At 68.4% G+C, this 95658-nt stretch carries 93 protein-coding genes and 7 pseudogenes; 52 read left to right on the forward strand and 48 right to left on the reverse strand.

Annotated features, from left to right (window positions below):
• Positions 1 to 193: 193 nt before the first annotated feature.
• The gene (locus M8I34_RS26850) at positions 194 to 1177 is read right to left on the reverse strand and encodes a zinc-binding dehydrogenase (RefSeq protein ID WP_250053409.1); all 984 of its coding nucleotides are present in this window, start codon (positions 1175 to 1177) and stop codon (positions 194 to 196) included.
• A 44-nt stretch (positions 1178 to 1221) separates the two neighbouring features.
• Positions 1222 to 2088, reverse strand: coding sequence for a helix-turn-helix transcriptional regulator (locus tag M8I34_RS26855; protein ID WP_250053411.1), 867 nt, complete (start codon positions 2086 to 2088; stop codon positions 1222 to 1224).
• Between the two features lie 410 nt (positions 2089 to 2498).
• On the opposite strand from M8I34_RS26855, the gene M8I34_RS26860 reads away from it, so the two are divergent.
• Entirely contained in the window at positions 2499 to 2780 is a 282-nt protein-coding gene (locus tag M8I34_RS26860) for a hypothetical protein (RefSeq protein WP_250053413.1), read from the forward strand.
• Between the two features lie 274 nt (positions 2781 to 3054).
• Here the strand turns inward: M8I34_RS26860 and M8I34_RS26865 are convergent, their stop codons facing one another.
• The 3 genes from M8I34_RS26865 to M8I34_RS26875 all read right to left on the reverse strand — a co-directional run bounded on the left by M8I34_RS26865 (position 3055) and on the right by M8I34_RS26875 (position 5717).
• On the reverse strand, positions 3055 to 4149 hold the full coding sequence (locus tag M8I34_RS26865; RefSeq protein WP_250053415.1) for a winged helix DNA-binding domain-containing protein: 1095 nt from the start codon (positions 4147 to 4149) through the stop codon (positions 3055 to 3057).
• A 7-nt stretch (positions 4150 to 4156) separates the two neighbouring features.
• Positions 4157 to 5188 carry an aldo/keto reductase gene (locus M8I34_RS26870; protein WP_250053416.1) on the reverse strand — a complete coding sequence of 344 codons (1032 nt, stop codon included), beginning with the start codon at positions 5186 to 5188 and terminating at the stop codon, positions 4157 to 4159.
• Between the two features lie 106 nt (positions 5189 to 5294).
• Positions 5295 to 5717, reverse strand: a complete 423-nt coding sequence (locus M8I34_RS26875; RefSeq protein WP_250053419.1) for a VOC family protein — start codon at positions 5715 to 5717, stop codon at positions 5295 to 5297.
• A gap of 155 nt (positions 5718 to 5872) precedes the next feature.
• Between M8I34_RS26875 and M8I34_RS26880 the strand changes: the two genes are divergently transcribed.
• A complete protein-coding gene (locus tag M8I34_RS26880) occupies positions 5873 to 6862 on the forward strand; it encodes a YafY family protein (protein ID WP_250053421.1) in 990 nt (329 codons plus the stop codon).
• Positions 6863 to 7554: 692 nt separating this feature from the next.
• Here the strand turns inward: M8I34_RS26880 and M8I34_RS26885 are convergent.
• Positions 7555 to 7764, reverse strand: coding sequence for a hypothetical protein (locus M8I34_RS26885; protein ID WP_250053423.1), 210 nt, complete (start codon positions 7762 to 7764; stop codon positions 7555 to 7557).
• A 17-nt stretch (positions 7765 to 7781) separates the two neighbouring features.
• On the reverse strand, positions 7782 to 8222 hold the full coding sequence (locus M8I34_RS26890) for a VOC family protein (protein WP_250053425.1): 441 nt from the start codon (positions 8220 to 8222) through the stop codon (positions 7782 to 7784).
• An 893-nt stretch (positions 8223 to 9115) separates the two neighbouring features.
• Between M8I34_RS26890 and M8I34_RS26895 the strand changes: the two genes are divergently transcribed.
• The 3 genes and pseudogenes from M8I34_RS26895 to M8I34_RS26905 all read left to right on the forward strand — a co-directional run.
• On the forward strand, positions 9116 to 9478 hold the full coding sequence (locus M8I34_RS26895) for a nuclear transport factor 2 family protein (RefSeq protein WP_250053426.1): 363 nt from the start codon (positions 9116 to 9118) through the stop codon (positions 9476 to 9478).
• On the forward strand, positions 9475 to 10398 hold the full coding sequence (locus tag M8I34_RS26900) for a proline iminopeptidase-family hydrolase (RefSeq protein WP_250053428.1): 924 nt from the start codon (positions 9475 to 9477) through the stop codon (positions 10396 to 10398). The genes M8I34_RS26895 and M8I34_RS26900 overlap by 4 nt, the downstream gene beginning before the upstream one ends.
• Positions 10399 to 10519: 121 nt before the next feature.
• A pseudogene (locus tag M8I34_RS26905) lies at positions 10520 to 10690 on the forward strand (IS1380 family transposase); the annotation flags it as partial.
• Positions 10691 to 10733: 43 nt separating this feature from the next.
• On the opposite strand, the gene M8I34_RS26910 reads toward M8I34_RS26905, so the two are convergent.
• Together M8I34_RS26910 and M8I34_RS26915 are read right to left on the reverse strand one after the other, a co-directional pair.
• Complete coding sequence (locus M8I34_RS26910; protein WP_374210994.1) at positions 10734 to 11150, reverse strand: NUDIX hydrolase; 417 nt, start codon at positions 11148 to 11150, stop codon at positions 10734 to 10736.
• A 344-nt stretch (positions 11151 to 11494) separates the two neighbouring features.
• Complete coding sequence (locus M8I34_RS26915) at positions 11495 to 12406, reverse strand: SDR family oxidoreductase (protein ID WP_250053432.1); 912 nt, start codon at positions 12404 to 12406, stop codon at positions 11495 to 11497.
• Positions 12407 to 12716: 310 nt separating this feature from the next.
• Here M8I34_RS26915 and M8I34_RS26920 point away from each other — a divergent pair, with 310 nt between their 5' ends.
• Positions 12717 to 13307: a TetR family transcriptional regulator gene (locus tag M8I34_RS26920; RefSeq protein WP_250053434.1), complete on the forward strand. Its 591-nt coding sequence runs from the start codon at positions 12717 to 12719 to the stop codon at positions 13305 to 13307.
• Positions 13308 to 13406: 99 nt separating this feature from the next.
• On the opposite strand, the gene M8I34_RS26925 is transcribed toward M8I34_RS26920, so the two are convergent.
• The 3 genes and pseudogenes from M8I34_RS26925 to secY all read right to left on the reverse strand — a co-directional run bounded on the left by M8I34_RS26925 (position 13407) and on the right by secY (position 16190).
• Positions 13407 to 13613, reverse strand: coding sequence for a hypothetical protein (locus M8I34_RS26925; RefSeq protein WP_250053436.1), 207 nt, complete (start codon positions 13611 to 13613; stop codon positions 13407 to 13409).
• A gap of 1195 nt (positions 13614 to 14808) precedes the next feature.
• Positions 14809 to 14883, reverse strand: a pseudogene (locus M8I34_RS26930) (adenylate kinase); the annotation flags it as partial.
• On the reverse strand, positions 14883 to 16190 hold the full coding sequence (gene secY / locus M8I34_RS26935) for a preprotein translocase subunit SecY (RefSeq protein WP_250053438.1): 1308 nt from the start codon (positions 16188 to 16190) through the stop codon (positions 14883 to 14885). The pseudogene M8I34_RS26930 and the gene secY, both read right to left, overlap by 1 nt.
• 338 nt (positions 16191 to 16528) lie before the next feature.
• Here secY and M8I34_RS26940 point away from each other — a divergent pair, with 338 nt between their 5' ends.
• Positions 16529 to 16696: a hypothetical protein gene (locus tag M8I34_RS26940; RefSeq protein ID WP_250053440.1), complete on the forward strand. Its 168-nt coding sequence runs from the start codon at positions 16529 to 16531 to the stop codon at positions 16694 to 16696.
• A 231-nt stretch (positions 16697 to 16927) separates the two neighbouring features.
• On the opposite strand, the gene M8I34_RS26945 is transcribed toward M8I34_RS26940, so the two are convergent.
• On the reverse strand, positions 16928 to 17431 hold the full coding sequence (locus M8I34_RS26945; protein ID WP_250053617.1) for a SigE family RNA polymerase sigma factor: 504 nt from the start codon (positions 17429 to 17431) through the stop codon (positions 16928 to 16930).
• Between the two features lie 197 nt (positions 17432 to 17628).
• Between M8I34_RS26945 and M8I34_RS26950 the strand changes: the two genes are divergently transcribed.
• From M8I34_RS26950 to M8I34_RS26970, 4 genes are all read left to right on the forward strand, one after another.
• Positions 17629 to 18135: a hypothetical protein gene (locus M8I34_RS26950; protein WP_250053442.1), complete on the forward strand. Its 507-nt coding sequence runs from the start codon at positions 17629 to 17631 to the stop codon at positions 18133 to 18135.
• A 223-nt stretch (positions 18136 to 18358) separates the two neighbouring features.
• On the forward strand, positions 18359 to 18688 hold the full coding sequence (locus tag M8I34_RS26955) for a hypothetical protein (protein WP_250053449.1): 330 nt from the start codon (positions 18359 to 18361) through the stop codon (positions 18686 to 18688).
• A gap of 526 nt (positions 18689 to 19214) precedes the next feature.
• Positions 19215 to 19868 (forward strand): hypothetical protein, encoded by a 654-nt coding sequence (locus M8I34_RS26965; protein ID WP_250053451.1) that lies wholly within the window; start codon positions 19215 to 19217, stop codon positions 19866 to 19868.
• Positions 19869 to 19930: 62 nt separating this feature from the next.
• On the forward strand, positions 19931 to 20623 hold the full coding sequence (locus tag M8I34_RS26970; RefSeq protein ID WP_250053453.1) for a DUF1775 domain-containing protein: 693 nt from the start codon (positions 19931 to 19933) through the stop codon (positions 20621 to 20623).
• A gap of 22 nt (positions 20624 to 20645) precedes the next feature.
• Here M8I34_RS26970 and M8I34_RS26975 read toward each other — a convergent pair whose 3' ends face one another.
• Together M8I34_RS26975 and M8I34_RS26980 are read right to left on the reverse strand one after the other, a co-directional pair.
• Entirely contained in the window at positions 20646 to 21905 is a 1260-nt protein-coding gene (locus M8I34_RS26975; protein WP_250053455.1) for an MFS transporter, read from the reverse strand.
• Positions 21902 to 23044, reverse strand: coding sequence for a PLP-dependent cysteine synthase family protein (locus M8I34_RS26980; RefSeq protein ID WP_250053457.1), 1143 nt, complete (start codon positions 23042 to 23044; stop codon positions 21902 to 21904). The genes M8I34_RS26975 and M8I34_RS26980 overlap by 4 nt, the downstream gene beginning before the upstream one ends.
• Positions 23045 to 23226: 182 nt before the next feature.
• On the opposite strand from M8I34_RS26980, the gene M8I34_RS26985 reads away from it, so the two are divergent.
• Positions 23227 to 23697, forward strand: coding sequence for a hypothetical protein (locus M8I34_RS26985; protein WP_250053459.1), 471 nt, complete (start codon positions 23227 to 23229; stop codon positions 23695 to 23697).
• A gap of 440 nt (positions 23698 to 24137) precedes the next feature.
• On the opposite strand, the gene M8I34_RS26990 is transcribed toward M8I34_RS26985, so the two are convergent.
• Positions 24138 to 25391 (reverse strand): PP2C family protein-serine/threonine phosphatase, encoded by a 1254-nt coding sequence (locus tag M8I34_RS26990; RefSeq protein WP_250053461.1) that lies wholly within the window; start codon positions 25389 to 25391, stop codon positions 24138 to 24140.
• Positions 25392 to 25718: 327 nt separating this feature from the next.
• Complete coding sequence (locus M8I34_RS26995) at positions 25719 to 25868, reverse strand: hypothetical protein (RefSeq protein WP_250053463.1); 150 nt, start codon at positions 25866 to 25868, stop codon at positions 25719 to 25721.
• 434 nt (positions 25869 to 26302) lie between these two features.
• On the opposite strand from M8I34_RS26995, the gene M8I34_RS27000 reads away from it, so the two are divergent.
• Positions 26303 to 26839 (forward strand): phosphate-starvation-inducible PsiE family protein, encoded by a 537-nt coding sequence (locus M8I34_RS27000; RefSeq protein ID WP_250053465.1) that lies wholly within the window; start codon positions 26303 to 26305, stop codon positions 26837 to 26839.
• On the opposite strand, the pseudogene M8I34_RS27005 reads toward M8I34_RS27000, so the two are convergent.
• Positions 26813 to 27100: pseudogene (locus M8I34_RS27005) on the reverse strand (FUSC family protein); the annotation flags it as partial. The gene M8I34_RS27000 and the pseudogene M8I34_RS27005 sit on opposite strands and share 27 nt — an antisense overlap.
• A gap of 183 nt (positions 27101 to 27283) precedes the next feature.
• Between M8I34_RS27005 and M8I34_RS27010 the strand changes: the two are divergent.
• Together M8I34_RS27010 and M8I34_RS27015 are read left to right on the forward strand one after the other, a co-directional pair.
• The gene (locus M8I34_RS27010; protein ID WP_250053467.1) at positions 27284 to 29098 is read left to right on the forward strand and encodes an APC family permease; all 1815 of its coding nucleotides are present in this window, start codon (positions 27284 to 27286) and stop codon (positions 29096 to 29098) included.
• A 126-nt stretch (positions 29099 to 29224) separates the two neighbouring features.
• A pseudogene (locus M8I34_RS27015) lies at positions 29225 to 29330 on the forward strand (DUF5925 domain-containing protein); the annotation flags it as partial.
• Positions 29331 to 29874: 544 nt separating this feature from the next.
• Here the strand turns inward: M8I34_RS27015 and M8I34_RS27020 are convergent.
• The gene (locus M8I34_RS27020) at positions 29875 to 30159 is read right to left on the reverse strand and encodes a hypothetical protein (protein ID WP_250053469.1); all 285 of its coding nucleotides are present in this window, start codon (positions 30157 to 30159) and stop codon (positions 29875 to 29877) included.
• Positions 30160 to 30248: 89 nt separating this feature from the next.
• Between M8I34_RS27020 and M8I34_RS27025 the strand changes: the two genes are divergently transcribed.
• Together M8I34_RS27025 and M8I34_RS41440 are read left to right on the forward strand one after the other, a co-directional pair.
• On the forward strand, positions 30249 to 32201 hold the full coding sequence (locus M8I34_RS27025) for an MFS transporter (RefSeq protein WP_250053471.1): 1953 nt from the start codon (positions 30249 to 30251) through the stop codon (positions 32199 to 32201).
• Complete coding sequence (locus M8I34_RS41440) at positions 32201 to 32332, forward strand: hypothetical protein (protein WP_284050853.1); 132 nt, start codon at positions 32201 to 32203, stop codon at positions 32330 to 32332. The genes M8I34_RS27025 and M8I34_RS41440 overlap by 1 nt, the downstream gene beginning before the upstream one ends.
• Positions 32333 to 32584: 252 nt before the next feature.
• Here M8I34_RS41440 and M8I34_RS27030 read toward each other — a convergent pair whose 3' ends face one another.
• Positions 32585 to 33034 carry a DUF1931 family protein gene (locus M8I34_RS27030; RefSeq protein WP_284050854.1) on the reverse strand — a complete coding sequence of 150 codons (450 nt, stop codon included), beginning with the start codon at positions 33032 to 33034 and terminating at the stop codon, positions 32585 to 32587.
• 394 nt (positions 33035 to 33428) lie between these two features.
• On the opposite strand from M8I34_RS27030, the gene M8I34_RS27035 reads away from it, so the two are divergent.
• The 3 genes from M8I34_RS27035 (at position 33429) to M8I34_RS27045 (ending at position 36836) form a co-directional block, all read left to right on the forward strand.
• Positions 33429 to 33788, forward strand: a complete 360-nt coding sequence (locus tag M8I34_RS27035; RefSeq protein ID WP_250053475.1) for a hypothetical protein — start codon at positions 33429 to 33431, stop codon at positions 33786 to 33788.
• 279 nt (positions 33789 to 34067) lie between these two features.
• Positions 34068 to 34241: a hypothetical protein gene (locus tag M8I34_RS27040; RefSeq protein ID WP_250053477.1), complete on the forward strand. Its 174-nt coding sequence runs from the start codon at positions 34068 to 34070 to the stop codon at positions 34239 to 34241.
• Positions 34242 to 34634: 393 nt separating this feature from the next.
• Positions 34635 to 36836: an FUSC family protein gene (locus M8I34_RS27045; RefSeq protein ID WP_250053486.1), complete on the forward strand. Its 2202-nt coding sequence runs from the start codon at positions 34635 to 34637 to the stop codon at positions 36834 to 36836.
• Between the two features lie 93 nt (positions 36837 to 36929).
• On the opposite strand, the gene M8I34_RS27050 is transcribed toward M8I34_RS27045, so the two are convergent.
• Complete coding sequence (locus M8I34_RS27050; protein WP_284050855.1) at positions 36930 to 37574, reverse strand: MEDS domain-containing protein; 645 nt, start codon at positions 37572 to 37574, stop codon at positions 36930 to 36932.
• Between the two features lie 20 nt (positions 37575 to 37594).
• Positions 37595 to 39295: a CdaR family transcriptional regulator gene (locus M8I34_RS27055; RefSeq protein WP_250053490.1), complete on the reverse strand. Its 1701-nt coding sequence runs from the start codon at positions 39293 to 39295 to the stop codon at positions 37595 to 37597.
• Between the two features lie 221 nt (positions 39296 to 39516).
• Here M8I34_RS27055 and M8I34_RS27060 point away from each other — a divergent pair, with 221 nt between their 5' ends.
• Genes M8I34_RS27060 through M8I34_RS27100 form a run of 9 tightly spaced genes read left to right on the forward strand, consistent with a single transcriptional unit; the run spans position 39517 to position 49005 of the window.
• On the forward strand, positions 39517 to 40005 hold the full coding sequence (locus tag M8I34_RS27060; RefSeq protein WP_250053492.1) for a general stress protein: 489 nt from the start codon (positions 39517 to 39519) through the stop codon (positions 40003 to 40005).
• 57 nt (positions 40006 to 40062) lie between these two features.
• Positions 40063 to 41973, forward strand: coding sequence for a molecular chaperone DnaK (dnaK, locus tag M8I34_RS27065; protein ID WP_250053495.1), 1911 nt, complete (start codon positions 40063 to 40065; stop codon positions 41971 to 41973).
• Positions 41974 to 41982: 9 nt separating this feature from the next.
• The gene (locus M8I34_RS27070; RefSeq protein WP_250053497.1) at positions 41983 to 42498 is read left to right on the forward strand and encodes a nucleotide exchange factor GrpE; all 516 of its coding nucleotides are present in this window, start codon (positions 41983 to 41985) and stop codon (positions 42496 to 42498) included.
• Positions 42499 to 42504: 6 nt separating this feature from the next.
• Positions 42505 to 43479 (forward strand): DnaJ C-terminal domain-containing protein, encoded by a 975-nt coding sequence (locus tag M8I34_RS27075; RefSeq protein ID WP_250053499.1) that lies wholly within the window; start codon positions 42505 to 42507, stop codon positions 43477 to 43479.
• Positions 43476 to 43886: a chaperone modulator CbpM gene (locus tag M8I34_RS27080; protein ID WP_250053501.1), complete on the forward strand. Its 411-nt coding sequence runs from the start codon at positions 43476 to 43478 to the stop codon at positions 43884 to 43886. The genes M8I34_RS27075 and M8I34_RS27080 overlap by 4 nt, the downstream gene beginning before the upstream one ends.
• Positions 43877 to 46519: an ATP-dependent chaperone ClpB gene (clpB, locus tag M8I34_RS27085; protein ID WP_250053503.1), complete on the forward strand. Its 2643-nt coding sequence runs from the start codon at positions 43877 to 43879 to the stop codon at positions 46517 to 46519. Before M8I34_RS27080 ends, clpB begins: the two co-directional genes overlap by 10 nt.
• A 5-nt stretch (positions 46520 to 46524) precedes the next feature.
• Positions 46525 to 46968, forward strand: coding sequence for a thioredoxin (trxA, locus tag M8I34_RS27090; protein ID WP_250053619.1), 444 nt, complete (start codon positions 46525 to 46527; stop codon positions 46966 to 46968).
• Between the two features lie 28 nt (positions 46969 to 46996).
• On the forward strand, positions 46997 to 47260 hold the full coding sequence (locus M8I34_RS27095; protein ID WP_030082447.1) for a UBP-type zinc finger domain-containing protein: 264 nt from the start codon (positions 46997 to 46999) through the stop codon (positions 47258 to 47260).
• Positions 47260 to 49005, forward strand: coding sequence for a cyclic nucleotide-binding domain-containing thioredoxin-disulfide reductase (locus M8I34_RS27100; protein ID WP_250053505.1), 1746 nt, complete (start codon positions 47260 to 47262; stop codon positions 49003 to 49005). Before M8I34_RS27095 ends, M8I34_RS27100 begins: the two co-directional genes overlap by 1 nt.
• A gap of 253 nt (positions 49006 to 49258) precedes the next feature.
• Here M8I34_RS27100 and M8I34_RS27105 read toward each other — a convergent pair.
• The 3 genes and pseudogenes from M8I34_RS27105 to M8I34_RS27115 all read right to left on the reverse strand — a co-directional run.
• A pseudogene (locus M8I34_RS27105) lies at positions 49259 to 49461 on the reverse strand (aldehyde dehydrogenase); the annotation flags it as partial.
• 172 nt (positions 49462 to 49633) lie between these two features.
• Positions 49634 to 50755, reverse strand: a complete 1122-nt coding sequence (locus tag M8I34_RS27110; RefSeq protein WP_284050856.1) for a hypothetical protein — start codon at positions 50753 to 50755, stop codon at positions 49634 to 49636.
• A 522-nt stretch (positions 50756 to 51277) separates the two neighbouring features.
• Positions 51278 to 51622: an SDR family oxidoreductase gene (locus tag M8I34_RS27115; protein ID WP_250053509.1), complete on the reverse strand. Its 345-nt coding sequence runs from the start codon at positions 51620 to 51622 to the stop codon at positions 51278 to 51280.
• Here M8I34_RS27115 and M8I34_RS27120 point away from each other — a divergent pair.
• On the forward strand, positions 51611 to 52261 hold the full coding sequence (locus M8I34_RS27120; RefSeq protein WP_250053511.1) for an HAD family hydrolase: 651 nt from the start codon (positions 51611 to 51613) through the stop codon (positions 52259 to 52261). The genes M8I34_RS27115 and M8I34_RS27120 overlap by 12 nt on opposite strands.
• On the opposite strand, the gene M8I34_RS27125 is transcribed toward M8I34_RS27120, so the two are convergent.
• Both M8I34_RS27125 and M8I34_RS42015 read right to left on the reverse strand, forming a co-directional pair.
• On the reverse strand, positions 52213 to 52422 hold the full coding sequence (locus M8I34_RS27125; protein ID WP_250053512.1) for a hypothetical protein: 210 nt from the start codon (positions 52420 to 52422) through the stop codon (positions 52213 to 52215). The two genes, M8I34_RS27120 and M8I34_RS27125, sit on opposite strands and share 49 nt — an antisense overlap.
• 484 nt (positions 52423 to 52906) lie before the next feature.
• Positions 52907 to 53077, reverse strand: a complete 171-nt coding sequence (locus M8I34_RS42015; RefSeq protein WP_374210996.1) for a helix-turn-helix domain-containing protein — start codon at positions 53075 to 53077, stop codon at positions 52907 to 52909.
• Positions 53078 to 53340: 263 nt separating this feature from the next.
• On the opposite strand from M8I34_RS42015, the gene M8I34_RS27135 reads away from it, so the two are divergent.
• Positions 53341 to 54465: an FAD-dependent oxidoreductase gene (locus M8I34_RS27135; protein WP_250053517.1), complete on the forward strand. Its 1125-nt coding sequence runs from the start codon at positions 53341 to 53343 to the stop codon at positions 54463 to 54465.
• A gap of 53 nt (positions 54466 to 54518) precedes the next feature.
• Here M8I34_RS27135 and M8I34_RS27140 read toward each other — a convergent pair whose 3' ends face one another.
• Positions 54519 to 55514: a LysR family transcriptional regulator gene (locus M8I34_RS27140; RefSeq protein ID WP_250053519.1), complete on the reverse strand. Its 996-nt coding sequence runs from the start codon at positions 55512 to 55514 to the stop codon at positions 54519 to 54521.
• A gap of 71 nt (positions 55515 to 55585) precedes the next feature.
• On the opposite strand from M8I34_RS27140, the gene M8I34_RS27145 reads away from it, so the two are divergent.
• Positions 55586 to 56500, forward strand: coding sequence for a 4-hydroxy-tetrahydrodipicolinate synthase (locus M8I34_RS27145; RefSeq protein WP_250053522.1), 915 nt, complete (start codon positions 55586 to 55588; stop codon positions 56498 to 56500).
• Between the two features lie 42 nt (positions 56501 to 56542).
• Here the strand turns inward: M8I34_RS27145 and M8I34_RS27150 are convergent, their stop codons facing one another.
• From M8I34_RS27150 to M8I34_RS27165, 6 genes and pseudogenes are all read right to left on the reverse strand, one after another.
• The gene (locus M8I34_RS27150) at positions 56543 to 56746 is read right to left on the reverse strand and encodes a transposase (protein WP_250053530.1); all 204 of its coding nucleotides are present in this window, start codon (positions 56744 to 56746) and stop codon (positions 56543 to 56545) included.
• An 849-nt stretch (positions 56747 to 57595) separates the two neighbouring features.
• Positions 57596 to 57724, reverse strand: a complete 129-nt coding sequence (locus M8I34_RS41445) for a hypothetical protein (RefSeq protein WP_284050858.1) — start codon at positions 57722 to 57724, stop codon at positions 57596 to 57598.
• Between the two features lie 8 nt (positions 57725 to 57732).
• Positions 57733 to 57978: pseudogene (locus M8I34_RS27155) on the reverse strand (transposase family protein); the annotation flags it as partial.
• A 178-nt stretch (positions 57979 to 58156) separates the two neighbouring features.
• Positions 58157 to 58348: pseudogene (locus M8I34_RS42020) on the reverse strand (toxin-antitoxin system YwqK family antitoxin); the annotation flags it as partial.
• Positions 58349 to 58715: 367 nt separating this feature from the next.
• A complete protein-coding gene (locus M8I34_RS27160; protein ID WP_250053532.1) occupies positions 58716 to 59693 on the reverse strand; it encodes an alpha/beta fold hydrolase in 978 nt (325 codons plus the stop codon).
• A gap of 57 nt (positions 59694 to 59750) precedes the next feature.
• Complete coding sequence (locus tag M8I34_RS27165) at positions 59751 to 60125, reverse strand: hypothetical protein (RefSeq protein WP_250053535.1); 375 nt, start codon at positions 60123 to 60125, stop codon at positions 59751 to 59753.
• 95 nt (positions 60126 to 60220) lie between these two features.
• Between M8I34_RS27165 and M8I34_RS27170 the strand changes: the two genes are divergently transcribed.
• From M8I34_RS27170 to M8I34_RS27185, 4 genes are all read left to right on the forward strand, one after another.
• Positions 60221 to 60811 carry a TetR/AcrR family transcriptional regulator gene (locus M8I34_RS27170; RefSeq protein ID WP_250053537.1) on the forward strand — a complete coding sequence of 197 codons (591 nt, stop codon included), beginning with the start codon at positions 60221 to 60223 and terminating at the stop codon, positions 60809 to 60811.
• 783 nt (positions 60812 to 61594) lie between these two features.
• Positions 61595 to 62263, forward strand: a complete 669-nt coding sequence (locus M8I34_RS27175; protein ID WP_250053539.1) for a trimeric intracellular cation channel family protein — start codon at positions 61595 to 61597, stop codon at positions 62261 to 62263.
• Positions 62264 to 62841: 578 nt separating this feature from the next.
• A complete protein-coding gene (locus M8I34_RS27180) occupies positions 62842 to 63315 on the forward strand; it encodes a carboxymuconolactone decarboxylase family protein (protein ID WP_250053541.1) in 474 nt (157 codons plus the stop codon).
• Positions 63316 to 63735: 420 nt separating this feature from the next.
• Entirely contained in the window at positions 63736 to 64464 is a 729-nt protein-coding gene (locus M8I34_RS27185) for a hypothetical protein (RefSeq protein ID WP_250053543.1), read from the forward strand.
• A 309-nt stretch (positions 64465 to 64773) separates the two neighbouring features.
• Here M8I34_RS27185 and M8I34_RS27190 read toward each other — a convergent pair whose 3' ends face one another.
• Positions 64774 to 66150 (reverse strand): serine hydrolase, encoded by a 1377-nt coding sequence (locus tag M8I34_RS27190; protein WP_250053545.1) that lies wholly within the window; start codon positions 66148 to 66150, stop codon positions 64774 to 64776.
• Entirely contained in the window at positions 66147 to 66395 is a 249-nt protein-coding gene (locus M8I34_RS27195; RefSeq protein ID WP_250053547.1) for a hypothetical protein, read from the reverse strand. The genes M8I34_RS27190 and M8I34_RS27195 overlap by 4 nt, the downstream gene beginning before the upstream one ends.
• A gap of 191 nt (positions 66396 to 66586) precedes the next feature.
• Between M8I34_RS27195 and M8I34_RS27200 the strand changes: the two genes are divergently transcribed.
• Positions 66587 to 67510 (forward strand): helix-turn-helix domain-containing protein, encoded by a 924-nt coding sequence (locus M8I34_RS27200; RefSeq protein WP_374210995.1) that lies wholly within the window; start codon positions 66587 to 66589, stop codon positions 67508 to 67510.
• Between the two features lie 361 nt (positions 67511 to 67871).
• Here M8I34_RS27200 and M8I34_RS27205 read toward each other — a convergent pair whose 3' ends face one another.
• On the reverse strand, positions 67872 to 68681 hold the full coding sequence (locus tag M8I34_RS27205; RefSeq protein WP_250053549.1) for an alpha/beta fold hydrolase: 810 nt from the start codon (positions 68679 to 68681) through the stop codon (positions 67872 to 67874).
• A 140-nt stretch (positions 68682 to 68821) separates the two neighbouring features.
• Here M8I34_RS27205 and M8I34_RS27210 point away from each other — a divergent pair, with 140 nt between their 5' ends.
• Together M8I34_RS27210 and M8I34_RS27215 are read left to right on the forward strand one after the other, a co-directional pair.
• Entirely contained in the window at positions 68822 to 69703 is an 882-nt protein-coding gene (locus tag M8I34_RS27210) for an AraC family transcriptional regulator (protein WP_250053551.1), read from the forward strand.
• 417 nt (positions 69704 to 70120) lie between these two features.
• On the forward strand, positions 70121 to 71254 hold the full coding sequence (locus M8I34_RS27215) for an NAD(P)/FAD-dependent oxidoreductase (protein WP_250053552.1): 1134 nt from the start codon (positions 70121 to 70123) through the stop codon (positions 71252 to 71254).
• A 104-nt stretch (positions 71255 to 71358) separates the two neighbouring features.
• Here M8I34_RS27215 and M8I34_RS27220 read toward each other — a convergent pair whose 3' ends face one another.
• From M8I34_RS27220 to M8I34_RS27230, 3 genes are all read right to left on the reverse strand, one after another.
• On the reverse strand, positions 71359 to 71574 hold the full coding sequence (locus M8I34_RS27220) for a hypothetical protein (protein WP_250053554.1): 216 nt from the start codon (positions 71572 to 71574) through the stop codon (positions 71359 to 71361).
• Positions 71575 to 71671: 97 nt separating this feature from the next.
• Entirely contained in the window at positions 71672 to 72595 is a 924-nt protein-coding gene (locus M8I34_RS27225; protein ID WP_250053556.1) for a serine protease, read from the reverse strand.
• Positions 72596 to 72992: 397 nt separating this feature from the next.
• A complete protein-coding gene (locus M8I34_RS27230) occupies positions 72993 to 73940 on the reverse strand; it encodes a LysR family transcriptional regulator (RefSeq protein WP_250053558.1) in 948 nt (315 codons plus the stop codon).
• Positions 73941 to 74339: 399 nt separating this feature from the next.
• Here M8I34_RS27230 and dnaE point away from each other — a divergent pair, with 399 nt between their 5' ends.
• Positions 74340 to 77936 carry a DNA polymerase III subunit alpha gene (gene dnaE / locus M8I34_RS27235; RefSeq protein ID WP_250053567.1) on the forward strand — a complete coding sequence of 1199 codons (3597 nt, stop codon included), beginning with the start codon at positions 74340 to 74342 and terminating at the stop codon, positions 77934 to 77936.
• A gap of 159 nt (positions 77937 to 78095) precedes the next feature.
• On the opposite strand, the gene M8I34_RS27240 is transcribed toward dnaE, so the two are convergent.
• Together M8I34_RS27240 and M8I34_RS27245 are read right to left on the reverse strand one after the other, a co-directional pair.
• Positions 78096 to 78479, reverse strand: a complete 384-nt coding sequence (locus M8I34_RS27240) for a hypothetical protein (RefSeq protein WP_250053569.1) — start codon at positions 78477 to 78479, stop codon at positions 78096 to 78098.
• A gap of 265 nt (positions 78480 to 78744) precedes the next feature.
• The gene (locus M8I34_RS27245; RefSeq protein ID WP_250053571.1) at positions 78745 to 79197 is read right to left on the reverse strand and encodes a helix-turn-helix domain-containing protein; all 453 of its coding nucleotides are present in this window, start codon (positions 79195 to 79197) and stop codon (positions 78745 to 78747) included.
• A gap of 112 nt (positions 79198 to 79309) precedes the next feature.
• Here M8I34_RS27245 and M8I34_RS27250 point away from each other — a divergent pair, with 112 nt between their 5' ends.
• Positions 79310 to 80575, forward strand: a complete 1266-nt coding sequence (locus M8I34_RS27250; protein ID WP_250053573.1) for an MFS transporter — start codon at positions 79310 to 79312, stop codon at positions 80573 to 80575.
• Positions 80576 to 80633: 58 nt separating this feature from the next.
• Here the strand turns inward: M8I34_RS27250 and M8I34_RS27255 are convergent, their stop codons facing one another.
• On the reverse strand, positions 80634 to 80828 hold the full coding sequence (locus M8I34_RS27255) for a hypothetical protein (protein WP_250053575.1): 195 nt from the start codon (positions 80826 to 80828) through the stop codon (positions 80634 to 80636).
• A gap of 122 nt (positions 80829 to 80950) precedes the next feature.
• A complete protein-coding gene (locus tag M8I34_RS27260) occupies positions 80951 to 81754 on the reverse strand; it encodes an alpha/beta fold hydrolase (RefSeq protein WP_250053577.1) in 804 nt (267 codons plus the stop codon).
• A gap of 107 nt (positions 81755 to 81861) precedes the next feature.
• On the opposite strand from M8I34_RS27260, the gene M8I34_RS27265 reads away from it, so the two are divergent.
• The 3 genes from M8I34_RS27265 to M8I34_RS27275 all read left to right on the forward strand — a co-directional run bounded on the left by M8I34_RS27265 (position 81862) and on the right by M8I34_RS27275 (position 84265).
• The gene (locus M8I34_RS27265; protein ID WP_250053579.1) at positions 81862 to 82392 is read left to right on the forward strand and encodes a PadR family transcriptional regulator; all 531 of its coding nucleotides are present in this window, start codon (positions 81862 to 81864) and stop codon (positions 82390 to 82392) included.
• 315 nt (positions 82393 to 82707) lie between these two features.
• Entirely contained in the window at positions 82708 to 83409 is a 702-nt protein-coding gene (locus M8I34_RS27270) for a hypothetical protein (protein ID WP_250053581.1), read from the forward strand.
• 199 nt (positions 83410 to 83608) lie between these two features.
• The gene (locus tag M8I34_RS27275; protein ID WP_250053583.1) at positions 83609 to 84265 is read left to right on the forward strand and encodes a bifunctional 2-polyprenyl-6-hydroxyphenol methylase/3-demethylubiquinol 3-O-methyltransferase UbiG; all 657 of its coding nucleotides are present in this window, start codon (positions 83609 to 83611) and stop codon (positions 84263 to 84265) included.
• Positions 84266 to 84549: 284 nt separating this feature from the next.
• Here M8I34_RS27275 and M8I34_RS27280 read toward each other — a convergent pair whose 3' ends face one another.
• The gene (locus tag M8I34_RS27280; RefSeq protein WP_250053632.1) at positions 84550 to 84960 is read right to left on the reverse strand and encodes a RidA family protein; all 411 of its coding nucleotides are present in this window, start codon (positions 84958 to 84960) and stop codon (positions 84550 to 84552) included.
• Positions 84961 to 85395: 435 nt separating this feature from the next.
• Between M8I34_RS27280 and M8I34_RS27285 the strand changes: the two genes are divergently transcribed.
• On the forward strand, positions 85396 to 86868 hold the full coding sequence (locus M8I34_RS27285) for an MFS transporter (protein ID WP_250053585.1): 1473 nt from the start codon (positions 85396 to 85398) through the stop codon (positions 86866 to 86868).
• 297 nt (positions 86869 to 87165) lie between these two features.
• On the opposite strand, the gene M8I34_RS27290 is transcribed toward M8I34_RS27285, so the two are convergent.
• On the reverse strand, positions 87166 to 87486 hold the full coding sequence (locus M8I34_RS27290) for a putative quinol monooxygenase (protein WP_250053587.1): 321 nt from the start codon (positions 87484 to 87486) through the stop codon (positions 87166 to 87168).
• A 99-nt stretch (positions 87487 to 87585) separates the two neighbouring features.
• Between M8I34_RS27290 and M8I34_RS27295 the strand changes: the two genes are divergently transcribed.
• Complete coding sequence (locus tag M8I34_RS27295; RefSeq protein WP_250053590.1) at positions 87586 to 87903, forward strand: helix-turn-helix transcriptional regulator; 318 nt, start codon at positions 87586 to 87588, stop codon at positions 87901 to 87903.
• 117 nt (positions 87904 to 88020) lie between these two features.
• Here M8I34_RS27295 and M8I34_RS27300 read toward each other — a convergent pair whose 3' ends face one another.
• On the reverse strand, positions 88021 to 88989 hold the full coding sequence (locus M8I34_RS27300) for a class I SAM-dependent methyltransferase (RefSeq protein ID WP_250053601.1): 969 nt from the start codon (positions 88987 to 88989) through the stop codon (positions 88021 to 88023).
• Positions 88990 to 89607: 618 nt separating this feature from the next.
• On the opposite strand from M8I34_RS27300, the gene M8I34_RS27305 reads away from it, so the two are divergent.
• From M8I34_RS27305 to M8I34_RS27325, 5 genes are all read left to right on the forward strand, one after another.
• Positions 89608 to 90189, forward strand: coding sequence for a lytic polysaccharide monooxygenase auxiliary activity family 9 protein (locus M8I34_RS27305; protein ID WP_030987613.1), 582 nt, complete (start codon positions 89608 to 89610; stop codon positions 90187 to 90189).
• A 471-nt stretch (positions 90190 to 90660) separates the two neighbouring features.
• Positions 90661 to 92004, forward strand: a complete 1344-nt coding sequence (locus M8I34_RS27310; RefSeq protein ID WP_250053604.1) for an MFS transporter — start codon at positions 90661 to 90663, stop codon at positions 92002 to 92004.
• Positions 92005 to 92291: 287 nt separating this feature from the next.
• Positions 92292 to 92861, forward strand: coding sequence for an SUKH-4 family immunity protein (locus M8I34_RS27315; protein ID WP_250053606.1), 570 nt, complete (start codon positions 92292 to 92294; stop codon positions 92859 to 92861).
• 190 nt (positions 92862 to 93051) lie between these two features.
• Entirely contained in the window at positions 93052 to 93231 is a 180-nt protein-coding gene (locus M8I34_RS27320) for a hypothetical protein (RefSeq protein WP_250053608.1), read from the forward strand.
• A gap of 30 nt (positions 93232 to 93261) precedes the next feature.
• Complete coding sequence (locus M8I34_RS27325; RefSeq protein ID WP_250053610.1) at positions 93262 to 93603, forward strand: hypothetical protein; 342 nt, start codon at positions 93262 to 93264, stop codon at positions 93601 to 93603.
• Positions 93604 to 93728: 125 nt separating this feature from the next.
• Here the strand turns inward: M8I34_RS27325 and M8I34_RS27330 are convergent, their stop codons facing one another.
• Entirely contained in the window at positions 93729 to 94430 is a 702-nt protein-coding gene (locus M8I34_RS27330) for a maleylpyruvate isomerase family mycothiol-dependent enzyme (protein ID WP_250053612.1), read from the reverse strand.
• A 273-nt stretch (positions 94431 to 94703) separates the two neighbouring features.
• On the opposite strand from M8I34_RS27330, the gene sph reads away from it, so the two are divergent.
• The coding region (gene sph / locus M8I34_RS27335) for a sphingomyelin phosphodiesterase (RefSeq protein WP_250053615.1) at positions 94704 to 95658 on the forward strand (955 nt) is incomplete at its 3' end.

Here is a 95658-nt window from a genome sequence, read left to right on the forward strand (position 1 = left end):
CCCCTAGCCACGCCCGCGCAACGGCGCAGCGAGCCAGCCTCCGAAGGTGACCTCTCCCCCACGCCCGCGTCCATACGTGATGAGTACGTTCACGTGTACACCGGCAGCGGAGGGAAAATGCAAGACGGCCGTTGCCGACAGGAAGGGGGACGGATGCTCGCCCTTCGAGAACCTCAATGCGGGCAGCCCCATGTCACGGCGCCGCGACGGTGAGGACCAGCTTGCCGGTGGTGTGCCCGGATTCGATGCGGCGGTGTGCCTCGGCGGCCTGTTCCAGCGGTAGGGCCTCGACCTGTACCCGCAGAGTTCCCTGAGCTGCGGCCTGTACGGCGCGGCGCAGGGCCAGCCCGGCGTCTTCGGGGAAGGCCGCGGAGAAGGCGGCGAGGTTGAAGCCGGAGACGGTCTTGTTGGTGAACCACAGGTGGTTGGCGGGGATGTCGACGTCTTCGGCGCCCGAGGCGTTTCCCATCACCACCAGCCGTCCCATGGGGGCCAGCCGGTCCAGGCTTACGGTGCGGGAGGGGCCGCCGACCATGTCGACGACGATGTCGAACTCGCCTGCCTCGGCGACCTGGTCGCGCAGAATCACCTCGTCGTAGCCGAATCGCTTGGCGGTCTCGATCTTCGCCTCGCTGCCGACCGTCCCGACCACACGGCCGGCGCCCAGCAGCCGGGCGGCCTGGCCGAGCTGGCTGCCCACACCGCCCGCCGCGGCGTGGACCAGGACACGGTCTCCGGGCTCGATGCGCGCCACCCGGTCCAGGACGAGGAAGGCGGTGGTGCTGTTGGAGGGGAGTGCCGCGGCGACGCCGAGTCCGATGCCGAGACCGTCCAGCGGGGCGACCAGGTGCGCGGAGGTGACCACCACCTCGGCGTAACCGCCGCTGTCGACGATCGTCAGCGCAGCCACCGGCTGACCGACGGTCAGGTCCGTGACGCCCTCGCCGAGGGCGCGGATGCGGCCGGAGACTTCGATGCCGGGCACGAAGGGCAGCGGTACGTCCACCACGCCGCGCCGGTAGAGCACCTCGGCGAAGTTGGCGCCCGCATAAGCCACGTCGATGGACACCTGTCCGGGGCCGGGCTCGGGGACCGGCATCTGCTCGACGCGGAGCACCTCGGCCTCGCCGAACTCGGGAATGGTCACTGCCTTCATCTGCGTGTTGTTGCTGTTCATGGCAGTGATCCTGCCGGGCTGTCACGATGCCCGGCAGTGTTCGCTCATCCTGGGTGTGACACCACCAGGCTGTGCGTGCCCATGAGCTGCTCCAGCCGTTCTTGGGTGTCGGTACCCGGGCGGGGGTTGTGCAGGATCAGGTGGTGTCCGGGCAGTTCGGGCAGCGGCAGCAGGGTGGCATCGAAGACCAGCGTTCCGGCTTCGGGATGGTCGACCGCCTTGACCGCGCTGGTGTGCTCGGCCACATCGTGACGGTCCCACAGCTCGGCGAATTCCGGGCTGCTCCGGGCCAGTTCCTCGGCGATGCGGTCGAACTCCGGGTCCTCGGGATAACGGGCGGCGTCGGCGCGGAACCCGGCGACCACGTCTGGGGCGGTGTCGGCCCAGTGCCGTTGCAGGACCCGGTAGCGGACGTTGGTGAAGAACGAGACCAGGCAGTTGTGGTCGCTGTCGCCGTAGCCGAACACGATGCGGGCGGCTTCGTTGATGTCGGTGAAGTTCCAGTGGCGGTCGCGGATGTACCCGGGCCGCGGTGACCAGGCGTCCAGCAGCCTCCGCACCTGCGGCGGGGCGGGCACGGAGGGCGCGGAGGCGAACTGCGGTGGGTTGAGGCCGGCCAGCAGGTACAGATGCACGTGCTCGGTGGGATCCAGCAGCAGCACCCGTGCGATCGCGTCGAGGACCTCCTCCGACACCTTGATGTCGCGCCCCTGCTCCAACCACGTGTACCAGGACACCCCGACCCCGGCGAGCACCGCGACCTCCTCGCGCCGCAGCCCCGGCGTCCGCCGCCGCCCACCATCCGGCATACCGACATCAGCCGGCGAGACCCGGGCCCGGCGACTGCGCAGAAACTCACGAAGCTCGACGCGACGACGGTCACGAGACAGGGCAGAACAATCGCTGGTCATGACCTCCACCTTAAACAGCGCGCCCGCACGACTCCGGCCGAAGGTCAGCGTCGCGGCGCTGAGGAAAGGAGGCACGTTGGCCGCCGCCGACGGCCCTCACCCCACACCAGCCACCTCACTCCGCTGCCTCCGAATCGAGCGCGGCTGTCTGAAACGCCACCGGTCGCAGACAGGTCCCTGCCGCGCGTCGGCAGGGACCTGTCCCGTCTGCCGACCGACTCGCGGCGGGCCTTCCATCCCGCCAGCCGGACAGACCACCCGGCGGGGCCGGGGCGGGAAGGGAATAGCCACGGCACCTGACCAGGGCGCTCAATCAACGCGGCTGAAGCACATCGGTTGGCTGGGCACAGTCCGTCGCCCCAGCCCCGGCCCCCGCCCTCGCCCTCGCCCTCGCCGACGTCGGCATCGCCATGGGCGCCCACTCCTCCCACGTCGCCCTCGAAACCGCCGACATCGCCCTGCCCGGCGACTACCTGAGACAAGTCCCCGCCGTCGTCGAACTCAGCCGCCACACCCTGCGCGTCGTCCGCCAGAACTACGGCCTCGCCATCGGCGTCAGCCTCCTGGGCCCGGTCGTCGGCGCCGGCGGCTCCATCAACCCGGTCCTCGCCGCCCTCCTCCACAACACCAGCGGCATCGCCGTCGTCGGCACCTCGGCCCGGCTGTCAACCACACCCCCGAGCGTCGTGTGAAACGAGCAGCCCACCGGTACTCCGGCGCCCGAGGAGAAGAACGGTCCCGCCGGCCTCGAACTTGCTCAAGGCGTGCGGCGGGGCGGGAATGGGGAACCGCACCTCCTGCCGAAGTGGAGGAACGGCGATGTCGCCGCCTGCCGCGAGTGTGTCGGCTACCGGTTCTCCTTCACCTCCCCCGACTGCGGACATACCGCGACGGTCACCCCGGAGGCGCCGGCCGTTCACGTTTCGCGAAAGGTCCCGTCAGGTCGGGACCTGAAGCGCATGACCGTCAGTTCTCGGTGTCGAGTTGGATGTGCTCGATGTCGTCGTCCAGGAAGTTGGTCAGGTCCTGGGCTTCGGCGTGGACGGCTTCTTGCTCCAGGGCGGTGAGGGGCCGGAGGGGACTGATGCGAAGTTGGTGGCTGCGCACGGTCCAGGTGGCGGTGACGCGCCCCTCGACGAGGACGGTGCGGTGGCCTGCGACGGACAGACCGAGGTGGGGAGCGTCGATGATGCGGCTACGGTCGCGGTAGCCGAGGATGGCGTTGTCGAAGGCCGGGAGGAACCGGACCGGGGCGGGGGTATCGGGGTGGGGGCGGGGTGCGTCGGGCAGGTCGAGCAGTTCGCGGCCGTGTTCGTCGTGGAAGACGACGAGTTCTTCTCGGGCGGCTTTGATGGCGGCGGGAAGCCCCGCGAGGCCGCACCAGGCACGTAGGTCCGAGCTGGCGGCGGGCCCGTAGGCGGCGAGGTAGCGGCGTAGCAGCTGCTGTCCGACGGGATCGTTGTCATCGGCGGGCAGGGGGGCGATGTCCCGTTCCAGCCAGGTGGCCAACGGCAGGTTGCGCACGCCGGCAGTCTGGTGCCACAGACCGCGGGGTGGGAGCTGGACCATGGGGATGAGGGCTGCGATGAGCAGCTCGCCCAGGACACGTCGTGGTGGGCCGGGCCAGCGGTCTTCGAGGGCTTGTACGAGCTCGCTCATGGTGCGGGGCTGCTGGTCGGCCATGGCCGCGCGGCCGGCGGCGGCGACCTCGTCCACGTCGATGCCGGCCAGTTCGCGCCGGTAGGTTCCCAGAACTCGCTGGCGCAGCATGGTGTCGTGACGGGCTCGCCAGGCGAGTGCGTCGTCGGCGGTGATGAGGTGGACAGTGCGGCGCATCATGTGGGTGCGCACCACCGTGCGGCCGGAAAGCGCATCGTCCAGTTGCTCCGGCTTGAAGTCGGTCAGGCGAGACCACAGCCCGATGAAGGGTTCCTGGGGCTCTTGCGCTTGCAGGCCGCACAGGTGGGCCACCGCCTCGGGGGCGGATGTGTCGCTGCGCGTGAGCAGGTGCTGGCGGGCGAGGGTGGCGCGGTTGAGGGCGCGGCTGTTGAGGAAGGTCATGGCGTTCTCAGGCTGCGGCTCGCTCGTGGGACGGACGTCGGCGCAGGTCCGTGCGGTTGAGGGAGGGGGGTGTGTAGGACACGTCCAGAGGGCTGATATCGGTTCCGGGCGGGACGATTGCGTCAATCCTGTCGAGGATGTCGTCGTCGAGGGTGAGGGTGGCGCCGGTGAGCAGGTCGTCGAGCTGGTCCATGGTGCGCGGGCCGATGACGGCGGAGGTGACGTCGGGGTGGCTGGTGGCGAAGGCCATGGCCAGGTGTGTGAGGGTGTGGCCGGCTTCTTCGGCGAGGGTGAGCAGCTGCTCGACCGCGTCGAGCTTGCGTTCGTCGGTGAGGTGCCCGGGGACCCACTTCATGCGGGCGTTGTCGGGCCGTTGGGCATTCTTGCGGTAGCGGCCGGTGAGCAGGCCCATGGCGAGTGGGCTCCACACCAGAACGCCCAGGCCGTAGCGGTGGCAGGCGGGCAGGATCTCCCGCTCGATGCCGCGGTTGAGGATGGAGTAGGTGGGCTGCTCGGTGCGCAGGCGGTGCAGTCCACGCCGCTGGGACACCCACTGGGCTTCGACGATCTCCGAGGCCGGCAGGTTGGAGGAGCCGATCGCCCGGACCTTCCCGGCCCGTACGAGGTCGGTGAGCGCGGAGAGGGTCTCCTCGATGTCCGTGTACGGGTCGGGGTGGTGGATCTGGTAGAGGTCGATGTGGTCGGTCCGCAGCCGCTTCAGCGAGCCCTCGACCGCCTGGACGATCCAGCGCCGGGAGCTGCCGCTGCGGTTGGGGCCCTCGCCCATCGGGCCGTTGAACTTGGTCGCCAGCACGACATCGTCGCGGTGCCCCTGGAGGGCCTTTCCGACGATCTCCTCGGTCTCGCTGTAGCCGTAGACGTCGGCGGTGTCGACGAAGTTGATGCCCTCGCCCAGCGCCCGGTGGATCATGCGCACGCAGTCGTCGTGATCCGGATTGCCCATCTTGCCGAACATCATGGTGCCCAGGCAGTAGGCACTGACTTCGATGCCGGTCCGTCCCAGCTTCCGCATCCTCACGGTGACCCGTTTCCTTCCGCTGCTGCACGTGTTGTGCCCGCGCCGTCCGGGCCGCCCGTGTGGCGGCGGCCCGGACGGCGTAGGCATGTCAGGTAGGTCGGTTGGTTCAGCCGTTGTACGGAGCGGTGACGTCCAGGACCCAGGTGACGCCGAACCGGTCGGTGAGCATGCCGTACAGCGGCGCCCACTGCGCGGGCTCCAGCGGACTCACGATGGTCGAGCCCTCGGCGAGCTTGCCCCACAAGGCGCTGATCTCCTCGGCATCGTCACCGCGTACGGAGACGAAGAACGGGTTCTCGCCCTGGTTCCAGGGCAGTTGCGAGGGCACGTCGTAGGCCATGACGTGGAAGCCGTTGTCGCCGGCCACCTCGCCCCACATGACCCAGTCCGCCTCGCTCTCGTTCTGCACGGCGCCCGCGTCCTTGTAGGTGACCGCGCCCGTACATCCGCCGAAGACGGACTGGTAGAAGTCCAGCGCCTCACGTGCAGCGCCCCGGAAGTTGAGGTGAGTGGTGGTCGTGACGGACATGACCTGCTCCTTGCCTTGATGTGACGATTGCGCCGCTGACCGTCCAAACCAGCGGCTGCCGTGACCAGGTGCGATGCCTCCCCGGGCGGCTCGTATGCCACGATGGCAGCGGTAGAGGACAGGTCGTGTCCTGTACTTGGCGCAGGATGTGTGTCATGCATAAAACGTCTTCCCGGCTGCTCGCGCTGCTCTCGCTGCTTCAGACGCACCGTGACTGGCCCGGCGACGATCTCGCCGAGCGCCTCAGCATCACCTCGCGCACCGTGCGCCGTGACATCGACCGCCTGCGCGAACTCGGCTACCCGATCAGAACCGTCAAAGGACCGGCCGGCGGCTACCGGCTGGAGGCGGGCACTCGTATGCCGCCCATGCTCTTCGACGACGACCAGGCCGTAGCTTTGGCCGTCGCGCTACAGACCGCAGCCACCGGCACCACCGGTGCCGAAGACGCTTCCCGCGCTCTGGCCACCCTCCGCCAGGTCATGCCACCCCGCCTGCGTCACCGCGTAGACCTGTTGCGCGTCACCGCCGTCCGACCGCCCGCGGCCGGCGACACCCCCCAGGTCGATGCTCAGGTCCTGACGGACCTCAGCCGCGTCATCCACGCCCGCGAGGAACTGCGCCTCGACTACGCGCCGGGCCCGAGCGCCTCAGCCGACAACCCCCGCCGAGTACAACCCCACCACCTGGTCATCTGGCGTCATCGCTGGTACCTCGTGGCCTGGGACCTCGATCGCGAGGACTGGCGCACCTTCCGCGTCGACCGCCTCCACCCCCGGACACCCACCGGCCCCCGCTTCACCCCTCGCGAACTCCCCGGCGGCAACGTCTCCACCTTCATCACCAGCCGATTCCGCGGCAACGACGGCACCACCACCGACTGGCCCTGCCTGGGCGAAGTCATCCTCCACCTCCCGGCCGCCGACGTCGCGCCCTTCTCCCAGGACGGAATCGTCGAGGAACTCGGCCCTCACCACTGCCGACTCACCCTCGGCTCCTGGTCATGGACCGGACTCGCCGCGACCATCGGCTGCTTCGACACCGATATCGAAGTCATCGGCCCACCCCAACTGGCCACCGCATTCGCAGACCTCGCCGCCCGCTACGCCCGCGCCACAAGTCCAAGGATCGGTCCGACGCCGTGAGCCTGAAACTCACCACGCCGCTCAAACCCTTCGAACGTCCGGCACAGACCCAGCCCTCCTCCACACGCGACCCGAGAACGAGGAAAGGGCTGGCACAAGCGGTCCTTTGCCCGAACGACTGGCTTCCGGCGCCTCCATCACTACCTGCGCATCGCCTGGCCGACCCTGACCTCGTGAACAGCGGCCGGGCCGGACCTGCGGCAGGTCACCGCCGATCACATCAAGGGTGAACTCGCCCGCCATCAGGGCAACGCAGCCCGCGGGCTGCGCAGCATTTTCCGGGCCCTGAAGCAGGAGCGGCTGACCTTCCTCAACCCCACGGCCGGGCCACAGCTGCCCGCTGGAGTACCCCTGCCGCGGCAGCTGTCCAGCGATCGACTGGCCGGGGCCCTGGACCGGCTGGACGGCCCCCTCGTCCGCCTCTTCGGCATCCACCCCAGCATCGCCGTGAAGTACGTACCCGCCGCGCACCCGGACAAGGCCCTGCCCCGGATCCGCTGACCGGGCGACACCGCCCAGCACCCACGGCACGCGGTGGAAGACGTCGACCATGCCTTCTCCCCGGTACCTTCCGGATCCGATGCTCGCCACACCCACCTCTCATCCCGCCCCTCCCCCGGATCATGCGGCGGAGCCCAAGTGGGACGTTTCTCCGGACACTCAGATGTCTCTCACCTGCTGGTGCCGTCGTTTCAGGAGCCTGGGCGCAAGGGTGGCCACAGGAGTTTGGGCGCGATCTTCGTCGTACGCATGACGAGGTGCGACCCGTTCCAGGTGAAGGCAATCGATACGTTGCGCGGATCTCCGTCCTTGGCGACGTAGGCCAGGCGGGTCACGTCACGGGCCGGCAGCTCCTGGCTTATCGAGCGGTTCCGAACCTCAATGATCTCGTTCGGCCGCATGGTTCGGTTCCTCCTTCTCAGCGCAGTTGCTCGGCCAGTCCGACGATGATGCCCTCCGGGCCGCGGACGTAGCAGAGCAGATAGCTGTCCTCGAACCGGGCGATCTCGCCGACGAGTTCGGCGCCGTGAGGGCGCAGGCGGGCAACGGTGTCCTCGATGTCGTCGACGGCGAACATGACGCGGTGCGTGCCCAGAATGTTGTGCGGCCGGTTGCGCGGCCCGGCGCTGATCACCGCGGGGCTGCGGTACTTAGCCAGCTCGAGCCGACTGTGACCGTCCGGGGTCCGGACCATCGCGATGTCACAGCGGACGCCGTCGAGTCCGGTGCACTGGTCGGCGACGAGGCCCTCGACCTCCGCCCTGCCCTCCAGCTCCATACCGAGTTCCACGAAGAACGCGATGGCGGCATCCATGTCCTCGACGACGATGCCGACGTTGTCCATCCGCTGAATCGCCATGATGGTTTCTCCTTCTTCCTCGTGCGGCCTGTGGTGGCCGCTGATGTCCCTGGGACGGAACCGGTGACACGTTCTCGACATCCTCGGACCGCCGAACTCCAAAAAAATCTCGGTCGCGCCTCAGCACCGCTACAGCAGGCCCACCGAGCCAGGCGCCACCACCGAGGGTAAGTGCGGCGCAGGTGGCCGCTCCCATGAAGACGATCAGCCGCAGCGTGCCGCCCCCGCTTTCCCATGCTTCCTCGACGATTCGCAACGTGCGCGCTTGAGCATTGCGCCTCCCCAATGAATTCCCGGTGCCGGGTCACCCTTGGCGGGTGGAGTTCCCCGTGCCGCTCACCCTCGCCGCACCCGTCCGGGCCCCGCCGCGTGGCGCCGGCGCCAGCTGGGGGCCGCGCTGCCCCCGGCGGCACCCGCGACTTCGTGTCCTGGCTCGCGAAGCCCACGACATCACAGCTGCCCTCGGCCGGCTTGCCGTCCTGCCAAACCCTGGCTGACCAGGACTGTTCCCACCCCTACGAGACACCAGCACAGTCCGGAGCAGTGGAACCCGGCGCTCACCCGAGACGGCTCTCGGGCCCTCGGCCTGCCCGCCACCTGCCGCAGAAAGCGAAACTGACGGGCATACGAGAGGTGCGGTGCGCTCCAACGTGCTCAGCGGTCGTCAACCGGCCGACGCGGCTGCCGCCCTTCCGCAGCGCTTCCCGCGGGATCAACTATCGATTTTCCCCCCGAAGATGTCCTCTCGGGCGTGCCGCCACCCCTCTGACTTGCGGGTCTTTCGTGCTCGCTATCCGACTGCCCGAAGCGCAGAACCAAGTCAAGACTTATCTCTGCGGGCCTTCTTTCCTATGTTTGGGGTCACCGAACCAGTCCCCTCAGAGGAATGTGACATGAGGAAGAACACCGGCGAGATGGCGACTCGGTGCCTGCGGCACCTGGAATCGTATGACTTCGACGAAGTGCGGGCCATGTGCACGGAAACGGCCACCGTATGGCACAACGACGGCAAGGGAGAGCAGACGATCGACGAAAAACTGGAACAGCTCAAGCCCCTTGCCGACATGGTCGGTTCGCTGCGGTTCGACATAACACGCCAATTGCACAGCGCGAACGAGGTACTTCAGCAGCACGTTCTTCGCCTGACCATGCCGGACGGGTCGCGGAGCGAGGTCCACGCCGCGATGTACTTCCGGTTCGATGGCTATCTCATCGACCGGATGGAGGAGTATGCATATGAGGTGGGGCCGGCATGACGGAAGGCAGGATTTCCGTACCGGGGGGCAAGGTGTGGTACCGCAGAACGGGCAGCGGTGGTGCGCCGTTGCTGCTCGTCCACGGCGGACCGGGGTACCCGAGTGACCTGCTGTTCGACGCCTTCGCGCCACTCGCCCAGGAGCGCGAGGTCGTCTGGTACGACCAGCTCGGCGTAGGGCGTTCGGATCCGGTCGACGATATCTCGCTGCTGACGGTGGACCGCTTCCTCGACGAACTGGGCGCGGTTTCCGAGGGGCTCGGCCTGGAACGCCCGCATGTCTACGGCCACTCCTGGGGGGCGATGCTTGGCCTTCAGTACGCCGCGGAGCGGGCGCCGGAATGGACCAGCCTGGTCTGCGCCAATGGCCTGGCGAGCGTGCCCCGGTTCGAGCAGGAGGTCCGCGACCTGATGGCGAAACTGCCGGGCAACGTACTCGACCGCACCTACGGCCGGGAGCTGAGAGGCGAGACAGGCGATCCCGATTATTGGGTGGCCCAAGAGGAGTACATGCGCGCGTGCGTGCTGCGTACCTCTTCCGTGATCCTGGACCCGGAACGCATGAGTGTGACAACGTTCCGGACAATGATCGGGCATGCGGACTACCACGTGACCGGCACTCTCAAGGACTGGGACATTTTCGAAGCACTTGAGCGGATCCAGGTCCCCACACTCGTTCTCGGTGGCGAGTTCGACGAATGCGTTCCCGCGCATCTCGCCGATATCGCCGAAAGAATACCGGATTCCGAGCATGTAACGCAGCCCGGCGCAGCCCATATGGGATATCTGGAGGAGGAGCCCCTTCGTGATGCGTACGTCTCCCTTATTCAGGACTACATGGCGCGCGTCGAAGCACGCGCGTCGGGACGAAACTGCCGAGCGGGCGGCACCGGCGGCCGTGGCCAGTGCTTTGCAGCGTGACGGCCGGCCCGGCGCGCGCCGTTCGGCGCCCGTGGCTTCTGCCGAGCAATCGTGATCAGGTTTCCGCAGGTGTCGTCGAACATCGAACACCGCCGTGACGGCCGTGCCGAGGTAGTCGGTCGCCTCCGGTCCGGTGGCCTCCGATCTGACCGTCTCCCGCCTCATCGATGCCCTCGCCGTCTCGGGTGACAAGGCACTGCGGGCCGTCCGACGAGCACGCTGTGAAGTCCGCGCGCGGGTCTGGTCGCTGGCTGGCAACCATGCCCCGGATGGGGGCGGGGAGTTGATGGTCCCCGCCCCCATGAAGGGGCGGGGCTTCCTTGTGCCGCGCCGATCTACTCGGCCGCAGCCAGCTCGCCGTCGAGGTACTCCTGCACCGGCTCGAACAGCCCATAGGGCACGTAGGCCGGGATCTCCGCGTGCGCGACCCAGACCACCTCGGCCAGCTCCTCTTCATCCGCGACATGCGCCGCACCGGAGATGACGGAGCAGGCCACATAGTGCATCAGCCGACCCGTCTTCGGGTGCACCCGGCCGCCCAGCGCCTTGACCACCTCGACGGCCAGGCCCGTATCCTCCTGCGTCTCCCGCACGGCCGCCGGCTCCGGCAACTCGCCGACCTCGAGCTTGCCCGCCGGGAACTGCCAGCGCAGATCCCCCTCCTCGACCGCTCGGCGCACCAGCAGCACACAGCCACCGCGCACGATCACGGCCGCCGATACCGGCCTCTCCTCCATGCCTTCTCCCTTCATCCCGGGAATCGCATCAGCCAGTCCGACAGCGGCTTGTCTTCGCTGCTGACGTGTTCTCCCCGATCCGTATGCCGCATAAGACGTCGGCCTGTCCAGCCGTCGCGGCCGTGAGGCGGATAACGCGCGTGTGGCTCCAGCGGAAGCCAAGACCCTCCCGCCACTTCAACCAAGGCGTCGGGACATCCAAACGAGCCAACCCCTGCAATTGATGCAACTGACGCACCATCAAAAGAGGCGAAATGGCTGACGGACAGACCGTCGGTCCCCGTCCAGGGACTGCGGCCTCTGCACGACCAGGACGCCCCAGGACACCGACGACGGGAGTTCGGATGGGGGTGAGGAGGTCAGGAGGCCGGCGTGGCCAAGTAGTCGCCGTGCTCCAGGTCATCGAGCAGTGTCGGATGGGCGGGAGACCAGCCGAGCAGATCCTGTGTGTGAGCACTGGAGACGGGCGCGTCGAAGCCGTAGACCCTGGCCATGAAGGGGCTTGCGTAGTGCCCGGCAGCCTGCTCGGGGGCCAGCGAGACCGTCGGCAGGTCCAGGCCCCGGGCGATGGTCTGCGCGATGCTCTTCATGGTGACGCCGCTTTCGGCCGCCCCGTGCAGCACACTGCCCGCAGGAGCCTTCTCCAGTGCCAGGCGGAACAGGACCGCGGCGTCGAGCCGGTGCACTGCGGGCCACCGGTTGGTGCCGTCGCCGACGTAGGCCGAAACGCCGGTCTTTCGTGCGGTGGCGATGAGCATGGGGATGAAGCCGTGGTCTTCAGGGCCGTGGACGGTAGGAGCGAGGCGGACCACGCTCGCGCGTACCCCCCGGGCGGCGAAGTCCAGACAGGCTCGCTCGCCTGCGATGCGGAAGGCGGCGATCCCGGCCGTGTCGGGTTCGTCCTTCTCGGTGCTCTCCCGGCCGGCGGGCATGACCAGCGTGCCCGAGGTGATGGTGAGCGGCTTGCCCGAGTGCTCCAACGGCTGGCCGAGGGCCTCGATCGCGGTCCGGTCGCGCCTCATCATGTCGTCGAGGTCGGAGAAGTCCCCGCCGTAGGCCATGTGCAGGACACCGTCGGCGACTTCGGCGCCGCGGCGCAGGCTGTCGTGCTCGTCCAGGGAGCCGCGGTGTGGTGTGGCGCCCAGCGACTTCAGCCGGGCGGCGGCGGCATCCGACCGCGCCAGACCAGTGACGTTGTGGCCGGCCGCGACGAGTTCGGCGACGACGGCGGGGCCGGTCTGGCCAGAACCACCAGTGACAAAGATATGCATGGAACGCTCTCTCTGTGGGTGTGCGCACCGGGGCCGTTGAACGGGTCCGGTGCGGGTGGGACGGGAATGGCTTGCCTTCGAGGGCAGCAGTGCAGCGACGTGTCGCGTGCCCGTCCTGCCAGGGCCTGCGGAGACCTTGATCGCCTCGACGGCGTTCGGACCGAAAGATCGGGGACGCTGCACCAGCGACGAAAGCCTCCCACGTAACGACAGTCACTGGCGCTAAGTAGTGTCAGTGACTGACTCTACGTAGCGCCAGTCACTGGCGTCAAGCAGTGTCAGCCGCTGGCGTATGCGGTATCTTCGAGAGGTGCCACGAAGCGGAAGAGAAGCGCGCCGCCGCCTACAGCAGGCGGCTCTGGAGCTGTACCGGGACCGTGGGTTCGATCAGACCACCACAGCTGAGATCGCCGCCCGGGCAGGCGTCAACGAGCGCACGTTCTTCCGGCACTTCCCGGACAAGCGCGAGGTGCTCTTCGACGGCGAAGCCGACCTACGTGCCGCGCTGACGCAGGAGGTCGCCGACGCCCCAGATGGCCTGCGGCCACTCGACATGCTGCTGTGCGCCTTCCGGAAAGCTGGACGAATCCTTGAGGACAACCGCCCGTTCTCCGAGCCGCGGCTAGCGGTCATCGCCAAGACCCCCGCCCTCCGGGAACGCGACTTGGCCAAGGCCGCAGCCCTCACCGAAGCCGTAGCGGAGGCGCTACGTCAGCGCGATGTCCCCGACCGGCTGGCCGGCCTGGCCGCACAAACCGGCTGGGCCACCTTCCATCACGCCGCCCAAGCCTGGATCGACGACCCCTCACAGAGCTTGGACGCACATCTCCTCCAGGCCTTCGACGATCTGCACGCCCTCTCCGCGACCGTTCCACCGGAGCAGGCGCGGCCTGAAAGCTGATACCGCTCCGCCCGCGACCACCTATCGCCGTGAGCAAGCGGGTTCCAAGACCTCGACGAAAGTGGGCGCCGAACCCATCAGCACCTGGGGCTTCGCCCTCTACCTCGCCAGCAGCGAGTAGTGGGTCTTGAGGGTGCTCTCCGCCAGGTCCATGACCTTCACGATCTGTTTCCAGGTGGCGGCGCCGGCGAGGGACTGGCGCACGGCGACGGCGGTGGCGTCAGCGAGGTCGCGGCGCAGGGTGACGCAGAGTTGCAGGACTTCCACCGGGAGGACCGGCACCGGGTGCTGGGATCTGTGGGCCATCGCCTGTGCCTTGCGCAGGACTGCGCGGGAGAGGCGTACCGCCGCGGCGCCGTACGGGCGCGGGTTGGGTGGGGTGGAAGCGCGGCTGCGGCAGCTGGCTCTGCGGCAGCTGCCGCCGCCCCGGCCGTTGCGGCGGCGGGGCGAACCGGGTTCGAGGGGCGGCTAGTTCAGGCGCAGGGAGCGATGGCGGAGGTAGGACCGGTTGGCCACGTAGGCGAGCGCCATCACCTGCTGGGCACCCTTGGTAGTGCCAGGTCTTCAGGAACGGCCACGTGGCAACGGTGACCATGCCCCCTCGTACCACCCGTCGCGGCGGCTAAGGGCTGTCCCGTAATCCCTGGTGGATCAGCGCACGGCGTCAGATGCACTGCGTTCGCTGCGCTCACTCCGCCTCGGCTCTTCCATTGCTGTACGGATGCCGAGCTGCATCGCAAGGCGGAGGGACGTCCGGATACTGGGCGTATCCGGATGTTCCGACAACGCGGCGTGGGGGCACCTCCCAGCGTTAGCTGGGGGAGTGCCGTAGCTGTCGTCGTGCGCCCGCCAGGGATTACGGGACAGCCCTCAGGCGTTCCCGCCGCCACGACGGGCCAAGGCGCGGCAAAGAAGGTGCCGGGCTGCAAGCGAGGGCCAGGAACCGGGGCTCTGCCACCAAGCTGCCCTCACCTGGTCGCCCAAGCAGGCCCACCTCCTCGACGGGAGTGGCCAGATCGGCGTCGGGGCCGGCCAGCGAAACCGGGCCCCGTCAGTCACCGACCGCACCCGCCGGGTGGGCCGGTCCGCCGCCCACGTCACCTCTGAGTTTCTGTCGCCCAGTCAGGCACGGAACTGATCCTATCGCCGCGACGTACCGAGCGTTTCGGGACGCTGACACCAGCCGACGCCCCGAAACACCATTCTGCCTGGCAGTCGTTCAGTGATACCGACCGCACTCCATCTGGCCACTGTTGTTCTCCGCGCATACGGTCATCTTGTGGTCACTGCCTCATGTAGGAGCCGCGACAGAGCATCGAGACTGGCAGCGGCGCCCGAGCAGCGCTGCGTTGATGCGGGCCGAGGTCGGTCTGCCTCCCGCGCACACCACTGTCGGCTGGATGCGGATTGCTCCGGCCACAGCAGCGGGCCGGGTGTGCGGACGGCCGACGGGCAGGCGGATGCGCACCTTCTTCAGGGCGGGGATGAGCCTCTGGGATCGCGCGAGGTTCTTGGCGAGGTACGCGGCCCGGGTACCCTTGCCGGCCCCCGGGGGTCCGACGAGGACGATTCGCATCAGCGGAGGAACCCTTCGTAGTTGCGCTGCTGAAGCTGGCTCTCGATCTGCTTCACGGTCTCCAGGCCCACGCTCACGATGATGAGGATGCTCGTCCCGCCGAAGGGGAAGTTCTGGTTCGCGTTGAACAGCACCAACTCCATTGTTGGTACGAGCGCGATCAGCCCCAGGTACAGCGAGCCCGGCCACGTGATCCGGTTGAGCACGTAGCTGAGGTACTCGGCCGTCGGGCGACCGGCCCGAATGCCCGGGACGAAGCCACCGTGCTTCTTCATGTTGTCGGCGACTTCTTCGGGGTTGAAGCTGATGGCCACGTAGAAGAAAGCGAAGAACACGATCAACAAGACGTACGCGGCGAGGTAAACGGGGTGGTCTCCCTTGGTGAAGGTGGTGGCGATCCAGGTCGCCCATGCCGCCTTCGACCCGCTGAACTGTGCGATGAGCGCCGGGATGGAGAGCAGCGATGACGCGAAGATGACGGGAATCACACCCGCCTGGTTCACCTTGAGCGGGATGTACGTGGACGTACCGCCGTAGGACCGGCGGCCGATCATCCGCTTCGCGTACTGTACCGGGATGCGCCGCTGAGCCTGCTCGACGAAGACCACCAGGGCGACCATCGCCAGGCCCACCAGGATCACCGCGAAGAACTCGATCCAGCCGCCGGCGAGCTTGCCCTGGAGCTTGACCTGCCACAGCGCGCCCGGGAAGCGGGCGGCGATCGAGATGAACATCAGGATCGACATGCCGTTGCCGATACCGCGGTCGGTCACCATCTCGCCGAGCCACATGACCAGGGCCGTACCGGCGGTCATCGTGATGACCATCGTGATGGTGGTGAAGACCGAGCCGTTGGGCACAATCTGGCGCGTGCAGCCCGGGAAGAGCGAACCGGCGCGGGCGGCGGTCACCAGGGCGGTGCCCTCCAGGGCGGCGAGCGCCACGGTCAGATAGCGGGTGTACTGGGTGATCTTCGCCTGGCCGGATTGCCCTTCCTTCTTGAGCGCCTCCAACCGCGGGATCACCACGGTCAGCAGCTGGAGGATGATGCTCGCCGTGATGTACGGCATGATCCCCAGCGCGAAGATCGTGACCTGGAGCAGCGCACCACCGCTGAACATGTTCACCAGGCCGAACAACCCGCTGTTGGCGTGGGTCCGCTCCATGCAGAACTCGACGTTCGCGTACTTCACCCCAGGGACCGGGATGTGCGCTCCGACCTGGTAGAGCACGATGATGCCCAACGTGAACAGCAGCTTCTTGCGCAGATCGGGCGTCTTGAACGCTCGGGCGAACGCGGTGAGCACGGTGCCTCCTGCGCCTCCCGCCACTCTTAGGGCAGGGAGGCGACGGTCTTGAGGATCGACGAATACGTAGCGGCTGTACTGCGCGGAGCTCGCCCGCACGGCGGGTTCCGAGGCAGGACCCCCGTGGCCGACTTGGTTGCCCAGGGTGCGGTGCGCGCGCAAACGAAGTCGCCGTCTCGCTCTCGCCCAGGTTTATGGACACTGGGTTTCCGCACACACCCATCGGGACCGCTTGACCGCGGCCAAGGGGCTACCTGGCGTTCGGGGTTGGTGTCGGCGTCGGAACCGGCTCGGCGGGTGAGGGACGGTACGGCATCGGCGCCAGGCCGGTAGTCGGGGTGCGGGTCGGCATCGGCACCGGGCCGGTAGTTGAGGCGCAGGTCGGCATCGGAAACGACCGGGTGGTTGATGTGCAGGTCGGCATCGGCGCCTTCGTGGCACTGGGCACGGGGCGGGGTCTCGACGGCATCGGGACCGACTCGGCGGGGGTGCCGGGACGGTGCTGAGGGCCTGTGGGGCCGTCCTGAGCGAAGGAGCTCGGCAGGACCATCAGTCCGACTCCGAGCCCGGCAACGGTCAGCACTGATCCGGTGGCCGTCCAGGCCGCTCGAGCCCGCCGGCGTGCGCGAACGCCGGCGTGCAGTCGGTCGCGGTGCCGGTCCTCATAGAGCGTGTCCTCCTGGCCGTCGCGCATCATCCGCGCCAGCTCCTGCTCGAAGTGATCCATAGCTCCCTCTTCACTCCACCGGCTCTGCCTCAGCCAGAAGCTGACGCAGTCGTGCAACGCCGCGTGCCGTCAGTGAACGGGCGGTACCCACCGGACAGCCCAGTACCTCCGCGACATCCCGCTCGGGCAGGTCCTGGTAGTAGCGCAGCACCACCGCAGCCCGCTGCCGCGCCGGCAGCAACGCCAACACGGTCTCCAACCGGGTCTGCTCGTCCACGGCAGCGGTCGCATCTGCCACCTCGGGCGGGTCAGGCAGCTGGTCCACAGGGTGCTCACCCCACCAGCGACGCCGTGCCGAGCGGGCCGCAGCACGGGCCAAGACCCTGCGCACATAGGCCTCGGGCGCCTCCTTGGCCACCTTCGGCCAGGCAAACCACAGTTTGACAAGCGCTTCCTGCAGCAGATCCTCGGCCCGGTGTCGGTCTCCACCGGTGAACAACCGCGCCAGGTGAAGCAACGCTGCCCACCGAGCCGCCACGAACCGGTCGAACTCATCGGCCCGCAACTGCCCCATCAACGTCACCCCCTCACCTCAACACGCCCCTACACCCTCAATAAAGGCACTGGCTCCTGCCCCGCTATGCACCCCCGACAAGTGACATGGCTCACGCATGCCGTCCCGGCCGTGCCGACGGCTCGACGTGTCCGGGTCGGCGGCGGCAGGGCGGACGGGATGTTGTGGGCGGTAGACGAGTCAGTCCGAATGCCTGCGTGCCCGTACACCCCGACGACCAGGACGCGAAGACTCCCGACGAGGTACGCAACGTGTGGAACGCACGGCATCCGGATGTCCCGCTGACCGTGTTGAGCAGCCGGACACGCTCGCTGACCCGGCCGATCGTGGACCACCTGCGCGCCGTCCACGCCGAGACGGAAGACAACCGCTTGCCGGTACTGATCCCGGAGATGCAACTGCCCCACGTGTGGCTGCGTCTGCTGCGGAACCAGCGCGGCCCAGTCCTCGGATCGCCCGAGCAGCCAGGAGCTGCCGGCCCGTGGCGTGTCCCGCCTGGCCTACGTCGCCAAGGACGGAACCCCGCACAACGACCGATCGCCTTCATCTGGAACGGGTCGCACATCGTCATGTGTACGACGAAGAACGCGCCCAAACTCTCGCGGCCACCCTCGCGCACAGACGGGCTATATCTTCCCGACCCGCTTCAGGGCGAGTTGGCGGACACCTACGGCAGGATCGCCGCATGGACCCTGCCGTATTAGCCGCGCTCGTTACCACCCCCACCGCCGCCCTTGCGGCCGGTGCCGCGTACGCCGCGGGTCGCGCCCAAAAGACTGGCTCGGTGGACGCCGTTCGCCGTCAACAGCAATGCGTGACCTACGCCAAATTCGTCAACGCTGTGAAGGACTACGTGCGCGACTCAAGTGCCGGCGCTGCCGCGGCGCGCATCCGCAGCGAGGACGGCGTGCCCACCGTGCCCTGTGCGTGTCTGCCGAGGCCCTGTATCGGTTTCTCGCCCTGTATTGGGACGTGATGACGATGGAGCCGGAGCTACGGGCGCGGGCCGATGCGGCTCTGGGTAAAGATCGATGGAAGATCCTCGCCGAAGTGGAAGATGCTGCTAATGAGCTGGCCGAAAGCGCCAACACGTTCGTACAGGACGCCAGTGCTCATCTAAACGGCCGTCGGCTCAGGCCATCGCTGCGTTGGCGCGTCGGCCGGATTCTCCGGCATCGGGAGTCCATGAACCGCTCGGAGTTCTCTCCGCGACTGAACCTCAGGCAGGGGTGCCCCTGGATCTTCCCGACCGGATGAGGAGCGGCTCGACAGTGCCGCCCGAGTAGTCCGGCCGCTGGGTACGTGCCGCATACGAGCGACTGCACCCCGATCGCCCGCAGCCGGCCCTTCCTCCTCCTGGCTGCTGCCTTCACGCTCTCCGGCTTCGCCATGTATGCCATCGTCTTCGGCCTGGTCCCCCTGTTGGCCGAGCGCGGCGCCAACGCGACAACCGCCGCATGCCGCCCAGGTCAGGCACCGGGGCAGGCCCACGAGAGCGTCAGTCAGGCCGGAACACCTCGCGGCCGCGGGCCTGGACGTCGTCGCCCGCGGCCGGGGAGCCCACCAAGCAGGTGGCGGAAGCGCACTTGTGAATCGTCGGTGCCGGTGTGCTTACGCGGCATCCCCACTCCCTTGCCGCCCGCGCTTCGGGGCGACCATCAGCTCCCGCACCTGGGCCCGCGTCTCGCCCGTCACCCCCGCCCCACGGAAACTGTCACGAAGCGCGCACTTGATCGGGCCAGGCTTTCCTGCGATGGCCGGGTACCGCATGATGTGCCGGACCATGAGCCCGCGCCGTACGACCACGAGCCTGCCGGCACCGCTGCCCGTTCTGCGCGCAGCGGTGTTCGCCGTGGTCAGCTCCGTGCTCGGGATCTGGGCGCATCACCTGGTCGACGAAGGGCCGGTGACGTGGCGTAAGAGCGCTGTGGCGGCCGTCCTCCTGTTCGCGCTGGGGCTGGCCGGAACCCGGCGCCCGCGGTCCCTTGGGCGGGTCATCGCAGCGCACTCCGTGTGCCAGGGCGCGCTGCACGCATATCTGAGCGCAGGCACGGCCCCGATGAGTCCGATGAGCGGCATGGGCCACCACCACACCGTCATGGCCGACGCGGACGGCGCCTGGCACGAGCGGCTGCATCACCACGCATGGGCGATGCCCCTCGCGCACGCCGCCGCGGCCGTGCTGGTCGCCGTGCTGATGCACCGGGCGGACGCGGTCTGCTGGTCGCTCGCGCGGGGTGTCGTGGTGGCGCTGCAACCGGTCCGCGTACGGATCGCCACGGCCTGCGCGCTGCTGCATGACCGGCGCCTGGCGGCATTGCCGCAGCACTTTGCGAGGTATCCCGTACGGGATCACCCGCCGCCGGGCGGAGCGGTCCTGGCCTACGCAGTGGTGCGGCGAGGTCCTCCGGCGCAGGGTTCGGTTCTCAACACCTGACCCGGTCCCGGCACGGCCGTAGGTCGCCGGGGCACCGTTGATCCCCCTTTCCGGAGACACCCATGTCCCGTATTACCGCGCTGCCGCGCGCCCTGCGCCGCACCGGCCTTGCCACGTCCGTGGCGGCCGCCGCCGTCGTTCTCGCCGCCGGTCCGGCCTTCGCCCATGTCGAGGTCGAGTCGGAGGGCGCCCAGGCGCTCGCCAAGAACGTGCGGCTCGACTTCGAAGCCGAGTCGGAGTCGGACAAGGCCGGCATCACCGAACTGAAGGTGGTGCTGCCCGAGGGCATCGCCCCCGCAGACGTGAAGCTCACCGACGGCCCCAAGGGTTGGAAGCTGACGGCCGGCTCCGACGGATACGCCGTCAAGGGCCCGGCCCTGCCCGTCGGCGAGAACGCCGAGTACGCCGTCACCGTGCGCCAGCTCCCCGATGCCAAGGAGCTGGCGTTCAAGACGTTGCAGACCTACAGCGACAAGCGCGTCGACCGGTGGATCGAGATCGGCGAGGGCGGCGAGAACCCCGCCCCGATGCTCAAGCTCAAGGCAGCAGCCCCGGGGGCGAAGCCCGAAGGATCCGCCTCCTCGCCCGAGAAGGCTGCACCGTCCCCCGAACCGTCGAAGCCGGCGTCCGCTGACGAGTCGGCGAAGAAGGACGACGAGGGCGGGCTGCCGACCGGTGCCTGGATCGGCATCGGTGCCGCCGCCGTCGTCCTGGCCGGGGTGAGCGTCTACGTCGTCCGCCGCCGGGCCTCGTAGCAGCGGGCCGCTGCTGGGTTCCTCACCCCATGGTCGCCGCCACGGCGGGCCGTGGGGTGAGGTGCCCTCCGCGGTGCAGGCCCGCCATGGCAGCCGCGCACAGCAGTCCCGTGGCTGCCAGCGTGCTCCACGGCAGCCAGGCCACCCCGGCATCGAAGAGTGCGCCCACGACGAGGTTGCCGAGGGAGATCGCCACGCCTGAGACGGTGTTGTAGGCGCCGTAGTACGTGGCTACCCGCTGCTCGCCCGAGAGCCGGACGATGGTGTCCATTTCGAAGGGGTAGAGCAGCGCGCCGCCCCAGGCCAGCAGCGCCGCACATGCCGTGAGCGCCACGACGCCGGACGCCTTGCCGAGGCTTCCGCCGTACGGTCCCGGCAACAGCGGCAGGAAAGCGCCACCCATCAGCGCCAGTCCCCAGACGATGGCGCGCGGCCCGGAGAGGTTCTGCTTGGCCCATCGCGTCAACTTGAGCTGGCCGGTGACCCCGGCGAGCGCCGAGACCGCGAACACCACACTGGTCACCAACCCGGTCCGGTCGCCGAACAGTTCCCTGGCCCGCATGGGCAGTGCCAGGTAGACCTGGAAGGCCAGAATGTACGACCCGGTCATGGCGACGGCGAACAGCAGGAAGGGCCGGTTGGCGGCGATGGCGCGCCAGTCCTTGGCCACCGCCCGCCACGCCGGTTCCGTACCGCGCTCGGCGGGCGGGCGCGCGGGCAAGGCTTGGGCCTGCAACAGGGCAAGCAGCCCGAAGATGACCGCGGACACCGCGCAGACCAGCCGGAAGTCCCAGGCCAGCAGGGCCAGTCCGGCCAGCGGCCCGACGAAGATGCCTGCCTGGTAGAAGACGTTGAAGACGGCGAACGCCTCCACCCGCCGCTCCTCTCCCGCCTCGGCGGCGAGGTAGGCGCGGACCGCCGGGTTGAACAGCGCCCCCGCCAGTCCCGTCAGGGCCGAGGCCACGATCAGGGCGGGGAGGGTGTCCCCCAGTCCGAGCAGCACGAAGGCGACGGTGCGCAGGGCGCAGCCGGCCAGGATCATCGATTTGCACCCGAAGCGGTCGGCGAGTGTCCCGCCGACGAGGAACATGCCCTGCTGGGAGAGGTTGCGTACGCCCAGGACCAGGCCGACCGCCCAGGCCGCCAGGCCCAGCCCATGGGCGAGGTGGTCGGCCAGGTAGGGCATGAGCATGTAGAAGCCGAGGTTGATGGCGAACTGGTTGGCCATCAACAGCCGGGCGCCGGGGGTGAAGGAGGCCACCTGGGCCAGCAGAGCCTTCATCGCGCACCCGCCTCGGTGCGGCTGTCGGTGGCCACGCCGCGGTCACGGTCGAGTGGGTCGCGTACCCGGGTGCAGCGGGTCCACCGGTCGACCTCGCACTCGTCCTGATCGGCGATCTCGTCCGGTTCGATGGGCGGGGTGTGGTCCAGCAGATGATGTCCGCGGCACCAGGCGTCGTGGTAGACGGTCTCCAGGTAGCGGTGCGGTCCGTCGGGGAAGACCGCGGCGATGCGGGTGCCGGCGGGCATCGTGCGCGCGGCCCAGCCGGCCACGAGGGCGACGGCGCCGACGCTCCAGCCGCCGGACGTGTGGTGGCGGCGGGCCAGTTGGCGGCAGGCCCACACCGCCTCGGCCGGTGCCACCCAGTGGACCTCGTCGAACGCGGTGTAGTCGACGTTGGAGGGATGAATGCTGGAGCCGAGGCCGCGCATCAGCCGGGGCCGGGCGGGCTGCCCGAAGATCGTCGAGCCGACCGCGTCCACCCCGATGAGGGCCAGGCCAGGGAACGTCTCGCGCAGCACCGCCGCGGTGCCCGCGGAGTGCCCGCCGGTGCCGACCGCGGCGACCAGGACGTCGATGTGGCCGAGCTGGGCGATCAGTTCGGTGGCCAGCGGCCGGTAGGCGGCGACGTTGTCGGGGTTGTGGTACTGGTCCGGGCAGTACGCGCCAGGGGCCTGTGCCAGCAGTTCGGCGACCCGGTCGCGGCGGGCCGTCTGCCAGCCGCCCTCGGGGTGCGGGGCGGCAACCTGGTCGATGTGGGCGCCCAGGCTGGTGAGCAGCCGCAGCATGGCCGCCTCCATACCCGGGTCGGAGACGATGGTGACGGGGTGGCCGTAGGTCAGCCCGGCCAGCGCGAGTCCCAGGCCGAGGGTGCCGCTGGAGGACTCGACGATCGGCGCGCCGAGGGCCAGTTCGCCGCGGCGCCGGGCCTCGCGGACCATGTGCAGCGCAGGGCGGTCCTTGATACCTCCGGGATTGGCGCCTTCGAGCTTGGCGAAGAAGCCCCGGCCGGGCGGGGCGAAGGGTTCCTCGACCCGCAGTACCGGCGTATTGCCGACGAGTTGGGCGGGATGGCGCGCGACGAGCGAGGCACGGCCGGGCGATTTCCCGAGGGCAGGTTCGAGCAGCGAGATCTTCATCAGGGCATGACTCCTTCGCGCCCCTCTCCAGGGGCGCGGTCCGACGGATCAAGGGCGCGCGAACACGCCCGCCTCCGAGGTGGAGACGGGCATGCGGGCGCGGCTTACTGCCGCCAGACGCAATGCAGAGCCAGGGAGGACCGACCGTCCGCAGGGGAAGGAGAACCCCGCGAACGGTCGGAGTGAACTGCCGGGACGGCTGCCACGACGACGGGATCGACGGGCAGCGCTACGGCACTGTCGGGGCTGGTGACGGGGTGGCCGGTGAGCGGGCGAAGGCGGTCCACCGCGTGAGCCACGCCGTCATCGTGGCCGTGTCCATGGCCGTGATGGCTTCCGGCGCTATGAGCATCCTCGTTGTGGTCGTCCCCTTGACCGTGGGCATGCTCATGTTCTTCGGACGCGGCAGTCGCGACAGCCTGCTCCCCGCAGACAGCCGCCGAGTGCGCGGTGTGCGGCCCGGCGAATCCCGGGCCGTGCAGGGCGCCCACCAGATGGACGCCGACCAGCAGTATCAGCCCGAGCAGGAGAGCCGCCCACGCCGGGCGTGCACTCGCTCCACCGCTGCGCGCCACAACGTCCACAACGCTGAACGTAGTCGATCAGATGCGCAGCGTCACTTCGGCGTGCCTTGGCACTGCCCCGGAGGGTGAAGGGTGAGCACTGTGACAGGGGGTAGCACCCCAGGAACGACGCCCGGAGGCGGAGCATGGCGTTCACCACGCAGAGCGGCGCGCGTCGGCGTAGCAGTGGCCGCAATCCTCTTGAGCGGTGCCTGCTCCGACGGCGGCGCCAAGGAAGGTGACGGACCGACCTCCGCGGCGTCCTCGGCGGGCACACCGCCGACGGGCGCGCCCCCCACACCTTCGCAGTCGTCCCCCACCCGGTGCGCCCGTCTACGGACGAAACCCTGACGGTCACGGTGATCGCCCGAGGGGCCCGGCGTCACGTGTGGCCTCGGTCAGGGAGTGCCAATGGCGGGTCCGTGGTGAGAAGACCGCCGTGACTGGGAAGCGGGAGGTACGTGCCGTGGACTCGTTCCATTGTGGTGCGGCGCTCGGCTGCGGCGGGGCGAAGTGTCTTGGGCTTCGGCTCAGTCCAGGGTGGCGAGGTGGTCGGCTGCGCCCCCGCGCCACTCGATGAGGAAGAGGGTTGCGTCGTCGCTGGTTGTGCCGCCCCGTTCCTCCATCAAGGCGTGGGAGAGAGAGCGCACCACCGCCCGCACTCCCTTCTCGGCGCGCTCGATACTGTTGACCCAGTCGATGAGTTGCTCCACGCCGAACTGCTCCCCGCCGGCTTCGTGCTCCTCGATCAGGCCGTCGGTGAAGCACAGCACCCGGTCGCCGCGCTTCAGGGTCTGCTCGCTGATCCGGGGCTGCTCACCGCCGAAGCCGACTGGCAAGGTGGTCGCACTCTCCAGTTGCCGGACGACCTGGTGGTCGCGGATCAGCAGCGGTGCCGGGTGGCCCGCATTGACCCGTTGCAGGTGGCCGGTTGCAACGTTCAGGCGCATCATCTGCGCGGTGACGAAGTGGTCGGGTCCGAACTGGTCGGAGATGGCCCGGTCCATGAAGGCGTACATCTCGGACAGGCCGATGTCAGCGCGTCTGGCGTGACGGTAAGCGCCGATGGCGACGGTCGCCATGGTGGCGGCGTCCAGGCCGTGGCCCATCGCGTCGATGGTAGCCACGTGCAGGATGTCGTCGTTGAGGGCGTAGTCGAAGCTGTCTCCGGCGACGTTGTAGGCGGGTTCGAGGATTCCGGCCACCGCGACCTGCGGGGTGGACATGGCCACTGGCGGCAGCAGGGACCACTGGATTTCCGCGGCCACGCTCATCGGTTGGCGGCGCCGGGCGAGGAAGAACTGGTCGGTGTAGCTGTGTTTGGTGACCAGCATGTCGGCGACCAGGCCGGCGAGTCTGCGTAGCAGCCGCCGGTCATCGTCATCGGCGGTGTCCAGGGTGAGGGCCATCACTCCCACCTGGTCGCTGCCGTCCAGCAACGGCAGGTACATCCGGACGCCGTCGGCCTGCGGTACTTCCACAGGGGTCGCGTGCAGGAAAGCCGTGCCGGCGTGGGAGTCACCGATCGGCTCGGGCTCGCCGATGGTCAGCCGCCTACCCGACAGCGGCACCAGCACCCGCTGGCCGTAGTCCTGCAGGAGGATCGTGACATCGTGGCCACCGACTCTGGCCACCTCTTCCGCGATCAGCGGGGCGATGAGCTGCGGCGGCATCTCGTGCGCCCGGTCCAGCAGCACCCCGAGCAGCCGCTCGCCAAACCCTTCCGACCGGTCCACCATGGCCTTGTCAGGCCGCCGCCCACCGTCCGCCACAGCCGCTCCCATTCACCACAGCAGAGGCGGTTTCGCCTACGGGGCGACCCCTCCAAGGGGCCGCTCACCAGGCGGCATGGCCTTGGCCCTCGGGGGCTTGGTGCCGACCGGCTCTCCTTGCAGATCCGTTCGAAGACCCACTTACGCGATCTGTACACACGGGTTCCTGACCGACCGTGATCAACCCGCACAGAGTGACGCGGCCGGCCAGCCTAACGAGCCCATTACGCCAAAAGCGGCATGTCGCACCCGGTCGGGAAAGGTGGCTCTCAACTTCGATGCCCAAACAGTGGCTCCCGATCTCACTGTCCGAGTGGGTCTCATTCTCCGTGTCAATGGTCAAGTATCGTTGACCATTACCAGGTCGCCATCGACTTCGGGTTCGTCGCCGTCGACGCGATCGGCGACTTCCTCCCCCAGGAGGAGTCCGCCGCCCTGGTGCAGCGCATGGGCTTCTGCGACTGCGGGCGCCTCGCCCTTGACGACCACGACCTCACCCGCCCAGCCCTGACTCCCTCGCGGGAGCCTCAGCCCTTGACGTCCTTTCTCCAAGCCTGCGGAGTTTCTGCCCGAAGCATCCGCGTGTGGACACACGCCTGGCAACGCGCACACCACCCCCAGACCACCAACAGTCCGCACCTGATAGAGCCGAAGACCAGCAATCCCTCAGGATCGGACGTGCTCCGGCGCGTCGTTGACTCCCAGATATGTCACGGTGGCCCCCAACGGGTGACTGCCGGATTCCTTGCACTTCACGAAGGACTGCAAGGACGGCACCAAGGCCCCACAGAGCCCCGTCGAATGAGCGTGTGGGCCTCGGTGATGTCGCACCTCGTCCCTTCCCCCAGGCTGCCACCATAGGGAGGTCCGCCCGTTCACCCGTTCGGCAGCACGCCGCGCCTGCGGGCCGCCGCACCCCTAGCATGCTGACTGTGAGACCCATTCTCCCGAAGATCGAGGGCGGCCGGGTACAGGGCCTCCTGCAATTCATCGAGGACGCCATCCACCTCGTCGTCGCGACGCTCCTCGTACTGCTCGCGGGGCTCCTGACCGTCGGGGTCGTCCACGACATCATCAGGTCGATCCAAGGGCCCTACCACGAGGACACGGTCGTTCTCTCCGCCCTGGACAACGGCCTTGTGCTGTTCATCGTGGCCGAGCTGCTCCACACCGTCCGCCTCACCATCAGGAACCAGACCCTTGACGCGGAGCCGTTCCTCGTCGTCGGCCTGATTGCCGGCATCCGCAAGGTGCTCATCGTGACGGCCGAGGCGGAGAAGTCCTTCCGGTGGAACGTCGAGGGGATCGAACTGCTGATCCTGGCGGGGCTGATCCTCGTGATGGCGACAGCGGCGTACGTGTGGCGGCGCTCGACGCGGCCGGGAGACTACTTCCCGCTCCAGGAGGCGGGGCGCTCCCCGTCGCCGACGCCGTCATCCACCCCGGTGCGCGGGTCCTGATCCGTCACCTTCCGCCTCGACGGCCGCCCGCACCCGCTGCTCCTCGCGAGCAGAGCCGACGTCCCGTTCCAGGGGTGTGCGGCTCACGGCCGTCGCCAGGTGCTCCAAGGCTTGCTTCTGAAGCTCCGCCCCGCGCCGCACCACCGGGCTCCGGTCCCCGGCGGCGGCGACCTCCCACGCGTGCAGCGCCCCCTCCGCGCGCCCCCAGTCCGGATTCCTGTGCTCGCGCACATCGGCTGGCGGCTGCGCGGTGTCCGGAACCTGTGCCTGGTGCGTCCTCCACGTCGCACCCGTCCAGCGCGGTGGGCGTGCAGGTCCCCGGAGACTCTCCGAAGCTGGATCAGGCGGTTACCTCTCACCGAAATGGAGACCTCATGAGCATTGCCGTTGTGCCACGGCCCGGCATGGGTGGGTGTACCCGCCAAATGAGCGAGTGAGTTTCACGTGACGCTCGGGCTTGCGCCCAAGAAACCTCACCCGAAGGTCCCACGGCGGCACGGCGAGGGCGGAAAATCCCACCTGACCGTGATCCAGGGGCTGGCCGCCCTATCACTGGATGCCCTCAGCTCGGTCGCGTACGGCCCGGAGGCCATCGTCGTCGTGCTGGTGGCCGCCGGTTCGGGCGCGCTCACGGCGATGCTGCCGATCACCCTGGTCATCGCCGGGCTGCTGGCCGTCCTGGTCGTCTCCTACCGCCAGGTGATCGCCGTGCACCCGGACGGCGGTGGAGCCTACGCGGTGGCGAAGAAAGATTTGGGCAGGCCGGTCAGTCTGATCGCCGCGGCCAGCCTCATCATCGACTACGTCCTCACCGTCGCCGTCAGTCTCGCCGCCGGCGCCGCGAGCCTCGCATCGGCGTTTCCCGTCCTTTCCGATCACCTTCTGGCCGTATGCCTGATCGCGCTGTTCGTCCTCACCGTCGTCAATCTGCGCGGCATCGCGGACAGCGCGCGGGTGCTGATGCTGCCCACGGTGCTGTTCATCGTCAGCGTGATCGGTGTCATCGTCGTGGGACTGTTTCGGGCCCATCCCGCAGCCACGGTCGGAACGTCCCAGTCCTTCCCCGCCGTCGAGGCGCTGGGCGTGCTCCTGGTACTCAAGGCGTTCTCCGCGGGATGCTCGGCGCTGACCGGGGTGGAGGCCATCGCCAACGCCGTTCCGATGTTCCGCCAACCACGCGTCAAGCGGGCGCAACACACCGAGCTGATGCTGGGGTTGCTGCTGGGCGCCATGCTCATCGGGCTGTCGTTGCTGATCCGCCGCCATCACGTGTCGCCACGCGGCGGTGTGACGCTGCTGGCCCAGCTGACCGCCGGCGCCTTCGGGACCGGATGGGCCTACTACGCCATCAGCCTCATCGTCACTCTCGTACTGGGCATCGCCGCGAACACCAGCTTCGGCGGCCTTCCGGTCCTGATGAGCGTCCTCGCCAAGGACGACCGTCTCCCTCATCTGTTCGCCCTCCGCTCGGAGCGGCCCGTCCACCGCTGGGGCGTCGTGGCCCTGGCGGTGCTGGCCGGCGTCATGCTGGTCGTCGTCAGCGCCGACACCCAGCGCCTGATCCCGCTCTTTGCCATCGGCGTCTTCGTCGGCTTCACCATCAGCCAGATCGGCCTCGTCCGGCACTGGAGCATGCAACGCCCCGACGGCTGGTTGCCCCGGGCCTTGATCAACGGCGTCGGGGCTGTGCTGACCGCCGTCGCCGGAATCGTCCTGCTCGCCACCAAGTTCCTCGCCGGTGCCTGGATCGTCGTCCTCACCGTGCCGCTGCTGATGCTGCTGTTCTCCCGGATCGAGCGCTATTACACGCGCGTTCGCGACCAACTCGAATTGGACGGCACCCCGCCACGCCCCACACGAACCCACAGTCTGGTCATCGTCCCCCTGGGCAGGGTCGACATGGTCGCCGCCGCCGCCCTCAACGCCGCGTCCTCACTGGGCGATGAGGTCGTCGTGGTCGCCGTCTTCGACGACCGGACGAAAGCAGACGCCATGCGCGCCGACTGGGCGCGATGGAACCCCGGCCCACGGCTCGACATCATCGACAGCCCTCAGCACTCCCTGGTGCATCCGGTCATCGGCTACGTCGAGCAGGTCGCCCGCAACGGCAGGCAGGTCGCCGTACTCATCCCCCAAGTGGAACCCCTGCACGGCCGCTACCGGATTCTCCAGAACCAACGGGGCATTCTCATGGCCGGTCTGCTGAGTGCCCGCACCGACGTAGTCGTATGCCTGCTCAAACTCCAGTTGGAACTGTGACCCCGTCACTCACGTAACGGCGCCCCCAGTGGCCCACCATCACGTTCTTTCACCACGGAGGCCATCCTCGTTCTGCTCGCTGCGGGCAGCGGACCACAGGTGGGCTTTGGGTACATCTCGCCGCTCTCGCCGCGCCGCGGACCGCACCGTACGCCCTGGCAGATCACGGCGGGCACCTGGGGGGAGATCCGGCCGTAGCTACACCGCGCCGGTGGCCGAGGCCACGGACCGATAAGCCCGCCGTGACCGGTGCACGGCACTCACACGTCCCTGCGCCGCGCTCCTGCTCCGCCACCCGAGCGACCGGGCCGCCCGCCGCTCGCACCCGAGCGCCGTGTCGGCGTCCTGATGCCGGGCCGTCACTGCGCCGGCCGGCCCGATCGCAGACAGCGTCCTTGCGTGACGCTGCCTTCACCCTCGCAAGCGCTCCGGCCTCGCACCTCCGCCTGCGGGGTGAAAGCCCTCCCCACCGTTCGCCCTCCGAGCGCAGGTGGGCTGCGGCGCGGGCAAGCGGGGGCCTTGGGTACGTCTGCTGTCCGCCGCCCTCCGGCGCGGCTCTCCTTGTCGGCCCAACGGGAATACACTGGACACCGGCCGTCACCTCCGTACGACGCGGTCCCCAGGCAGGTCCCACGCGGACCCCGGACCGCAAGCAAGCGCCGATCAGAGCGCGAGGTGAGGGCATGGCTGCCGACCCGCTTGCCGCGCTTGCGTACCACCGTGGGGCCCGCAAGCGTCTTGCCGCCCGCCGGTACGGGAGCGCCGGGCCCGGCCGGTCAGCGTGGCGGAGGCGTGACACCGGGCCCCGTACCGGCTCTTTTCGCACGGTGCTCGCGCAGCGCACGCAGCAGCCGCAGCGGGAACAGCCCGACGAGCGGTGCCCGACGGCCCAGGTCCTCCTGGTCCTCGTGGTCGAAGGCCCGTGCATAACGCCGGGCATCCTCGGCTGCCGGATATCGTTTGGCGCCCCCCGCCCCGCATCCGCGCGCACAGTGCCAGCGCATCGTGTCGCCCTCGCTGAGGAAGCGGAAGCGATGTCCGAGAATGCGGCAGCGCAACATCGAGATCCACCCTATGCGGAGTCAGGCGTTCCGGCCCGCCCGCCCGCTCCTCCACTGAACTGCTGATGGCGAGTACGGGGAGGAACACCATGACCACCAGCACCGAACTGGCTACTGTCACCACCCGCGTCCCGGCCCGGCTCGACCGGCTGCCGTGGTCCCGCTTTCACTGGCGGATCGTGATCGGCCTCGGGACCGTCTGGATTCTCGACGGACTCGAAGTGACGATCGTCGGCGCAGTGGCGGCCCGTATGACCGAGCCGGGCAGCGGCATCTCCCTCACCAGCGCCGACATCGGCACGGCCGCCGCGATCTATGTGGCGGGAGCCTGCTTCGGAGCGCTCCTGTTCGGCCGTCTCACGGACCGCTTCGGCCGTAAGAAGCTGTTCATGGTGACGCTGGGGATCTACATCCTCGCCACCGTCGCCACCGCGTTCTCCCAGGACGCCTGGTACCTCTTCCTCGCCCGGTTCATCACCGGCATGGGCATCGGCGGCGAGTACGCCGCGATCAACTCGGCCATCGACGAGCTGATTCCGGCGCGCAACCGGGGTCAGGTGGACCTGTCCATCAACGGCAGCTACTGGGTCGGAGCGGCGCTCGGGGGCCTGGTCTCATTGGTCCTGCTCGACACACATCTGCTCGCGCCGAACCTCGGCTGGCGGCTGGCGTTCGGCCTCGGCGGCGTGCTCGGGCTGGGCATCATGCTGGTGCGCCGTCACGTCCCGGAGAGCCCGCGATGGCTGTTCATCCACGGACGGGAGGGGGAGGCCGAGCGCATCGTCGACCGGATCGAGGCCGAAGTACGGGCGGAGACGGGCCAGGAGCTGCCGGAACCGGGCGAGGCCATCACCATCCGGCAGCGCGATGTCATCCCCTTCACGGAGATCGCCCGGGTTGCCGTGCAGCGGTATCCACGCCGCGCGATCCTCGGACTGGCGCTGTTCGTCGGACAGGCGTTCCTGTACAACGCGATTGTCTTCGACCTGGGCACCGTACTGAGCGGGTTCTTCGGTGTGGGGTCGAGCTCTGTCCCGTACTTCCTGGCCATCTTCGCGGTCGCCAACTTCCTCGGACCGCTCTTCCTGGGCCGGCTGTTCGACACCATCGGCCGGAAGCCGATGATCGCGGCCACCTACTTCGGCTCGGCGGCTGTCGCCGTTGCCCTCGCCGTCCTGCTGATCACCGGCTCGCTGACGGCATGGTCGTTCTTCGCGCTGATCTCGGTGACCTTCTTCGTGGCCTCCGCGGGAGCGAGTTCGGCCTACCTGACGGTCAGTGAGGTCTTCCCCATGGAGACCCGCGCACTGTCCATCTCCCTGTTCTTCGCGGTCGGTACGGCTGTCGGCGGTATCACCGGGCCGCTGCTGTTCGGCAACTTCATTCACAGCGGTCACACCGGGCTGGTGGCCCTGGGCTTCCTCATCGGAGCCGCGGCCATGGCCGTCGGCGGGCTGGCCGAGGTGTTCTTCGGTGTCCGGGCCGAGCAGCAGTCCCTGGAGAACATCGCCAGACCGCTCACCGCCGGGGAGGCCGAGACGGACTGGCGCAACGAGCCCTCTCCGGAGGCCGTGCGCGAACGCGCCCGTCCCGAGGGCGTCCGGCAGGCGGCCCGCGAGCGGGAGCGGCGGATCGCCGACCGCACGGCCCGCCGCCGGGAACGCGAGCGCACCGGGCTACGCCGGTACCGTCCGGGAACGGGCAGTTCGCTCTACTCACCGGGCATGGCCGGCACGGCCGGCACAGCGAGCCGGACCTCGGCCATGGCCGAGCGGTCCCTCGACCACGAGATCGAGCAGGTCTCCCGCGCCCTCGCAGAGCACGGCCCGACCCGGCGCGACGCACTCGAGCGGACCGTCGACGGACGGTCGTGGGGCCCCGGCCGCTTCCGCAAGGCCCTGCGCGAGGCCGTCCGGGAGTCGCGCGCGAAGACCCTGCCCGATGACCTCTACGGTCCTGCGGGCCGGTCCGCCGGTCACGGAGAAGAACCCGGAAAGCCCCCGAGGACACGAGATGACGGAGGTGACGGAGGTGACGGGTGATGACCTCACCCGCCCGACGGCAGCGTACGAGTGGAAGGGTGGAGCGGCGGGCCTACCTGACGCGGACTCCGCTGCCGGAGTTCGACGAACTCATCCACCAGATGGGCGGGCTGATCAGATGGGCGGGCTGATCGAGTCCACCGTGGGAGGCGTGCCCAGCACGGCCCTGCCGACGTGGACCAGCAGCTGGTGCAGACCGTCCTACAGGTCCTCAAGGGCCATATCAGCGACGGGGAGTGGGCGGACCTCAAGGCCCGTATGCGCACGTCGCTGTCTGCCGTGCTGCGGTAGCCACACCTGCGCGGCCGCCGCTCGCCAAGCCGGGCGGGGGCGGGTGGCTCCGGCCCCTGGAGGGGTGACCTGCGCAATCCGGGCAGGGCCGGCTAGAGGAGCAGGTCGAAGATGGCGGTCGCGCCCTCCCAGTGCTTGGTCTGGGGGTTTTTGACGTCGGGGTACATGATCTTGAAGGTTTCGGCGAGTGCCAGGCTCAGCCCGCCGATGATCTCCGGGTACCGGGCCTCGGTCTCCTCGCTGGGTGCCCGGTCGAGCAGGGGGTGCGCGGCCAGCTGCTCGATGATCGGCTTGAGCTCGATCTCCTCGTCCAGCCGCCGGAACCGGTGAATGCTCTCCTGAAGCCCCTTGGTGATCGGTAGATCCCACGGTTCGACGATGTCCCGGTCGTTCGCCTTGGCCGCGGCCTGGGCGACGAGCAGGAGGTCGTAGAGCTTGCCGTCGACGAAGTCGCTGTACCGCTTCAGATCGTTCTTGTCCACGTCGAGACTTGCGGCGGCACGGAAGAACCTTTCGAACCTGGACACGCCAATCACGGTCATGTCTTTCGCCTCCTCGCCCTCGGTGACTGCCCCACACCGGCGACTGTCCGCGCACCGGCGGGCAATGCCCAGTTCCAGGATTCCAGACACCTCCGGGGCACGCCTGCGCATGCCAGGCCGAAGCCGTGGCGTTTATTTCACCTGACAGGCCAAGCGATCGGAAAGTTCCCGGAATTGGCCGTGAGAGCCGCCCGTCGGCGGCGTAAAATGGGCGCAAGTAAGAGGACGCGAAGCGTTACCTCACTGTATGAGCCATGGATGCTTCGGACCGGCGGATCATCCGCCGCGAATACAGGGGCACATAGTCAGGCAACCGAGCGTTATCCCCTCCCCCGGTGAGCGTCATTCCCGGAGGCTTTCCCGCAGACCCGTGGCACGGCAACGCGTGGGAGGTGTGAACCTCGTGGTGGTGAAGTTGAACGCACGAGCTTTTGAACACGCGAAGAAGCTGGTCAAGGAACGGCGAGTGGTACTCGACGACCGGGACGAGTGGAGCGAACACCGCCCCTCGGCCGAGGAGGAGAACCGCTACCTGGAGCAGCACGGCTTCGCCGAATACCGGAGGTGGTACCTCGGCGAAGACGACGAACAGAACGAAGAGAACAAAGGCCGGTACAAGTTCCCCTATGGCGACTTCGAGAAAGTGCACCGCTGCGGAGTCCTCTCCGCGGAGTCACGCGCCGGGCAGTACAAACACACCGACATAGAGGTTGCCGTGGCTCATGTGCACGGAATGCTGGAAGAACTTTCCTGAGCCGGACTCACGCCCCGCCTGCCGTCCCCGCACCCGCCGTGTGCTGATGCACCCGCCCCGCGGTCTCACGGGCACGGGCGGCAGTTCGGAAGCAGCCAACCGCTCCCCGTCCCACCGTGCCTCGCCGAACCGGAAGCCGAGCATCGGTGTCCCACGATGCGCTCGACGCGCTCACCAGCCAGCGGGCCCGCGCCACCATCGCCCCCACCTTCTCAACACCCGCGAGCCGTTAACCCTCAACGACCTGAGTACTACGACCTGGGCAAGCGCGCTATTGCAATGACGACTTCTTCGCCAAGTGTCCGCAACGGCCGGCCTGCGCACGCTGCCCGTTCTACGTCCAAGCACTCCACCCGCGGCCAGCTGCTAGCCGTCAAGGACCGCATCGACCAGATGCTCCAGCAATTCGACCTCACCGACGACGAACGCGAAGCCTCGAAGGAGACCGCGTAGCGGTCACCGCGCTCGCCGAACGCCTCACGGACACCCCACACCTGCCGGACCGACCCCGCGAGAACTCGGAACGACGGACGGCTTCATCCCCCTGACCCGCCTCATGAAGACGATCACACGACCGAATGGGGAAGATCCCGAGCAGCTGCTCTCACTCGCCCAGGCGAACACTCAGCCGGCCGCCCGGCTCCCGGAACCCGAGCGCAGCCGCCACACGTCGGGATGCCGCGGGGCCGGCGCCCGTGACAGCGGCACCTGGATCGGCCCCGTCCGGTGGCCGGCGTTCCGGCCGGACTCCTCGGTTCGCTCCCGGCACCAGGTGGTACCTCACGTGGGCGGCTGCACGGTGCGGCTGACGGCGGATGGCCCCGGCCTCGACCTAAGCTCGGCGCCGTGACATGGCTGCGGGCGCTGGGGCTGATCGTGCGCTCCGGGCTGACGATTGAGAGGACCCGGCTCGAGCCGCTGGTCGCACTGCGCGCCGCGGCCGGAGTGGCGACCGTGATCGGGCTCGCGCTGTGGCTCGTCTCCCCGGCCTATGCCACGTCCGCCGCGTTCGGAGCCTTCTCGGCCGGCACCGCCACGTTCCAGCGGAGCTGGCGCCCACGCAAGGTGCTTGCGCTGGCCGCCGGCGCGGGCCTGGCGCTCAGCACCTTCCTGGGGTATCTGGCGGGGGCGCACCCCGTGCCGTTCCTCCTGCTGCTCGCCGTGTGGTCCTTCGGCGCCGGAATGGCCTGGGCCGCGGGCTCGACGGCCGGGATCGTCGCAGCCGCCACGATCGGCATCATGCTGGTGACCATCACCCTGCCGACCACCGTGGTGCAGGCGCTGGAGCACTCCGCGGTGATCGCCTTCGGCGGTGTGGTGCAAGCGACGCTGATCCTGCTGTTCCCGATCCGCCGCTGGGGAGCGCACCGGGACGCGCTCGCCGACGCCCTCGCCGCCGTGGCCGACTACGCCCGGCGACTGCGGCACGACCCGGTGGCCCCCTTCGCCCCGGAACCGATGATGACGGCCCGCGACGCCGCTGCGGTCACGCCGTGGCAGGCGCGCCGGCGGCCCGCCGCCTTGCACGGCCCCCGCGGCCTGGCCGAGCGCATCCGCCCGGTCCTCGCCTCCCTCGCCGACCCCCGGGTCGGCGCTCCGGCGGAGGGGCCGGAACGCGACCGGACGCGGGAACTCCTGAAGGCGGCCGGCGAGGTGCTGGACGCCGCTGCCCACTCGATCCGCCGCGGTACCCCGGTCCGGGTGCCCTCCGAAGCCATGGAGGCCCTCCGGGGCGGGGAGGAGGAGGTGCTGCGGGGGCCGGCGCGGCTGGCGGCGGGGCGGCTGTTCGATCTGCTGCGCGAGGTCGTGGAGACCGCGAACAGCGGCGACACTCACGCGGCGAACGCCCCGGCACTGGTACGTCCGACCATGTTCCAGATGGTGCCGGTCGTGCTGCGCGCGATGCGCCGCGAGCTCACCTGGGACTCGACTGTTCTCCGGCACGCCGTACGTCTCGCCGGAGTGGCTTGCCTCGGCTACCTGCTCGGCAATGCGCTTCCGCTGGGCCACGGCTACTGGGTGCCGATCACCTCCGTCATGGTGCTGCGGCCCGACTTCCACCAGACCTACTCCCGTGCTGTGGCCCGGTTCTCCGGCACTCTCGTCGGCGTCGGACTGGCCACCGGAGTGGTGCAGCTGGCTCACCCGGACGCATATCTGTCCGGCGGGCTGGCCGTGCTCTCGGCCGGGTTGATGTACCTGCTGATGCGCACCGGGTACGCGGTCTCGCAGTCCTTCGCCGCAGCGTATGTCGTCTTTCTGCTCGGGATGGGGGGCGAGGAGTGGCACCAGACGGTGCGGGACCGAGTGCTGCTGACCCTGCTCGGCGGTGCGCTCGCGATGCTGGCCTATGTGGCCTTTCCGGCCTGGGAGACCCCACGGCTGCTGGACCGTCTCGCGGACTGGCTCGCCGCGAACGGGCGGTACGCGGCGGCGGTGGTCGGCAGCTACGCGGATCCCGGCGGCGGGCATCGCGCGGAAGTGCGGCAGGCACTGCTTGCCGCCCGTAAGAAGGAGGCCGCGTGGGACGAGGCTTTCGAGCGGTCCGAGCAAGAGCCGGTGAAGCATCGTGGACTGACCCACAGTGCGGCCCAGGACGCGTACGAGGCACTCAAGTCGATGGGGCGGGCGGCGATGCTTCTGGAGGCCCATCTGCCGGGACGAGGGGTGCGGCCCGTCCCGGAAGCCGCGGTGTTTGCGGCGGCCCTGCGGGCGGACACCGCGCGTGCGGCGCGGGACGTACGCGAGCGGCGGACCCCGCGATGGGAGCGGGTAGCGGCGGCGCTCGACGCCTGGGAGGGCGCGGACGGCGGTGATGATCCGGTGGTGCGGCGTGGCGCGGAACTTTTGCTGGGGGCCCTGGAAAAGCTGACGGCCGCGCTGGGCACGACACCGCTGGAACGGGATGTCGAGTCGGTCCGGGAGGCGCGGGAGGACCGACAGGAGCGACCGGCACCGGAGGAAGAGGCGGCAGATGCGGAAGAGGAACAGGAACTCCGGCGGGGGCGCGGTGACGGCTCGGCTCCGCCACCCAAGGACGTCGGATAGGCAGCGCCGCGTTCCGTGCGGCAAGCCGGGGTTCCGTGCCGGAACCGGACGGCGGGATGTGCGCACGGCCGGAGCCCTGAGCGGTGAGCGGTGTCAGGTCTCCCCGGAGGCCGGTGGCCCGGTCTCCTCATCGGGATCGAGGACGTACGGATTTTCCATGATCATGCCGTTCAGCCAGACCTTCGGATGGGCCTTGATCAGTGGGACGATCAGGTCACTGTGGAACAGCTCCAGGTCGTACATGCACATCCCCACCTGGGGATGCGACCGCAGCCACCGGGTCGCGTGCATCTCGTACCGGACCAGGTCCTGGACGAAGGCGGGCTGCACCAAGGGCTGGGCCCAGCTCATATCGGCGGCGAGCCGGGCGCAGGTGTCGTTGTCCGACGGGAACATCTCGTCCGACCATGCGGAGAGCCGGGCCAGTGTGCGGTCCCCGTCGAAGGTCCCGTCCCGCAGATACTCATTCGGGCCCCTGACCTGGAGGTTGTTGCCGCCCCGGCCCACCGCCGGGGCCTGAGACGCCAAGACGTCGCGAAAAGTACAGCCGTCGCCCTCGGTGCCCAAGAGGAGGCAGATGTGCCCTGCACTCAGGCCCTCCGCCAAGAAGGGGGTCATGAGCCGGTCCCGCTCGGCACGCCCCCGATACAGGGCACAGATGTGGTCGCCGGCAGTCAGTGGTACTCCGCCCAGGTGAGCGACAGCGGCCACGGGAGTGTCCGCTGTCCGCCGGTGCATCGCTCGCCTCCTGGTCAGGGTCAGCCGCCCAGGACTTTCCAGACCCGGGTGGCGACGTGCAGGTTCAGCCGGCTGTCGACGTCCCCGAGGTCGCTGCCGCTGACCTCGCGGATGCGCTGGAGCCGGTAGCGCAGGGTGCTGCGGTGGATGGCAAGGGCGGCTGCCGTGCCGTCGTAGTTGCCACCGCACTCGAAGTACTGGGAGAGGGTCCGGACCAGGTCCGAGTGGTGTGCGGCGTCGTAGTCCAGGAGCGGGCCGAGCCACTCACGGACGAACTGCTCGACGTCCCGGTAGCTGCCTCCCGGCCCGAGGATGCGGTAGAGGCCCAGCTCGTCGAAGGTCGTGGTGCCGTGAGGGGACTGCGAGCGCTGGCGGACCTCCAGCGCGCGCAGCGCTTCCTGGAACGAGCGCGGGATCTCGCTCGGGGTGTCGCACCGGCCGCCCACGCCGATCGAACCGGTGGGCGAGCCCAGTTCGCCTGCCACTGCCTCGTACAGGGCCGTCGCCCGCGGACGCCCTTGCAGCACGAGGACAGCCATCCCGGACCGTCTGGCCAGCAGTGACCGCATCCGCAGGCCGGCCGCCGACCTGCCGACTGCGTGCACGAAGGTGTCGTCGGTTGGACGGCCCACCCATTGCACCGCGGCAAGATAATGCGGCCCGTGCAGGTCATGGCCGACAGCGGCCGCCCGGGCATAGGCGCTCTCGTCGTCGGTGCCGGTGATCAGGTCGTCCACGAGTTCGCGCCGTAGCCGCAGTTCCACCTCGGCGAGGTTGCGCAGATGGGCCAGTTCCAGGGCCAGCACGGTGCAGGCGTGGTCGAGGGCGAACTGCGCTTGTTCGCCGGTGCTTGCCTCGGGGTCGATCAGGGCCACGGTGCCGAGGACCTCGCCACGGTGCCAGGCCAGCGCGATGACCCGTTCTCCCACCCGCACCGGCCGCAGCCGGCGGGCCGCATCCTGCAGAAGCTCTTCGTGCGGGGTCGCCTCGGGTTTGGGGTAGGGGTCGGGGCGGCCCGGGCCCGCCCAGGCCCGCAGATTGCCGAAGCGGTCCTCGATGGCGACCGGGTAGCCGGTGAGCCGGTGGAGGGCCCCGGCGATGCCCTGTACGCCGTCGTCGTTCGCGGAGGCGTCGCTGAGCATCTCGTGGACGGAACGCTGATGCTCCAGTTCGGAGACGGACGTGGTGAGCTGGGCGTTCGTGGCCGCGCGATCCTCACTGAGCTGCCGCAACTGCTGTTCACGGTCGCGTTCCGTGCGCCGGGTCATGGCTTGCGTCAGGGCCGCTGCGGTCTGCTGAGCCAGAACCCGCAGCAGGAAGTACTCGTCATCGGTGGGCCGGGACGGTGCGCTGACCACCAGGTGGCCGATGCCGTCCGCCGTGCTGTGCAGCGCGAGGCTCCAGCCCCATTCCCGGTCCGGCACCGTGACCGGCCCGTCCTGACCGCCCAGTCTCCGGACCTGGGCATCGAGGTGGGGGGTGGCGTGGGGCCAGTCGGCGGGCGTGCGGGTCAGGCCGTTGTCGAGCGTGAGGTAGGCGACCTCGGCACGACACGGACCGAGGGTGCCAACGGCGGTGACGGCCCGTGTCAGGACGTCGCTCTCGTCCGGCGCGTCATTCATGATCATCGAGAGCACGAAGAGGCTGTACAGGTTCGCCAGGTGCTCGCGGCCCCAGCTGTTCCGGGGGGACCGGCCCGCCGTGCCCGAGGTCGTGGTCATGGTGGGATCACGGGCCTTTCTAAGGGACTCGCCCGGCATCCACACTACCCAATGACACAGATCTTGCCCGATATGTCGGCTTCGATCAGCTCACCCTGGCAGACCGAGATTGCCTAGGGATTTCGGCCTCGCAGGCGCAGGCCGCGGGCCGCCTGCGATGGCGAGACTGAAGCGGTCAGCCATGAACCAGTAGCAGTGGTGTGTCGCCGGGAGGAGGGGACATGAGCCAGCAGGATCGTCGGACCATCGCGTCCTACCCCACCTACGCGGAGGCGGAGCGCGCAGTCGATTACCTATCTGACCAGGAGTTCCCTGTTGAACGAACCGCCATCATCGGCCACGACCTGCAACTCGTCGAACAAGTTGTCGGTCGTGTCGGCTTTGGGAGCGCGGCGCTGAGCGGGGCCGCGTCCGGAGCTCTTCCCGGCGCTCTGATCGGCTGGCTTTTCGGCCTGCTCAATTGGCTCAACCCGGTGCTGTCGTCGCTGTTGCTGGCCCTCTACGGGCTGATCTTCGGCGCAGTGATCGGCGCGCTGCTCGGACTGCTCCTGTACAGCATGCAGCGCGGGCGCCGCGACTTCGCTTCCGTGACAGCGATGCAGCCGAGCCGGTACGAGGTCGTGGCGGACGCCGAGGTGGCCGATCAGGCCGCCAAGCTGCTCAACCGGCTCGGGAGCGCGGCGGCCGGCACCACCGCCACCGAGAAGTGAGAACCCTCGGCACAGGGCGCGCGCACCCTCCGTGGCTTTCGATGAAGGAGTATCCCCATGGCTAAGGCAGTCGGAATCGACCTCGGCACCACCAACTCGGTGATCGCCGCGTGGGAGGGCGGTGAGGCAACGGTTCTCCCGAACTCCGAGGGCAGCCGCACGACCCCGTCGGTCGTCGCGTTCACCGACACGGGCGAGCGTCTCGTGGGACAGTTGGCCCGCCGCCAGGCGATCCTCAACCCCAAGGGAACCATCTACTCGGCAAAGCGCTTCATCGGCCGCCGCTACGACGAGATCTCGGACGAGGCGAAGGCCGTCGGCTTCGACGTGGTCGCCGATGAGCACGGCAACGCGCGCTTCGAGGTACGCGGCAAGCTGTACGCGCCCGAGGAGATCAGCGCACTGGTCCTGCGCAAGCTCGCCGACGACGCCGCGAAGCAGCTGGGCGAGAAGGTGACGGAAGCCGTCATCACCGTCCCGGCCTACTTCAACGACGCCCAGCGCACCGCGACAAAGGACGCGGGGCGCATCGCGGGACTGGAGGTCCTGCGCATCATCAACGAGCCCACGGCGGCGGCGCTGGCCTACGGGCTGGACAAGAAGGGGCACGAGACCGTGCTCGTCTTCGACCTGGGCGGCGGCACCTTCGACGTCAGCCTGCTCGACGTCGGCGACGGGGTGGTCGAGGTCCGGTCCACCGCGGGCGACAGCCACCTGGGCGGCGACGACTTCGACCGACGGCTCGTGGACCACCTGGCGGACAACTTCCAACGCGACAACAGCATCGACCTGCGGAACGACCCCCAGGCCCTGCAACGGCTCTTCGAGGCCGCGGAGAAGGCCAAGACCGAACTCAGCTCGGTCACCCAGACGCAGGTCAGCCTGCCGTTCATCACCGCGGACGCGGCCGGCCCGAAGCATCTGACCGAGACGGTCATGCGGTCCACGTTCGACCAGATCACCTCCGACCTCGTCGAGCGGACCATGGAACCGGTCAAGCAGGCGATGGCCGACGCCAAGATCAGCGAGAGCGATATCGACGAGGTCATCCTCGTGGGCGGCTCCACCCGTATCCCCGCCGTCCAGAACCTGGTCCGCCGGCTGACCGGCGGCAAGGACCCGAACATGAGCGTCAACCCCGACGAGGTCGTAGCCATGGGCGCCGCGATCCAGGCCGGAGTGCTCAAGGGCGACGTCAAGGACGTGCTGCTGCTCGACGTCATCCCGCTGTCGCTGGGTGTGGAGACCCGCGGCGGTGTGATGACCAAGATCATCGAGCGGAACACCACCATCCCGGTGCGGCGCACGGAGACCTTCTCCACCGCCGAGGACAACCAGGGAGCGGTCGACATCGTCGTCCTGCAAGGAGAGCGCGAGCTCGCGAAGGACAACCGCGTCCTGGGCCGCTTCCAGCTCAAGGACATCCGCCCCGCGCCCCGTGGCGAGCCGCAGGTCGAGGTCACCTTCGACGTCGACGCCAACGGCATCCTGAACGTCACCGCGCGGGACAAGGACACCGGCGCCGAGCAGGGCATCACCATCAGCGAGGGCTCCAACCTCGACCAGAGCGAGGTCGAGCGGATGGTCCAGGAGGCCGAAGCGCACCGCGGCGAGGACCAGGCGCTGCGCGAGGCGGTGGACGCCCGCAACGAACTGGACGCCGTTGCCTACCAGGTCGAACGCCGGCTGAACGAGCTGGGCGACGCCGCACCCGCGCACGAGAAGGCACGGGCCGAGATGCTCGTCACCGACGCCAGGGAAGCCGTCAAGGGAGAAGCGCCGCTCGACAAGGTCAGGTCGCTGACCTCCGAACTCCAGCAGATGCACGCCTCGTTGGCCTCCCAGCAGGCAGGCGCGGGACCGTCCGCGGAGGAGCGGGCCACGGCGGGTGCCGGGGCACAGGGTGCTTCGGGCGGCTCCGCCGGATCCGACGACGACGTGGTCGACGCCGAATTCGACAAGAGCTGAGGTGCGGCGATGTCCACCGAACAGGAGCCGACGACGTCCCAGGACGAGCTGAGCCAGGCCCTGCCCACGGAGCAGCCGGAGGTGGACGACCACGCCGCGGCCCTCGACGAGCTCCAGGACCGCTGGCGCCGGGCCCTCGCGGACCTCGACAACCTCCGCAAGCGCCACGCAAAGGAACTGGACGCCGTACGGAACGAGGAACGCGCCCGCACCGCGGCGGCCTGGCTGCCGGTGGTCGACAATCTGGACCTGGCGCTCACCCATGCCGGATCCGATCCGTCCGCCGTGGTGGAAGGCGTCAAGGCCGTACGCGACCAGGCCGTCGACGTGCTCCGCCGGCTCGGGTATCCCCGCTACGAGGAGACCGGAGTGCCCTTCGACCCGGCCCGGCACGAGGGCGTCGGCACCGTCGACGCCCCCGATGCCGAGCCGAACACCGTCGTGCAGGTGGTGCGTCCCGGCTACGGCGAGGGGAGCCGGCAGCTGCGCCCCGCGGCCGTCCTGGTCAGCAAGCGGCAGGAGTGACGCCCCATGGCACGGGACTACTACGACGTGCTCGGGGTGCAGCGCAACGCGAGCGCCGACGAAATACAGCAGGCCTTCCGCAAGCTGGCCCGCAAACACCACCCCGACATCAACAAGGACCCGCAGGCCGAGGAGCGCTTCAAGGAGCTCAACGAGGCGTACAGCGTGCTGTCCGACCCCAAGACGCGCAAGCGCTACGACCGCTTCGGCGAGGACTTCCGGCAGATCCCGGAGGACTGGGAAGAACGGGTGGGCGCGGGCGTGGGGGCCGGGGCGGGAGCCCGGGGCCGCAGCCGCGGCCGCGGCCGGTCCACCGGCGACGGCGGCGGCCGGGTCCGGTTCACCGACTACGGCGAGGGATTCGACGGCTCCGGCATCAACTTCGAGGACCTGTTCGGCGGGATGTACGGCCGCGGCGGAGGCGGCGGACGCTGGGGCCCGGTTCCCGGGGCCGACCAGGAGGCCGAGATCCAGCTCGGTGTCCAGGAGGCCTACCACGGCGGCCATCGCAGCATCACCCTCGCCGGACCCGGCGGACAGCGGACCTACGACGTCAACATCCCGCGTGGCGTGGTCGACGGACAGCGCATCCGGCTGGCCGGGGAAGGCGGCAGGGGCAGCGACGACGGTCCCCCGGGAGATCTGTACCTCCGTGTACGGATCAAGCCCGATACGCGATTCCGCCTGGAGGGCCGGGACGTCCACGTCGCGCTTCCCGTCACGCCCTGGGAGGCGGCGCTCGGCGCGACGGTACCGGTACCCACGCCCGGCGGCACCGCCAAAGTCACCGTTCCCAAGGGCTCGTCCAGCGGCCGCCGGCTGCGGCTGCGCGGTGAGGGCATGCCCAACCCCCGTGGCGCCAACGGAGATCTCTACGCGGAGGTCCGGATCATGGTGCCGCCCGAACTCGGCGACCGGGAGCGTGAGCTCTTCGAGGAGCTGGCTGCCGTGTCCACCTTCGACCCGAGGAAGCCAGGATGACCCATGACCCGCGGCGCGCTGCCGCCGGGCCCCAGGCCGGGCATCGCCGGTCGGCGGCGCCGGACAAGCAGCGGCCCCTGAACGTCGTTGTCCGCAACTACGCCATCGTGCCCGTCGACAGACTCAGCCTGGACGTCGTGGCCCGGCGCTCCGGGCTCCACCCCGATCTCGTCCGGCGGTTCGTCACCCTCGGCCTGGTCGACGCCACCCGCGACGACAGCGGCCGGCTGTGGTTCGGCCCGGGCGCGCCCGCAACTCTCGCCCGCATCCAACGGCTACGGGCCGGACTCCCCCTCAACTACGCCTCCCTCGGTCTGGTGCTCGACCTGCTCGACCGGATCAGCGAGCTGGAGGCCGCATTGAGGCGCAGCAACGCCGGCTCCAGGAGTGATGAATCGTGGATATGAACCGGCTCACCCAGAAGTCCCAAGAAGCCCTTCAGGAAGCGCAGACGATCGCCGGCCGGATGGACCAGACCGAGGTCGACGGTGAGCATCTGCTGCTCGCCCTCCTCGACCAGCCGGACGGGCTGGTGCCGCGGCTCTTCGACCAGGCGGGCGCCGACACCGAGGCGTTGCGCGCCTCGCTCATGAGCGAGCTGTCCCGCAGACCGAAGGTGACCGGACCCGGCGCCACACCCGGCCAGGTGTATGTCACCCAGCGGCTGGCCAAGCTGCTGGACACCGCCGAGCAGGAAGCCAAGCGCCTCAAGGACGAATATGTGTCCGTGGAGCACCTCGTCCTGGCACTGGTCGACGAGGAATCCACGACCGCGGCGGGCCGCCTGCTCAAGGAACACGGCATCACCAAGGACTCCTTCCTCTCCGCGCTGACCCGTATCCGCGGCAACCAGCGGGTCACCTCGGCGACGCCCGAGGGCGCGTACGAGGCGCTGGAGAAGTACGGCCAAGACCTGGTCGCCGAGGCGCGAAGCGGCAAGAAGGACCCGGTGATCGGCCGGGACGCGGAGATCCGCCGGGTCATGCAGATCCTCAGCCGCAAGACCAAGAACAACCCCGTGTTGATCGGCGATCCGGGCGTCGGCAAGACGGCCATCGTGGAAGGCCTGGCACAGCGGATCGTCCGCGGTGACGTGCCCGAGGGGCTGCGCGAGAAGACCATCTTCTCCCTCGACATGAGCTCGCTGGTGGCGGGCGCGAAGTACCGCGGTGAGTTCGAGGAACGACTGCAGGCCGTGCTGAGCGAGGTGAAGGCCGCCGAGGGGCGCATCCTTCTCTTCGTCGACGAACTCCACACGGTCGTCGGAGCCGGCGGCGGCGCCGAGGGCGCGATGGACGCCGGCAACATGCTCAAGCCGATGCTCGCCCGCGGTGAGCTGCACATGATCGGCGCCACCACGCTGGAGGAGTACCGCAAGCACATCGAGTCGGACGCCGCCCTCGAACGGCGCTTCCAGCAGGTCCTGGTGGACGAGCCGAGCGTGGAGGACACCGTCTCCATCCTCCGCGGTCTGCGCGAACGTCTTGAGGTCTTCCACGGCGTGAAGATCCAGGACACCGCGCTGGTCGCCGCGGCCACCCTCAGCCACCGCTATATCTCCGACCGGTTCCTGCCGGACAAGGCCATCGACCTCGTCGACGAGGCCTGCGCCCGGCTGCGCACCGAGATCGACTCCATGCCGGCCGAACTCGACGAGATCACCCGCCGGGTGACCCGCCTGGAGATCGAGGAAGCGGCCCTGGACAAGGAGACCGACCCCGCCAGCCGAAAGCGGCTGGAAGAGCTCCGGCGCGAACTGTCCGACCTGCGCGCCGAGGCCGACGCCATGCACGCCCAGTGGGAGGCCGAACGCCAGGCCATCCGGCGGGTGCAGGAACTGCGGCAGGAACTGGAACAGGCCCGCCAGGAAGCCGAGGAGGCCGAGCGGAACTACGACCTCAACCGCGCCGCCGAACTGCGCTACGGCAAGCTCACCGAACTGGAGCGCAGACTGGCCGCCGAGGAGGAGGCGCTCGCCGCCAAGCAGGGCGAGACCCGGCTCCTGCGCGAGGTCGTCACCGAGGACGAGATCTCCGAGATCGTCGCCGCGTGGACCGGCATCCCGGTGACCAGGTTGCAGGAAGGCGAACGGGAGAAGCTGCTGCGGCTCGACGAGATCCTCACCGAGCGGGTGATCGGCCAGGACGAGGCCGTCAAGCTGGTCACCGACGCCATCATCCGCGCCCGCTCCGGCATCCGGGACCCGCGCCGGCCCATCGGCTCGTTCATCTTCCTCGGCCCCACCGGCGTCGGAAAGACCGAGCTCGCCAAGGCGCTCGCCGCGGCACTGTTCGACACCGAGGAGAGCATCGTCCGTCTCGACATGAGCGAGTACCAGGAACGCCACACCGTCAGCAGGCTGGTCGGAGCGCCGCCCGGATACGTCGGCTACGAGGAGGGCGGCCAGCTCACCGAGGCGGTACGCCGCAAGCCCTACTCCGTGGTCCTGTTCGACGAGGTGGAGAAGGCGCATGCCGATGTCTTCAACACCTTGCTCCAGGTGCTCGACGACGGCCGGATCACCGACGCCCAGGGCCGCACCGTCGACTTCCGCAACACCGTCGTCATCATGACCTCCAACATCGGATCCGCCCATCTGCTCGACGGGGTGACCGCCGACGGCGAGATCAAACCCGAGGCGCGGGCGCTGGTGATGGGCGAACTGCAAAGCCACTTCCGCCCCGAGTTCCTCAACCGTGTCGATGACGTCGTGCTGTTCAAGCCCCTGGGCATGGACCAGATCAAGCGCATCGTCGAGCTACAGTTCAACGACCTGCGCCGACGCCTGGCCGAACGCCAGATCACCGTCGAACTCACCGATCAGGCCCGCGAGCTCATCGCCCAGCAGGGCTTCGACCCCGTCTACGGGGCACGGCCGCTGCGCCGCTTCATCTCGCACGAGGTCGAAACACTCGTCGGGCGGGCCCTGATCCGCGGCGATGTGGACGACGGCTCGACGATCAAGGTCGACGCCCAGAACGGTGAACTGGTCGTGACGTACGACAGACCGGCCCAGGCCGACCACGGAATGGCTGCGTGAGCACGGTGGCAACGAGCCGGAGCAAGACGGTCGTCTGTGAGTCGTGCGGCCGCAAGAACCGGGTGCCGGCAGCGGGGGACGGTCGCCCCAAGTGCGGAAACTGCGGTACCCCGTTGCCCTGGATCGTCGATGCCGGCGATGACGACTTCGCGGAGATCGCCGAAAAGGCGGCGTCCCTCGTCCTCGTCGACCTGTGGGCCACCTGGTGCGGTCCCTGCCGCATGGTCAGCCCCGCACTGGAACAGGTCGCCCGCGAGCTCGCCGGAAAGATCAAGCTCGTCAAGGTCGATGTCGACCAGGCCCCCAGGCTGTCCCAGCGATTCCAGGTGCAGGCCGTGCCGACCCTGCTGCTGCTCGACAAGGGAGAGGTGATCGCGCGTCAGGCCGGCGCCGCCCCCGCCAACGTGCTGCGCCAATGGGTCGAGGAGACCATCGCGGGTCGCCGCTGAGCCCGTCCGCCAAGGAAGGACGACCATCATGACTACCGAAAGCGACTGGCACCTGTCGCTCGTGCGCCCGGTGACGCCGCGCACCCCCGAGGGCTGCGAGGAGTGCCTGCGCCTCGGCTCCCCCTGGGTGCACCTCAGGCTGTGCCTGACCTGCGGACATGTCGGATGCTGCGACTCCTCGCCACTCAAGCACGCCCGCCTGCACGCCGCCAACGTCGGCCACCCCATCGTGCAGCCCCTCGAGCCGGGAGAGAACTGGCGCTGGTGCTACGTCCACGAGGCCGTGGTCTGATGACTGCCGCGGGCCCGGACGGGATACCCACCGAAACCCCCGATCAGCACGGCGCCTACCCCCGGCTGACGCCGGAACAGCTCGATGCGCTGGCCCAGTACGGCGAGTACCGCCCCACGCGGCGGGGCGAGGTGCTGTTCCGCGAGGGCGAACCGTGCGAGGAGTTCCTTGCCATCGTCAGCGGGATGGTCGAGGTCATCCACGACTACGGCGGTCCCGACCAACGCACCGTGGCGGTACACGGCCCCGGCCGCTTTCTGGGGGAACTCGGTCTGCTCGAAGGCCAGACGGCGTTCGACACCGCGGTCGTACGCGAGCCCGGCCAGGTCCTCGCGGTCCCGGTGGAGCGCCAGCGGGCCCTGGTGGCACGCGATCCGGCCCTCGGGGACCTGATTCTGCGTGCCTACCTCGGCCGCCGGTCCCTGCTCATCGGCCTGGGCGCCGGATTCCGGATCCTGGGCTCGTGCTACTCGCCCAACTCCCTGCGGCTGCGTGAATTCGCCGCCCGCAACCGGCTACCACACCGATGGATCGACCTGGAGAAGGACAAGGAAGCCGAGGCGCTGCTGCGCCGGTTCGGCATCCGTCCGGACGAGACCCCGGTCGTCATGTGGAAGGGAGAACAGGTACTGCGCAATCCCAGCATCGCGGACCTCGCCCGCCTCATCGGACTCCCCACCTCTGCGCACGGCGACGGTGAATACGACCTGGTGGTGATCGGCGCGGGCCCGGCCGGGCTCGCCGCCGCCGTCTACGGCTCATCCGACGGCCTCGTCACCGTAGCCGTCGACGCCATGGCCACCGGAGGCCAGGCCGCCACCTCCTCGCGCATCGAGAACTATCTGGGCTTCCCGTCCGGGATCTCGGGTGGCGAACTCATGGAACGCTCGGTGCTCCAGGCCCGCAAATTCGGCGCACAGCTCACCGTCCCCGCCGAGGTCACCTCGCTCGAACCGCGCGACGGCCGGTACGCCCTCACCTTCGCGGACGGCTCCGAGATCCAGGCCGCCACCATCGTCCTGGCCTCGGGAGTGCGCTACCGCAGGCTCGACGTCCCCGGCATCGACCGGCTGGAAGGCTCCAGCGTCTACTACGCCGCCACACTCCACGAAGCCAACCTGTGCCGGATGGACCCCGTGGCCGTGGTCGGCGGGGGCAACTCCGCAGGCCAGGCGGCGCTCTTCCTCGCCGAATACGCACCCAGGGTGTATCTGATCGTCCGCAGCGGCGACCTCGGCAAGGACATGTCACGCTATCTGGTGGACCAGGTGACACGCCATCCGAAGGTCGAGGTGCTGACCCACACCGAAGTGCGCCAGGTCAACGGAGAGGGCACCCTTCAGTCGTTGACCGTGGAGGACAACGCCTCCGGCGACCGTCGCGAACTGCCGGCCCGCGCCCTGTTCGTGTTCATCGGCGCCCGGCCGCACACCGAGTGGCTGAAGGACGTGGTCGCGCTGGACCGACGGGGGTTCGTGCTCACCGGCGCCGACGCCCGGGCAGCGGCCGACGAGAACATCTGGGAATCGCTCGGGCGCGGGCCACTGATGCTGGAGACCACGATGCCGGGTGTCTTCGCCGCGGGTGACGTCAGGAGCGGGTCCGTCAAGCGGGTCGCCTCCGCCGCGGGGGAGGGCGCCATAGCCGTCCGACTCGTCCATGAACACCGGGCCCAGGAAGGCAATCTCGTCCGCGGGTCCGGCGTGAGCGAGCCTCGGTCCGCGCCGGCCCAGTCGGTGTCCTGACGCCGTCCCTGCCGCTGACGCTCGCCGTAGGCGGCCTGGAGGACCGCCCGGTCCCTCCAGGCCGACGCCGAGGGCGCCACCCGGCGTTCCCACGGACGTGATGAAGCAAGCGAGGGAGAGGTAGCAGCCCGCGTTCAGCTCGTGCCCGGCGGTGGAAGGGGACGGCATGCCCGCGTGGGCTCTCGCGATACTCGTTCCGGTCGGTCTGCTGGCTATGGGCCTGGGGACGTTCTTGGTCTGAGCCCGCCGAGTCCGGTGACGCGCCCGCTTTCAGTTCGTGGGAGACGACGGAGCTCGATTTTGCCCTCTCGCCGGCGATCAGATCCCGCAGCGCCCGGTTGCACCTCTTCACCGGCGCCTGCCCGGTGCCCATGCGCTGGCCCTTGAACCACATCATGCCGAACTCGACCGGACCTTGCCCTGCGCCTCCAGCGCCCCTACTTCACAGTGACCGGGAACGGTGGTGCCGCCGCCGGCCCGCCAGGCGGAGCTTCGGCGCTCCGGCGGCGGAGCTTCCCGGTCCCCGTCGGCCCCCGACGCGAAAAACAGCCACACACCGACCGATCAGCGGAATCTCCGAACCCGGACGACCACCAACCGACGGCACATATCCGACTGAGGTCACCAGCTAGTCACCGTGGTCGCCTCGCAGCACGCTGCGACGTTCCTGTTCGCGCTTGGAGTAGGCGGCTGCCCGGATCGTCTCGTCGCTCTCCAAGCCCGATCCCAGCGCGCCGCCCACCGTAGCGACCGAAGCGACGAACCAGGACAACGTCCAGTACTCCGTGGCATGCAGCGGGGTTCGTGTCATGGAAGCGAACAGTCGGTCGTTGAGGATGAACAGCGCCCACACCCAATTGATGACCATCAAACCCACGTAGCACACGAGCACCCCGATACCCACGGTCACGACCGTCGAGGCGTTGTAGAGAGCCGCCCTCTTCCTCGCCTCTGGCGAAACCTCATCCGTTCGATGCCACAGGTTCGCGTCCACGATCAGCCAGCCGATCATGAGCGCGACAGACCCGACCATGGCGATCACGAGGCGTGGCGTGTCCAGGGACGCGGCCAGGCTCCAGACGGTGGAGTTCACGGTGGCGACTGCTCCTGTGGCGAGTGCGGCCGCCAGGGCTTTCGACAAGCCCGGTACCAAGCGCCACGGCCGGTTGGCGCGGACCATACCGAGCAGCACCCTCAGGTAACCGCCCGGTCCGCTGACGACGTACCGGAGATCGGCGATCTCCTCCTCACCGACCTGGCCCGGATGGATAGGCGCGAGACGACCGATGAAGGGCCCCCGCAGCGGCTGACTTCCCGGAGGCCCCTCAGCCCCAGTGGCCTGCGGGCCCGCCAAGCTGAGGACGGCTTCTTCCACGGCCTGCCGTGCCCTTGTCTGCAGCCGGAATCCCCCCAGCCCAGGAAGAGACAGCAGCGCCAAGCCGTGTTCGTGACTCAGATCCACCACGAGCTTGCGCCCGTGGGAGTGCAGCGGCAGGTCGGTGAGGGCCACGACGATGTCCCAGTTCTCCTCACTTCCGCGGTCCATGATCCGGCGCATCAAGGTGGGCGGGTCTTCGGTCCCTGCGGTGAAGGGCTCACTGACCACCTCAACGTCGAACCGTCGCTCCTGGCCCCACTTGTCGGCGAGCCGGGTGGGCAGCATCCGGGCCATGCGCTGGGCGATCTCCGTCGGCGCATGCGGATCCGCCAGGAGAGCCACGACCGTAACGCCCCGAGACGACACCCGCATGACCCCTTCTGGTCGGCTAGCCCCGCGATCCCACGTGCCCACAGGATGCCCCCGAGGTGACGTCGACGCGGCGTGACGCGCTGGCCCGCGCCGGCGGGTCAGGCGGTACGGCCGGATCTCCTCGTCCTTTCCGCACAGGGCCTGCTCTCATTACCGGGCCACCATCGCGTGCGTCACCGCGAGCACCCACTCCGGCAACCCTCGGCCCGCACCACACGGCCGCGACACCGGCCACCCGTTTGGTGTCCGACCTGGAAGGACGGATCGATGCGTACCCACTGCACGTCAGGTAACGGCACAGCCCAACCGACGATCCCGTGATCCAAACGAAATGGCCTAGTGCAAGCTCAGCCGCGGGGCCCCATCCGGGTCGAGTGTGGCGAATTCGGGTCCCGCGCCTGAGGCGACGTCCCGCCCAAGCGCTTCGGCTCAGCAGTGGGCGGTTTCTCGGCGTCGGCGACGTCAACGCTCAGGCCGTACACCATGTTGGTCATGAGGGTTGTCCTCTTGAGAGAGGCAGATTCAGATGGCGGTGCGGCCGCCGTCTACGGCGATGGTCGCGCCGGTGATGTAGCCGACCTCTGGAGAGGCGAGGAATGCAACGGCCTCGGCGGCGCGCTTCATCGCAGTGGTCTCGGCGAGCGCGTCGAACAGGTCGCGGGCCTCGAGCCGGGTGTAGACCGGGCCGGGAGCGACGGTGTTGAAGCGGACGCCGCGGCCGCTGTACTCAGCCGTCCAGGCTTGCGTCAGCGACGCCAGCTCGCCTTGGTGGCATGCGGCGGGTGCCCCGCCCGCTGAGGGCGCCGAGGTCGTGCCTCCCTGACCGGGGATGCCGCCGCAGGCACTATGGCAGGCATGGCTGCACACCCTCTGACGGTCGGCTTTGACCTCGACATGACGCTGATCGACTCGCGCCCGGGCATCAAGGCCCTCTATCAGGAGCTGTCGGCCAGGACCGGCACCTTCATCGACGCCGACCTCGCGGCGAGCCGGCTCGGGCCCCCGCTGGAGGAGGAGATCCGCCACTGGTTCCCCGAGGAGCGGGTGGCGGAGACCGCCGCTCTCTTCCGCGAGCTGTATCCGCAGTACGCGGTCGCGGCGACGCCCGCCATGCCCGGCGCCCGCGAGGCCATCGACGCGATCCACGCGGCGGGCGGCCGGGTGATCGTGGTGACCGCCAAGTACGAGCCCAACGCCAAGCTGCACCTGGAACACCTCGGCCTCGACGCGGACGCCCTCTTCGGCTCCCTGTGGGCGGAGGGCAAGGCCGAGGCGCTGCGCAAGCACCACGCCCAGGTCTACGTCGGCGACCACATCGGCGACGTCGTCGGGGCGCACACCGCGGGCGCACTGTCCGTCGCGGTCGCCACCGGCCCGTGCGACGCCACGGAGCTGCGCAACGCCGGTGCCGAGGTGGTGCTCGCCGACCTGACGGAGTTCCCGTCCTGGCTGGAGCGCTATGTGGCGGGCGGGGCGGCGGACGGGGGCGACGGCGCCGCCACCTGACGGCGCTGAGCGGTGGCGGAACGGATCACTCCGGCCGCGGCGATCAGAAAGCCGAGGCCCCTCAGCATGCACATCCAGGAGAAGACGGACGGCAGCGGTTCGGTCCCGAGGAACAGCGGCGCCACCGTGGCGAGAGTGGCCGCTGCGCCGACCAGGAACATGATCGCGCCGATTCGGACCAGCAGATCCCCGGCCAGGGGAGATTCGTCGCGAGAGCCTCATCGAAGCGCCCTCGCCGTTCGGGGGCATGAGGTGGGCGGCGGCGCCGGCCAGGGTCGCCCCTGGCACCCGGTCCCACCGGTGCCCGACCGGCAGCGGCACAGGGGTGTGGACAAGGAGCATTTCCGGTGCGCGGCTCACGGCGTCGAATACGTCGCACGACCGCGCTCCAGGGCGACGTCCCCCTGCGCCACCAGCGACGTAAGAGGCGTACGGCCTGCTTCACGACCCGCACTTCGCGTGGCACGAACTGGTGGAGCGCTATATCGCCGGCCTCCCTGGGCGCATGTGCATCCGCAGGTGTTCATGGAGAACCTTCTGGGCCCCACACGCATGCGGGTGAGGATTACCACCTGTCCGCCGATCTCCTCAACGGCGCCGAGGTGGCCGCCGATAGCGGTCGTGGCCGATGCGCCCTGGCGCCCGTCAGCCGACGAACGTCTCGCGGCAGACACTAGGCGGGACTCCGGCATGCGCCTTGAAAAGGTTCCGGAAGTCGGCAGGGGTGCCCAGGCCGCAGTGGCGCGCGACGGCTTCGACCGTGAGGTCGCCGGATTCGAGGAGTTCGCGTGCGCGGGCAAGTCGGGCATCGAGCAGAAGTTCGCGAAGGCGGTGAGGACCCCTTGGCCTCCAGGAGCCTGCTTTTGACCTTGGGGAACTGCCGGCCGAGCATGTCGGCGACGGTGCCGAGCCGGGCACGGACGGACTCGGCGGTGAGGCCGCTCCAACTTGAACCCGATCGGCTGAGGTTGCGCTTGTGGACCCAGCCTGAGATCGACGCTCATCGCGCGCTCTCGCCGAACGGGCTGATGGCATGCTGGCAGCGGGAGTTCGCCCGTGATCCTGGAAGGAGGGCGTTCGTGAGCGTTGGGTGCGTGCAGCGGCCTGAACGTGTTGCTGTCATCGGAGTGGGCATTCTCGGAGCCAGCGTGGGATGGAACTTGTCGCGGCACGGGGCCGCGGTGGTCTTCATCGATGCGGGTCAGCCAGGCGAAGGGGTCACCAACTGGTCCTTCTCGTGGGTCAACGCCAGCAACAAGACCGAGCTCAGGTCCTACTTCGACCTGAACGTTGCGAGCATGGCGGCGTACCGTGAGCTTGCAGGGACCATCGGGCCAGGCTCTTGGTGGCATCCCAGCGGCCACCTGCGCTGGGCCGGCGACTCCGCAGCGGAGGCGAAGCTCCTGGAAACGGCGGAGCTGCTGGCCGGCTGGGACTACAGGGTCGAGGTGTACACGGGGGCCGAGGTGCGCCGTCGCCTCGAACCCGCTCTCACGGTGCCCGGCAGGACTCCGGTTCTGTTCTACCCCGACGAAGCATGGGTGCACGGACGGCATCTCGTCGGCCGCCTGGTCGGCCGAGCCGTTGAGTCCGGCGCCGAACACCGTTCCGGCACCGCGGTCTGCGACATCGGTACCGGCGCCGACGGGAGCATCCGGACAGTGACTCTGTCGGATGGGAGCCGTCTCGACGTCGACGCCGTCGTGAACGCAGCAGGCCCCAGCGCCTCCCAGGTCGCCGGGCTCATCACACGGCACCTGCCGATGTGCCGAGAGCCCGGCGTCGTCACCCGGATCGGCTGTGCTCAGGTCCCGGTTCACCGGGCCATGCACGCGCCCCACATCGAGATCCGTCCTGACGGAGATGCATCAGTGGTTCTCCACAGCCGCGAGGTCGACGCACTCATCGACACGGGTGAAGATCCAGCGGAACTCGCACGGCTGCTCCACGAATCGGCGAAGCACGTCGTTCCGGAACTCGGCAACTCCCGCATCGCACAGACACGGGTAGCCCACCGGCCCATCCCGGCCGACGGATTCCCCTCGGTGGGAGCGGTGCCTTCTGTACCTGGCTACTACGAGGCTGTCTCCCACAGCGGCATCACGCTCGGGCCGGTGATCGGCAGGCTGCTTGCTTCAGAGATCCTCAGCGGGAAGAGGGACAAGATGCTTGCGGACTTCCGCCCGGAGCGGTTCCCCCAGTGAAAATCTGCCTCACATTCATGACTGAGGGATGGACCTGGACCCACGGTTCGTAGTCAACTCGCTGGGCCCGCCTCGGCGCCCTGCTCCGGCAACGCCTGTCCGGAGTCCGCGTAGCGCATCGCGGGCTTCTCATCCCGTCCTGAACTGATCATGGAGCTCACTGCCGCTCTTGCCGCGGCCACAAAAGCGGCGATCGCCGGATGAGTACCGCCGCCCGCGCGGAAGGCGACCTTCGACCGACGGAACAACGGCAGCTTGTTCAGCACCACGCCCGTGGGGCTTTGTGCAGTGGCCATTTCCGGCACAAATCCGGCCCCTTGCCCGGTGGCGGCCAGGGCCAGCACGGTGCGGAAATCGTTGACCTGGTGGCGAATTCTCGGCTGGAACCCGGCTGCCTGGCAGGCGCGTACGGCCATTGCGTGACCGGTCGTGCCGTCCCGTGCGGTGATCCACGGGGCCTCGGCATAGGGCCCGAGCAGCTCTGCCAGCGTGTCGCTGCCGCTGCCGCCCTTGGTCGCGGCATTGGTGACGAGGTACATCGGCTCTTGCAGCAGAGGTACCTCGTCGACTGTGGTGTCCGGTGACGCGGGTACGAAGTCGTAGTCGTGGACGAGGGCCACGTCGAGTTCGCCGGCTCGCAGGCCGTCGGAGACGCGGGCGGAGTCGATTTCTTGCACCATCGGTTCCAGCGCGGGATGGCGTTGGGCCAGCTCGGCCAGCGTGGCGGGCACGATGGTGTGGCCGCCGGAGGGGAAGGTCCCGATACGCAGTGGCCCGCCGATGCCGTCCCGCGCGCCTGCCAGCTCGGCGACCGCCAGCTCGAGGCGTTGCAGCACGGCGTCGGCGTGTGCGACGAGGGACCGGCCTGCGGGCGTGAGGATCACACGCCTGCCGCTGCGTTCCAGCAAGGCCACGCCTGCTTCGCGTTCCAGCACACCCAGCTGCTGGGAGACGGCGGATGCGGTGAAGGTGAGGGCCTCGGCCACGGCCGCGATAGTGCCCCGCCGGTCCAGTTCGCGGAGAAGGTGGAGACGACGAACATCAAGCATAAGTTCAGCTTAGGCATGAAGGTAGAAATCAGAAATGGATCTACCGGGTCAGTGTGAGCCAGGGTGGGACCATGAAGCCCGATCCGATCTTCAACGGCCTGTACGTCCCCTTGGTGACTCCGTTCACCAACGACCTGCGCTTGGCCCCCGATGCACTGGCCCGACTCGCCGACGAGGCGCTGTCGGCCGACGCCTCCGGACTCGTCGCCCTCGGCACCACCGCGGAATCGGCCACGTTGAGCGCGGAGGAGAAGCAGACCGTGGTGCGAATCTGCTCCGCCGCCTGCCGCGCTCACGGCGCCCCGCTGATCGTCGGGGTCGGCACCAATGACACCGCCACCGCCATCGAGTCGCTGCGCGAGCTGGCGGCCACCGGCGACGTCGCCGCGGCGCTGGTTCCCGCGCCGCCCTACATCCGGCCCGGTGAAGCGGGGACACTCGCGCATTTCACCGCGCTGGCCGAACACGGCGGCATGCCGCTGATCGTGTACGACATCCCCTACCGCACGGGACAGACTCTCAGCGTCGGCACGATCGCAGCACTCAGCCGACTGCCAGGGGTCGTCGGGATCAAGCACGCGACCGGCGCAATCGACGCGACCACGGTGGAGTTGCTCGGCTGTCCCCCGCCCGGCTTCGCCGTGCTCGGTGGCGACGACGTCGTCCTGTCACCGCTCGTCGCGGCGGGCGCCCACGGCGGAATCGTCGCATCGGCCAATGTGCGCACCGCCGACTACGCCGAACTGATCTCGTTGTGGCGCCGCGGCTCCGGTGCACCTGCCCGCAGGCTCGGGGCCGAGCTGGCCCGGTTGTCCGCTGCCCTCTTCGCCGAACCGAACCCGACAGTGATCAAGGGAGTGCTGCACGCTCAGGAACGCATTCCCAGCCCGGCCGTCCGGATGCCGTTGCTGGCCGCTTCCACCAGTACGGTCCGCCGAGCGGCGCTCCTGACCAGCAGCCGTGTACCCCACGTGTCCCCAACCTGACCTCAAGCCAAAGAGCGCATGCGACTGGGGCGGCCCGACTGGTCACTCCAGCGAGTCCACCGACACGGTCCAGTTGAGGGCTCGTCCGCGTCGGCCTGGGCCATCAGCGCGGTGAAGACTCGCTCCCTTGCCGTCGATGGCCCACACCCGCAGCCGGCCGTAGACGCCTCGCCAGTTGCCGTATTTCTCCGGCAGGTGGACCCACTGCGTTCCGGTCTGGAACTTGAAGGCGATCGCGTCGATCACCTAGCGGTGGTCACGCCAGCGTCCACCCCGCTTCGGCGTCCGGCCCGGAAGCAACGGCTCGATTCGCGCCCACTGCTGCACATCTGTTAACGGCACAGGACCAACGAGCAGCTGATCCAACCGAAACTGTCTAGGCTTCCGGACCAGACATTCGGCGCTGCCCCCATGGCCACAGTCCCGACCGTCGGAGCCTCGCCCCCACCCGACTACCACCAGCACTCGCCCACATCGACTGCACGCGCCCACCTGATGACCCATCAGGAAAGGGTCATGCGGCACGCCGCGGTCCAGATCTCCGCAAATGCGCTCGCTTCGAGCCGGCGCCCGTCCGGCTTCGCGGAGGCAGTTTGCCGGCGCCGAACCGGCAGGGCGGTCGCAGACACCAGGGTGGACTCTGGTGCGGGCTCCGCGGACAGAGTCCCTCGGGCTGGGCGCCGTCACCCCTCATGTCGCACACAACCAGGACGCCGGTGGTCGAGATGATGGCCCTCGCGATCACCTCGCCCCCATCCATCCTCGTGGCCCGGGTCTCCTCGGATCCAGTGTGCAAGGTGGCGGTCAAAGGTGCACATGACGGCTCCGGGCGGCCGGCGACATCATCGAGCCGCGCATTGCGCGGTGCGAATTCCTCAAGCCGCAAGTGACCGAGCCCAAGGAAGACGACCCGCCAACCCATTGCGCCTGAAGGTTGTCCCGTATGTCGGGGGCTGGCGCCTCGCGGAGTACTGACACTCGTTGTGACCTGGTTCGGGTGTGGGGGCGTTCGTGGTTGAGCTGCGGTGTGTGGCGGTCCGGAGCCGGCGTGCACCACGCGATACTCGGCGTTCGCACGGCTGCACAACTTCGCACTCAGCGGATGAGCTGGTCACGCCGCATCGTGAACTCCTCGCGTCCATCCGGCGTGGTGACGCCGTGCGGCGAGGTGAGGATGGTGACGGCCTCCTTGGTCTCCGGCAGAACGCGCTCCTCGGCAATCACGCAGCGCCCAGGCGGCAGTCGCGCAGGATCTTCCAGTTCTTCATGCGTGAGAAGACGTGCTCGACCCGGGCCCGGGTCCTGCGGTGGACAGCGTTGTCAGCTTCCCGTTCGGCTGTGAGTTGCTCCTGTCCGCGCCCGCGCCGGTGCGGGACCAGAGCTCCGGTCCCCTGGTAGCCGCCGTCCGCCAGGACCGGGGCGTCCCGGCAGACGCGGTCGACGCCCGACTCGGCGAAGGCCCGGCAGTCGTGGCGGTTCCGGGCAGCTCCTTGAAGAGAGTCGCGATCGACGTAGGGCTCCGGTCGACGCCCCAGTGTGTTCCGTTCAGCCGTCGTCGCGGCGCCACGAGGTCAGCGGAACGCCGTGCTCGTCCCACGTCTCCTCCTCGCGGAGTGAAGCGATGGCACTGTCGAAGAACTTTTGGGACTTCAAGCTCCCGTTGGGGTGCCACTCCTTGAAGTCGCCCCCAGTACGGCCATCCCGGGCAATCCCCTCGGAACGGAGCGTCCCGTCCTGGTACCACTCGTAGGACTGTCCGTTCAGGATTCCGTCGGTGTACTCTTCCAGGCTGATCAGTTGTCCGCTCTGGTACTCGGCTACTTCTCCGTGAAAGGCTCGCCCCGACAGAGCAAACGCTGAGCATGATCCATGTCGACGTTCGGATCATCAACGTCGATTCGCAGTACAGAAGCCATCAGGGGATCCAGTTCCAGTTCTCGTCACTCGGCGGGAAGCCGGTGAACCTCCCGTGGTTGGTGGGCAGCCCTTGCAGCATGTGGTTGCAGTTCGGGTAGAGAACTCCATGATCCGCAGGGGCCGTGTTCGCCTGCTTCCAGGACCCACCACCGACGTCGACCAACAAGCTGGGACGAGTCGGGCAAACACCGGTGCCCTGGGGTTGGAGCGGCCTTGCGCGACGAGTTCGGCGACGCTTGTCACCCGCAGAGCGGACCAGACGAAGTCGCAGTACTGCGATGCTGGACAACTGAGTCGGTCAGGGGGTTCGGGTGCCGGTCCTCACACCGGCTGCCGCCCAGTCTCCATCGTCTTCGGTGATGAAGTCGGTCAGCGCGGCAGCGACGGCATCGGGCTGTTCATCGGGGATGAAGTGTCCTGCGTCCGGCACGACGATCCCGGTGGCGTGGTCGGCCCACGGCCTGATGGAAGCTGCCATGTCGGGGATGGAGCCATGGCTGCTGGAGATCCCAAGAATCGGGACCGTCAGGCGCTGTTGTGCCAGCGCTTCGTGGTTCTTCTGCGCCGACTCGGCGGCGTCCCGGTAGTAGGCCAGGGATGCACGGAGACCGCCGCCGGCGGCCACGGACGCGGCGTATTGCTCAATTTCGGCGTCATCAAAGGTGTCGGAGGAGAAGGTCTTGACCTTCAGGAACCAGCCGACGTACTCCCGTTCGCGGCCGGCGAGCAGAGTCTCGGGCAGGTCGGGCACGAGGTGGAAAGCGAAGTGCCAGGTCTTCCACGCCTGCTCGGGGTCGGTCGGAATGGCGTCAGGGAGTGTGATGCCCGGGATGCCGGCGTCGAGCAGTGCCAGGCCACGCAGCTGGCGCTGGTACTTCAAGGCGAGGGAAAAGGCGACCCACGCGCCGATGTCGTGGGCGACCAGCCAGTATGTCGAGACTCCGAGCGCCTTGACCGCGGCGTGGACGTGCGCAGCGGCCGTGTGCGTTTCGTAGCTGATGTCCGGGCGTTCGGAGTGGCCCTGGCCCGGCAGGTCGATCGCGATGACCTGGAATCGGTCGGCCAGGTTCGGCATCACCTTGCGCCATGCCCACCAGGTCTGAGGGAACCCGGCGAGCAGCACGATGGCTGGACCGTCCGGCTGACCGCCTTCAACCGCGTGAAGCCGGACGCCGCCCGCGTCGACCCAACGGTGGGTGAAACCGGCCAGGTCGGGCAGCGGCAGGCCGCGGACCGGGTTGCCGGAGTCGCGGGGGGTGCTTGCGGGGTCATTCATGGTTCTCCTCCACTGGTGTGAGGTGTGTTGACGTCCACAGCGCGGCCTCAATGACGATCAACCCACGGCCGGGAGGGCCGTCCCGATGTCGCGTCGCACAAGGGCCGCAGGCATGACGATCTGCGCCAGCAGCGCGCCGACACCCACGCCGACGACGGCGAAGTTCGACACGCCCAGGTCGTCGCGCAGGAACGCAGGAGCCAGCGAGGAGAAGAACCCGTTGACGCCCGCGGAGGCTGCGACGAGCACGCCGGCGGCGACGAACGACCGTACCCGGCTTGCTCCGTCGGGAAAGACCGGGCGGCGGATACGAGGCTGCCGGCACGCCGTTCGGTTCTGCGGTCTCGTCGTGCAGACGAACGCGATGGCGCCGACCACGAGCACGCCCTGCGCGTGTCGCTGCGCTGTGAGGTTCGCGGGGTATCCGTCCATGAATCATGCCTTCACCCTAGCCCATCTTGAACTGCTTAGTTCAAGATGGGAGGATGGTCTCCACTAAGAAGGCAGAGCAGGAGGGAGGTGCCGGCATGGCAGGCAAGAAGCAGTTCGACATCGCCACGGCGCTCGATGCCGCGATGATCCAGTTCTGGCGGGCCGGCTACGCGGACACGTCGGTGGACGACCTGTCCCGGGCGACCGGGCTCAACCGCAGCTCCATCTACTCCTCCCTCGGCGACAAGGACACGCTCTTCATGCGCTGCCTGGAGCGCTACACCACGCGCTACGGAGACAAGTACGACGCCGCGTTGTCCTGCGCCGCCGACCGGCCCCTGGCAGCCGCGCGGGCGTTCTTCGACATCACCCTGGAACGCATCGCGGACCCCGGTCTGCCCGACGGATGCCTGGTGGCCCAAACTGTCATGACGACCCCAGTGCTGAGCGCGAGCGTCGCGGCGCGTGCACAGGAGGCGATCGGCTTCCAGCACACCCGGCTACGCGCCGCGCTGAAGGCCGGCCGGCTGGACGACGAGGCAGCCGAGTCCTTCGCGACCCACCTTGCGGCCGTGAACCAGTCCCTCGCCGTCATGAGCAGAGCCGGAACGAGCGCTGAGCGGCTGCGCGCCATCGTCGACGTGACCCTCGACGCACTTGCGCAGACTCTCGGCGCGAGCGACTGAGATTTGTCCGGCAAAGCCGACTTCGCCGTCTGCCTGAGCAGAACCCGCCGTGCGTCAGGGCACCGGTGTCTGCCCGGCTCGTCCCGAGCCCAGCATCTGACCGGGTGGCCCTACTCATGCGCGTACAGCCGTTCCCAGCGCTCGTGTCCAGCACGCCGCCTCTCCCACTCCAGGCTGTGGAGGCAAAAGGCACTGCGAGGGTCAGTGGTCACGGTCGTCGCCAGGCCGGCCGAGGATCACCACGCGCGCCGCGCTGCTCCTCATCATGTGCCGGTGGCCTGGTGACAGTCACCCGCCTGGGCGGTGTCGACAGCCCTGCCCCAACATGCGGATGGCTGACGACAAGATCCGGACCATACACGGACCTGCGCTCAGCCGACCGCAGTTAAACCCTCCAGTCCAGCAGGTCAGCACCGCTATGAGCTGTGTACCACCAACAGACGAAGAACGTGCTGGTGAGCTACTCGGCGAAGAAGCTGGGGTTCTTCCAGGGGCTCGAGAAAGGCGCCTGAACTGGGCTTTCCCCCTCAGGCGCCTTTCGCGTAGGGGTACGTACCCATCACCGTGACGGGTCCCCGGGTGCGGGAGGTCATTCTCTCAGCGCCTCTTAAGCTCGTGAAGCGAGCAGGCACTCAGCTGCTGTCACGGCCGGTGTGGGGCACCGCGTACGGTACGTCATCGTCGGGTCCGAACTGCACGACGGTGCTGCGGAGTGCTGCGCGTGGCCCAGCGGACCAGGGGCAGCCGGCCTCCCACTTTCCGGCACCCGGTAGAAAGGGCCTTGTGAACACGTACTTCGACCCATCGGTGCAGCATGCTCTCGACCTCGTCGGGATCTTCGTCTTCGCCATCTCGGGGGCGCTGTTGGGTGTGCGGAAGAACTTCGACGTATTCGGCATGGCCACTCTCGCCGAGGCCACCGGTCTGGGCGGCGGCCTGTTCCGGGACGTGGTGATCGGTTCCGTGCCTCCGGCGGCCTTCGAGGATCTCGGGTACTTTCTGACGCCGTTGCTTGCCACGGCGCTCGTCTTCTTCCTCCACCCGGTGGTGGAGCGGATCAACTACGCGGTGCTGGTCTTCGACGCGGCGGGCCTCGGCCTGTTCTGCGCCACCGGAACCCTCAAAGCGCATCAGTACGGACTGTCCCTCCCCGCCTCGGTCGCGCTCGGCCTGGCCACGGCGGCGGGCGGCGGCATGCTGCGTGACGTGCTGGCCAACGAAGTGCCCCAACTACTGCGCTGGGACAGGGAGATGTACGCCGTGCCGGCAATCGTCGGCGCTAGCACGGTTGCGCTTCTGCTGCGCACCTCCACCCTGAACGCGGCCACCATGTCCGCCGCCGCCCTGCTCGCCTTCGCGCTGCGCATGCTGTCGCTGCGGTACGGCTGGCGCGCACCCCGAGCCTGGCACCGCACCAGCCGCAGAACCGCGGACACCTCTGCCAGCGGGTGACGCTGACCTTGGCGCTGGAGAGGTGATCGTTACGACCAGAGGAACGCTCAAGGCGCTTGCCTTGGAGCCACGCAAGCCGGCTGAGTAGGTGAGTAGCCAGGAATGGTTCACGGCCGGAATGCCCTCCTTCCAGGAATACCCCCTCCGCCAGCGCTGAAGGCCAGAATGCTGGTCACCAGGTGGGGCTCGTGACAGCGCCGTCTTCCCGGTCGGGTATCTGCTAGTTCGAGGTCGTACCGCCGGATCCCTCTGCGGTCGCGGCGGCGCACGGTCACCGAGGCCCTCAGGCGCTGCACGCCCGGGAGGCAGACGTTCACTACTGGGGCTGTGGCGGCGGTGCTGATCGACTCGCCCATTGCCATGCCGCGGTCTCGGCCACAGTCTCAGGTGCCCTGCGCCATGCCGCCGAACGGGATATTCGGAGCCAAGGGTGGCCGCTCGGCAGCGGACGTGAACGCCGTCGTGGTGGTCCCCGCTGCGGCGCGGGAGGGAAGACGCAGGTCAGGCGGTCATGTCACATCCAGGCGAGCTGTGCCGTCATAAGAGTGCAAGCACCGACAACAACAGAGGAGATCACCGTGAGTGCCCGTTTGGACGCCTTCAGCAGCCCGACCGTGGGCAAGGTCTTCAAGCACATCATCGCGGCAGGCAAGGTGCTCGAGGACTCGACACTGCCGGCCGCGACGCAGGAGCTGGTGAAGCTCCGCGCCAGCCAGATCAATGGGTGCGGCTTCTGCACCGACATGCACAGCAAGGACGCCGCCGCGGCCGGTGAGACCCCGGTACGGCTCAACCTGGTCGCGGCCTGGCGGGAGGCCACGGTCTTCACCGAGGCCGAACGGGCCGCGCTGGAGCTGACGGAGCAGGGCACCCGCATCGCCGATGCGGCCGGAGGTGTCACCGACGAGGCCTGGGCGAACGCCGCCAAGCACTACGACGAGGAACAGCTCGCCACCCTGGTATGCGCGATCGCCCTCATCAACGCCTTCAACCGGGCGAACGTCATCATCCAGCAGCCTGCCGGCGACTACCAGCCCGGCCAGTTCGCATAGCGCGCCTGGGCGCCGGCCACGAGTAGTCCGGCGGTCACGGTGTGCCCGCGGGCCGCGGCCCGTCCGGCGCGGCGGCGTATGCAAGGCGCGCGTGTATGCCCGTCCCCGCGCAGACACGGGTGGGGGCCTGGAAATCACCGCTTCCAGGCCCCCGCCCATGCCACCGATTCAGAAGTCCACCCCCCGACACAATCGATGCCGGTGCACTCCGCCAGGAGACCGACGGACGGACGACACATCCACACTGTGCCGCCACGGCGCAGTCAAGTCGCCGGGTCAGCTACAGCGCTCAGAGCGTGTATGCCGGGTGACCGTCATGTGTCCGTGTCTGACGCTGTGTTGCTGAACGTGGCCCGGCCGGCCCTGCCTCGCAACCGCAAGCCGGCTCCTTCCGTCTGGGTGTGAGACGAAGGGGGCGAAATGTTTGCGTGGCTGTTTCTGTGGCTGGTGTTGGGCATCTGGTTGATTGTCGGGGCGTTCGTCTACGCGGCCTGGAAGCGTCGGCGCCACCCCGCACGGCATCAGCGATGGTGGGTGTTGGGGATGAGTACGGGCATCGTGGGGTATTGCCACACACTCGCCTACGGTTTCGCATTGACGCGACCGGCAGAGATATGCGGGCAGCGGACCCTCGACGATGACTATCCGCTGACCCACGTCCGCGTCGACGCGTTCCCCCCACGCCTGGCGTGCTACTGGACGGATTCGGCGACGTACGGCCCCAGCCACCCCACAGCCGCGGGCACATGGCTGCTGTGGTGTGGCGCGGCCCTCCTCGTGGCAGGCACGGTCGCCTGGGCGATAGCTCTCAACTCGCGTACGCCGCGCTGGGCCAGAGCGGGCACGGTCCTCACGCCGGCGGCCGCCGCCACCATCTGGGCTACCGGAGTCGCCCCGCTCATGAGCCTGTCGACCGTTGATCTCCGGAACGAGTGCTTCCGATGGCAGGTGGCACATCTGCACTCCGCGCCCGCCGGCGAGATCACGAAAACCCAGCGCAGCCTTCTGCCCCCGGCTGTCGACTGCATCTTCACCGATGGCACCACCAGTCTCATCGGCATCGAAACCCTTGGACTATCGTGCTGCCTCACCGTGTTCCTCATCTGCTGTGCCGCGCTCAGGCTGCTGAAAACCTCAACATCCCTGTGAAGCCATGAATCACAGTGAGCGGCCGCGTGCAGCTGGGGCAGATAGAGCTGGAGGAGTTCAGCGCCTTGGGCAGGGCTGCCGTCGCCGCACGCCCAGCCCCGCACAGTGATGCCACGACATCGCACACAGCCGCGAAATCCGCGTGAGCTGTACGCCTTGTCCGCGATCACATCGTCGGGGACGTCAGAGCATGGCATACCACCATCCACCGCCCTATGACCTCTGAAGACGGACCCTAGCCGTTGTTAAGGACCCGACCGGATCGTGCAGATCGCGATGGGTGCGGCGACGAGATCGCAAACTGCACGGTCACCCTTGCCGTGGGTTCACGCGGCAGTTCGTATGGAGGTACTGGGCAGTGCCGTGCGTGAAGTCGTAGATCGCGACCGTCTGAGTGTCTTCCAACGGGTCTGCCGGTGGCATCAGGAAATGGGTCTCGCTCACCGGGAGCAGCTCATATCTGATGCGGTCCGGCTTTTGGAGGAACGCTGCCTGCGTCGGGTCGAGGACCAGGGTCAGGTACAGCTTTCCGTCTTCGGCTGACACCTCGTACCGTGCGCCGGGGCGCCCGTACACGCCTTCGTACCTGGACGGGTCGAGTTTCAACGTCGTGGCGGGTGCGGGCAGTTCCGGGATCGTCACCATGTCGAGGTCGGTCAGGATCTCGTTGAATACCGTGTGAAAGAAGGTCTCCCGCGGTCCGCCGTTGGTCAGCATGACAATGGCGGTATTCGAGTCCGGAAGGAGCCGTAGGCGGGCGTTCTGGCCGATCGTACTGCCGTCGGTCGCGTAGACGGTTTCGCCGTGCCAGTCACCTACGATGAGGCCGAGTGCCCATGCCGGCCCGAACATATACGGATCCGGTACGGGCACCCGCGAACACAGCATTTCTCGAATGCTCTCGGCTGAGACGATTCGCTTTCCATTTGGCGCCGTGCCTTTGTTGAGGAACACGTGCGCCATGGCGAGCACTTCCCGGCAGGTGGAGGTGATGTTTCCGCCGGGGCCGAATGCGCGTGGCAGGTAGCGCATCGGTGTGACGATGGGCCCCTCTTCCAGGGAACGGATCAGGTGCCCGGTCGCGGCCCGGGCTTCGTCCACCTGCTCGTGCCAGCTGTTCGTGCTGGTCAGGCCCATGGGTTCGAAGAGGCGGTGCCGCATGATGTCGTCCCAGTGTGCGCCGTCGTGCACCTCCAGGATCCGCGCGAGAATTGCGTAACCCAGCGCCGCGCTGTAGCCGTGGGTGTGGCCCGGCGGGAAGACCTGGGGTGCGTCGGCGATGTTCTCGACCATGTGCGCGTAGACGTCCTCGTCTTCGCCGGGGTCGCCATAGGCTTCCTCAATACCGTTGGTGTGGTACAGCAAGTGACGAGGGGTGACCTTTGCGCTTGCCCCGGGATCGGCCACCGCGAAGCCGGGCAGATACGTCCGCACCGGCTCGTCGAGGTCGACTTTCCCTTCGTCGACGAGTTGCATGAAGGCCAGTGCGGTCCACGTCTTGGTCATGGAGCCACATTGGTAGACGGTCTCTGTCGTCGTGGGTTCCTGCGTTTCCACGTTCTTGACGCCGACCGCGAGTTCGGTGAGCTCTCCGTCGTGGAGCACGCCGATCGCGGCGCTCGGGATTGCGTACTCCGCCAGGAGTTCGGCGACCCGGGCCTGGATCCGTGGTACGTCGAGTGTCATCGCGGGAGACCGACCGCGTTCGCGGCGTCCGCTTCGAAGTACTCCGTCGTGGCGTAGGCACCGACGTATGCCTCGAAGAAGTCCCGGACACCATCGGTGGAGTCGTGGGTGATGAGGTTCACCGCCTTGGCTCCGTCCTGGCTCGCGACCGCCAGCTTCCACGTGGCGCCTTGGGGGAGTTTGGCGTGTGCCTTCTTCAGCCCGCTCCAGAACTTGCCGTCGTCCGAGACTGTCGACAAAACCATCACGTACATCGTGAGCCCTCTCTTTCCGAATGCGGAAAAGCTACGTTGCGTTTTATATAGCGTCAACGAACTTGGCGCCCAAGTACCCGTTACCTGATGGATCGTTGCAACAGAATTGTGAATGAATGCAACTTCCTCAATCGCGTCGTTGCAATGTACTGTCGCTGAACGCAAGGAGAGGAGTTGCCTCGGTGCCAGGAGGCAGACTGACCTACGAGGACCGCCGACGCATCGCGGCGTGGCTGACCGAAGGGCTGGGGTACGCCGAGATCGGCCGACGGCTCGGCCGGCCGACGTCCACGATCAGTCGCGAGGTCGCACTCAACGGCGCGCACGCGCACTATGTGGCCGACCACGCGCAGCAGGTCTCCGGCCACCGTGCCCGCCGGCGCAAGCCGGCCCGGCCAGCGGAGCCGGCGACCGACGAGCAGCCGTCCGAGGCGGAGCGCGGCTTCGTAGACGAGTTCGCGGCGCTACTGGCCGCGACCGGCCTGCCGCGAATGACCTCCCGGGTGTTCGTGTGCCTGCTCACCGCTGATGCCGACGGCCTGACGGCAGCCGACCTGGTGCGCCGGCTACGCGTCAGTCCTGCGTCAGTGTCCAAGTCCATCGGCTACCTCGAGACGATGGAACTGGTGGTGCGGCAACCGGATCCCGGCGGGCGCCGCGAGCGGTACGTCATCGACGACGACGCCTGGCTCCGGGCATGGCAAGCCGACACCGGCGCACACGCCAACATCGCGACTGCCGCACAGCGGGGCATCGAGATCTTCGGCACCGAGTCGACCGCCGGCGCCCGACTCGGCACGATGGGCCAGTTCTTCGCCCGACTCAGTGAGCAGATGAGCGGCAGCGCCCTCACCGAAACCGCCGTGTACGACGCGCTGACCGTGCTCGCCGCCCTCGTGCACGCCGACCGACCGCTCAGCCTGGGCATACTGGCCACCGCGCTCGACTGGCCCCGGGACCGCGCCCGCGCCGCCTTGGACGCGATCCAACGACAACCAGCCCTCGCCGATCCCCTCGCCCTGAGGTCCATCGGGCCCCAGACGTACACCCTCACCACGAGACCGGACCGCCTCAGCCCGGCACAACGCGAAGCACTCGGCCCGTAAGTCGCGCCAACAACGCCTCGATGCCGGTGAGCGGTAAGGGAGGAGCCGGTGAGCCGGTAGAGCACTGGATCTCGAACCTTCTCGCCGGCCTTCCTGCCGAAGACTTCGTCCGCCAGGCACAGTCCCGTTGGCGGATTGAGCATGATTACCAGGAGAGGAAGGCCGCGCCAGGCCTGGACCCTGGACTTTTTCCCACACCTCCTGGCCACCTGAACAGGCACCTGCCCCACCTGCAACCACCCCCCGCCCCATGGCATACATACGAACCGTTTGAAGACGGACCCTGGTGCTGTGACCGGGAACGTTCGTTGGGTTGGTCGGGTTGGGTTGGTCGGGCTGGGACCGGTGCTTGGGCCGAGGTTCACGTTTCGAGGTCGGCGAGGAAGCCTTCCAGCCGCGCCGCAACCTCGGCGGGGGCCTCCAGCGGCAGCAGGTGCCCACAGCCGGGCAGGACGTCCAGGACTGCCTGGGGCAGGTGGGGCAACAGGTGGTCGCGCAGCATGCCGGCCGGCTCGACCCGGTCGTGCTCACCGGCCAGCGCCAGGACGGGAACCTCGACCCGCCGGGCGGCGGCGGTGATGTCCGCGGCGATGCCGTACAGCGGCCACTCCCGGCGTGCCGGATCCTCGGCAGCAAGGCTGTCGCGCACCGCCGCGGCCCGGGCGGAGCCGTCGAGGGGGACGGCGGTCAGCACCTGATCGAGCGACTGCTCGACGGCCTGTGGCGAGTCGTAGGCGTGTGACAGGAACTCCCGATACTCGGCAGTGACGTGCGCCGGGGGCTGCGGTGGGGCCGGGGCCAGCAGCACCAGACCCGCCAGCCCCTGCGGCCGCCGGGAAGCGGCGAGTTGAGCAACCTTGCCGCCCATGGAGTGGCCGACCAGGACGTAACGCTCCAGGCCGGCACCGCGCACCACGTCGAGGAGGTCTTCGGCGAGCCGGTCGAGGTGGTACGGCCCGGACAACGAGCGGGAGGCACCCCACCCGCGCTGGTCGAAGCGGACGGTCGCGCGGTCGGCCGGCAGCCGGTCCACGACCGCCTCCCAGGTTGCCGCCGATCCGCCCCAGTAGTGCACCAGGACAAGGGCCGACCCACGCTGCCCCCGTTGGTGCAGGCGGATCTGCCCTCCCGCGACGGGGACGGCGCCGGTGTAGATTGTGGTTTTGGTCATCTCGGTACTCTCCGTGGATCGAACGCCAGACGTCGCCGCACGGCTTCACAGGTGTCAGAAGACGTGCCGACAAGGGATTTCTGCCGTCGACGCTACGGGCGGCGAGCAGCCGGGGCACGGTGGAAAAGAGCACGGTTCTTGTGGATAGCGGTCAACTGCCCGTCGCGATACGGCAGCTGCGGTACGCCCCGGCTCCCGGCGCGGACCTCGGCGTGGAGGTGCTCGGCTTCGAGCGGCTGCGGCAGATGGACCCCGAGCGCCGCCGGACCCGGCCGCAGCGCCCCGACTTCCACGTCCTTGCCCTGGTCCGGTCCGGGGAGGGTCGGCACGAGGCAGATTTCGCCGACCACCTCCTGCGGCCGGGCAGCGTGGTGTGGATCCGGCCCGGCACGGTGCACCGATGGACCGACGCCGACCACGTCGACGGGCCCCTGATCCTGTTTGAACCGGGCTTCCTGCCCGCACCGGGCCCCGCCGCCCACGCCGCGGCGGACTCCTTCGCGTCCAGCACGTGGCGGCTGGCTGGCCAAGCCCGGGAACTGGCCCTCCTTGCCGCGGACCATCTCACCGCCGAGTACGCTGCCGCCCTCCTCGAACCGGCCGCCTCGCCGCCGCTGCTGGCCCACCTGCTCGCGGCCCTGGTACTGCGGGCACTTCCTGCCGAACCGGCCCCTGCCCCCGTCGGCCAGGGCCGCGACCACGAGGCCTTCCACCGCTACCGCGCGGCGGTGGAACGGGACTTCGCCCGCCACCACCATGTCGACCACTACGCGCAGACCCTCGGCTATGACCGGCGCACCCTCACCCGCGCCACCCGCGCCACCACCGGCCTGGGCGCCAAGCAGTTCCTCGACCGGCGCATCCTGCTGGAGGCCCAGCGGCTGCTCGCCCACACCGACCTGCCCGCTGCCCGCTGCGCCGAGCACGTCGGCTTCACCGACGCCGCGAACTTCACTGCCTTCTTCCAGCGTCAAACCGGCCTGCCGCCCAGCCGCTGGCGCAGCACCCACAGCGACCGCTGATCCCGGCCAGGGCGTGGCCGTTGCGGATCCGAACCGGATCCGCACCAGCGAGCGTTCATCCGACTCGCTTCTGTGGACGACCGCCAGTCCGCCCAGACCTCCGAGAACGATGGCCAGCGGCATAGCCACACATCGCATCGAACGCGATGCGCAAACCGCCGCCGACTCGCACCCGACACACGTCGCCCGTTCACATCCCATGCAATCGGAGGCGCTGGCACATCCGCGTCAGATCGTGCGCCAAGCCTCCTCCCTCCGGAAAGCCACCCCGGGTAGGTCTCGGGCCTGACCTGCCATGTCGGTCACATATCGGGGGCTGTCGGGTGCATGTCGGCGGCTTGTCAACGGGGTCCGGCACCTTTCCAGAGAACCTGCCGGGTGCCCGCCCGGCATGCGTGCGACACACAAGGAATCACCATGACCACTGACGTCACCATCATCGGCGCTGGGCTCGGAGGACTGACCCTGGCCCGCGTCCTGCACGTCCACGGCATCCCGGCCACGGTCTACGAGGCGGAGGCCTCACCGACGGCGCGGGCGCAGGGCGGGATGCTCGACATCCACGACTACAACGGCCAACCGGCCCTTGAGGCGGCAGGCCTGCTCGACGAGTTCCGTAGCCTCATCCTGGAGGGCCGCCAGGCGATACGGATCCTCGACCGGGACGGGACCGTCCTGTTCGACCAACCCGACGACGGTACGGGCGGACGCCCCGAGGTGCAGCGCGGCGAGCTGCGACAGATCCTGCTCGACTCGCTCCCGGCCGGCACCGTCCGGTGGGGCCACAAGGTCAGCAGCACCCGTACCCTCGGCGAGGGCCGCCACGAGGTGACGTTCGCCGACGGCGGCACCGTCGTCACCAGCCTGCTGGTCGGCGCGGACGGCGCGTGGTCACGGGTCCGGCCGCTGCTCTCCACCGCCACCCCCGAGTACACGGGCCGGTCGATCGTCGAGACCTACCTGTTCGACGGCGACGCCCGCCACCCCGCCGCCGCGAAAGCGGTCCGCGGCGGGTCGCTGTTCGCGCTCGCGCCGGGAAAGGGCATACAGGCTCACCGGGAGAGGGGCGGCACCCTGCACACCTATGTGGCGCTCACCGAGCCGCGGGACTGGTTCGCCGCCATCGATTTCACCGATGCCTGCGCGGCCACCGCGCGGATCACGCAGGAATTCGACGGCTGGGCACCGGAACTCACCGCGCTGATCACCGACAGCGACACCAGGCCGGTCCTGCGCCACCTCTACGCCCTGCCCATCGGGCACCGGTGGGACCGGGTGCCGGGCGTGACCCTGCTCGGCGACGCCGCCCACCTCGCAGCCCCGAACGGCGAAGGCGCCAACCTGGCCATGTACGACGGCGCCGAACTCGGCAAGGCTCTTGCCGCGCACCCCGACGACATCGAAGCCGCCCTCACCGAGTACGAGCAGGCCATGTTCCCCCGCGGCACCGAAGCCGCCACCGAAGGCACCCAACTCCACGAGCTCCTCTTCGGCGACGACACACCTCACGGCCTGATCAGCGCGTTCATCGATGACGAGCAGACCCCATGAGCCGCTGGGGTGCGTATCGACTCATGATCAACCCGCGGGGTTCTCCCTCGTAACAAACGCTGATCACGCACCCAACGGGAAGTCGCACTGGATGCGCATGCCGGTCAGCCAGTGGGCAGGCCGATCTGGTCGCGTTCGAGCACGGAGCGCAGCTCCGAGAGGATCTGTACGGCGGTCAGTCCTGAGGGACCGCCGAGGACGTCTGCGGTCAGCTCGGCCAGCGTTTCGGTTCTGCTCGAGCGGCCGTCGCCAGGCGGCGTCCCGACGGCGGTGCCGCCCGTGCGGAGGCACCGGTGCAGTCGACGCGTCTCCCCGCTCAACGTGTGCCGACCGTGTGTGTTCAGCAGGCGTCACCTGGTGACGCCTGCCTGTGTGGCGATCGGTGGCCTGACCTGGGGGCACCCGCGCTTCTTGGTGTCAGCCCTGCTGGGCCGCCCGCTCGTACACCTTCTTGGCCGTGGCTCCCAGCACTTCTCCCTGCATCTCGGTCGGTGTCAAGGAGTCCAGTGAACTGTTGACCGACACCAGGACGCCCTTGCCGGTGGTGGCGTTGAAGTCGGCCAGCCACGGGCCGCCGCTGGAGCCGCCGCTCATGTCGCAGGGGATGGCCTGCAAGCCCCTCTTCTTCTTCGCCGTACCGACGCAGCGGAGGAGTTCCTCGCCGAGCTGCGGGCGGGTGGCGGAGTAGCCGAAGGCGGAAACGGTGCCGCCAACGGGGCGGTTGAAGGCGATGTCCTGGCCGTCCACGACGTCGGTGAGCTTGCGGCCGCTCTTGTCGGTGTCGACGACCAGCGTGGACAGGTCGTCGGCGGAGTCATTCTCCCAGCTGCGCGGGGTCACGGCGGTGCGGACCGCGAACGCGCCGTAGGGCATCTCGCCCTTGCTGTAGCCAGGTACGAACACCATCAAGATGTTGGTGTTGTCGGGAGAGGATCCCCTGCGCACGCAGTGTGCCGCGGTCATCACGGCGGAGCGGTTGGCGCTCTTGACAGCAGTGGCCGTGCACCAGGTATCGGCGCCGTTCGCGTTGACGAAGAAGAGCCGCCCCACCGTCTTCATGGCGGTGCCCTGCCACGGCTTGGCCTTCGGTCCGGTCGGACCGAGGTCCACGGACTTCCCGACGGCCTTCCTACGGGCGGGCGTCCAGTAGGCGAGGGCTTCCTGGCGCTCCTTGGCGGTGTACGTGATGACGGAGACCGGGTCGGCCGAGGCGGCGCGGGTCTGGCCGGCGACGGCCGTCGCCGGGATCGAGGCAGCGAGGACGAGGGCCGTACCGACCACGGCGAGCCCCATGGCCCGGCTACGAAGACGCCGGATCAGGGAAGTGGATGCCTCTGACATAGCGGATGTCTCCTCGAATGGTGCAAGCAGCGGAACTACGGGCTGTCAGCTGCTCTACAAGAGAGGGGAATTCGCCGATTCGGTTGCGTTCTCGATGATTTGTGACACGAGAGCGTGAATACACGACGTGCGGTGCGATCAGGGTCCGGGGCGGCCACGAGATCAGCCGACATCGGGGGGGTTCCGACTCGACGACCCCGCCCTCACGGACGGTGGACCGACCCATGGGGTGACCCCATGACGAGGCACGTCCGGCGGCTGGAGCTTCCTCGGCATCCGCACCGGCTGTTTGCTGCCACTGCCCCGACACAGACCCCCACCCTCCCGACGCAACGCAAGCAACCCCCACCGTCCTGAGCGGAACGACGAGACGAAGTGCGTCCGGCATCTCTCCGGGCTAGCTCGGCGGTGTGGCGGGCTGGGTCCATTTCGGGGTCCAAATGCCGCTGTCGGGACGGCCGGAGTATGCAGAGGTGAGGTGGTCACGCAGGGCGATGAGGGCGGGGTGTGGGTTGTCGGTGCGCCAGATCAGTGAGTGCGGGTAGACCGGGGTCGGGTCGTGCAGGGGGATCCGTCGCAGGTCGTGGCCGGCGGGCCAGACCAGTGGGGTCTGCTCGCTGACGAAGGTCGCAAGCGTCGAGGAGTTGGCGATCGTGTCGAGGAGGGGCTCGATGCCGAAGTTGGGGCCGACCGAGTCGATGGTGAGACCGAACGTGGCGGCGAGTTCGTCATAGTAGGCGGCCCACTCGGTGCCGGGCATGTTGCCGGGCATCCAGATCCGGCGCCCGGCGAGCTGGGCGGGAGCGATCGCGGGGGCGGCGGCGAACTCGTGAGCCGGTCCGGTGAACAGGTGCAGCGGTTCGTCGAAGACCGGGGTGGCCTCGATGCCGTCAGGGAGCTGCCGACCCGGCATGGTCACGGCGCGGAAGGTCGCGTCGATCGTCCCGGACCGGACGGCGGCGATGGCCGTGTCGGAGTCGAACAGGGTGACGACATCGAGGTCGGTCTCGGGATATGCGCGGTGGAAGCCACGCAGCAGACCGGCCAGTGAGAGCCGGCGGCCGATCACGTCGATGCGCAGTGCCCGCCGCCCTGGCCGCACGGAAGCGGCTGCCCGTTCCTCGGCCTGGAGGAGAGCCCGGGCGTAAGGCAGGAACGCCTGCCCGTCGATCGTCAGCCGGGCTCCGCGGGCCGTACGGCTGAACAGCTGCACACCGAGGTCCTTCTCCAGCACGGCGATGCGCTTGGAGACGGCCTGTGGGGTGATCGACAAGTTGGCGGCGGCTTCTTGGAACTGCCCCGCGTCCACGGCGGCGACGAAGGTGCGTACGGCGATGAGGTCCACGCTGAACATCCTAGGTGGACAACCAATCGTTGAGTCTGGTCGGTGAAATAGTTGTTTGATTCCGGTGCGCCACGCTCGCTTTGATGTCTCTGGTCAACATGTGGTTTCGCAAGCAGTACGGCAGGAGGCGGCGTGCAGGCCCGGCAGTCGGGTGGCTTCCGGCCGGGTGGTGACTTCCGGGCCTGGGCTCGGCGGGCGCTTCAAGGGCTCGGGCTGATCGCGTTCACGGGCGGTGCGCCCCATTGGCCGGCCCAGTAACCGCCCTGTCGGCGTGACCGCATCGCGACAGGTCGAACCGTCCAGCCATCTGCCGATGCTGAGACGGTCGGCCACCGACAACGCCTCATCGCGTCTCTGGCCGGGATGAGGCTTCCTACTCACCCCGGAGGCGACCCACACGTGCCGGATTCCTTCGTTCACCTGCACAATCACACCGAATACTCGATGCTGGACGGCGCGCAGAAGCTGAAGCCGATGTTCGCCGAGGTGGCCCGGCAGGAGATGCCCGCCATCGCCATGAGCGATCACGGCAACATGTTCGGGGCCTACGAGTTCGCGCAGGTCGCGAAGGGCTTTGAGGGGATCAGGCCGATCATCGGCATCGAGGCGTACGTGGCTCCTTCCTCTCGGTTCGTCCGCAAGCAGGAGTTCTGGGGGCCGGGAGGCCGTCGCGCCATGGGCGCGGACGGTGAGGGTTCGAAGGATGTCTCCGGTGGCGGCCGCTTCACTCACATGACCATGTGGGCGCGGAACAGCCAGGGCCTGCGGAACCTGTTCTGGCTCAGCACGCAGGCCAGTTATGAGGGTCAGTTCCCTGCCGGAAAGCCGCGCATGGACCGGGAGTTGATCGCCGAGCGGCCGGACGGCGTCATCGCCACCACCGGCTGCCCCTCCGGCGAGATCCAGACCCGCCTGCGGCTGAACCAGTATGACGAGGCGAAGGCTGCTGCCGCGGCCTACCAGGAGATCTTCGGCCGCGAGAACTACTTCCTGGAGCTGATGGACCACGGCCTGGACATCGAACGTGCGGTCCGTGCGGGCCTGTTGCGCCTGGCCGAGGAACTGAACATCCCCCTCCTGGCCACCAATGACGCGCACTACGTCACCGAGGACCAGGCCGACGCCCACGACAGCCTGCTGTGCATCGGCGTCGGCAAGAACAAGGAGGATCCGGGGCGCTTCCGGTTCAACGGCTCCGGCTACTACCTCAAGAGCGCCGCCGCGATGCGCAGCCTGTTCTCGGAGCTTCCGGAAGCCTGCGACAACACCCTGCTGATCGCCGAGCGCATCGAGTCCTACGACGAGGTCTTCGACTACGTCGACGAGATGCCGCAGTTCCCGGACGTGCCCGACGGCGAATCGCAGGAGTCGTGGCTGCGCAAGGAAGTCCTCACGGGTCTGGCGATGCGCTACGGGAACCCGCTCCCCCGGCACATCGTGGACCGCTTCGAGACCGAGATGTCGGTCATCGGCCCGATGGGCTTCAGCTCCTACTTCCTCGTCGTGGCGGACATCTGCCGCCATGCCCGGGAGAACAAGATCCCGCTCGGTCCGGGGCGGGGCTCGGCCACCGGCTCGATCGTCGCCTACGCCACCCGCATCACCGAGTTGTGCCCCCTGGAGCACGGCCTGCTGTTCGAACGGTTCCTGAATCCCGAGCGCATCAACCCGCCGGATGTGGACCTCGACTTCGACGACCGTCAGCGCGACCGGATGGTCCGCTACGTCACCGAGAAGTACGGCGAGGAGTACACCGCCATGGTGAACACGTTCGGCAAGATCAAGGCCAAGAACGCGATCAAGGACTCCTCACGCATCCTCGGCTACCCCTATGCCCACGGCGAGCGGATCACCAAGGCGCTCCCGCCGGACCAGAACGGCAAGTCCGCCCCGCTGGCCGCCGTTTTCGACCCCTCTCACGAGCGATACGCAGAGGCCGGCGAGATCCGGCAGATGTATGGCAACGAGCAGGATGTGAAGCGGGTGATGGATACCGCCCGCGGGGTGGAGGGGCTCACCCGCGGCACCGGCGTGCACGCCGCGGCGGTGATCCTTTCCAAGACGAAACTCACCAACCGCATCCCACTGCACATGCGTGCCTCGGACGGCGTGAAGATCACCGGCTTCGACTACCCGTCCTGCGAAGACATGGGTCTGATCAAGATGGACTTCCTGGGGCTGCGGAACCTGGGTGTCATCGACCAGGCCATCGAGAACATCCGTGAGAACCGGGGCATCAGCCTGGCCACCGTGGATCCCCTGGACGGCGACCCGTCCACCGTCGTGATCCCTCTGGACGACGCCAAGACCTACCGGCTGCTGGCCGAGGGCAACACGTTCGGCGTCTTCCAGCTCGACGGAGGCGGCATGCGCGTGCTGCTGAAGCAGATGGAGCCCACCCGGTTCGAGGACATCGCCGCGGTCAACGCCCTCTACCGGCCCGGCCCCATGGCGGCCAACGCACACACCAACTACGCGCACCGCAAGACCGGCCGCCAGGAGATCACCCCGATCCACCCCGAGCTGCGCGACGCCCTGGAGCCGATCCTCGGCAACACCTTCCATCTGCTCGTCTACCAGGAGCAGATCATGGCCATCGCCCGGGAACTGGCCGGATACACCCTCGGCGGCGCCGACCTGCTGCGCCGTGCGATGGGCAAGAAGAAACCGGAGGTGCTGGCGGCGGAGTGGGACAAGTTCCACGACGGCATGCGGGACAATGGGTACCGCGAGGAAGCCATCAAGTCCCTGTGGGACGTCATGCTCCCGTTCTCCGGCTACGCGTTCAACAAGTCCCACACCGCCGGCTACGGCCTCGTCTCGTACTGGACCGCCTACCTCAAGGCCAACCACCCGGCCGAGTACATGGCCGCCCTGCTCACCTCGGTCGGCGACGACAAGGACAAGGCGGCGATCTACCTCGCCGACGCCCGCAAGAACGGCGTCCGGGTCCTCCAGCCCGATGTGAACGAGTCCGTCGCCGAGTTCACCGCCGCCGGTGACGACGTACGGTTCGGGCTGCGGTCCGTACGCAACGTCGGCGACAACGTCATCGAGGCCGTCGTCGATGCCCGCCGCCGGAAAGGGAAGTTCACTTCCTTCTCCGACTTCCTCGACAAGGCCGATCTGCCCGCCCTGAACAAACGAGCTGTGGAGTCCCTGATCAAGGCCGGCACCTTCGACTCCCTGGACCATTCCCGCAAGGGCCTCACCGCCGTCCACGAGGACGCCATCGACGCGATCATCCCCGTGAAGAAAGCCGCAAGCTGCGGACAAGACGATCTCTTCGCCGACCTGGGCGGCGAAGGAAGCGGCGAACCGGCCTTCGGCCTCGACTTCCCCATCGACGACACGGAGTGGCCTCGCAGACAGCTCCTGGCGACCGAACGGGACATGCTCGGCCTCTACGTCTCCGCCCACCCGCTGGACGGCGCCGAGCACATCCTCTCCGGCGCACGGGACTGCTCCATCGCCGAACTGCTCGCCTCCGGCCGCACCACCGGGGATGTGCAGCTCTCCGGACTGATCACCGGCATCCAGCTCAAGATGACCAAACAGGGCAACGCCTGGGCCATCGTGCACCTCGCGGACCGTGATGCCGGCATCGAGGTCCTCTTCTTCCCCGCCGCCTACCAGCTCGTGCAGCACGCGCTCGCCGAAGACAACGTCATCTCCGTCAAGGGCAAGATCGAAGACCGGGACGGCACCGTGAACGTCTTCGGCAGAGAACTCGCGGTACTGGACGTGTCCTCCGCCGAGCACGGTGGGAAATCCCCCGTACGGCTTGCCCTCCCCGCCCACCGGATCACCCAACAGTCCGTCAGAGAACTCAAGCGCATCCTTGCGGACCACCCGGGCGACAGCCCAGTCCACCTCGGCGTCCGCAGCGCACGCACCACGACCGTGTACGCCCTGCAAGCAAGGGTGGACGCCACCACCATCGCGTCCGACGTGAAGGGCGCGTTCGGAGCTGACGCGTGGGCGGGCCCGGCATGATGCCTGAGCCGGCGAGATTGCCGCTGCCGAACTGCGGCCGTTTCCCCGGGGCGACGCCGCCTTGACCGGGCCGCGAACGAGTTCGGCCTCGACCGACCACGGTCGTCAGCCGGTTCGGTCTCGGTCGTCCCCCCGGCTACATCATCCCCTCGCGGCCGACTACACCGTCCGCGCGTGGGTGGTCAGTGGTCCGTACTCGTCGACCAGCTCAGGCCAGGTCAGATAGTCCGCGTCCCTCTCGTCGTCGCAGGTGGCGGGGTTGAAGCTGAGCATGTACCAGGTTCCGTTGCCGGTGCGTGTCCACGCCTCTCCCTCGCCGTCGACCACTTCGGGCGGCGCCGGAACGGGCTCTTCCTGGTCGTTCGGCGCCCAGGTGATCCGGCCGGGGTGTTGCCTGCGGCGGGCCTCGGCGGTGGCGTGCTGCGCGGTGACCCAGCGGTCCTTCTCCGACGTGACCGTGTCTGCCAGCCGATCAAATGCCTCGGTGACGGTGGCCAGCTCGGCAAGCGGCTGCGGGGCGGTCTCGGTCCTCCCGGTGGTCATCGCGGTGCCCCCTCCCCCATGCGCAAGATCTTCTCCGCCGGGCGCAGCGTCTCGACGGACCGTCACCGTCAGGTCCTGCCCCTGGTCAGGCGATGCGGGTCCCCCGGAACGCGGCCGCGCCAGAACCGAGGAGCAAGGACCGAGGAGCGAGGAGCCAGAAGCAAGGAGCGAGCCTGATATCTCCACGACAAGGAGTAGCCGGTCCTGACCGTCTCTCATCCCTCCGAGCTGACCGGGCCCGCTGAACTCGATCACTGGGTGGAGATCAGTGGGTGGAGATCTTGTGGACGGTGGTGTCGTCGGGGTTCAGCCGTCGACCGTCCGCAGACAGCACTTCCAGTGCGCGGAGGCGATGCCCCTGTCGGCGGTCGACCAACTGTGAGTGTGGTTCGCCGGGGGCGAAGAAGTTCTGTTCGCCCCACTGCCGCAGCGCCACGATGACGGGGAAGAGCGCCTCGCCCTTCGGAGTCAGTACGTACTCGCGGTAGGCGCTGCCGTCCGAGGCAGGGACGGATTCGAGGACACCGCCGGCGACCAAGGTGCGCAGTCGCGCGGTGAGGATGTTCTTCGCCACGCCGAGGCTGCGCTGGAACTCCCCGAAGCGCCGGTTCCCGTCGAAGGCGTCCCGCACGATCAGCAGGGACCACCAGTCGCCGATCGCGTCCACCGACCGGGCGACGGGACATTCGCTGTCGTCGAAGCGTGTCCTGGTCACCATGGCGTCCCTCACTTCCCTCACTCGCACGACGGTTGCAACATGCTACCAAAAGCGATTACGGTCGCCCTCACCATTGGTGGCAAGATGAAACCAGATTCGCGGAGGAGTGCCCATGTCCGGCAACGGTGAGGCTGTGTCACGACGGACCGAGGAGCGGAGCGGGGAAGGTTCCGCGTTCGCCCTGGCCCGAGGCGTCGTCATACTGTTCGCCGTCGCGTGCGGGGCCGCGGTGGCCAACGTCTACTTCTCCCAGCCGCTCCTGGTGACCATGGGTCACGATCTCGCCATGAGCCCGGCACTTGTCGGCAGCGTCGTCACCCTCACACATGTCGGATATGGGCTGGGGCTCTTCTTCCTCGTGCCGCTGGGTGACGTGGCCGACCGCAGACTGCTCATCGTGACCCAGTTACTGCTGCTGGTGGTGGCGCTGGCCGTGGTAGCCAGCGCCCACACGGCGGCGATCCTGCTCGCGGGCATGGCCGCGACGGGTCTTCTCGCGGTCGTCACACAGACGCTGGTGGCCTTCGCGGCGTCACTGGCCCCTCCCGCCGGGCGCGGACGGGTCGTCGGTCTGGTCACCAGCGGCGTGGTCATCGGAATCCTGCTCGCCCGCACCGCATCCGGCCTCATGGCCGATCTCGCGGGCTGGCGCTCCGTCTACCTCGCCTCGGCCTCGCTCACCGCGCTGCTCGCCTTGGTCCTGTACCGAGTGCTGCCGCGCCACAGTGACGCTCCGCCGACCACCCTGCGCTACGGGCAGCTCCTGCGCTCCACGATCACCCTGTTCGCACGGGAACGGCTGCTGCGGCTCCGGGCCCTGTTCGGTCTGCTGACCTTCGCCGCCTTCAGCACCCTGTGGAGCAGCGTCGCGCTGCCGCTCAGCGGTGCCCCGTACTTCCTGTCCCACAGCGCGATCGGGGCGCTGGGGCTGATCGGTGTCGCCGGCGCCCTGGCCGCGACCGTGGCGGGCCGCCTCAACGACCGCGGACTCTCCCGACGGACCACCGGCATCGCCCTGGCACTCCTCGCCGCGTCGTGGCTGCCCTTGGCCTTCACCCGCAGCTCGCTCTGGTCGCTGGTCGTCGGGGTGATCCTCCTCGACCTCGCCGTGCAGGCGGTCCATGTCACCAACCAGGCCCTGATCTACGCGCTGCACCCGGACGCGGGCAGCCGGCTGATCGGCGGGTACATGGTCTTCTACTCGATCGGCAGCGCCACCGGCGCCCTTGCCGCGACCTCCCTCTACACGGTGGCGGGCTGGGGCGCCGTATGCACACTGGGTGCCGCGTTCAGCTGCCTCGGGCTCGTGCTGTGGGCGTTCACTCGCCACAGCACCCCGGACCCCGCGGCCAAGGCGACCTCTTACAGCGAAGTCTGAGCGTTCTGGGCAAGCGCGGCATCAGCTTCACTTCGCTCCATGAAGCAGCGGCATGGCTTCACACTTCGCTCCACGAAGTACTCGACGCCACCACGCCGGGCGGCCGACTCGCCGTCCACTTCTTCGCTGCCTCGCGGGCCGCATCCGCGAACTCATCGTCCAGGGCACCAACGAGGGCCTGGACGCCGCTGCCCGCGCCCGCGGCGCCCGCCTCTGCCGCCCGCCGGTCTTGGCAGAGGAACAGGTACGTCACGCCCGGGATCTGCTCGTGCGTCCGGAGAGCGCCGTCACCTCGATCGCGCAGCTGCTCGGCGCCCCCGCAACACCCCTTGCAAGTACGTGCCCGAGCTGAAGGGCAGCCGAAGGGGACGAGTCTTACACCGCCCACGGGTCCGTGCGGTCGAGGAATTCCCTTACCGTTGCGCCCAGTTCAGCCTGGTGCGTGATGTAGAAGTCATGGTGCCCGTCGATCGTCACCACTTCTGTGCCAGGCCGGAGACGGATCATCTCCTCTGCGTGCTGGTGCGGGACGACCGTGCTGCGTCCGCCCCGCACCACCATCAGCGGCTGCTTGGCGGCGGTGAAGTCGTCCCACCAGTCGCCTCGGACGGCGACCTTGGCGGCGTGTATCTCCTCCGGCCGCCACAGGAACCGCCAGCCCTCCGGTTCCTCCACCGCGCTCTCGGTGAAGTGCCGGGGCTCGTCCATGAACGCGAGTGCGTCGAGCATCGCCCGCATGCTCGGGAAGTGCGTCGGCAGTGCGCACAGCTGATCGTCGCCGACCGGTGCCCGGTACTCCGCCGGAAAGTCCACCACGACCACGGCCGAGACCAGTTCCTGTCGCCTTGCGGCCAGTTGGTACGCGGTGATGCCGCCGAGCGAGTGTCCGACGATCGCAACGGGGCCGAGCCCGAGGTGCTCGACGAGCGCCGCCGCGTCGGCGATGTAGCCCTCTCGCCCGTAGTCGTCGGGGTGATCGGAGAGGCCGTGGCCGCGCTGGTCGAGGGCGATGAGCCGGTACTCGGGTCCGAGGCGGTCGGCGAGCCCGAGCATGGAGCGGCCGCGCCCATAGGCGCCGTGCAGTGCGAGGACGGGGCGGCCGGTGCCGCCCAGGTCGAGGTAGGCGAGCCGTATGCCGTCCGGGGTGCGGAAGTACTGCGTGGTTGCCCTCGTTGCCATCGTCATACTTTGACTCTAACAGAGGTATCTCGATTAGAGGTATAGTTTGGGAGCGTGACTACTCTGGACAGTCACGACGACCGCGAAGTACGCACCTCGGAGGCCCGGTGCTCACCCTCTGCATCCTCGGATTTCTCAACGAGGAACCCCTGCACGCGTACGATCTGCGCGCCCGCATCTCCGGCCTCAGTGGCCATGTTCGCCCCGTGAGCGACGGCGCTCTCTACCCCGCCATCAAGCGCCTGGAAGTCGCCGGGCACCTCACCCGCCACACCGAACCCGGCGAACGCGCCACACCCCGCCAGGTCCTCACCCTTACCGAATCCGGCCGCGCCGAACTCATGCGCCGCCTACGCGAGCCCGCCGACCTCGAGATCACCGACCGCAACTCCTTCTTCATCCTGCTCGCCTTCCTCGGCCAGCTGCCTGACCCCGCCGACCAGGCCCGCGTACTGCGCCGCCGCCTCGCCTTCATGGACGAGCCCGGCAGCTACTTCTACGAGGACGGCCGCCCGCTGCGCGTCCGCGACATGACCGACCGCTTCCGCCGCGGCATGCTCCAACTCGCCGACGCCACCAGCAAGGCCGATCGCGCCTGGCTGAAGCGCACCGTCGGGGAGCTGGAAGGTGACTCCTAGCCGACCGCCTCAGCTCCGCCTCGTAGGCATCGTCGTCCCACCAATCCGAACCCCGTGCCCCCACCCCGCCCCCGGGCCCCCCGCCGACGGCGATGATGAGAAGTCGGCTGTCGATAACCGAAGTAGAGGTCGTCGGTGTTGGACGGTGATCGCGCGGGTACCGAGACGGGTTACCACGGTGAGGTCTTCTCGAAGGCGCAGTACTGGTAGGCATCCTTCGGGCAACGAGCGCAGATCAAGTGAGTACGCCTACTCACTCCTTGCCGGGTAGCCGCGCCCATCCGCCGCGCTCCCCCACTGACATACCGTCCCCGTATGCCCGAGGAGACCGCACCAACCAATACCCCCAACACCCCCACCGTCCCGAACGAGTCCGGGTCCTCCTCGTCCGTCCTCAAGACCCTGGGATGTGGCTGCGCCGCGCTCGTCGTCCTCGTTCTGATCGTCCCGCTCGTATGGGCCTCATGGGGGTCGACGGACTTTCCCCGCGCCGCGCCCGAGGACATGGCCGGCCGCGCCTTCCAGCATTCGCAGGAGGCGTATGACCTCGTGGGGTTCAAGCGCGCCGTAAAGCCAGGTGTGAAGGACATCGGCGTCAGCACGGAGAACACGCTCAGCTCTTCTTCCTGCCACGACGGGGGCCTGACGGGGCTGGAGGACAAGACCGTCGACGGTGCCTACCAGATGAGCCACCGATGGGCGCTGGACCACGTCCCCGCGAGCCAGGCCGCATCCGGCCTCCGCCGACTGCACCAGCACCTGAAGGCCGAAGGCTGGGAGATCACGTCCTACCGTGAGGGCGCGAAGGTCAAGGGCAAGGACTGGGACCTGTTCGCCAAGCGGGACGATGGGGAGGGGACCGAGCGCATGTCCTTCACCTGGTTCGCGGAACGGGAGTACTTCCTCGGCGGCGCCACCGCGCCCTGCGCCTACGACCCCGCGTGGAAGAACGGCGACATCGGCCCGTCCGGGGATGACCAGACGCCACCGTCACTCGGCCTGCGCAACGGGACTTAAGAGCGATGCTCAGCCGGCTCGCCAATTCTGCGCCGCATCTCCTCAACCACGGTGTGCGTGTTCGCAGGCGCGACCGTGGACATGGCTGACGTCTCCGTCCTGGTCCGCGCCGACATCGGCCTACGCCACGCGCCCCCGACCGGCGGCAGCTTCCTCGAACGAGGTGACGCAGGCACCAGGGACTTGGTGAACTGACGGCATGACGCCACCTTCGCACCGAGTCCTTCAAGCGCTCGAGCAGTTCAATGCCGCTCACCCCTGGGACCACAATGCCCACTACCACCGGTGGTTACTGCGTCAGCTTCCCCAACGCTTCGACAGTGCCCTGGACATCGGATCCGGCAGCGGCGACCTGGCCCGGCTCTTAGCGACACGCGCAAACGAGGTCCGGGGAATCGACTCCGACCCGACGATCGTCTCCCAGGCACAGAGGCTGACTCCCGCGGCAACCCCAGTGACCTTCACGGTCGCAGACGCACTGACCGGGATCCCTGCCGGTTCCTACGACGTCATCACCTGCGTCGCCACCATCCACCATCTGCCTTTCACCGAAGCTCTCACCGTCTTCCGCCGGCACCTGGCCCCCGGAGGAACCCTGGTGGTCGTCGGCCTCTCCCGGGCGCAGACTGCCGGTGACTATCTGCTCGGCGCCGTCGCCAGCCCGCTCAATGCCGCCACGGGCTGGCTCAAGAACAAGGGCCGCAGGGCACCCCGGCCGGCCTCGATGACCGCCCGGACCCGCCCGGCGGACATGAGCTTTCCCGACATCGTCAGTGAGGCCCAGGACGCCCTGCCCGGCGCACGGCTACGCCGTCGGCTGTTCTGGCGCTACACCCTCGTATGGCATCGTCATTGAGCGGACCCCGGACGGCCCCGGACCGCCCTGCCCGCCGGACAGAGCAAGTCGGGTGTCTCACGGGGCCGCATCGGCGCGGGGGCGCATCGGCGGGTCCGGGCTCCCTGTAGAAGTCCCAGCGGCGGCGCGGTCTGGTCGGTCACGACGCCACGTTCTACAAGGACCACAACACGGTCGAACGCAGCATCAACGAGGTCGATGAGATCGATGAGATCGATGAGTGACGGCCTCCGCCGTGAAGGCGCCCACGGGGGCGTTCGGACGCCATGGCGTGAGCGTGGGTCTCAAGAATCGAGCACGGCGGCGACGGCCTCGATCTCGACGAGCTGATCCTCGTAGCCGAGGACGGTGACGCCCATCAAAGTGCTGGGGACGTCATGGTCAGCGAACGAGTCCCGGACTACCTGCCAGGCAGTCACCAGGTCCTCCCGCCGAGAAGAGGCAACAAGCACCCTCGTGCTGATGACGTCCTGAAGTGACGCACCGGAGGCAGCGAGAGCAACCTGCATGTTCTCGACGGCTTTCCTCGCCTGCCCCGCGTAGTCCCCGATCGCTGCCGTGGAGCCGTCATCGTTCAGCGGACACGCCCCGGCGAGGAATATCAGGCGTGACTCGGCGGGCGCCGTGGCCGCGTAGGCGTACTCGGCGATGTCGGACAGGGATGCGGAGCGGATCAAAGTGATAGCACGAGCCATGGTGTCGTCGAGCCCTTCGCGTCGGGTGCTGAACTCGGACATCCTGCCAACGCCCCACGGCTTCCCGCCCTCCCTTTTCTTCGCCGCCCCGACGGCAGACCGCCATTTCTGCTCGACATGCACGAGATTCTCGAGATACGCGAGATACGCGAGATGCACAAGATGCACGAGATACGCGAGCCGAATGGTCACCAGTTGACTCCGGGCCTCGTCGACAAGCGCTGCTCATCGACAGGTTCAACAACGCAACCGGTCGTCGGCATCGCCACGCGTCCGGGTGCGATGCCGTGATGACTGGACGACGCTGTATCGCATTCTCATCGTTGACGAACAGCGTCCCCTTCGAGCCGGTGAGCCGTCGCATCTGGCCTCACGGGCATAGTGATACATTCCTGCCCGTAACGGACTGGCTAGGCTCCGCCGGGGAGTGCTGCTGTGGCATCTGTCGGAGCGTCGCCGCAACGCGGCTTCGGCTGGAACCGTGCGACAGCGGCACTCGCCCTGCTGTCGTTCGCCATGTTGGTCGTCTCGCTCGACCAGTACATCGTCGTTGTGGCGCTGCCCGACATCGCGCGCGACCTGGGCTATTCCGCGCAGACACTCCAGTCGGTGATCAGTGCCTACGCAGTCGCCTCCGCGGGATTTCTGCTGTTCGGTGGACGCGCCGCAGACCTCATCGGGCGACGCCGGGTCCTGGCCACCGGCCTTGTCCTCTACGCCGGAGCAGCGTTTGCGGGCGGACTGGCGACCGGGCCGGGGATGCTTCTCGCCGCTCGCGCGGTTCAAGGCCTCGGTGGCGCGCTGGTCTTTCCCACCACGCTGGCGCTCATCAACGTCACGTTCGTCGAAGGCCGCGTACGTAACCGCGCGCTGGGAGTCTGGGGCGGCGCCGGGGCGGCCGGGCTGGTGATCGGCGTGCTCCTCGGGGGACTGCTGACACGCGCCTTCGGCTGGGAAGCGGTGTTCCTGGTCAATGTCGCATTGGCAGGTCCTGCCCTGCTCCTCGCATTCGTGCTGATCCCCAAGGACCGACAGCGCGACCGAGGGCGTAAGTTCGACCTGCCCGGTGCGCTCAGCGTCACCCTCGGGGTCACGTTGATCGTGGTCGCACTGGTTCAGGGGCCGGGACTGGGTTGGCTCTCGCCCGGCATCCTCTTCAGCGCGGCGGCGGGGCTCCTGCTGTTGGGAGTTTTCGTCTTCATCGAGCGGAACAGCAGCGACCCGCTCGTACCGCCGCGGCTGCTCGCCAACCGCAGCCTCATCACGAGCCTCGTCATCGCATTCATGTTCATGGCGACGTTCGGCTCCGTGCTGTACTTCCTCTCGGTCTACTTCCAAGAGGTCCTCGGCTACAACGCCTTGGAAACCGGCGCCGGCTTCCTGATCCCGACCGCGATTGTCGTCGCAGGGTCGACAACGGCCGGCCAGATGGTGACGCGGTTTGGTCTCAAGCGCACACTGCTCGGCGCTCTCGCCATCGGTACGGTCGGCGCCGTCCTGCTCGGTTTGGCGATCTCCCCGGACGGTTCGTACACCTCGCTGATCCCGGGGCTCGTCGCGCTGAGCATCGGTGACGGGATCGTGTTCACCAGCATGTTCATCGCCGCCGGAACTGGCGTGTCCGACCGTGAGCAGGGCATCGCCTCAGGGATCGCCTCTACCGGCGCGGGGATGGGTGCCGCCGTGGGCCTCGCCATCCTGGTGCTTGTGGCGACAGCCGGCCTTGGCGATCTGACCGGAGAGCAGTTGCGGGACGAGACGGCACACGGGATCAGCACCACGCTGTTCGTGGTGGCAGCGGGGATCGCGTTGACCTTCCTCGTCGCCCTCTCCCGGCGTGAGACAACAGCCGAAGCGGAACCGGTGCCAGTGCCGGTGCCGGTACCTTGCCAAGGCCGTCGCTGCTGACGACTGTTCGTCCGCCACTGTTCGCCCCCCGCCACTCTGCCCGACCTGGGGCTCGTCGCCGCCAGCGGACCTGCGTATCCGGCTCCGCTCGTGACGGATCGAACATGCCGCCCTGGCCGGATGCCGGAAGGCTCCCTTCCTCTCGGCTCAGCTCGGCTCGGCTCGGCTCGGCTCGGCTCGGCTCGCGGAACCTTGCCTGTCCCGTCCGGCCGGGGCTCTCCCGTTTCCCGCCGCAGGGCCGTGCCGACTGAGGCGTTCAAGGCCGGCACGGTGCCACAGAGTTGTCAGAGTCAGCGGTCAGGCGCGGGCGGCAGGCTCGTACGGGCTGTGCATGGTGAGGAAGGTGATGTCGAGGTCGGATTTCAGGTAGTCCATGCGCTGCTCCCAGAAGGCCTGCATGTGCGGGAGGGCCAGGTGGGCGTCGAGGTCGGCCTGGGAGCGCCATGCCTCGTAGAAGATGAAGACGCCGGGTTCATCGCGGTCCTCATGGAAGTGGTACTCCAGGCAACCGGGCTCCTGCCGGGTGGGCTCGACGAACGAGAGCAGGAGTTGTTTCAGCTCTGCGGCGCGTTCGGGCTTGGGGTGAGCGGTGCCGACGAGGGTGAGCGGCTGAGTCATGGGAGTTCTCTCTCGATGGGTACGATGAGTCTCGTACCTTCACGACGCTAGCGAGTCCGAAGGTACGATACAAGCCATACCTAGGATGGAGGTGCCCCGATGCCCGACGACGAAGGCCATCCGGCCGTCGAGGAGATCGAGCTCGGCTCGGTGCTCGCCGCGCTGGCGGACCCCTTGCGCCGCCGGGTGGTGCGCGTGCTGGCGGCCGAGCCCGACGGCACGGCCCGAACGTGCAGCTCCTTCGCGCTACCGGTCTCCAAGGCGACGGTCACGCACCACTTCCGGACACTGCGCGAAGCCGGGCTGGTCAGGCAGGTCTCCCGAGGCAACAGCCGAATGGCGAGCCTGCGCCGGGCCGACCTCGAGCGGCGGTTTCCCGGATTGCTGGCCATCGTGGCAGCCGAGCCGGAGGAATGACCCCGGGAGCGGGCCGGTTGCCGGTTCGGGCCTGCACCCGTCATCACCGGCAGGAGCGCGGTTGCCGTTGACTCGATCCGGCCCGGCCCGAGGTCGGGAATTCCCCACCCCTGGGCCCTACTGGCGCTTCTCCGCGCTCACCATCACGTATCCCATCTTGTCCCGGCACAGGGTGAGGATGCGTGGATAGATCACGTCGAGCTGGGCCATCGCTTCGCTTCCCACCAGCTCTGCGATCTGATCGCGCCTGGCGGCGAACAGGCTCGGGATCAGGTCGTAGGTGGGTTTGAATTCGCTGGACATATCGCGGGAGTTGCGGATGATGAAGCCGGCCTCCTCGAGCATGTCGGAGTAGCGCGCGGCTTCGACGGGGAGCCGGGAGAGGGCGAACGCGGCGCGGAACAGGCCGAGCTCCTCGTGCGTGAAGGGCACAGCCTCGTAGCAGTCCGCCAGGACGAACCGCCCCCCGGGCCGCAGCACGCGCCACACCTCACGGATCGCGGCGGGCCGGTCGGAGAAGTGGGCGAACGACTCGATCGCCCATACCGCGTCGAACGATTCGGACGGCTGGGCCAGGTCCATGGCATCCGCCCGCGCGAAGGTGACGCGTTCGGACAGACCGGCCCGCATCGCGCGTACGCGCCCCGCCTGTGCCTGGGCGCTGCTGACGGTGACGCCGAGCACGCTGCCGCCCGACCGTTCGGCGATCCGCACGGTGGGCCGGCCAGTGCCGCAGCCGACATCCAGCATCTGCTGCCCCGGGAGCAAACCTACCTCTTCGATGAGGGTGTCGGTCCAGGCGTCCTGGGCCTGCGTCAGCTCCTTCCACATTGCGTCGGCCGTCAGCCCTCCGATGGCTTCACGCATGCCATCGGTCCACATCCCCAGATGCATGCTGTCGCCCATGGTGAGTGCGTATAGGTCCCCGAAGCGGTCGTACCAATCGCCGACATCCTGTGCCGAGGGATCTTGTGTCGAGGGATCGCGTGTCGCGGGGTCGGTCATCTCCAGCTCCTTGCTGTCGTTGGGGGCTGCACGACTGCGGTGGCGATCTCTCAGCAGGCCGGTCAGGCTGCCGATCCCCACGTCGCACCTCCTTTGAACTGGGGCGAACCCAACGCGCTCACAGTCGGACAAGGCGCCGAACGGACGCACCCGGACCGGTACTGCCCAGCCGGCAGCCTCCATCACCTCTGCGGACAGCGCGCTTTGGCGCATTCACCCGCCCATTGAGTGCGCGGCGCACGCCCGCCACAGGTAGCAGCCAGCCACCCCTTCCCAGCCCAGAGGCACCCTCTGCCCATCCGGGGTCGCCGATCGCCACCAGCAAGCAGCCAGCAGCCACGCCATACACCCCCCCTTGGCCACCCGCCCAGCACATCAACCCGGCCCGGCATCGACGCGACCGCAGCCAGCAGCCCGTGTGCCACCCCTCGGGCCGCCACCTTTCGCCCCCTGCTCGGCACCCAACAACGCCGGGCTGGCCCGCCGACGGGCCGACACGCCGACGGCAGCAGGAGGAGCGCGGCCGACGGTGACACCTCCCGCTTCCGGCAGATTCCCCTGGGACCCACCGCCAGTCCGGTGAATGGGTCCAGGTCGTGTGACCGACTCAGTGGCGCAAGTACATTCAGTAATCGATTAGCTACTCTGCGCACACAAGGCGTCGACGTGACGCCCGAGCTCGTCGCTAAGGAGAGAGCTGTGGAACGAGAAGCGCGACACGGAACGGTGACCAGGCCCGAGTCCAGGGCCCAACTCCACCTCGCGGACTGGCAGGCTGCCGGCCTGGAGGCCGGGAAGTTCTTCCCCGCGACGGAATCCGGCCTCACGGACCCCTACGCGCCGGACGACGTCCCCAACTTCGAGCCGCCCCAGGACGGCCGGATCGCCAGCGCCGGGAAGGACTTCGCCGCCAAGCTCGACGAGCCGGACGCGCAGCAGGACTGGCGCAAGCACCCGGTGTCCGCCGGCAAGGCGCTGGACATCACCTGGCACTACCACGCGGAGCACAAGACACGCCGCTGGAACTACTTCCTCACCAAGAGTGGCTGGGACCCGGGAGCGCGCCTGACGCGGACACAGTTCGACCTGGAACCGATCGCCACGTACCAGAACAGCGGCCAGCCGTACTGGAACGCCGAAGACCTCCTCCCGGAGAACCCGACCGTCCACAGCATCACACTGCCCGGTGACCGCCACGGGTACCACGTGCTCCTGTCGGTGTGGGAAGTCGCCGACACCGGCAACGCCTTCTACCAGGTCATCGACCTCAACATCAGCTGACCCGACACGCGTCCGAGGCTGGTACCGGCGCCCCGTCACCTTCATCGGTGACGGGGCGCCGGCATTGACTGATGCGGCTTAGGCCAGGCTCTCGGATGGCATCGGATGGCTCAGACCGCCGCACCACAAAGGTGAGCGACTATCCCTCGATATCGATTGCGAGTCCTGCTCCTCAACCATGGCTGAGGTCAAGCCGGCGGCCACCGGAAACAGCACCACCAGCGCAAGGGACGTCGAGCCGGTGCACACTGGCGTGCTACCCGCCGGCCTGACACCGCACTGCCGTCCTTTCCCCTGAGCAGCAGAAGCCGTCCTCTGGACGGGAGCACGTGGGACTGCCAAAGTGAAGGCGTGTTCTTCCCCCGTGCCTAGGCCGACTACGACCGCGGAGCTCCTACGCCGCCGCGGTCGCAGGCATGCCTACTCACTACAGCGCCCCGATGAAGCGCTCTCTCACGGGAAGAACTTCCGATGGCCTCGTCCTCGTCCCATGCCCCCAGCTATGCCGCCGTACTGCGTGAGCCACACGTGCTGCGCACCTTCGCCCCGGCGCTCGTCGCCCGCTTCTCCTACGGCATCGTCTTCGTCTCACTCGCCGTCGCCCTCACCCAGGCCACCGGGTCCTACGCATGGGCGGGCGGCGCCCTCGCCCTCTTCGGAGCGACTACCGCCTTCCTGGCGCCCCTCCGGGCCCAACTGATCGACCGCCGCGGACCGCGGCGAGTACTCCCCACGATGGCCGCGGTGTACGCGCTTCTGCTGGCAGCCCTCACTGCCGCAACCTGGCAGGCCGGCGCCCCAAGGTGGCTGCTGATGCTCCTCACGGGTACGGCGGGAGCCTGCGCACCGCCGCTCGGGCCCGTCATGCGAGCGGCGTGGAGCACGCTCCTGCCGGACCCTGCGCTGCGCCGGCGGGCCTTCTCGCTGGACACGGTCGCTGAAGAACTCCTCTATGTCAGCGGCCCGTTGGCGGCAGGAGTGTTCATCGCCGTCGGACATCCGGCGATCGGCGTGGGAGTCAGCGCCGGGCTGCTGTTGAGCGGGACGCTGGTCATGGTCGGGTCGCCTGCCATGTGCGCCCCTGACCCGGGCATCGCCGCCGGGGCTCGGCCTACGGGTGTGTCCCGGGGCTGGTGGAAGGGCTTGCGCGGCAACGCCCTGCTGGAGGCCGTCGTGGTGACGGCCGGCGTCGGCATGTGCCTGGGGGCTCTCAGCCTGCTGCTCGTCGCCTTCTCCGAACGGCAGAAGGAGCCGGCCGCTGTCGCGTGGCTCGAGGCCGCACTGGCAGTCGGCAGCGCAGTCGGGGGGCTGGCATACGGGGCACGTGCGTGGCGGGTACCGGGCCGTATCCGGCTGCCGCTCCTCGCGCTGGCACTCGGGCTCGTCCTGTCCGGCGCCGGTATGTCGCCGAACCCGTGGGTGCTCGCGCTCGTGGTGTGCGCCGCCGGGGCGTGTGTGGCGCCCGCGCTGACCACCGCGTACCTCGTCGCTGACGAGTGCGCTGACACCAGCAGCCGCACCCGGGCCGGGGCGTGGGTGAACAGCGCCTTCAACGCCGGGGCGTCGGGAGGCACCGCCCTCGCCGGGCTCACGGTGGATCTGCTGCCGCTCTGGTGCTGCTTCGTCATCGCGACGCTGCCGGCTGTGCTGAGCGGGGTCGCGGTTCTGGCACGTACGCCCCTCCCCCGACCACAGCTGGTGGGTCGACGGGAGCCAGTTGTCTTGCACGACGAAGCGGAAGGGAAGTCCCGGAGCGGCGTCGGCCGTGCGGAACACGACGCTCGAGGAGCGTCGGAAGGAGCCGGTTCTGTGTAGACCTCGCGGACACCCGACTTGTCTCGACTTCCCGACTTGTTCCTTACCGCCCGCGGCCATCTTCCGCCTACGCGGCTGCGGCCTGCTCACCGAGGCGATCCGGATGCCGGCAGACCTTCCTTGTCACCGAACCCGTGGTGCGGGCGGTGATGCGGACTTGGCGGGGTCGCCGGGGGGCGCCGCCCTGCTCATGGATTGCGCGGAAGGTGCAGTAGGCGAGGCGCGGTGGCTGCGTCGGCCGCCACTTGAAGCACACTCCATCACGACTAACCAGAGAAGGGCACAGCATGACGCCACCCATTGACAGGACGACGCTGGAAGGCGAGTTCAGCTCCGACGAATTGCTCACGCTTCCGGAGACGATGGTCGATGGCATCGAGCACGCGGCAAGTGTGGACTTCCTCCGCAACGTAGGGCTCCCCGTCCGCGCCAACCCCTGGTTCGACCTGATCGACACGTCCCGGCGGGACCTCAAGAAGGTGGGCGTCTGCTATGAGGACTTGCGGACGCGATGGACGAACCTCCCTGCCAATGCCGCGGACTGGGTCCTGCTGGGCATGGTGCCCTACGACGACATCGCCTTGGACGTCGCTACGGGGGTGGTCCATTGTCTCCCCGCGGCCGACGAGGAGGGGTACGCGCTCAACAAGGACCTCCATTCCTTCGCTCACTTCCTCTACCTGCTGGAAGTGGAGCGCCCGAACTATGACGAGGAAAGGGCGCAAGTGCTCGATCACGAGGGCGCGGAGCGGCGTCTCAGCGCTCAGATGAGAGAGATTGATCCAGCAGCTCTGAACGTTCAGCATTCACGCTGGCACGAGGTCCTCGAATGGGTTTCCGACCCTGACACCCGGTAATGGGGGAACCCAGCCCTCAGGAGCACCATGACTTGGATGCGCAGGCTGCCTCGGTTCCCTGCACGGACTTGACTGGTCGGCGAGTGGCGGCCGTGGAGAACGAAGCCCGGGAGGCACAGCGCAGCGCCGCCCCAGCTCAGCTCCCGAAAGAGCCGGGAACTGCCTCGGACTCCGGTTCGTCACTAATCTCGTGAGGGATAGTGATCAGCACATCGGCATCGACATCGACACCGAGATCGACATCGCCGAATTCGTGAGTGATCTCGGCAGCACCCTTCATGGATACCCCTACGGCGACCCGTATGTGGCGGTCGCCTGTTGCGTGTACGACCTCGAAGACGACCTCACCAGTGATGCCACGGTCTTCTGACTCCTCGGGGTCGCCGCCCCCGGTCCCTACATGGTCTGGTGTGACAGGCACTCAGATATCGCCCGTGCGAAGAAGGCCCTGAGGACTGCGCTGGCTTCCTTCCGCGATCGTGAGAGCACCTGTGCGCATGACTCCCACCCCTGGGACGGGGACGCGGTCCAGTACCCGGACGATCCTCTCGGCTTCATCGACCTGATTCATGAAGCGGACGAGTGGCAGGACGACCCGGAGGAAGAGGAACCGTACGACACCGGCTTCACCGAACTCTGGCGCTGCCCAGGGCACTTGGCCACGATTGCCCGCGACGCCCTCGACTTCCTGGAGAGCCAAGCCCCCGGGGACGGCGGCCGTCCCGGGCGGTTGCCCGGATGAGCCACGCGAGTCATCGGTCCTTTCATGCGGTGGCTCGGGAGAAGGCCGGCGTGCGCGGCTGAGCCGTACCGCCTGGGTGCCCGATAGAAGCCGTCGCCACGAGTGAGGGGCAGACGCCGTCGGATTCAGATCCAGTACGGTGCGGTGGGGACCGGGCCGGGCCCGGAGGTCGTGAGCGTGGCACCGGTGGTGCGGCCGGTGAGCCAGCCGAGGAGGTCGGCCTGAGTGCCCCTGATGGCCGGCCCTCCAGTGCCCAGTTCATGGGTCAGGCCGGTGTCCGTCGCTTCGATGCGCAGAGGCGGTACGCCTTCGCGCCGGCGCTGTGCGTCGACGAGGTCGTCGATGATCAAGCGGGCGGTCGGCGGCGGCACATCGGCGAATCCGTAGCCGACCGCCAAGTCCACGTGATGGACTTCGAGTTCGCGCAGGCGGGCGGACGCCAGGGCCTCCGGCGTCCGCAGTTCACCTGTGCGCATGCGGACTTCATAGCTCCACGCCGCGTCCGGCAGGGAGCGCACGGCGTCATCGAAGCGCTCGGCGCTCGCCACGACATCGGCCACCAACTCGTGGACCGGGCGCCGGGCACCGGCCTCGATCTCCGCGGCCCGTTCCTCCATGCTGGCGTACTGCGGCGTCTCCACACCCGTCCGGGCCCAGGTCAGCAGCCGACAGAGACTGTCGGCGGCGCGTGCCACATGAGTGATCACATGGCCACGGGTCCATGGCGGCACCAGCGTCTCTCCGCCGACCTCCGTGTCATCGAGCGCCTTGACGGTCTGTACCAGTCGGTCCGTGGACGCGGCGATCGAGACCAGCACCTCGGTCATATGCATCCCAGTCCTCACGTACCTGTTACCTGTCTGGCGCGGCGACTCTCACCAAAAACCGAATCCGCAATATGGAAGTCAACATCCGTATAGCGATAGCATCCTGGATGCTAGACCGCCCCCTCAAGGGCGTCAACCGGCCCCTGAGGTACGCCACATCCCTCAACGTTGCACTTTGAGTGAAGCTTGCTCATGACGCGTCCTGACCAGGGGTCCAGGGTGTCTGGAGTACATGTACATACCTGTGCACCTGTCACCCTTGAGGGGACTCACATGAAACTCCGTGTCACCGCCCTGCTCGTGGTCTCGGCCGTCCTGGCCGGCACCACATCCGTCCCGGCAAGTGCTGTCGCACCGGGAAACGAAGTCACAGGGAGCGTTCCTCAACTCAAGGTGCTCACCACGAACACCATGTTGTTGCCTTCCTTCATCACTGATGGCTGGGCCCAGGATGAGCGAGGTGCGCTCATCGGCTCGGCCCCGTATGTCGCCGGCAAGGACGTTGTCGTATTCCAAGAGCTCTTCGACAACAGCGCTTCCGACATCCTGATGGCGCGTCTGAAGGGCTACCCCTACAGAACTCCTGTGGTGGGCCGGTCGACGGATGGCTGGCATCAGACCCTCGGTGACTACTCGTCCCTGCCGTATGAGGACGGTGGCGTCGCCATCGCCAGCCGGTGGCCCATTACGCGCCAGATCCAGTACATATATGACGACGCCTGCGGCGCGGACTCTTTGTCCGAGAAGGGATTTGCCTACGCCCGGCTGAATGTGAACGGCGCGCCCGTGCATGTGCTGGGTACCCACCTACAGGCAGACGATGACGGGTGCGACGACGGTGAGGCGGCCCGGACACGCACGTCCCAGCTCAAAGAGATGCGCCATTTCGTCGATGGCCTCAAGATTCCCGCAGACGAGCCAGTCATCTTCGCCGGGGATATGAACATCGACCGCTACGGTCGTGAGTACGCCGGACTTCTCAGAAGCCTCGGTGCCGCGACACCACACTATGAGGGCCACCCGTACACGAGCGATCCCGCGACCAACGCGCTGACGAGGGAGAGGTACCCCGACTCTCCGCGGGAATGGCTCGACTATGTCCTCTACGACAACAGGCACGCGCGGCCGACCGCCTGGCGCAACACGGGCCAGGTCGTCTCGTCGCCGCCGTGGGAACTCGACGACACGACCTACACCCGCTACTCGGACCACTACCCGGTACTGGGCT

The organism is Streptomyces sp. MCA2 (assembly GCF_023544705.1).
In the GTDB taxonomy this organism is placed as follows: domain Bacteria; phylum Actinomycetota; class Actinomycetes; order Streptomycetales; family Streptomycetaceae; genus Streptomyces; species Streptomyces decoyicus.

Bases quoted from the DNA above. Each gene is read 5' to 3' on its own strand.
- M8I34_RS27095 (WP_030082447.1), top strand. From the start codon at position 46,997: ATGACTACCGAAAGCGACTGGCACCTGTCGCTCGTGCGCCCGGTGACG.
- M8I34_RS27315 (WP_250053606.1), top strand. From the start codon at position 92,292: ATGACGCCACCCATTGACAGGACGACGCTGGAAGGCGAGTTCAGCTCC.
- M8I34_RS26865 (WP_250053415.1), bottom strand. From the start codon at position 4,149: ATGACCTTCCTCAACAGCCGCGCCCTCAACCGCGCCACCCTCGCCCGC.
- dnaK (WP_250053495.1), top strand. From the start codon at position 40,063: ATGGCTAAGGCAGTCGGAATCGACCTCGGCACCACCAACTCGGTGATC.
- M8I34_RS26875 (WP_250053419.1), bottom strand. From the start codon at position 5,717: ATGTCCGTCACGACCACCACTCACCTCAACTTCCGGGGCGCTGCACGT.
- M8I34_RS27110 (WP_284050856.1), bottom strand. From the start codon at position 50,755: ATGCGGGTGTCGTCTCGGGGCGTTACGGTCGTGGCTCTCCTGGCGGAT.
- M8I34_RS27030 (WP_284050854.1), bottom strand. From the start codon at position 33,034: ATGACCGTGATTGGCGTGTCCAGGTTCGAAAGGTTCTTCCGTGCCGCC.
- M8I34_RS26850 (WP_250053409.1), bottom strand. From the start codon at position 1,177: ATGAACAGCAACAACACGCAGATGAAGGCAGTGACCATTCCCGAGTTC.
- M8I34_RS27195 (WP_250053547.1), bottom strand. From the start codon at position 66,395: ATGGTTTTGTCGACAGTCTCGGACGACGGCAAGTTCTGGAGCGGGCTG.
- M8I34_RS27140 (WP_250053519.1), bottom strand. From the start codon at position 55,514: ATGCTTGATGTTCGTCGTCTCCACCTTCTCCGCGAACTGGACCGGCGG.
- M8I34_RS27325 (WP_250053610.1), top strand. From the start codon at position 93,262: ATGGTCTGGTGTGACAGGCACTCAGATATCGCCCGTGCGAAGAAGGCC.
- M8I34_RS27275 (WP_250053583.1), top strand. From the start codon at position 83,609: ATGACGCCACCTTCGCACCGAGTCCTTCAAGCGCTCGAGCAGTTCAAT.
- M8I34_RS27250 (WP_250053573.1), top strand. From the start codon at position 79,310: ATGTCCGGCAACGGTGAGGCTGTGTCACGACGGACCGAGGAGCGGAGC.
- M8I34_RS27310 (WP_250053604.1), top strand. From the start codon at position 90,661: ATGGCCTCGTCCTCGTCCCATGCCCCCAGCTATGCCGCCGTACTGCGT.
- M8I34_RS27050 (WP_284050855.1), bottom strand. From the start codon at position 37,574: ATGCACCGGCGGACAGCGGACACTCCCGTGGCCGCTGTCGCTCACCTG.
- M8I34_RS41440 (WP_284050853.1), top strand. From the start codon at position 32,201: ATGACCTCACCCGCCCGACGGCAGCGTACGAGTGGAAGGGTGGAGCGG.
- M8I34_RS27025 (WP_250053471.1), top strand. From the start codon at position 30,249: ATGACCACCAGCACCGAACTGGCTACTGTCACCACCCGCGTCCCGGCC.
- M8I34_RS27225 (WP_250053556.1), bottom strand. From the start codon at position 72,595: ATGTCAGAGGCATCCACTTCCCTGATCCGGCGTCTTCGTAGCCGGGCC.
- M8I34_RS27055 (WP_250053490.1), bottom strand. From the start codon at position 39,295: ATGACCACGACCTCGGGCACGGCGGGCCGGTCCCCCCGGAACAGCTGG.
- M8I34_RS27290 (WP_250053587.1), bottom strand. From the start codon at position 87,486: ATGACTCAGCCGCTCACCCTCGTCGGCACCGCTCACCCCAAGCCCGAA.
- M8I34_RS27205 (WP_250053549.1), bottom strand. From the start codon at position 68,681: ATGACCAAAACCACAATCTACACCGGCGCCGTCCCCGTCGCGGGAGGG.
- M8I34_RS27165 (WP_250053535.1), bottom strand. From the start codon at position 60,125: ATGGACGGATACCCCGCGAACCTCACAGCGCAGCGACACGCGCAGGGC.
- M8I34_RS26895 (WP_250053426.1), top strand. From the start codon at position 9,116: ATGAGGAAGAACACCGGCGAGATGGCGACTCGGTGCCTGCGGCACCTG.
- M8I34_RS26900 (WP_250053428.1), top strand. From the start codon at position 9,475: ATGACGGAAGGCAGGATTTCCGTACCGGGGGGCAAGGTGTGGTACCGC.
- M8I34_RS26970 (WP_250053453.1), top strand. From the start codon at position 19,931: ATGTCCCGTATTACCGCGCTGCCGCGCGCCCTGCGCCGCACCGGCCTT.
- M8I34_RS27185 (WP_250053543.1), top strand. From the start codon at position 63,736: ATGTTTGCGTGGCTGTTTCTGTGGCTGGTGTTGGGCATCTGGTTGATT.
- M8I34_RS27060 (WP_250053492.1), top strand. From the start codon at position 39,517: ATGAGCCAGCAGGATCGTCGGACCATCGCGTCCTACCCCACCTACGCG.
- M8I34_RS27330 (WP_250053612.1), bottom strand. From the start codon at position 94,430: ATGACCGAGGTGCTGGTCTCGATCGCCGCGTCCACGGACCGACTGGTA.
- M8I34_RS27270 (WP_250053581.1), top strand. From the start codon at position 82,708: ATGCCCGAGGAGACCGCACCAACCAATACCCCCAACACCCCCACCGTC.
- M8I34_RS27120 (WP_250053511.1), top strand. From the start codon at position 51,611: ATGGCTGCACACCCTCTGACGGTCGGCTTTGACCTCGACATGACGCTG.
- M8I34_RS26990 (WP_250053461.1), bottom strand. From the start codon at position 25,391: ATGGGAGCGGCTGTGGCGGACGGTGGGCGGCGGCCTGACAAGGCCATG.
- M8I34_RS27040 (WP_250053477.1), top strand. From the start codon at position 34,068: ATGACGACTTCTTCGCCAAGTGTCCGCAACGGCCGGCCTGCGCACGCT.
- M8I34_RS27170 (WP_250053537.1), top strand. From the start codon at position 60,221: ATGGCAGGCAAGAAGCAGTTCGACATCGCCACGGCGCTCGATGCCGCG.
- M8I34_RS27000 (WP_250053465.1), top strand. From the start codon at position 26,303: ATGCTGACTGTGAGACCCATTCTCCCGAAGATCGAGGGCGGCCGGGTA.
- M8I34_RS26915 (WP_250053432.1), bottom strand. From the start codon at position 12,406: ATGCATATCTTTGTCACTGGTGGTTCTGGCCAGACCGGCCCCGCCGTC.
- M8I34_RS27260 (WP_250053577.1), bottom strand. From the start codon at position 81,754: ATGGCAACGAGGGCAACCACGCAGTACTTCCGCACCCCGGACGGCATA.
- M8I34_RS27075 (WP_250053499.1), top strand. From the start codon at position 42,505: ATGGCACGGGACTACTACGACGTGCTCGGGGTGCAGCGCAACGCGAGC.
- M8I34_RS27215 (WP_250053552.1), top strand. From the start codon at position 70,121: ATGACCACTGACGTCACCATCATCGGCGCTGGGCTCGGAGGACTGACC.
- M8I34_RS27160 (WP_250053532.1), bottom strand. From the start codon at position 59,693: ATGAATGACCCCGCAAGCACCCCCCGCGACTCCGGCAACCCGGTCCGC.
- M8I34_RS26975 (WP_250053455.1), bottom strand. From the start codon at position 21,905: ATGAAGGCTCTGCTGGCCCAGGTGGCCTCCTTCACCCCCGGCGCCCGG.
- M8I34_RS26945 (WP_250053617.1), bottom strand. From the start codon at position 17,431: ATGGGGCAGTTGCGGGCCGATGAGTTCGACCGGTTCGTGGCGGCTCGG.
- M8I34_RS27190 (WP_250053545.1), bottom strand. From the start codon at position 66,150: ATGACACTCGACGTACCACGGATCCAGGCCCGGGTCGCCGAACTCCTG.
- M8I34_RS26925 (WP_250053436.1), bottom strand. From the start codon at position 13,613: ATGGCCCACAGATCCCAGCACCCGGTGCCGGTCCTCCCGGTGGAAGTC.
- M8I34_RS27295 (WP_250053590.1), top strand. From the start codon at position 87,586: ATGCCCGACGACGAAGGCCATCCGGCCGTCGAGGAGATCGAGCTCGGC.
- M8I34_RS26965 (WP_250053451.1), top strand. From the start codon at position 19,215: ATGAGCCCGCGCCGTACGACCACGAGCCTGCCGGCACCGCTGCCCGTT.
- M8I34_RS27125 (WP_250053512.1), bottom strand. From the start codon at position 52,422: ATGTTCCTGGTCGGCGCAGCGGCCACTCTCGCCACGGTGGCGCCGCTG.
- M8I34_RS26880 (WP_250053421.1), top strand. From the start codon at position 5,873: ATGCATAAAACGTCTTCCCGGCTGCTCGCGCTGCTCTCGCTGCTTCAG.
- M8I34_RS27280 (WP_250053632.1), bottom strand. From the start codon at position 84,960: ATGGCTCGTGCTATCACTTTGATCCGCTCCGCATCCCTGTCCGACATC.
- M8I34_RS26855 (WP_250053411.1), bottom strand. From the start codon at position 2,088: ATGACCAGCGATTGTTCTGCCCTGTCTCGTGACCGTCGTCGCGTCGAG.
- M8I34_RS26890 (WP_250053425.1), bottom strand. From the start codon at position 8,222: ATGGCGATTCAGCGGATGGACAACGTCGGCATCGTCGTCGAGGACATG.
- M8I34_RS26860 (WP_250053413.1), top strand. From the start codon at position 2,499: ATGGGCGCCCACTCCTCCCACGTCGCCCTCGAAACCGCCGACATCGCC.
- M8I34_RS27070 (WP_250053497.1), top strand. From the start codon at position 41,983: ATGTCCACCGAACAGGAGCCGACGACGTCCCAGGACGAGCTGAGCCAG.
- M8I34_RS27080 (WP_250053501.1), top strand. From the start codon at position 43,476: ATGACCCATGACCCGCGGCGCGCTGCCGCCGGGCCCCAGGCCGGGCAT.
- M8I34_RS27100 (WP_250053505.1), top strand. From the start codon at position 47,260: ATGACTGCCGCGGGCCCGGACGGGATACCCACCGAAACCCCCGATCAG.
- M8I34_RS27245 (WP_250053571.1), bottom strand. From the start codon at position 79,197: ATGGTGACCAGGACACGCTTCGACGACAGCGAATGTCCCGTCGCCCGG.
- M8I34_RS26885 (WP_250053423.1), bottom strand. From the start codon at position 7,764: ATGCGGCCGAACGAGATCATTGAGGTTCGGAACCGCTCGATAAGCCAG.
- M8I34_RS27240 (WP_250053569.1), bottom strand. From the start codon at position 78,479: ATGACCACCGGGAGGACCGAGACCGCCCCGCAGCCGCTTGCCGAGCTG.
- M8I34_RS27020 (WP_250053469.1), bottom strand. From the start codon at position 30,159: ATGTTGCGCTGCCGCATTCTCGGACATCGCTTCCGCTTCCTCAGCGAG.
- M8I34_RS26980 (WP_250053457.1), bottom strand. From the start codon at position 23,044: ATGAAGATCTCGCTGCTCGAACCTGCCCTCGGGAAATCGCCCGGCCGT.
- M8I34_RS27145 (WP_250053522.1), top strand. From the start codon at position 55,586: ATGAAGCCCGATCCGATCTTCAACGGCCTGTACGTCCCCTTGGTGACT.
- M8I34_RS26910 (WP_374210994.1), bottom strand. From the start codon at position 11,150: ATGAAGGGAGAAGGCATGGAGGAGAGGCCGGTATCGGCGGCCGTGATC.